Source organism: Microbacterium enclense, from assembly GCA_038182865.1.
GTDB classification, from domain to species: Bacteria; Actinomycetota; Actinomycetes; order Actinomycetales; family Microbacteriaceae; genus Microbacterium; species Microbacterium enclense_B.
In genome coordinates this window covers 113,425-228,767 of record CP116226.1, presented here as the reverse complement: position 1 = coordinate 228,767, position 115,343 = coordinate 113,425, and the positions used below count along the sequence as shown (strand labels likewise).

The following is a 115,343-nucleotide window of genomic DNA, read 5'->3' as shown; positions in this document are numbered from 1 at the left end:
CGTCGCGGCCGGAGAGATCCACTGCCTGCTCGGTGAGAACGGTGCGGGCAAGTCCACCCTCATGAACGTCCTCTACGGCCTCTATCAGGCCGATGGCGGAGAGATCCTGCTCGACGACGCTGTCCAGCACTTCTCCGGCCCCGGCGACGCGATGCGCGCCGGCATCGGCATGGTGCACCAGCACTTCATGCTGATCCCCGTCTTCACCGTCGCCGAGAATGTGATGCTCGGTCACGAGCCGACCCGTTTCGGCGGCCGCCTCGATCTGGCATCCGCTCGTGCCCGCGTGCGTGAGATCTCCGACCGCTTCGGGTTCGACGTCGACCCCGATGCGCTCGTCGACGATCTGCCCGTCGGTGTGCAGCAGCGCGTCGAGATCATCAAGGCGCTCTCCCGTGACGCGAAGGTGCTCGTGTTCGACGAGCCCACCGCCGTCCTCACCCCGCAGGAGACCGACGAGCTGATGGCGATCATGCGCCAGCTCAAGGAGGCGGGCACCTCGATCGTCTTCATCACGCACAAGCTGCGCGAGGTCCGCGAAGTCGCCGACCGCATCACGGTCATCCGTCTCGGCAAGGTCGTCGGCGAGGCCGATCCCCGTGCCTCGAACGCCGAGCTCGCCTCCCTCATGGTCGGCCGCGCGGTGGAGCTCACCGTGCAGAAAGAGGCGCCCACCCTCGGTGAGGTGGGCCTGTCGGTGGCGGGCCTCACGGTGGCCGATGCCATCGGTCAGCTCGTCGTGAACGACGTCAGCTTCGATGTCCGCCGCGGTGAGGTTCTCGCCATCGCCGGCGTGCAGGGCAACGGGCAGACAGAACTCACCGAGGCGTTGCTGGGCCTCCAGGACCGCGTCGAGGGGTCGATCGTCCTCGACGGAACCGAGTTGAACGGCTCCAGCGTCCGGGGCGTCCTCGACGCGGGCGTCGGGTTCGTGCCCGAGGACCGCAAGGAAGACGGACTCGTGGGGGAGTTCTCGATCGCCGAGAACCTCATGCTGGACCGCGCCGACGGCGCGCCCTTCGTCAAGGGCGGGGCCATCCAGCTCTCGACCCTCGCCGACTTCGCGCGCGAGAAGGTCACGGAGTTCGACGTGCGCACGCCCTCCATCGATACCGCGGTGGGCAAGCTGTCCGGCGGTAACCAGCAGAAGGTCGTGCTGGCGCGCGAGTTGAGCCGCGACCTCCGGCTCTTCGTGGCCGCCCAGCCCACCCGCGGCGTGGATGTCGGGTCGATCGAGTTCATCCACAAGCGCGTCATCGAGACGCGAGACGCGGGCGTGCCCGTGATCGTCGTCTCCACCGAGCTCGACGAGGTCACCGCGCTCGCCGATCGCATCATGGTCATGTACCGCGGTCGCGTCGTGGGAATCGTCCCCGGCGACACGTCGCGCGACGTCCTGGGCCTCATGATGGCCGGCGAAGCGCCCCAGAACGAAGGAGTGGCCGCGTGAGCGATCCGCACAGCCCTCAAGATCCGACGGTGTCGCAGGCCGACCTCGCCGCGGCGCCGCAGGCCGACGTCGCCCTCGAGGGACCCGCCGTGGTCGACAGCGCGGCGGGTGCTCGCGTCGTCGTTCCGCCGCCGGCTCCCGACGAGGGGCGCTGGCAGCGCGCCCTGCGCGAGATCGCGACGGGCAACGCCATCATCTCGGTGCTCGCGGTGATCCTCGCCCTGGTCGTCGGCGCGATCATGATCGCCGCGACCGACGAGAACGTCCAGGCGGCTTCGGGCTACTTCTTCGCTCGCCCGCTCGATACTCTCTCGGCCATCTGGGAGTCGGTGTCGGGCGCGTACTCGTCGTTCTTCCAGGGCGCGATCTACAACTTCCGTCGCCCGGAGTTCGCGACGGGCATCAAGCCCCTCACCGAGACCCTGACGTTCGCGACCCCGCTGATCGCCGCCGGTCTCGGTGTCGCCCTGGCGTTCCGCGTCGGCATGTTCAACATCGGTGGCCGCGGCCAGATGCTCGTCGCGGCTGCGGCGAGCGGGTGGGTCGCCTTCGCCTTCGACCTCCCCTGGGGCGTCCACCTTCTCGTCGCCCTCGTGGCGGGTGTCGCCGCCGGCGCCGTCTGGGCCGGCATCGCGGGTGTGCTGAAGGCCCGCACGGGAGCGCACGAGGTGATCGTCACGATCATGCTCAACTACGTCGCGTTCTATCTCGTCTACTACATGCTGCGCACGCCCGGCCTGCTCCAGGCCCCGGGCTCGAGCAACCCGACGACCCCGGCGATGAAGGAGACGGCGGTCCTGCCCGATCTCCTCGGCTCCGGGTACAACCTCCACTTCGGCTTCGTCCTCTCGATCCTCGCCGTGGTGCTCGTGTGGTGGATCCTCGAGCGCTCGTCCCTCGGCTTCCGCTTCCGCGCCGTCGGGCTGAACCCGAACGCCGCCCGGGTGGCCGGCATCAACGTCAAGTCGATGTACGTCTACGCGATGCTCATCTCGGGTGCGCTCCTCGGTCTCGCCGGCGTCGACCAGGTGCTCGGCACGGTGACGACCGGGTTCTCCAGCGGTATCGACGCCGGCATCGGGTTCGACGCCATCACGGTGGCGCTGCTGGGGCGTTCGACCCCGGCCGGCGTGCTCGTGGCCGGCATCCTGTTCGGCGCCTTCAAGGCCGGCGGATTCGCGATGCAGGCGGCCAACGGCGTCCCGATCGACATCGTGCTCGTCGTGCAGTCGCTCATCGTCCTGTTCATCGCCGCCCCGCCGCTCGTCCGCGCGATCTTCCGCCTGCCGGCCCCCGGGATCCGCCAGCCGAAAGCGCGCGCCCTCAAGAAGAAGGAGGCGGCCAAGTGAGCACCACCGCCGCGCACCGCGAGGTCGCCCCTCAGCCTGCCGCCCTCGACACCGCGGTCGTGGTCAGCTGGAAGGCGCCGATCGTCTACGCCGTCATCACTGTGCTCGCCGCCGTGCTGTTCGTCGTCGCTCGCCAGGACGGTGACGCCGTCTTCCGCATCTCGAGCCCGGGCGAGTTCCTCCAACTCCCCGAGGTCGTGCTCGGCGGAACGGTCACCGGCATCGTCTGCACCATCCTGATGGTGCTCGTGACCGTCGCCGCGGCCGTCCTCGTCCGCGCTCGCCGGCGTCCGCCGATCTGGCTGGCCGTCGTGTTCGCGCTCGTGTTCATGGTGGGCTTCCTCACCTGGGCGGCCGCGGGAGCCACGACCGCCGTCATCCCGCTCACCGGCCTGCTCGCGGGCGGTCTGAGCCTGTCGGTGCCGCTGATCTTCGGTGCCATGGCGGGTGTCATCAGCGAGCGCGTCGGCGTGGTGAACATCGCGATCGAAGGTCAGCTCCTCGCGGGCGCCTTCACGTCGGCCGTCGTGGCGACCGCGACGGGCAACCCCTTCATCGGCCTCCTCGCGGCGGCCGTCTCGGGTGTGCTGGTCTCGTTCGTGCTCGCGGCATTCGCGATCAAGTACTTCGTCGACCAGGTCATCGTCGGTGTCGTGCTGAACGTGCTCGTGGTGGGTCTGACGAGCTTCCTCTTCTCGCAGCTGCTCTCGCCCAACGCCGCCACGCTGAACTCGCCCCCGCGCTTCCCGCGCCTGCCCATCCCGGTGCTGGCCGACATCCCGATCATCGGACCGATGCTGTTCAACCAGACGATCATCGTGTACCTCATGTACGTCACGGTCGCCCTGGTCTACGTCGGACTCTTCCACACCCGCTGGGGTCTGCGTCTGCGCGCGGTCGGAGAGCACCCGCAGGCCGCCGACACCGTCGGCATCAACATCGCCCGGACCCGCTTCTGGAACGTGTCGCTGGGCGGGGCGATCGCCGGTCTGGGCGGTGCGTTCTTCACCCTGGGTTCGGTCGGTGCGTTCAACAAGGAGATGACCGCCGGCGCCGGATACATCGCCCTCGCCGCCGTCATCTTCGGCCAGTGGGATCCGATCCGCGCGACCCTCGCCGCCCTGCTGTTCGGGTTCGCCTCGAACCTGCAGAACACCCTCGGCGTGATCGGTTCGCCCGTACCCAGCGAGTTCATGCTCATGCTGCCGTACGTGGTGACGATCTTCGCCGTCGCCGGTCTCGTCGGAAAGGTCCGCGGACCCGCGGCGGCCGGAAAACCCTACGTCAAGGGCTGACCCAGCCCGCTTCCCCCTTCACGAGAGGACCCTCTGCTCCACGATGACCGACATCGACTGGGACGAACTCCGTTCCGCCGCGACGGATGCCATGCACCGCGCGTACGCGCCCTACTCCCGCTTCAAGGTGGGCGCCGCAGCGCTCGTCGCCGACGGCCGCATCGTCTCGGGATGCAACGTCGAGAACGCCTCGTACGGGGTGACGCTGTGCGCGGAGTGCGGGCTCGTGTCCGAACTGCACATGTCGGGCGGCGGCCAGCTGGTCGCGTTCGTCTGCGTCGACGGGGAAGGACGCACGCTCATGCCGTGCGGACGCTGCCGTCAGCTGCTGTTCGAGCACGCCATCCCCGGGATGCTGCTCGAGACCGTCAGCGGCATCCGGACCATCGACGAGGTGCTGCCCGACGCGTTCGGGCCGCGTGAGCTCGAGGAGGCGGCGCGATGAGCGCCGAGCAGTACGACGCCGTCGACATCATCCGTGCCCAGCGCGACGGGCGGGCGATCACCGAGGGCGAGATCCGCTGGCTGGTCGATGCCTACACGCGCGGCTACGTGATGGATGCGCAGATGTCGGCGTTCACCATGGCGGTGCTGTTGAACGGCCTCGGTCGCGATCAGATCCGGGTGCTCACCGACGCGATGATTGCCTCCGGTGAGCGGATGGACTTCAGCTCGCTGGGCAAGGTGACCGTCGACAAGCACTCCACCGGTGGTGTCGGCGACAAGATCACCTTGCCCCTCGCCCCTCTCGTGGCCGCCTTCGGCGTCGCCGTGCCGCAGCTCTCCGGCCGCGGTCTCGGCCACACCGGCGGCACGCTGGACAAGCTCGAGTCGATTCCCGGTTGGCGTGCGGCGCTGTCGAACGACGAGATCATGGCGCAGCTGCGCGACGTGGGCGCGGTCATCTGCGCCGCGGGCACGGGACTGGCCCCCGCCGACAAGAAGCTGTACGCGCTGCGCGATGTCACCGGCACCGTCGAGGCCATCCCGCTGATCGCGTCGAGCATCATGTCGAAGAAGATCGCCGAAGGCACCGACTCGCTCGTGCTCGACGTCAAGTTCGGCTCCGGCGCCTTCATGCAGGACATCGACCGCGCGCGCGAGCTCGCCGAGACGATGGTCGCCCTCGGCACCGACTCGGGCGTGAACACGACGGCGCTGCTCACGGACATGAACACTCCGCTCGGGCGGGCCATCGGCAACGCCAACGAGGTGCGCGAGTCCGTCGAGGTGCTCGCCGGTGGGGGTCCGGCCGACGTCGTCGAGCTCACGATCGCCCTCGCCCGCGAGATGCTCACGCTCGCCGGCCAGCCCGACGCCGACATCGAGGCGGCGTTGCAGGACGGCCGGGCCATGGACGTCTGGAAGCGTATGATTCGCGCGCAGGACGGCGATCCGGATGCCGCCCTCCCGACGCCCCGCGAGACGCACACCGTCACCGCGGAGCGTTCGGGTGTCGTCACGCGCATCGAGGCGCTGCCCTTCGGGATCGGGGCCTGGCGCCTGGGCGCCGGGCGGGCCCGCGCCGAGGACGCGGTGGTACATGCCGCGGGGATCGACCTGCACGTCGCCGTCGGCGAGAGGGTCGCCGCCGGTCAGCCGCTGTTCACCCTGGCGGCCGATGATGAGTCGCGCTTCGAGCGGGCCCTCGGGGCCGTCGACGGCGCGTGGGAGATCGGTGACACCGTGCCCGTGGCATCCCCGATCGTCCGCGAACGCATCACCGCCTGATGGCATCCGGAAAGAAGGACACCGTGGCATCCGAAGAGTTCCGCATCGGCCGGACGAAGATCGCCGACCTGCCCAAGGTCTCGCTGCACGATCACCTCGACGGCGGGCTCCGCCCCCAGACGGTGCTCGAACTCGCCGACGAGGTCGGGCTCGACCTGCCCGCGGATGACGCCACGGGGCTTCAAGCCTGGTTCTCGGACCACATCGACGGCGGCTCGCTCGAGGACTACCTCGAGAAGTTCTCCGCGACCGTCGGTGTCATGCAGACCCGCGAGGGACTCGTGCGCACGGCGAAGGAGTTCGTCGAGGACCTCGCCGCCGACGGCGTCGTGTACGGCGAGGTGCGCTGGGCTCCCGAGCAGCACCTCACCCGCGGCCTGAGTCTCGACGAGGTCGTGGACGCCGTACAGGAGGGCATCGAAGAGGGAGAGGATGCCGCGGACGCCCGCGGGCACGACATCCGTGTCGGTCAACTTCTCACGGCCCTCCGGCACAACGACAACGCGCGCGACATCGCCGAGCTCGCCGTGTCGTGGCGAGGACGCGGTGTCGTCGGGTTCGACCTCGCCGGTCCGGAGGACGGGTTCCTTCCCTCCGGCCACCGCGCGGCGTTCGACTACCTCGCCGAGCAGTTCTTCCCCACGACGGTGCACGCGGGTGAAGGGGCGGGGCTGGCATCCATTCGTTCCGCCCTCCTCGACGGGCGCGCCCTGCGCCTCGGACACGGCGTGCGCATCGCCAACGACCTCGATGTCGTCTCGCGCGAGGGCGAAGAGGTGCAGGTGACGTTCGGCGATCTGGCTCGCTGGGTGCGCGACCGCGAGATCACGCTCGAGCTGTCGCCGACGTCGAACCTGCAGAGCGGGGCCGTCACAGCCTGGGGCGACACGATGGACGCGCACCCCTTCGATCTGCTGTACCAGCTGGACTTCTCGGTGACGGTGAACGTCGACAACCGTCTGATGAGCGCGACGACTCTCACGCGCGAGCTCGGACTGCTCGTCCAGGCGTTCGACTACGACCTCGACGACCTCGAGGCCTTCCAGCTCAATGCCGCCGCGGGGGCCTTCCTCCCGGTGGAGGAGCGCGAGGAACTCATCGAGATCATCTCGGAGGGCTTCCAGCGCTGATCGCCCTCACGCGTCTCGCGGGGTTGGTTCGTTGGGCGGCGTGCGCGCCCGCCGCGCGGCGTGCGTCCGCCGTGCGGCGTGCGAAACTCCTGAGATTCGCGCTCGAGCTGCCGCGTGGTGGCTGTTTCCGGCCGTGACGGCGCCGTTTCTCAGGAGTTCGGCCCGCGCGGGGTGGGCCCTGCGCGGCGGGCCGGCGCCGCGAGTGGGAGGGCGGGTGCGGGCGCGCGGCGTGCGAAACTCCTGAGATTCGCGCTCGAGCTGCCGCGTGGTGGCTGTTTCCGGCCGTGACGGCGCCGTTTCTCAGGAGTTCGGCCCGCGCGGGGTGGGCCCTGCGCGGCGGGCCGGCGCCGCGAGTGGGCGGGCGGGTCGGGGCGCGCGGCGTGCGAAACTCCTGACGTTCGTGCCCGACGGTGGCGGGATGGCCGCGTTGCGAGACGGAAGGGGCCGGGACTCAGGAGTTTCGCCCGGGTGCGCCGTGCACGAGGATGCGCTCGAGCGCTGTACGCACGCGGTCGGGGCGGTACAGGATGTCTTCGGCGAGCAGGCGGAGCGTCGCATAGCCGCGTTCCAGAGCAGCCATATCTCGGCGCCGGTCCTTCTTGTGCACGCGCCAGGTGCCGTGGAACCGCTCGCTGTCACACTCGACGATGAGCCAACCGTCGACCAGGAGGTCGACGCGACCCACCCCGTCGATGCGGACCTGCAGCTCGATGCGACAGCCGAGCTGCCGCAGGAGCAGTCGGACAAGCGACTCGGTGCCTGCCTCGGCGCGGGGGTCTACCAGCCGACGCAAGACCTGGAAGCGTCGTGGGACGCGGGCGAAGACGTCGCCGATGCCGGCTTCATCGATGAGCCCGAGGTGCCAGGCGCTGTCGAGGGTCGCAACAGCCGAACGCGGTGGTTGGCATCGGATCGCCTGTGCGAGGGCCTCCACGACGTCGACCCCGAGACGGTCGTGTGACGCCGACGATGCACGCCAGTGATAGACGACGCCGCGGGGTGTCGGGGGTCGTCGACTGGCCAGCGGATTCTGCTGCACGTGGCGGTCCGTGTGGTGGTGGACGAACACACCGCGCAGGGCCAGGAGGCTGACGCAGTCCAGTCGTCCGCCCACACGGCCAGCCGTGACGATGTCATCGTGCGCGTCGGCTGCGACGAATCGGCCCTGTCGCACACGGATGAGGGTTCCGTCGGCGACGGCGCGGGCGAGAGACCGCCGCGACCACCCGGCCGCGTGGAGCTCGCGTGTCGTCCACACCGCCTCGCGGTTCTCTTCGGACAGGAGAGCGAGGGAAGCCATCGGCCCACCTTGGCCGTTCTGGTCGCTTCGAAGGAGGCGGGGACCCGAGCTGTGGATAACGGGTGTGGGGACGCGCAATCTCGCGAGGGCGAAACTCCTGACTTTTCGCCGCGAGCGGGCCTCCCGTGGGGGTTCCGAGCGAGCACGCGTGGCTTTCTCAGGAGTTTCGCTCGCACCGGCGCCCGCGTGCCGGGGCACCCGCGGCCGGGGTGCTCGCGTGCCGGGGCGCCCGCGCGCCCAGGCTGCGCGCCCGGACGCGCGACACTCCCGCCCGGGTCTGGCTACGGACGCGGGAGGAAGCCGGCGAGCTGCTCGGCGATCACGCGGTCGACCTCGGCCGGGTCCGCCGTCGGGGTGCCGTCGCCGGGCTGGGGTCCGTACGCGCCGAAGGAGGCGTGGGAGGCACCGGGGATCTCCACGAAGGTGGCGTCCGGGGGGAGTTCGCCCTTGGCATCCGCGATCTTCTGCGCAGTGCTGAGCCCGTCTTCGGAGCCGGACAAGCTGAGGACGGGGATGCCGGATGCCGACAGGTCGTTCGCACAGTAGGAGGCGAAGAGCACGAGTGCGTCGGCGTCGGTGGCCAGCTGGCAGGCGCGGACGCCGCCGAGGGAGTGTCCGCCGACGGCCCAGGCCGTCACGTCGGGGGCGAGGTCGGTGAACGTCGAGAGCGGCCGCGGATCGAAGAAGGCGAGGTTGAGCCACGGGCGCGTGATGACGACAGTGATGCCGTCGTCGACGACCGTGTCCGCGAAGGTCGCGATGTACCCGTCTGCGGCGACCTTGGCTCCGGGGATGAACACCAGCCCCTGGCCGGTTTTGCCTGCGGCGGGCGAGAGGACGATGCCCGCGCCGTCGTCGGTGATCGTCAGACCGGGATTCGCCTCGGCCTCGGCCAGGGGACCGGGTTCGGCGCCCATCACGCCGACCTGGCTGTAGATCAGGATGCCGCCGACCAGCACCACCACGAGAGCGCCGAGGCCGCCGAGGATCCAGCGCAGCCACCGTCGCCGACGACGGGGGACGCGCGAGGGAGAGGAGTCGGCGGGGGGCTCGCGGTCGGTCACGTCTCGAGCGTATCCCCGCCCACCGGCGTCACCGCGACGGCCCCCGCGCGCGAAATGCCGCCGCCGACGCGTGCACCGGCGGACGGCCCCCGCGCGCGAAACGCCGCCGCCGACGCGCGCACGGGGCGACACGTCGGCGGCGGGGTTTCCGCGGGGCGGGCTTCAGGCGCCCAGCGCCGCCTGCCGTGCCGCGACGATGTCGACGACGCGCGTGGACAGCGGGTGCTCCGGCTCCAGACCGGTCACCTCTGCGGTGAACGCCTCTGCGTCGAGTTCGCGCAGCATGCGCTGCAGGTCGACGGCCTGGGCGTCCTCGGCATCCGAGAACTCCAGGGCGGCGGCCATCGCGGCGACGAGCGCGTCGACGGGAAGATCGCGCTCGATCGCCTCGGCGGCCGGACCCACGAAACGTTCGTGACGGGAGAGCTTGCGCAGCGGCTGCCGACCCACGCGCCAGACGGTGTCGGGCAGAGCGGGGTTGCGGAAACGACGCAGGATCGTCGCGCGGTACTCGCCCTGCACTCCGGCGTTGAGTTCGTGCTTCTGCACCAGCAGGGCGCTGGTCTCCTCGAGCGCCGCTTCGACCTTCGCCGCGATCGCCGTGTCGGCGAGCGCGTCCGAGATGCGGTCGATCCCGGCCTGCGCACCGAAGTACGCCGTGGTCGCGTGCCCGGTGTTGACCGTGAAGAGCTTGCGCTCGATGTACGGCTCGAGGTCGTCGACGAAGTGCGCCCCGGGGATGTGGGGCGGGGTGTCGCCGAAGGGTCCGCGCTCGATCGCCCATTCGTAGAACGGTTCCACCGTGACGTCCACCCCGCCACCGGACTGCGCCGGCACGATGCGGTCGACGGCGGTGTTCGCGAAGACGGCACGCGCGGCGAGGGCGTCCCATGACTCGCCGGCGAGCTCGATGACGTGCTCGCGCAGCTGGTCGGTCGCGCCGATCGCGTTCTCGCACGCCATGATCTGCAGCGGAGCGAGGGCAGGGTCGCGCAGGGCGAGCCCCGCGACGATGTGCGGGGCGACGAACTTCAGGATGGTCGGACCCACGGCGGTGGTGACCACGTCGGCCGTGGCGATCTCGTCGATCAGAGCCTCGGCATCCACGGAGCTGTCGATCGCGCGGAAGCCGGTGACCTCCTTGTCGACGCCGCCCTCGCCGACCTCGTGCACGGTGTAGCTCGAGGCGGCGTTGATCGCCGCGACCAGGGCCGCCGAGACGTCGGAGAAGACGAGGTCGTAGCCGCCCTCGTGCAGAAGGAGACCGACGAAGCCCCGGCCGATGTTGCCGGCGCCGAAGTGGACGGCCTTCATGCGTTGACGGACCCGGAGAGGGCTTCGAAGAGCTCCTCGGGGGAGGAGGCGGCCTTCAGGCGCGCGACGTCGTCTTCTTCGGAGAAGAGGATCGCGATCTGCGACAGGATCTCGAGGTGCTCGTCACCCTTGCCGGCGATACCGATCACGAAGGTCACGGGTTCCCCGCCCCAGTCGACGCCGCCGTCGTAGCGGACGACCGACAGTCCCGAGGTGAGGATGGCCTGCTTGGTCTCGTTGGTGCCGTGGGGGATCGCGAGCTCATTGCCCATGTAGGTCGACACGGTCTCCTCCCGCTGCTGCATGGCGGCGAAGTATTCGGAGGTGACGGCGCCGGTGGCCTGCAGCAGGTCGGCGGCCTCTTTCATCGCCTCCTCGCGGGTGGCACTCCCGGGGTGGATGCGGACGGATTCGATGCGGAGGACGTCTGACATGGTTCTCGCCTTTCTCGTCGTGCTGTCCAGCCTCGCAAAACACGGGCCGGACGGGAAGACGCCAGGGGCCGGGCTGACGCTCCGGCCCCTGGCGTGCTAGGGGATTACTTCGCTTCGTGCTGGGTGCGGACCATCTCGACGACCTCGTCGTACTTCGGCGAGTTCATGAAGTTGTCCACCGAGACGTGCACGGCGTCGGGCGACTGCGCCTTGGCGCGGTCGGTGAGCTGGTTCTGCGTGATGATCAGGTCGGCGGAGCCGTCGAGGTTCGCGATGGCCTGGTTGGTGACCGTGACCCCCTCGATACCGGCCTTCTTGATCTTGTTGCGCAGGACGCTGGCGCCCATGGCGGAGGAGCCCATGCCGGCGTCGCAGGCGAACACGATGGTGTTCAGCTGCTTCGTGGCGACGGCGCCGTCGAGGCCGCCCAGGGCGCCGTCGACATCGCGGTCGGCCGACTCGGTGGTGCCCGATCCGGTCGTGCCAGCGGCGCGGGTGCGCAGCGCACCGAGGGTCGAGGACTCCTTGCCCTTGTTCGCGGCCGTCTGGTCGATGGCCGCGGCGAAGCTGTCGCCCTCGGCGTCCTGGTCGCGCTTGCGCGACGCGCGGAGGATGATGCCGGCCACGAGGAAGGTCACGACCGCGGCGACGAGCACCGAGAGGTAGACCACCAGGACGTTTCCGACGCCACCACCGGCGGCCGCAGCGGTCACGGCGATGATGCTGCCGGGAGCCGCGGGGAACGCCAGGCCGCCGCCGAAGATCATGTTCACGGCCACACCCGAGGCGCCACCGGCGATCAGCGCGAGGATCGTCATGGGCTTGGCGAGGGCGTACGGGAAGTAGATCTCGTGGATGCCACCGAAGAACTGGATGATGATCGCGCCCGGGGCCGAGGCCTTGGCCGCGCCGATCCCGAAGAACGTGAAGGCGAGCAGCAGACCCAGGCCGGGGCCGGGGTTCGCCTCGATGAGGAACAGGATCGACTTGCCCGACTCGGCCGCCTGCTCGATGCCGAGCGGGGTGAACACACCGTGGTTGATGGCGTTGTTGAGGAACAGCACCTTGGCGGGCTCGACGATGATCGACAGCACCGGGAGCAGGTTGAACTGCACGAGGAACGCGACGATCCCGCCCAGGAAAGCGCTGATGCCGAGGAAGACCGGACCGAAGGCGAAGAAGCCGACGATCGCGAGGATCATGCCGAGGATGCCCGCCGAGAAGTTGTTCACGAGCATCTCGAAGCCGGGGCGGATCTTGCCGTCCCACAGCTTGTCCATCTGCTTGGTGATCCAGGCCGCGAGGGGGCCCATGATCATCGCGCCGAGGAACATGGGGATGTTCGTGCCGACGATGACGCCCATGACGGCGATCGTTCCGACCACGCCACCGCGTGCCCCGTAGACGATGCGTCCACCGGTGTTGGCGATGAGCAGCGGCAGCAGGTAGGTGATCATGACGCTCACCAGGCCGACGTAGCCCTGGTAGGTGCCGTTGTCACCCTCGGTGAGGGCGGTCATGGCGCCGGGCCAGCCGATGGTGGCCGCGTCGCCGCCGCCGCCGATGATGTCGGCGACCGGGGCCCAGTGCCAGGCCGGCCCGAAGGGGCTGGCCGACCCGAAGAATCCGGCCGGGATGAAGAGCATGGTGATGAAACCCCATGCGATGAATGCCGCGATGTTCGGCATGATCATGCCGGAGAGGAACGTGCCGAATCGCTGTACGGCGATTCGCGCTCCTCCCGGCTGCTTGGTGGGTGACGTCGTCGTCATTGCGGTGTCTCCTTGGTGTGGGCGCGGCATGCGCCGCGCGGGTGGGGGGAAGCGGCTCAGACGGCCGCGGTGTTCGAGGACGCGGCCTGGGCCGCCTCCCGAGCGGATGCCGCGTCGTCGGCCGCCAGGGCGGCTTCGGCGATGCGGCGCGCGTCGTCGAGGGTGTGGGTGAGCAGGGTGGCGCGCACGTCGGCGAGGGCCGTAGGGGCCATCGACAGCGTGGTGGCGCCGAGTCCGACGAGAACGACGGCGAGCAGCGGGTCGGCCGCCGCCTCGCCGCAGATGCCGACGGGCTTGCCGTGGGTTCGTCCGGCGGCGCCGACCTCGCGGATGAGGCGGAGGACGGCCGGATGCCACGGGTCCTGGAACGACGCGACCGACCCGAGCAGCCGGTCGGCGGCGAGCGTGTACTGCGTGAGGTCGTTCGTGCCGATCGAGGCGAAGTCGGCGATCTCGAGGATGCGATCCGCGAGGAGGGCGGACGACGGTACCTCGACCATCACGCCGGTCGTCTTCAGGCCGTAGTCCTTCGCGAGCGCGGTGAAGTACCGGGTCTCCTCGACGGTGGAGACCATCGGGGCCATCACCCACAGGTCGGCCGGGCCGGCGGCGGTCTTGCGCGTCGCGGCATCCGCTTCGGCCAGCGCCGTCAGCTGCTCGCGGAGGATGTCCTCGCTCGCGCGGAGCGCGCGCAGGCCGCGGAGGCCCAGTGCGGGGTTCTCCTCGTGGGCATCGTTGAGGAAGGGCAGGGGCTTGTCGGCACCCGCGTCGAGCACGCGCACGACGACCTTCTTGCCGGGGAAGGCGCTGAGCAGCTCGGTGTACGCGGCGCGCTGCTCCTCGACCGTGGGCGCGGAGCTGGAGCTGAGGAAGAGGAACTCGGTGCGGAACAGACCGACGCCCTCCGCGCCGAGCTCGACGGCTTCGGCGGCGCCGCCCGGCTTGCCGAGGTTGGCCAGCAGGGGGACCGCGGTGCCGTCGGCGAGGGCTCCGTCGGTGATCGGAGCGGACGCGGCGGCGGCGCGCGCGTCGGCGCGGTTCTGGGCACGGGCGAGGTCGTCGGTGCTGGGGTCGACGGTCACGACGCCGGCTGCGGCATCCACGATCACCGTCTGACCGTCGGCGAGGTCCTTCGCGCCGGCGGCACCCACGACCGCGACGATCGACTTCTCGCGGGCGAGGATCGCCGTGTGCGAGGTGGGGCCGCCCTCGGTGGTCACCAGGGCCAGGACCTTGTCGAGGTCGAGCAGCGCCGTGTCGGCGGGGGCCAGGTCTTTCGCGACGAGCACGAACGGGTGACCGGGATCGGGGATGCCGGGGGCGGCGACGCCGCGCAGACGCGCAATGACCCGCTGGGCGACGTCATCGAGGTCGGCCGCGCGCTCGCCGAGATACCCGCCCAGGGCGACGAGCTGCTCGCGGAACGACGCGAAGGCGTCGTGCACGGCGAACTCGCCCGTCTTGCCGGCGGCGAGACGGCTGTCGACCTCGGCTTCGAGGGTCGGGTCCTCGGCGATCATCGCCTGGGCTTCGAGCACGTCACGGGCGGCTCCCCCCGCCTGTGCGCCCCGGGACTCGAGCTCACGGGCGACGGCGCCGATGGCCTCGCGTACGCGTGCGGTCTCTTCGTCGACCGTCAGCTCGCTCTTCGCGTCCTTCGGGGCGGGCAGGGGCTCGGCCATGCGCGCGATGAGTCCCTGGGCGACGCCCAGTCCGATTCCGACTCCACGGAGTTCCGTCATGGTGCTGTTCTTCCTTTGCTGGGCGTCTTCGGCCGGCGTTCTCACGCGGCGTCTCTACTCGGCGTCGTGGTCGGTGGTCAGCAGTTCGCTGAGGCGGTCGAGGGTGGCCTCGGCGTTGTCGCCGTCGGCGGTCAGAGTGACGTAATCGCCGTACTCCAGGCCCAGGGCGATGATGCCGAGGATGCTCGCGGCGTTGACCGGGCCGCCGGAGTCCTTGGCGATGGTCACGGGGATGCCGGCGTCTTTGGCCGCCTGGGCGAAGAGCTTCGCGGGCCGAGCGTGCAGGCCGTGCGACGATCCGATGCGGACCGTCCGAGTGATTCGGGGCATGAGCGGAGTCCTTCTCGCGGGTCAGACGCTGTCGGCGGGGTGGCGGGCGCGAAGCGCCTCGTGGACGAGGGCGAGCGTGCGGCTGCCGTCGCGATCGGCGAACACGTCCTCGGGCAGCAGCACCACCGAGACGCCGCGCGTCCCGGCATCCCGTTCGATCCTCTCGAGGTCGTCGGCGAGGTGCGGGCCGACGAGGACGATGTCGCAGGCGTCGAGATCGATCGGAAGCGAGCGTACGGTCCCTGCCGAGGCGGCATAGTCGAGGCCGCGGTCCTGAGCCGCTCGGCGCACGCGTTGCGCCACGAACGTGCTGGACGCGCCCGCGCCGCACACCACGAGGATCCTCATCGAACCCGCCTCCTTACCTCTCGATTGTCGGGAACCGACTCCCAGCAGACAACCAGGTTCGTTTCCCACCCCCCGGAACACGGATGCCGTCGGCCCGCGCCCGTCCCCGAGCCGCGTGGTTGGATGGAGGGAGCGCTGCCATCACGGGCGCGGCGCGGAGGACGGATCGTGACGACGAAAGCGCGCCAAGACCGCCTGCTGGCGCTGCTGATGCGCGACGGGGAGTGGTCGACCGCCGCGTCCCTGGCGGACGCCCTCGGGGTGACCCCGCGCAGCGTCCGCTCCTACGTCACGGCGATCAATGCCCGTGTCCCCGGGGGAGCGGCCATCGAGTCGGGACCGCTCGGCTACCGGGCGGGCAGCGATGCCGCCGCCGCGCTGCGTGCGACCGGGGGATCGGATGCCGGGACCCCGCGCGATCGCCTGCACACCCTCGTGCGCCGCCTGCTGGATTCCGCCGAGGGCATCGACGTGTTCGAGACGGCTGACGAGTTGCACGTGAGCGCTGCGACGCTGGAGGCCGATCTCTCGCGCGTGCGCGGACTGCTCGGTGGGACCGAGCTGACCCTCGAGCGCTCGGCATCCCTCGCGCGCCTGCGGGGGACCGAGGTGGCGCAACGCCGGCTGCTGTCCAAGCTCGCGCACGACGAGATGGATGCCGGGCACTTCGACCTCGACGCTCTGCGGCGCACTCTCGGGGAGAGGTCCGTCGGCGCGCGGGCGTTCGGGCCCTTCAAAGCCGAACTGGTCGCCGAGCTCGGCGCCCTCGGCTACTTCGTCAACGAGATCGGTATCGGCGACGTCGTGATGCACATCGCGATCGCTGCCGACCGGACCACGCGGGACCGCGCCCTCGGCTCGACCGGCTCCGATGTGTCCGAGGCCACCGCCGCGGTCGCCGAACTGCTGGACCGTCTCACCCTCAAGCACATCGGGGTGCAGCTGGGCCAGGGTGATCTCCGCCACCTCGCGACCCTGGTGCTCACGCGCATCGTCGCCCCGGGTGCCCCGGCGACCGACGATGTGCGCGCCCGCCTCTCGCCCGAGGTCGAGGCGGCCGTCCGCGCGGTCGTCGAGGCCGCGGCGTCCCAGTTCCTCGTCGACATCGCTCACGAGGACTTCATCCTGCGACTCGCGCTGCACGTGCAGAACCTGCTGCACCGCTCCCGCGAGCAGGCGTGGTCGCGAAACCCCCTCACGCGGTCGCTGAAGTCGACGTATCCGATGATCTTCGAAGTCGCGGTCTACATCGCGACCGGACTGCAGGAGTCGCTCGGCATCCCCATCCTCGACGACGAGATCGCCTACGTCGCGATGCACGTCGGCGGACGTCTCGAGCGCAGTCGTCGCGCCGATCAGCTCCTCACCGCGACGATCGTCTGCCCCGGCTACTACGAACTGCACGAACTGCTGCGTTCCAGCGTCGACCGCTCCCTGGGCCAGGCGATCGAGGTCGTGGGCGTCGAGACGCGCATCGACCCCGTGTGGGAGGGCATCGACACCGATCTGGTGCTCACGACGATCGACCCGCCGCGCACCGGCGACCGGTTCGTCCGCATCCAGCCGTTCCTCACCGACGCCGACGTCGAGCGCGTCCAGGCCGCTGCCGGTCGGGTCCGTCGCGGTCGCCGCCTCGCGCGCCTGCGGGCCGAGCTCGAGCGCTACTTCTCACCGGACGCCTTCGTGCGGGGGCTGGATGCCGCCGACGGCGAGGCCGGCGTCATCCGCGACCTGGGTGCGCTGCTGACCCGCCAGGGCGTCATCGACGACGACTACGTCACCCGGGCCGTCGAGCGCGAGGCCATCTCGTCGACGGCCTTTACCGACGCGCTCGCCGTGCCGCACGCGATGGGAATGACCGCGACCCAGACCCGCATCGCGATCGGCATCGCCGATCCGTCGATCGTGTGGGGGGAGGGTCGCGTGCAGGTGGTGGCGCTCGTCGCCTTCAGCGAGGCCGACCGCGAGGCGTTTCAAACGGTGTTCGAGCAGTTCGTCGAGGTCTTCAGCGAGCGCGACAGCGTGCAGCGCATCGTGCGCCGGGGCACGGACTTCGCTGCGTTCCTCGACGAGCTCGTCGCCGTCATCGACGGCTGAGGCGTCAGCAGCACACCGCCCGCCTGTCACTCCTCCCCGATGTCCTCGTTCCACACGGCGGGGTTGTCGTCGATGAAGGTCGACATGACCTCGATGAGCGCGGGGTCCTGGAGCACGGCCACGTCGACACCGTTCTCGCGCAGCCAGTCCTCGCCGCCGTAGAAGGTCTGGTTCTCTCCGATGACGACGCGTCCGATCCCGAACTGGCGCACGAGGCCCGAGCAGTACCAGCACGGTGACAGGGTGGTGACCATCGTCGTCCGTCGGTACGACCGTTGGCGTCCCGCGGCGAGGAATGCCGAGGTCTCACCGTGCAGAGCGGGGTTGTCACCCTGGACGCGCTGATTGCGCCCCGACCCGAGCAGGCGATCTTCGTGGTCGAAGAGAGCGGCGCCGATGGGGATGCCGCCTTCGTCTCGGCCCTGAAGTGCTTCCCACCGGGCGACCTCGAGCTTGTCCTCGTCGGTGGCGTAGACCGCCCCGACGACGGGTGCGCCGCTCACGCGCCCTGCTCCGCAGCGTCGACGCCGGTCACGATCTCGCCCTCGGCGGACAGCGGGCCGCCGAGAGCCGGGGAGAGCGCGCGGAAGAGAACCACGTAGATCGCGCCCGCGAGGACGAACCCGACGGCTGGCGTCAGGTCGCCCAGCGGGGAGGCCGCACCGCCCGTGGCCTGAACGACGAGGCCGAGGAACAGCGTCTGGTTGGAGAAGAGGACGACCGAGACGACCACGGCCACGACGAAGGCGATCGGGCCGGCCGGGTTGCGGTACGCGGCCGCGTCGGTGACGAGCGTCGCGATGGACGTCCCGCGCCGCAGGTACCTGTCGACGAGCACGATGCCGAGCCATGGTGCGATCCAGTAGGCGATCACCAGCAGGAAGTTCTCGTAGACCACGGTCACGTCGACGAGGATCGAGACGAGCGCGATCACGAAGCCGAGCACGCCGAACCCGAGCGCGATGATGGCGCGGCGCAGCGAGAAGGGGATCCGCACCCCTGCCGCGAGGAACGACATCGCGCCGGAGTACACGTTGAGTGCGTTCGCCGCGACCGCGCCGATCGCGATCGCGGCGAGCGTGAGCGATCCGATCCACCCCGGCATCCCGTGCACGAACGCGTCCGTCGGCGACGACCCGTCGGGAGCGACGATCAGCGCGGAGGCCGCTCCGACGGACATCAGCACGGTGCACGAGACGAAGATGCCGAGTCCCGCGGCCCAGCCGGTCGCGCGGAGGCTGACGGTACGGGGGAGGTAACGGGTGTAGTCCGAGGCATAGGGAGTCCATCCGGCGGCATACCCGAATGCGGCCGCCGCGGTGAGCAGGAAGCCTGCGAACGAGAAGTCGCCGCCGGAGATGTTCGCACCCACCTCGGGGTTGGCGAAGATCGCGATCGCGGCGAGGACGAAGATCGCCCCGAGGGCGATGCTCGCGTAGCGCTCGAAGATCTGGACGAGGTCGTAGCCGACGAACGCCAGGAGCACTTCGACCACGACGATCAGAACGAGGCTCAGCCACACCGGGAGTCCGGTGAGAGTCGTCAGCGCGAAGGCGCCCGAGACCGAGTTCACGGCGAACCAGCCCAGCCCGGCCATGACCGTGTTCAGCCCCGCCGGCAGGATGTTCCCGCGAAGTCCGAACGCCGTGCGACTGAGAACGAGCTGCGCGAGGCCCTCGCGCGGTCCCCATGTCGACAGAACCCCCTGGGCGACCGCGGCGAGGGCGTTGCCCACCACGATGGCGAGCACCGCCTGCCAGAAGCCGAGGCCGAAGAACGCGACGCCGATGAATCCGACGAAGACGGTCGCGAACTCCAGGTTGGGAGCCGACCAGGTGGAGAGCAGCTGCCACGGCGAGCCGTGTCGGTGGGCGGCGGGAATCGGTTCGATCCCGCCGGTCTCGATGACCGTGGGCCGCATCTTGGGCTCGCTCGTGTCGGGCGTCTTCGTCGTCATGACCTCACGGTACGAGTCCGCTGTTACCGGCGGATTTTGCCCACGTAAGAAGTGTCGACGCCCGCGGACGATGCCGGTGCGCCCCCGCGGGAGCGACACCGGCGGCGTCAGCGCACCGACGCCAGCAGCTCCTCCGCGCCGGCCCGGAGAGCGGCCAGGCGCCGGGCAGCCTTCTTCGCAGAGGAACCGCGCACGTCGAGGTACAGCTTGAGCTTGGGCTCGGTTCCGCTCGGGCGCACGATCAGCCGCGAGCCGTCGTCGAGCCACAGGCGCAGCACGTCACCGGGCGGCAGGCCGTCGACACCGAGCAACAGGTCGTCGATGCGCGACACGGCGATCCCGCCCACCGTCGCCGGCGGCTGGGCGCGGAGCGAGCCCATGATCCCGGCGATCTCGCTCACGTCGGCGACGCGGATCGAGATCTGGTCGCTCGCGAAGGCGCCGAACAGCTCACGGAACTCCCGCAGCAGGTCGGCCACCGTCCGGCCGTGTCCGCGCGCCTCGGCCGCCATGCCGAGCAGGGCCACGGCGGCGGAGATCCCGTCCTTGTCGCGCACGACGTCGGGATCCACGAGGTAGCCGAGGGCCTCTTCGAAGCCGAAGACGACCCCCGGGGCGCGGGAGATCCACTTGAATCCCGTGAGTGTGGAGTGGAAGTCGAGGCCGTAGTGCTCGGCGACCGCCTGCAGGCCCGGCGACGAGACCAAGGAGCACGCGAGGGAACCGCCCGTGCCGGCGTCGGCCGCGGCCCGCGCCGCACGCCAGCCGAGGAGCAGACCGATCTCATTGCCGGTCAGACGTCGCCACCCGCCGTCGGTCTCGGCATCCGGGATCGCGACCGCCAGGCGATCGGCATCCGGGTCGTTCGCGATGACCAGCTCGGCGTCGGCGGCACGCGCGGTCTCGAAGGCGAGATCCATCGCGCCCGGCTCTTCGGGGTTCGGGAACGCGACCGTGGGGAAGCGTCCATCCGGGTGGATCTGCGCCTCCACGACCCCGGGCGTCGGATACCCGGCTTCGGCGAGCACGCGCGAGACGGTCTCCCACCCCACGCCGTGCATGGCGGTGTAGACCCAGCGCAGTCCCTCGGCGCCGGCCGGTGCGGGGGCGACGGCGGCGGTCGCGGCGACGTACGCCTCGACGACCGACTCGGGGGCGTTGGCGTACCCCACGGAGCGCGGAAGGACCGTGACGTCGCCCTCGTCCGCGATGCGCTGGATGTGCGCGGCGATCTCGGCGTCGGCGGGGGAGACGATCTGGGCGCCCTCGTCGGCACCGCCGAGGTAGACCTTGTACCCGTTGTCGTCGGGCGGGTTGTGGCTGGCCGTGACCATGACTCCGGCGTCGGCACCGAGGTGACGCACCGCGAAGGCGAGGACCGGCGTGGGCAGCAGGCGGGGCAGCAGGATCGCGTGCAGACCCGCCCCGGCGAAGATCTCGACCGAGTCGCGCGCGAACACGTCGGAGTTGCGCCGTCCGTCGTAGCCGACCACCACGGTCGGCGTGCCCGAGGAACGCTCGTTCAGGTAGGCCGCGAACCCCGCGGCTGCCTGCGCCACGAGTACGCGGTTCATCCTGTTCGAGCCCGCGCCGAGCGTTCCGCGCAGTCCCGCGGTCCCGAACGCCAGACGCATCGAGAAGCGATCAGCGAGGTCGTCGGCGGCCGCGGCGTCGCCGTCCTCGACCCGCGCGATCAGGGTGGCGAGCTCGTCGCGGGTGACGGCATCCGGGTCCTGCGCGAGCCAGGCGCGCGCCGCGGTGAGGTACTCGCTCACAATGCGTGGACCACGCGGGCCAGCAGCGCCGAGATCACGGGCTCGGCGTCGCGACCGGCCTCGAGGACCTCCGCGTGGCTGAGCGGGGTCTTCTGGATGCCGGCGGCCAGGTTCGTGATGAGCGAGAAGCCGAGGATCTCCATCCCGGCCTGGCGGGCGGCGATCGCCTCGAGCGAGGTCGACATGCCGACGATGTGGCCGCCGATCGCCTTCGCCATCTGCACCTCGGCGGGGGTCTCGTAGTGAGGCCCGCGGAACTGGGTGTAGACGCCCTCGTCGAGCGTCGGGTCGATCTCCCGGGCGATGTCGCGCAGCCGCTTCGAGTACAGATCGGTGAGGTCGATGAAGGTCGCGCCCTCGAGCGGGGAGTCGGCCGTGAGGTTGATGTGGTCGCTGATGAGCACCGGCTGACCGGGCTTCCACGTCTCGCGGATGCCGCCGGCACCATTGGTCAGGATCATCGTGGTCGCACCGGTCGCCGCGGCGGTGCGAACGCTGTGGACGACCCGGCGGACCCCGTGGCCCTCGTAGTAGTGGGTGCGCGCGCCGATGACGAGGACGTTCTTGCCACCGGGGGTCCGGACGCTGCGGAGCGTGCCGACGTGGCCCTCGAGGGCGGGCTTGGAGAAGCCGGTGACCTCGGTCGCGGGGAACGACGCCGTCTCCTCGCCGATGAGCTCGGCGGCGCGGCCCCAGCCGGACCCGAGGGTGACGGCGATGTCGTGGTGCTCGACGCCCGAGAGGCGGGCGATGTCGGCCGCCGCGGCCGTGGCGACCTCGAACGGGTCGACCGCCGGGTCATCGAGCGGGTGAGAAGTGCTGTTGGACATTCCCCCACTCTAGAAAGTGCGGGGCCCCGGGGCCAGACGGCGGTGCGGTGAGGGGCGGGCGTGTCGGCGCTGACAGAATGGATGCCATGGTGCAGAGCTTCGAGCGCAAGCAGTCCGTCGCGATCGTCGGCGGAGGCCCCGGCGGCTACGAGGCGGCCCTTTCCGCCGCGCAGCTGGGCGCCGACGTGACGCTCGTGGAGCGCGCGGGCGTGGGCGGCTCGGCCGTCATCACCGACGTCGTCCCCTCGAAGACCCTGATCGCGACGGCGGACGCCGCCGTGGCCATCCGCAACGCCAGCGAGCTCGGGGTGCAGCTGTTCGCCCGGGACGACCGGGGCAAGCCCCTCACCCCCGAGGTCGCGATCAACCTCGCCGCCGTCAACCAGCGCCTGCTCTCGCTCGCGCGACAGCAGTCCGACGACATGCGCGCGTCGCTGCTCGAGGCGGGCGTGCGCATCATCTCGGGCCACGGGCGACTGGAGGGCAACGGCGCGGTCGTCGTCTCGACCGAGGACGGCGGCACCGACTTCGACCGCATCGAGGCCGAGACCCTCGTCGTCTCGGTCGGCGCATCGCCGCGCGAACTGCCGTCCGCCAGGCCCGACGGCCAGCGCGTGCTCACGTGGACGCAGCTGTACAACATGAAGTCGGTCCCCTCGCACCTCATCGTCGTCGGCTCCGGCGTCACCGGCGCCGAGTTCGCCTCGGCGTACATGAACCTGGGCGCGAAGGTGACGCTCGTCTCGAGCCGCGACCAGGTGCTCCCCGGTGAGGACCAGGATGCCGCGGCGGTCCTGGAACGCGTCTTCCAGCGCGGCGGGATGACGCTGCTGTCGAAGGCCCGCGCCGAGTCGGTGGTCAACACCGGCGACGAGGTCGTGGTGACCCTCGCCGACGGACGCACGATCACGGGCAGCCACTGCCTCATGGCGGTCGGCTCGATCCCCAACACCGCGGGCATCGGTCTCGAGCAGGCGGGCGTGCAGATGACGCCGTCCGGCCACATCCGCGTCAACCGCGTCGCGCGCACCTCGGTGCCCAACATCTACGCGGCCGGCGACTGCACGAACTTCTTCCCCCTGGCATCCGTCGCATCGATGCAGGGACGCCAGGCCGTGTTCCACGCCCTCGGTGACGTGGTCATCCCGTTGGAGACCCGCCGGATCACGGCGAACATCTTCACGGCGCCGGAGATCGCCACGGTCGGCTTCAGCGAACAGGACGTCGTGGACGGCAAGATCGCCGGCGTCGTGAAGAAGCTCCCGCTCTCGGCGAACCCCCGCGCGAAGATGCAGGGCATCACCGACGGTTTCGTGAAACTCATCGCCCGCAAGGGCAGTGGCACCGTCATGGGCGGGGTGATCGTGGGTCCGCGTGCGTCGGAGCTGATCTACCCGGTGGCGATCGCGGTCGAGCGGCGCCTGACCGTCGACCAGGTCGCGCGCGTGTTCGCGGTCTACCCCTCGCTCACCTCGAGCATCACCGACGCCGCCCGGGCGATGCACATCGTGGACCGCGACGACCCCGGCGAAGACTGAGCCGTTCCGGATGCCGCAGCCTCGCGGCATCCGTTGCCCTCGGTGGTTCGTGGGGTGTCGGTTCACGCATAAACGCTGTCTGCGCCGATAAACGCGGTGTGCTCGCGTTCATGCGTGTGGATCGCGTTTATGCGTGGGGGAGACCCGGACGAACGACGGCGCCGCACCCCCGAGGGAGCGCGGCGCGTCGCGGGGCGTGGACGCTCAGTTGATCAGCAGCAGCTGGTGACCCGCCGACACCGTGGTGCCGGGGCTCGCGTCGATCCCGGCGACCGTGCCGTCCTTGTGGGCTTGGATCGGCTGTTCCATCTTCATCGCCTCGAGCACGACGACGAGGTCGCCCTTGACGACCTGCTGTCCCTCTTCGACGGCGACCTTGACGATCGTGGCCTGCATGGGCGACTTCACCGCGTCGCCGGTGGCTCCAGCCGTGGGTGAGGCGGCGTGCGAACGGCGCGACGGGGGAGCTGCGGCGGGGCGGCCCACCGCGGGCGCGGCGACGGTGATGCGGTCGGGCAGGCTCACCTCGAGGCGCTTGCCGCCGACCTCGACGACGACCGTGTGACGGCCGGCCTCGGCGGCGGGGGCGTCGAGCTCACCGTCCCACGCGGGGATGTCGTTGACGAACTCGGTCTCGATCCAGCGCGTGAAGACGCCGAAGGTGCCGTCCTCCGCGGTGAAGGCGGGGTCGCGCACGACCTTGCGGTGGAACGGCAGCACGGTCGGCATGCCCGCAACCTCGAACTCGTCGAGGGCGCGGCGCGAACGCTCCAGGGCCTCGGCGCGATCGCGGCCGGTCACGATGATCTTCGCGAGCAGCGAGTCGAACGCTCCCGAGACGCTGTCGCCGGCGGTGACACCGGAGTCGAGGCGGATGCCGGGACCGCCGAACGTCTTGAAGACGTGGATGGGACCGGGCTGCGGCAGGAAGTTCCGACCCGGGTCCTCTCCATTGATGCGGAACTCGATCGAATGCCCGGTCGGGGCCGGGTCGTCGTAACCCAGCTCCTCGCCCTCGGCGAGACGGAACTGTTCGCGCACGAGGTCGAGTCCGGTGACCTCTTCCGACACGGGGTGCTCGACCTGGAGGCGCGTGTTCACCTCGAGGAACGAGATGGTGCCGTCGGCGCCGATGAGGAACTCGCAGGTGCCGGCTCCGATGTAGCCGACCTCTTTGAGGATGGCCTTGGACGCCGAGTACAGGATGGCGTTCTGTTCGTCGCTGAGGAACGGCGCGGGAGCCTCCTCGACGAGCTTCTGGTGGCGACGCTGGAGCGAGCAGTCGCGGGTCGAGACGACGACGACGTTGCCCGCGGCATCCGCCAGGCACTGCGTCTCGACGTGGCGCGGCTTGTCGAGGTACTTCTCGACGAAGCACTCGCCGCGACCGAAGGCGGCGACGGCCTCGCGCGTCGCGGACTCGAACATCTCGGCGACCTCGTCGAGTTCGCGGGCGACCTTCAGGCCGCGCCCGCCACCGCCGTACGCGGCCTTGATCGCGATGGGCAGGCCCACCTCTTCGGCGAAGGCGATGACCTCGTCGGCACCGGAGACGGGGCCGGGAGTGCCGGGGGCGAGCGGCGCGCCGACCTTCTCGGCGACGTGGCGCGCGGTGACCTTGTCACCCAGGGCCTCGATGGCCTCGGGGGAGGGGCCGATCCAGACGAGTCCTGCGTCGATCACGGCGCGGGCGAAATCGGCGTTCTCGGCGAGGAATCCGTAGCCGGGGTGCACGGCGTCGGCACCGGAGCGGCGGGCGACCGAGAGGATCTTCTCGATCGAGAGGTAGGTGTCGGCGCTGGTGGCGCCGTCGAGGGCATACGCCTCGTCGGCGAGGCGGGTGTGCAGCGCATCCCTGTCCTGGTCGGCGTAGACCGCGACCGAGGCTCGGCCCGAATCACGGGCGGCGCGGATGACACGGACGGCGATCTCGCCGCGGTTGGCGACAAGGACCTTGGCGATCTTCGGCATCCTCCCAGCCTACCGAGGGGCATGGGTCACCTTTTGACCCTCCTCGACAAGAAACGCCGAAAAACGTGTGCGGGACCCTACGAACGATTCCACAGGCTCGTCCACGAGCCCCCGAGCTCGCGAACGAGGTGGCGCACCGTCGACAGCGACATCCCGACCACGGTGGAGGGGTCGCCCTCGACGCTCTCGATGAAGGCCCCGCCCAGGCTGTCGACGGTGAACGCCCCGGCGACGAGCAGCGGCTCGCCGGTGGCGACGTACGCGGCGATCTCGTCGTCGTCGACGTCGGCGGCGAAGCTCACGCGCGCCTGGGCGACCGCGTGCGCCTCGGTCGGCGGCGCTCCCGGGGAGAGTCGGAACACGCTGTGCCCCGAGTGGAGGACGCCCGTGCGCCCGCGCATCTGGCGCCACCGGGCCGTCGCCGCCTCGGGTGTGTAGGGCTTTCCGAGGATCTCGTCCCCGAGCTCGAACATCGAGTCGCCGCCGATGACGAACCCGTCGAAACCCTGGTCCTCCTCGTGGAGCCTCAGCGCCACGTCGGCCGCCTTTCGCCGCGCGAGCAGCAGGACGTGCTCGGGGGCGGGCAGGCGTCGTCCCTCCGCCGCCTCGACCTCGGCGATGACGGCTTCCTCGTCGACCCGGGGAGAGCGGGCGTCGGGCTCGATCCCCGCCTGGCGCAGCAGCATCAGTCGAGCAGGGGAAGTGGATGCCAAGCACACGCGCATGCGACCACGCTAGCGCCGTGCTCACGGTGGGCTCCCGCAGACGACCGCCCCCGCGCGGATGTGTCAGGCTCGGACAATGCACGACGGCGACCTCATCGATCTCGACATCACCGGTATCGCCCACGGCGGGGTGTTCGTCGCACGACACGAGGGCCGCGTGGTCTTCGTCTCCGACACGCTGCCCGGGGAGCGGGTGCGGGCGCGTCTGACCGACACGCGCAAGAAGTCGTTCTGGCGCGCCGACGCCGTCGAGGTGCTCGAGGCGGCCCCTGAACGGCGCCCTCACGTCTGGTCCGCCGCCGCGATCGACGTGGCGCCCGACGAACGCCCGGGCGGTGCGGAATTCGGCCACATCGAGCTCGCGCACCAGCGTCGGCTCAAAGAACGTGTCATCCGGGAGGCGTTCGAGCGCGTGGGGCGCCTGGAGCTTCCCGTCGACGTCCGCCCGGCCGGAGACGCCGCGAACCCGGAGACGGCCGACGGCACGGGGTGGCGCACGCGCGTGAGTCTCCATGTCGACGAGGCGGGCCGCGTGGGGCCGTTCGCGGCGCGCTCGCACCGCGTGATCGAGACGCCCGACCTGCCGCTGGCCGCACCCGCTGTCGCCGAGGCCGCCGCCGCGGCGCGGGGCGCCGAGCCCGGCCGCCTCGACCTCGTCCTCCCGGCCGACGGTCGCGTGCGTGTGCTCCCGCGACCGGACGGTGTGCGGACCCGACCGACCGCGGAGGTCATCGAGGAGCGGGTCGGCGACCGGACGTTCCGCGTCGATGCGGGCGGGTTCTGGCAGGTGCACCGCCTCGCCGCCACGACGCTGACCTCGCTCGTCGCCGAGGAATTGACCCGCAGTGCCGGTGACCTCGACCCCGAGGCACTGCATCTCGACCTGTACGGCGGCGTCGGCCTGTTCGCCGCCACGCTCGCCGATCTCGGCGGACCGTCCACGCGCGTCATCAGCGTCGAGTCCGATCCCCGCGCCACCGAGCACGCCGGAGAGAACCTCGCCGAATGGATCGGTGCGCGCGCCGAGACGGCGCGCGCCGACCGCTTCGTCTCCAGGCTCGCGGCGGACGCGTCCGCACGGGAGCGGGAACGCCTCGCGCGCGGCGTCGTGCTGCTCGATCCGCCGAGGGCCGGAGCGGGACGCGACGTGGTCGAGGGGATCGCCGCACTCGGGCCCGCGACGGTGGTCTACGTCGCGTGCGACCCCGTCGCCCTCGCACGCGATCTGGCCACGTTCGCCGAACACGGGTACCACGCCGACGGCGGCATCCGGGGCGTCGACCTCTTCCCTCATTCACATCACGTCGAAGCAGTGGCCGTTTTGCGCAAGTGACCCGCCGATCGGCGGATGTCCAGGCCCCTGACACGAGGATCCGCGCCGATACGATGTGGAGATGACCCGCGTCGCCCTCATCGATGATCACGAGTCGGTTCGGCTCGGGCTCGAGGCAGCGCTCGCCGGCACCGAGACCACTCAGGTGGTGTTCTCGGGTGCGAACGTCGCGGCGTACCTGGATTGGCGTCGCGTCGCCGTGCAGTCTCCCGCCGATGTCGTGGTCCTCGACCTCACCCTCGGCGATGGCACCACGGTGTCCGAGAACGTCGACCGCGTGGTGCGCGACGGTTCGAGCGTGATCATCCACAGCGTCGCCGATCGCCCCGCCGCTGTGCGCGAAGCGCTCGCCGCCGGGGCCGCCGGCATCGTGAGCAAGTCGTCTCCCACCCACGAGGTGCTCGGCGCGATCGGCACCGTCGCGCGCGGCGAGCTGCTCGACAACGTCGAGTGGGCCAGCGCCGTCGAGGGTGATCGCGCCTTCGCCGACGCACAGCTGTCGGCCCGCGAGCGAGAGGTGCTTCGGCTGTACGCGGCCGGACTGCCGTTGAAGGCGGTGGCCGAGCGTCTGGGTGTGGCGTACTCCACCGCGAAAGAGAACATCACGCGCGTCCGCGTGAAGTACGTCGAGGTGGGTCGCCCCGCTCCGACCAAGGTCGATCTGCTGCGGCGGGCGATGGAAGACGGCATTCTGCACGACGCGCCCGAAGCCGGGACCGATGCCTGAGACCCTCCGTTCGGAGGCCCAGCGATCGGTACTCGAGGAAGCCTGGGGGCGCATCCCGCACTCGCGTGAATCGCGAGACGATCCCGGTTCGTTCACCCAGAAGCGGATCGAGCGAGTGCTCACGCTGTTCGTCGGCCCGGCGTCGCTCGCCCTGGGCGCGCAAGCGCTCGTCGCCGCCTTCGGGCGCGCCGACGAACGCGACGGGTGGCACCTCCCGCTGGCCCTCGGTGTCTTCGTACCGTTGGCCGCGATGATCGTGGCCTGCGCCGTCGGGCGCTTCGCCCGGCTGTTCGCGGGGATCTTCGCGGTGGTGTTCCTGCTCGCCCTGGCGCTGTGGCCGATCGCGACCGCCGGGGGACCGCCGCCGTCTCCGCTGGAGAACCCGTGGATCTTCTACCTCATCAACGTCGCGACCGTGGCGGCGGTCGTCGCGTTCCCTCTCTCGCTTCAGATCGTGTGGACGGTCGCCGCCCCCATCCTCTTCGGCGTCGTGCGCCTGATCCAGGCAGAGGGCCGGAGCGAGTTCTACGTCCCGGTCGCCCTCGACGTCTCCTTCGCGTTGATCCTCGGCAGCGTCCTGGTGACGCTCACGTGGATGTACCGCTCGATCGCCGCGCACGTCGACGAGACGCGCGCGCAGGCGGTGTCGAGCTATGCCGAGGCGGCTGCCACCGCCGCCACCGAGAACGAGCGCGTGGCGGTCGCCGCCCTCATGCACGACAGCGTTCTCGGCGCGCTCCTGGCCGCGGAACGAGCGTCGACACCACGTGAGCGCACTCTGGCGGTGAGCATGGCCCGCGAAGCCCTCACGCGGCTGGCGAACGCGGAGAAGGACGCCCTCGAGGGAAGCGACGCGCCGGTGGATGCCACGCGCCTCGCCGACGACATCGAAGCCTCCGCGCGCGACCTGGGCGTCGAGCTGAACGTCGGCCGCCGGGTACAGCCCGACACGCCGCGGGTGCCGGGCCGCGTGGCCCGCGCGCTGGTGCTGGCGGCCATGCAGGCGGTCGCGAACGCGGTGCAGCATGCCGAGGCGCGCGGTCTCTCCGTCGAGGTGGCGGGCTACGCCGATCCGGGCAGCGTGGTCGTGCGGGTCCGCGATGCGGGGGAGGGATTCGACCTCGAGACGATCCCGGCCGATCGCCTCGGCATCCGCGGGTCGATCATGGCGCGCGTGACGGCCGTCGGCGGGCGATCCGACATCGAGTCCGGTCCCTCGGGCACGACCGTGACGCTCGAATGGGAGAGCGGGGATCGCTGGTGAGCGTCCGCGCCGTCCTCTCCGTCATCGCGCTGGCGTTCACGGCCTATCTGGCCGCCCGCGGACTGCTGTGGACGAGCCCCGAGACGGTGCAGCGGGGCTGGCTCATCGTCGCGGCGCTGGTGCTCTACCTGCCGGTGACGTGGCTCTGGATCCTGCTGCCCGGGTCGCGGCCTCCCGGCGCGGCGGTCGGAATCCCGGGTGAGCGGTCGAGTCTGCCCGCCTGGGCGGCGGCGCTGGCGCTGGTGGCGTCGGTCGTCGTGCCCAACGCGGCCTTCCTCGCGGTCACCGAAGCGGGTCGCACGCAGCCGTTCGTCACCTGGGTCATCGGCGGGATCGGCGCCCTGATGACGATCGTGATGGTGCGCCACCGGCCGATCGTCGCCTGGATCGGCATGGGAGCACTGTCGGTGTCCGCGTCCGCGTGGCTCGGCCCGGTCTCGGCCCTGAGCCTCGGGCTTGTCGGTTCGCTCGTCTGGGTCTCGGTCGCCCAGCTCATCTCGATCGCGCTGGGCCGCACGGCCCGGGACGCCACGCAGCTCTCCGAACTTCAGCAGGCGGCCTCCGCGTGGCAGGCCTCGCAGAGCGGCCGGCAGCGCGAGAGGCGACTGCACGTGCAACGCGCCCTGGGCGTCGCGGGTCCGGTGCTCGGCCGGGTCATCGAGACGGGTGGCAACCTGCGACCATCCGAGCGGGATTCGGCGCGGCTGGCCGAGCACAGCCTGCGCGACGAACTACGCAGCCCCCGCCTGCTGGATCAGGGCGTGCGCGCGCAGATCGACGCCGCACGGCGTCGTGGGTCGGCGGTCACCCTGTTCGACGAGGGCGGGCTCGAAGGGCTCGACGGCGCAGCTCTCACCGCCATCCGCGCCGAACTGGCCGACATCCTGCGAGGAGCCGAGTCCGACCGCCTCATCATCCGCACCTCGCCGCACAACGGGGTCGCGGTGACGGTCGTGGGACGGTCGGCGGGAGACGGCGCGGGGGGAGACGACGACGAGGTCGACCTCTGGCGCGAGATCCGTCGACCGCGCTGAACCGGACGATCCCCGAGAGGGGGATGGGGGTGAGGGGCGGCGATTGCTCACCCCTCACCCATGCGGACGGTTACCCGAAAACCGGCCGCGTGGTCGGCACCGGCTCGATGAGCGGCCCGACCGAACGCACGAAGCGTTCCAGCTCGTCCAGTATCCGTGAGCGCTCTCACGCGCGTCTGTAGGTATTTCGGGGGACAGTCGTCGCGCCGGTCTCAGCCGGTGAAACTGTGCCACCCCGCCGAGCGGTCGAGGGGGACGCGAAGCCCGCGCGCCGACAGTTCCCACCGCGACCGCACGGCGGTCTCGGGGACCGTGGCGTCGGCGACCTCGTGGGCGTACGCCTCGCTGACGACGACGACGGCCGCGGCCAGCTCCTCCTCGGTGGGCGCGCCGCGCACGACCTCGGCGACGACGGGCGGCTGCCCGGCGTCGGTCTCGGCGTGTTCGTCGCTCACAGGGGGATGTTCCCGTGCTTCTTGGCGGGCTGGCTCGCGCGCTTGTTGCGCAGGGCCCGCAGGGCCTTGGCGATCGAGACGCGCGTCTGCGCCGGTTCGATGATGCCGTCCAGTTCGCCGCGCTCGGCGGCGAGGAACGGGGATGCCACGTTGTAGGTGTATTCGTTGGCCAGACGCGTCCGCACCGCGGCAACGTCTTCACCCGCCGCCTCGGCGCGCTTGATCTCGCCGCGATAGAGGATGTTGACCGCACCCTGACCACCCATGACGGCGATCTCGGCCGTGGGCCAGGCGAGGTTGATGTCGGCGCCGAGCTGCTTGGAGCCCATGACGATGTAGGCGCCGCCGTACGCCTTGCGCAGGATCACGGTGACCAGGGGCACGGTCGCCTCGGCGTAGGCGTAGAGCAGCTTCGCGCCGCGGCGGATCACGCCGGTCCACTCCTGGTCGGTGCCGGGCAGGTAGCCGGGGACGTCGACGAGGGTGACGATGGGAACCGAGAACGCGTCGCAGAAGCGCACGAACCGGCTGGCCTTCTCGCCCGCGTCGATGTTGAGCGTGCCGGCCATCTGCGAGGGCTGGTTGGCGATGATGCCGACCGTGCGACCCTCGATGCGGCCGAAGCCGATCACGATGTTCGGTGCGAAGAGGGGCTGCACCTCGAGGAAATCCCCCGCGTCGACGATCCCCGCGATCACGGTGTGGATGTCGTACGGCTGGTTCGGCGAGTCCGGGATGATCGTGTTCAGCGAGCGATCGGCATCCGTGGTCTCGAACTCGAACGGCGTCTCGTAGATGGGGATCTCGGCGAGATTGTTGTCGGGGAGGAAGCCGATGAGCGTGCGCGCGTAGTCGATCGCGTCGTCTTCGTCGTCGGCGAGGTAGTGCGCGACGCCCGAGCGGCTGTTGTGCGTGAGCGCGCCGCCCAGCTCTTCCATGCCCACGTCTTCGCCGGTCACGGTCTTGATGACGTCGGGACCGGTGACGAACATCTGGCTGGTCTTGTCGACCATGATCACGAAGTCGGTGAGGGCGGGGGAGTAGACCGCGCCGCCCGCGGCGGGGCCCATGATGAGCGAGATCTGCGGGATGACCCCGGAGGCGGCGGTGTTCAGTCGGAAGATCTCGCCGTACTTGCCGAGGGCGACGACACCCTCTTGGATGCGCGCCCCACCGGAGTCCAGGATGCCGATGATCGGGATGCCGCTGCGTAGCGCGAGCTCCATGACCTTGATGATCTTGTCGCCCGCGACCTCGCCGAGCGAGCCGCCGAACGTGGAGAAGTCCTGTGCGTAGACGGCGACGGTCCGGCCGTGGATCGTGCCGGTGCCGGTGACCACGGAGTCGCCGTAGGGGCGTGACTTGTCCATGCCGAACGCCGTGGTGCGGTGCCGCACGTACTCGTCGAGTTCGACGAACGAACCAGGATCGACCAGCATCTCGATGCGCTCGCGGGCGGTGAGCTTGCCCTTCGCGTGCTGCTTGTCGCGGGCGGCGGCTTCGGCGTCGACGACCGCCTCCTGGAACCTGGTGCGCAGGTCCGCGATCTTGCCGGCGGTGGTGAAGAGATCGGGCTGGTCGGTCACGCATTCCACCCTAGCGACAGCGTCGGCGCCAACGTTGGAGGGTGCGCACAAGTGAAAGGGCGAGGCGCTGTGGCATCCGTCCAGGTCTCTCTTCTTCGACATCGCGGGGCGAAAGGCAAGCGGATGCCGTCTCCCCGCGAATTCCCTAGGGTGTGGGCATGCCGATCCCCGAAGCCGGATTCCCGCGCACTGCCACGGTCAGCCCCCGCGTCCAGATGGTCGAGACCACCGGTTCCACCAACGCCGACGTGGTCGCGGCCGTCACGGCGGATCCGGCCGGGTGGCCGCACCTGTCGCTCCTGGTCACCGACGACCAGCGCGCGGGCCGAGGGCGCCTCGATCGTTCCTGGACGGCGCCGGCGGGTACCGCGATCGCCGTGTCGATGGTCGTGGACGCCTCCACCGTGCCGGTGGCGCTGAGGGGCTGGATCCCGCTGGCGGCGGGCGCGGCGATGACACGGGCGGTGGGATCGCAACTGACGGGACACAGCGGATCGACCCAGCTGAAGTGGCCGAACGACGTTCTCGTGGACGGCGGCAAGATCTGCGGCATCCTCGCCGAGGCCGTGCCCGGGACGTTCGACACCGTCGTGGTCGGAGCCGGCGTGAACACGCGGATGAGCCGCGCCGACCTCCCGGTCTCGACGGCGACGTCGTTCGCGGCGATCGGTGCGGAGTGCGACGTGGACCGTCTCCTCGCCGACTACGTCGGCGCGTTCTCGGAGTTCGTGACGGCCCTGTCGTCCGGGGGAGAGGAACGGGTGCACCGCGACATCGAGAAGCTGTGCGCCACGGTCGGCCGCGAGGTCACCGTCGCTCTCCCCGACGACACGAGCCTCACGGGCCGCGCGACGCGTCTGGACGAGACCGGTCGGCTCGTCGTGGAGGCGGGCACGATCGTCACGACGGTGTCGGCGGGCGATGTCGTGCACGTGCGCTGACACGCCCCTTCCGCGTGTGCGACCGGAGCCGCCGCGTGCACGCCGCACAATGAGAGGGTGACCCAGCCCACCAGCTACGGAGGGCGCCCGCGGATGCCGGCGCCCGGCGCGTCGGCGCCCGAGCTGCGTATCGCGCGGGTCCGCTCCCACGCCCGGCGTCTTGCCCTGTCGGCGATCGTGCTCATCGGCGTCTCGGGTGCCACCGCGTACTTCTACGACAATCTGCCCGCTCCTTTCGAGAACTGGATGCTGGTCGCCACGGCGGCCGCCGTCGTCCTTCTGCTCGTCGTCGTGCCGTATGTGGCGTGGTTGTCGCGGTCGTGGACGATCACCACCCGCCGGGTCATCGAACGTTCGGGCTTCTTCGGTTCTCGTCGTCAGGAGATCTCCCACGTCCGCGGCTACGCGATCCAGATGCGCCGCGGCGTGCTCCAGCGCCTGTGGGGTGCGGGCACGCTCACGCTGTCCAACGGCGTCGAACCGCCCCTGCGGTTGAAGAACGTCCCGCACGCCGTGCTCCTGCACGAGACGCTGGTCGATCAGGTCGAGGTGAACCAGATCCTCGCGCACCGTGACTCCCAGGCCTTCGGTTCCGGAGCCGTCGAGGTCTGACCTCCCGCACGCCGCCCCGCGACACAACGGCGGAGTGGCGCGTCCCCGAGGCGGACGGGGCCGGAGCGACCGCTGTGGCATCGGACGTCCGGGGTCGCGCCGCGGCGACTGACCCTGCCTTACCGCTGCGGCCGCGCGCACCCGGCTCGCGCCCCCGCCGGAGGCCAGACAGAATGGATGCCGTCGAAGGGAGCGGCATGGCGCTGCGAGTCGGAGTGATCGGTGGCGGACAGCTGGCGCGGATGATGATCGCACCCGCCGTCGAACTCGGGATCGACATCCGGGTGCTCGCCGAAGACGAGGGGATGTCGGCCGCGCTGGCCGCGTCTGCGGTGGGCGACTATCACGACGCCGAAACGGTGGTGGCCTTCGCACGCGAGGTCGATGTCATCACCTTCGACCACGAGCACGTGCCGCAGGACGTCCTGGCCGCGCTCGTCGACACGGGCGTGGCGGTGCACCCGGGACCCGCGCCTCTCGCGGTGGCGCAGGACAAGCTCGTCATGCGCTCGCGGATGGCGGAGCTCGGTCTGCCCCAGCCCGACTGGGCCGCGGTCGCCGACGCCGCCGAACTGCAGGACTTCCTCGACGCCCATGGCGGTCGCGCCGTGGTGAAGACGCCCCGCGGCGGTTACGACGGCAAGGGCGTGCGCGTCGTGTCCGCGGCGGCGGAGGCCGACGACTGGTTCGCCGCGCTCGCCGAAGACGGCAACGGCGGCTCGCTCCTGGTCGAAGAGCTCGTCGACTTCACGCGCGAGCTCGCCCAGCAGGTCGCGCGCCGCCCCTCGGGGGAGGTGCGCGCGTACCCCGTGGTCGAGACCGTCCAGCGCGGTGGGGTGTGTGCCGAGGTGGTCGCCCCCGCTCCTCGGGCCGATGCCCGCGTCCAGCGGGTCGCTGCCGAGATCGGCGTGGCCGTGGCCGACGGGCTCGGCGTCACCGGAATGCTCGCCGTCGAGCTCTTCGAGACGAGCGATGAACGCGTCCTCATCAACGAACTCGCCATGCGTCCGCACAACAGCGGACACTGGACGCAGGACGGCGCGGTCACGAGCCAGTTCGAGCAGCACCTGCGGGCGGTCCTCGATCTCCCCCTCGGATCCACGGATGCCACGGCGGAGTGGACCGTGATGATCAACGTGCTCGGCGGCCCCGCCGAGGGCACCCTCGAGGAGCGGTTCGCCGCCGTTCTCGGTGCCCACCCGAGCGCCAAGGTCCACACCTACGGAAAGGCGCCGCGTCCCGGTCGCAAGGTCGGGCACGTGAACGTCACCGGCGACGACCTCGACGATGTGGTCTACGAGGCCCGCGCGGCGGCCGCGTTCTTCGACTGAGCCAGACGTCTGAGCGCGCCGTTCCGAGTTCTTCCAGCGAGCCGCCCTACCCTGGACCGGTGACCCGGCCGCTGCATTCTTCCGAGACGCCCGTGGTCGGCGTCGTCATGGGCTCCGACTCCGACTGGCGCGTCATGAACGCCGCCAGCGAGGTGCTGACCGAATTCGGCATCCCGCACGAGGTGGAGGTCGTCTCTGCGCACCGTACCCCCGACAAGCTCATCCGCTACGGGCGCGAGGCGCGGGAACGGGGCCTTCGCGCGATCATCGCCGGGGCCGGGGGAGCAGCGCACCTGCCGGGCATGTTGGCATCCGTCACCGCGCTCCCCGTGATCGGCGTCCCGGTGCAGCTCGCGACCCTCGACGGACTCGACTCGCTGCTGAGCATCGTGCAGATGCCCGCCGGCATCCCGGTCGCCACGGTCTCCATCAACGGTGCCAAGAACGCCGGGCTCCTCGCGGCCCGCATCCTCGGTGCCGCCGACCCGGTGATCGCCGAGCGCGTCGAGGCCTACGCGCGCGATCTCGAGACCCAGGTCGACGAGAAGAACCGACGGCTCAAGGAGTCTCTATGACCCTCGCGCCGCCGCGCAGTTCGGTACGCTCCCCGCTGGTCGAGCAACGCCCGCTGCGCAATCCCGACCTCACGTCGAGCGCGGTCATGACGCGTCGCGGCTGGTGGCTCGTCGTGGCGAACTTCCTCCTTCCCGGATCGGCCCAGGTCCTCGCCGGCAACCGCCGTCTCGGACGCCTCGGTCTCGGCGCCACACTGGCCCTGTGGGTCGCCCTCGTGCTGACCGCACTGTTCGGTCTCCTCGCGCCGAGCAGCCTCTTCGCCCTGGCCACGGGCTCGTTCATCCCCGACTTCCTCGCGTGGTTCCGATGGCTGCCGCTGACCCTCGTGCAGCTGGTGCTCGTGGGATACGCCGTGCTGTGGATCGTGCTGACCATCGACACGCTCCGTCTCGTGCGCCTCGTCAAGACCGGACCGCTGGCGCGCTTCGGAATCGCGATCGTCTCGATCGGTCTCACCAGCGCGCTCGTGACCGGCGCCGGGTGGGCGGTGCAGACCGCGGGGACGACACGCGATACGTTCGCCGAGATCTTCGCCCAGTCCGCCCCCGTCGTCCCGCCCTCCGACGGGTACTACAACATCCTGCTGCTCGGCGGCGACTCCGGCGAAGGTCGCGATTCCATGCGCTTCGACAGCATCTCGGTGGTGTCCATCAACGCCGCCTCGGGGGCCGTCACGATCACCGGCATCCCGCGCGACATGCCGCACTTCCCCTTCGCGCCCGGTCCGATGCAGGACGAGTACCCGAACGGGCACGAGGGCAAGTTCGGCGAGACCTGCGGGTGGGGGAGCGGGATCAACCAGCTGCGCACCGAGGTCGAGGTCTGTCAGGACGGCAACGCCCTGTACCCGGATGCCGAGTCACGCGGGTCGGAGCCGGGCATCGAGGCGACCAAGGACGCGGCCGAGGGGATCCTCGGCATCCAGATCCCGTACTACGTCCTCCTCGACATGAAGGGGTTCGCCGACGTGGTGGACGCCCTCGGCGGCGTCGATATCACCGTCGACGAGCGCCTTCCGAAGGGCGGTCCGGCCTACGACGGGCAGCCCGTCGACGACTGGGCGTTCGGGTGGATCGAGCCGGGTGCGCAGCACATGGACGGCGACACGGCGCAGTGGTATGCCCGTTCGCGCTACACCACGAGCGACTTCGACCGGATGCGGCGTCAGCGTCAGCTGCAGGAGGCGATCCTCGCGCAGTTCACCCCGCAGAACGTCCTCACGCACTTCCAGGAGGTGGCGGCGGCCGGGACGAACACCGTCGAGACCGACCTCCCGCAGGGTCTCATCGCCCCGACCCTCGTCGATCTCGCCCTCAAGGCCAAGGACCAGCCCGTCTCGACCATCGAGCTCACGCCCGAAGGGGGTGTCGACGAGTTCGACCCGGACTACGCGCAGGTCCAGCAGATCGTCCACGACAAGCTGCATCCGCCCACCGAGACGGAGGCACCCTCCCCATGACCGTCACGTTGCGCGTCGTGCTGGATCAGCTCGTCGCCCCCACCTCCCGCGATCTCGCCGAGGCCTCGGCCTCCCTGACTCAGGCCCTGGTCGACACCGCTCCGCGCGGCTGCGACGTGTCCGCGATCGTGCCCGCTCCGGGCCTGGCCGACGACGCGGGCGTCACGGGCCTCGCCGCCGAGACACGCCTGTCCATGCGCCGACGAGAATTGGCCGCCTCGTGGCAGCTCGGTGTCGCCCCCGGCGTCGGTAAGGGCCTCATCCATTCGCCCACCGCCCTCGCCCCCCTCGTGCGCCACGACCGCGTCAACGAGACGCACCAGATCGTGGTCACCCTGTGGGACCTGCGCGCCTGGGAAACGCCCGATGAGCTCCCGCGCGCCGAGGCTCTCGCCGCCCGCGCGCTCCTCTCGCGGGTGTCCAAGCACGCCGACGCGGTGGTCGTCCCCACCCACGCGATGGCGGAGCGTCTCGGTGAGGTGGCCAAGTCCAAGCTCGCCGCGAAGGTCCGTGTCATCGGCGGGGCTCCGGCCGCGGGACTGCGCGTCCCTTCCGATGCCGTGGGGCGTCTCCGCGCCCTCGATCTGCCCACCTCGTTCCTCGCACTCGCGGGGGGAGCGGCCCTTTCCGACGGGCTCGGCGACGCGTTCTCCGCCATCGTCGCCGCGGGCGAGGACCGCGACGTCGTCGTGCTCGACGTCCCCGAGGGCGAGGAACCGGCCGTCATCGAGCGGGCGGTCGCCGCCGGCATCCCGGAGACGCGTGTGCACGCCCGGGGCTCCCTCGATCAGTGGGACCGCGCGGCGGTGCTCTCGCACGCGGCGGCTTTCGTGACCGGGTGCGCCCGGACCGACTGGCCGTGGCGAGCCGTCGACGCCCTCGCCGTGGGGATCCCGATCGTGGCGGTCGACACCGCCGTCCACCGAGAGGTGCTCGCGGATGCCGCGGCGTTCGCGCCCGCAGACGAGCTCGGCACCGCGCTGGGCCGTGCCCTCGGCGACGACGGAGCACGGCTGCGCGTGCTGGCCGGAGACCGCGCGAAGGGCTTCGCGTGGGCGGCCTGCGCCGACCGCATCTGGGCCCTGCACGCCGAGCTGTAGCAGCCGCGACTCCGCACACCCGAGTGACGCTCGCCCCTATGCTCGGACGCATGCCTGCACGCGCCGGGATCGTCGTCCGCACCCGCCACCGCCCGGCGTTCCTCCGTCGGGCGCTGCGCGACATCGCCGATCAGCGGCTCGATGACTGGCAGCTGGTGGTCGTCAACGACGGTGGCGATCGGGCCGAGGTCGACGAGATCGTCTCCGCGGCGGCTCTCGGCGACCGCGTCACGGTCGTCCACATCGCTCCCGGCGAGGGTGGGCGGTGCGTCGCGGCGAACGCCGGCGTGCGCGCCCTCGACGCGCCGTACGTGGTGCTGCACGACGACGACGACCGGTGGCATCCCGCCTTCCTCGAGCGCACGGTCGCGCACCTCGACGCCCATCCCGCGCACGCCGCGGTGTCGGCGGTGACCGAGATCGTCTACGAGGAGAACCGTGCCGGTACCTGGGTCGAGGTCGGACGGGCCCCGTTCTGGGCCGGGATGGGGCGGATCTCGCTCGGCGAGATGATGAGCGTCAACCGCGCCGTCCCGATCTCGGTCGTCTACCGCCGCCGTCTGCACGACGAGATCGGGTGGTACGACGAGACGCTCGACGCGGTCGAGGACTGGGACCTGTACCTGAGGATCCTGCGCGAGCACGAGATGGGCTTCCTGTCGGGGGAGCCGCTGGCGTTCTGGACGCAGCGCCCCGACTCGGTGGGTCTCGACGCCAACAGCATGTTCGGTCTCGCGGCCGAGCACGCCCGCGACGACGCGGTGGTGCGCGACCGGGCCCTGGCCGAGTGGGTGCGCCGGGAGGGCCCGGGCCTGCCCCTGTACATGGCGTCCCTGCAGACCCAACTCGCCGCCCACGTCGACGAGGCCGTCGAACGGCTGCGCAAGGAGCTCCGTGACGACCTCCGCCGCGAGATCGATGCGCATCAGCCCCTTCTCTCCCGGGTACGTCGGCTCCGCCGCCGCCTGACGCGCTGACCGGCCGCCCGTAGACTCGGAGGATGCGCCTCGGTCCCCTTCGTGAGACTGTCCGTCGTTCTCGCGACCTCCGAGTCGTCGGTCCGGTGGTCCGGGCCGCGGACCGCCTCTGGTGGGCACGGACGATCGGGCGATCGAGCCTGGTGGATGCCGAGTACTACGGCGCCCAGCTCGGGGTCCGGCGTCTGCCGCGCGCCGTCGCCATCGGGCACTACGTCGCACGCGGCTTCCGCCGCGGAATGAGCCTGAACCCCCTCTTCGACGACATCGTCGCGGGTGGGGAACTGCCCGAGGTGTTCCGCGTCCCCGCCCTGTACGCGTACTTGCTGAGCGAGCGCGAGACCGTCCGCGTCCACCCGTGGTGGGATGCCGAGGAGTTCGGCCGCGCGCACGGAGGGCCGGGTCTCGAGCACGCCTGGGCTCACCCGGACGCGGAGATCGAGCTGCGGGCCGCGGGACGGACGCTGCGTCTGAGCGTCGCCGAGGTGCGGCGGCGCGCGATCGTCGCGGCGGGGGCGTGGCGGCGCCACCGGGGCGGTTCGCCGGTGGCGAGCGCGCCCGCGGAGGTGGGACTGATCCGTCCCGTCCAAGCACGCGATCGCCGATACGACCGCAAGCTCTCCCAGGCCGCCGCGAGGTCTGCGCGCGACCGCGTCGTCGTCCCGCTCATCGGCGTCGACGCCGCCCAGTGGGTCTCCGCGCGCCTGTTGGGCGATATCGTCCCGGGGCTCGGCGTCCGTGGGGAGAGCGCGCGGGTGAGCTGGCCGGCGATGGTCCGGCGGGCCGCGGCCCCCCTCGAGGTCGAGGTGAGCGTGATCCTCGACCCCCGTGCCGAGTTCGCGGACGACGAGATCGACGCTCTCGTCGACACGGCGCGGGGGCACGTCGCGGCGATACCCGTGCACCGGGCTTTCGACGGCACGGTCGAGGGGGTCGGCGCGGCGGAGACCGGAGGGGCCGCCCCGTGGGCGATCCTCGCCGAGCATCCGGTCGAGGATCTCGAGGCTCTTCCCGCCGTCGTCGAGATTCCGCTGATCCACGGCCTCACCGTCGCGCTGCCGCACGCGGTGCTCCGAGAGGTGCTCGGTCACGACGCGCCCCGATCGGCGGCGGCCTTCGCGCGAGCGCTGCGTTCTCGGACCGGCGCCACGGCCCTCACCGAGGTCCGTCCCGTGTTCGACGAGCCGTCCCTGGTGTTCTCGGAGCCCCGCCCGTCCGGCGACGGCAGCACGCGGGACCGGGCGGTCGCCGCAGACCTCGTCACGGCGGCGGGCTTCGACGTCGTCTCGTGGCGCGCCACGAAGGGGCGCACCGTCGAACCCGTCGTGCGGTGGCGTCGTCCGACGCCGGACGCTCAGCGATGGGCCGTCAAGATCTGCGCCCCGGCCGGTCGACGCGGGGCGGTATGGGGCGACATGCACTTCGCCCGCGGTCTGGCCGCCGCCCTGCGGCGTCGCGGCCACACCGTCGTCATCGATGCCTTCGACGCCCGTGAGCGTCGAACGGCCGCGCTCGACGACGTCAGCGTCGTCGTGCGGGGCCCCTATCGCATCGATCCCGTCGGACCCGGGGTGAGCCTGCAGTGGATCATCAGCCACCCGGACGACATCACCCGCGGTGAACTCGCCCAGTTCGACCGGGTCTTCGCCGCCTCGGAGCGGTGGTCGTCCCGCACGCGAGAGAAGTGGGGCATCGACGTCCAGCCCCTCCTCGAGGCGACCGACGTCGATCTGTTCCATCCCACGGGTGTCGAGCGCACCCGGGAGATCGTCTTCGTGGGGACCGCGCGCGGCATCGCGCGCCCGAGCGTGGTCGTGCCCCTGCGCGCCGGGCTGCCCGTGCGCGTCTACGGGCCCGACTGGCGACCGTTCATCGCCCACTCCGCGATCGCCGCGCCGACGATCGCCCACGGCGACCTTCCCCGTCGCTACGAATCGGCCTCGATCGTGCTCAACGACCAGTGGCCGGCGATGCGTCGTCACGGGTTCATCGCGATGCGCCCCTTCGACGTCGTCGCGGTGGGCGGCCGGGTGATTTCAGAGGACGTCGACGGGATCGAGGAGATCTTCGGCGGTGCCGTGATCGCGTACCGCGACGAACAGCATCTGCTCGAGCTGCTGCGCACCGACCCCGACACGATCTTCCCCGACCGGGAGAGCCTGGCCCGCATCGCGGACCGCATCCGCACCGAGCACTCCTTCGACGCCCGCGCGGCCGTTCTCGACGCCGCGGCCCAGGAGGTCCGAGCGCGCCGTCCCTCGGCGCCGGCGGACTGACCCGCACACAGGGAGTCCTCCGCGCGGCCCTCTAAGCTCGATCCCGTGCGTTCTCTCCTCCGACGGGCCGTCTGGCAGATCAACGCGATCCGTCACCGCGACCCGCTCTCCCCGGCCGTGTTCGCCCGCCTCTTCGGGGCGCGTCGCCGCCGCTCCTGGGACCCGACGGTTCGACCGCGTCGCATCGTGGTGCTCCGCAGCGACGAGATCGGCGACACCACCACGACGCTCGCCCTCTTCGCCGCCATCCGCGCGCACTGGCCCGACGCGACGGTGCACTTCGTGCTCAAGCCCGGCCCTGCCACGATGTTCCACGCCACCCCGACGGTCGACCGCGTCATCGAGTGGACCCCCGTGACGGAGGGCTCCGCGCTCAAGCGGCAGATCCTCACCGCCCGGCAGGGGCTGCGCCGGTTCGGCCTCCGCGGCTACGACCTCGCGATCCTGCCGCGCTGGGACTTCGACGACACCCCCGTCCGATACTTGGCCGCCGCCTCGCGGGCGCGCTCGATCGTGGGCTTCGCTCCGGTCGTCGACCGCGAGCCGGTGTGGTTCGGGCCGCAGGATCAGCTCCTCACCGATGTCATTTCGCGCGGAACCACGCCGCGCCTCACGGTCGGTCAGTTGCGCCGCGTCGCGGAGTACCTCGGCCTGCCGTGGGAGGACCACCGCCTCCCGCCCGTCGGCCGCGGGCTGTTCGACGCCGCCGACCTCCGCTCCGCGACCGAGAAGGCGGCTCTCGGCGACACCGAGGGGATCATCGTCGGACTCGGCATCGGCGCGCGCGACGCGAAGCGCCAGTGGCCGGTCGACGACCTCGCCGAGGTGATGGAGCGCCTCGCCGCGCAGCGACCCGTCGCCGTACAGGTGCTCGGCGGCGGCGTCGACACCGCCCGCGCCGAGCAGCTCGTGGCGCTCCTCGAGGCCCGTGGCATCCGGGCCGTCGACCTCGCCGGGAAGCTCAGCCTGAGCGAGAGCGCCGCCGCCATCTCACGCTGCGATCTCTTCCTCGGCAACGACTCGGGTCTGCAGCACATCGCGAGCAGCCTCGAGGTGCCCACGGTCGTGGTGACCTGCCACCCCGCGACGGGCTCGCCGTGGAGCGACAACGCGCCCGAGCGCTTCGGACCGTGGTCGGCGCGCAGCGCCCTCCTGCAGCCCGCGCACCCGGCCGAGGGATGCGTCGACGAATGCGTCGCGAGTGAGGCGCACTGCATTCGCGCCGTCCGCCCCGACGAGGTGACCGAGGCGATCGAGGGGCTCCTCCGGGAACCGCTCGCCTGAGTCCGTTACGCTCGTTCGGTCCGACCGCCCGTCGGCTCGCTCGCCCCACGTCTGGAAGACACCATGTCAGCACTGCCGTCGATCACCCCGCAGCACATCCTCGGCTTCGAGGGCGCGCGGGTCGTCGTGATCGGCGACGCCATGCTCGACCGGTACGTCGCGGGCGCCGTGGATCGCATCTCTCCCGAGGCGCCCATCCCGGTCCTGCGCGTCCGGCAGGACCGCAGCGTCGCGGGAGGCGCGGCCAACGCCGCCATGAACATCGCCGCTCTCGGCATCCAGACGACTCTCGTGGCGGCCTGGGCCGACGACGAAGCGGGCCGTGAGCTGGAGCGTCTGCTCTCCGGAGCCGGGGTCGCCGCCGCGCCCGTCCGCCGTGGATCGTCGCCGACGATCGAGAAGCTGCGGGTCGTCGCGGGCATGCAGCAGATCGTCCGCGTGGATCGGGAAGACCTCACCCCGCTGGATGCCGTCGGCATCGACGCCGCCTTCGACGCGGTCCGCGCCGCCCTCGGCGACGACACGTCGCGCACCGCCCTCGTCGTCTCGGACTACGCCAAGGGTCTGCTCGGCGACGAGCTGGTGGCGCGCGTGATCGACCTGGCGCGGGAGCGCGGCATCCCGGTCATCGTCGACCCGAAGTCCAGCGACATCCGCAAGTACCGCGGCGCCACGATCGTCAAGCCGAACTTCGCCGAGGCGCTGCAGATGTCGGGCGTGCGTGCCGACGCCCCCGACGACGAGACCCTCGACGTCATCGCCGATCGCCTGCTGGTCGACGGTATCGGGGCGCTCGCCGTGTCGCTCTCGGCGGTCGGCGTCGAGGTCATCGAGACGACCTCCCGCACTCGCATCCCCACCCGCGCCCGGCTGGTCGCCGACGTCTCCGGCGCCGGTGACTCGATGATCGCCGGGATCGCTGCGGGCCTGGCCGCGGGACTCTCGACGCTGCAGGCCGTGCAGGTGGGAAACATGGCCGCGGGTATCGCGTGCGGGCGTCCCGGCACCGCCGTGGTGTCCAGCGCCGACCTGCTGAACGAGCTGCTCGTGGCCTCGTCGCCCGAAGAGCGTCCCGGCACGATCGAGGACTGGGACGAACTGGCTCAGCTCGTCGCCGTCGAGAAGGACGCCGGCAAGACCGTGGTGTTCGCCAACGGGGTCTTCGATCTCCTGCACGCGGGACACGTCGCCCTCCTGCGCGAGGCGCGTTCACTCGGCGACGTGCTCGTCGTGGGCGTCAACTCCGACGAGTCGACGGCGCGGTTGAAGGGCCCGACACGTCCGCTGCAGCCCCAGGCCGACCGCATGAGCGTGCTCGAGGCGGTGCGCTACGTCGACTTCGTGACCGTGTTCGGCGAGGACACCCCGCGCGAACTGATCCGTGCGATCCGCCCCGACGTCATCGTCAAGGGCTCCGACTACCGCCCCGACCAGGTCGTCGGCGGAGAGGATGCCAAAGCCTGGGGCGGTCGCGTCCACATCGTGAACCTGCTCGACGGGGTGTCGACCACGCGCCTGTCGCAGGGCCAGCAGGTGCGTCGGGGCTGAGGCCCGGGCCCCCGAGGAAGGAACCATCATGGGTGTTCTGCAGGAGAACCTGCTCGACAATGCGCGCCGCATGTCGGCGCTCGCCGACGACGCCGCGTTCGGCGCCGCTTTCGATCGCGCCGCCGAGGCGATGGTCAGCTCCCTGCGTCAGGGGGGCACCCTCCTCGCGTGCGGCAACGGCGGCTCGATGACGAACGCGCAGCACTTCGCCGAGGAGCTCACCGGACGTTTCCGGGGCAACCGCCCGCCGCTGCGGGCCATGGCGATCTCCGACCCCTCGCATCTCACGTGCGTCGCGAACGACTACGGCTACGAGTTCGTCTTCTCCAAATTCGTCGAGGCCTTCGCCCGGCCCGGCGACGTCCTCCTCGCGCTGTCGACCAGCGGGAAGTCCCCCAACGTCCTCCGCGCCGCCGAGGCGATGAAAGCTGCGGGTGGCATCGTGGTGGCGTCGTCGGCGACGGCGGACTCGCCGCTCGGCCAGGTCGCCGACGTCACGATCGCCCTCGGCACCAGCCGGTGGGCCGACCGCGTGCAGGAGTCCGAGCTCGTCGTGATCCACTCGCTCATGCAGGCGATCGAAGACGCGTTCGGTTACTCCGCGGAGTGAGCTGAAGCCGGCTTGAGCAGGGGCGCGAGCGCCGCGGCGAAATCCGCGAGGCTGCGGAACGTGAGGTCGGCTGCCGGGTCGTCGTGGGGAGCGATCCGCACGGTCGCGCCGCCGCCGGTCGCTGCGGCGAGGCGACGCCCCATCTCGATGTCGGCGGGGGTGTCGCCGACCATCACCGACAGTGCTCCGTCGATCTCCGGGTGACGCTCGAGGTCGTCCAGCGCCATACCCGGGCGGGGCTTGCGGCACGGGCAGTCGTCGGCGTCGAGATGGGGGCAGAACCGGATGCCGTCGAGGCGACCGCCCGCCTCGACGATGTGGTGCGTCATCCGCGTGTGGAGGGCGGCGAGATCGTCCGCGGTCATGAGCTTCTTGCCGATGCCCTGCTGGTTCGTCACCAGCACGATGCGCGGTGCCCAGCGGGCGAGGGTCGGCAGAGCGGAGAGGACCCCGGGCTCGAAGTGGAACTCGTCCCAGGTGCGGACGTAGCCACCCATGATCCGCGTGTTGACGACGCCGTCGCGATCGAGGAAGAGCGTCCACGGCCGCTCGGCACGTTCGGCGACCACCCGGGCCAGACGAGAATTCACCCGACGACGCTAGCAGTGCCTCCCGGGAGCGGGGACCGAGGGGCGCTACGTTGACCGCATGGCCTCTCGGGTTTTTCACAGCTTCGTCGCTGTCGCCGTCATCCTGACCTCTCTGACGGGGACGACCGCGGCGTCCGCGCTCGAGCCGCGCCCGACACCCCCGGCGCCGGTCGACTCCGCGCGCGTCGACATCGCCCCGGGAGGCGGCGCCGCCACGACGGGTGCGCTGGTCGAGGTCACCGACCTCCCGGGGACGACGGGGTCGTCGTTCTTCGTGCGTGATGACGCGGGCGAGACCACCGCCGTCGATGCCGACGCGGTCGAGAAGGTCGGAGCGGTCGCCGGCGACCGGGTTCAGATCGCCGGGGGAGAGCTCACCGTGACCTCCGAGGTCGAGCCCGCCGCCGCGGGGCTCGCGCACAGCGTCGACGTCGTCCTCGTGACGGTGCGCATGCCCGCGGCCAACGGTCGGCCCGCGTACGAGGCGCGGCCGCAGGCATCGGCGGACACGGCGGGGACGTGGATCTCCTACGCCTCCGAGTACCTCCGGCAGGCCAGCAATGGTCGCGTGGCCTCCATCTCTCTCGGCGCGCGGGCGGCGATCACCACCGCGGGGAGCTGCCGGCTCGATCTCGCCGGCTCATCGGGAGATCTGTCGGTCTGGAACGAGGCGGCGCGTGCCATCCGTCCCGGGCAGACCGCCGCCAGCTACGAGAACAGCGGCGGGCGTCACCTGCTCGTGGTGTTCCCCGAGGACTGCGCGGACGCGTGGGAGGGGTCGGTGGGAATCGCCAACGTCGGGAGCGACCTCGCCTACGGCGGGAACATCGCCCTCCTGGACGGCGGACGCGGCCAACGTCAGATCTTCCTGCACGAGTTCGGCCACAACCTCAGCCTCCGACACGCCGACACCTACGCGTGCCTTCCGCTGCAGCGTCACTGGGAGGGCAACGAGGACTGCGGCTTCACCCCATACGCCGACATCTACGATCCGATGGGTCTCGTCATCGACGCCGACGTCGAGTCGCCCCTGTTCAACGCCGCGCACCGCAACGCGCTCGGTGGATACCCGCAGGGTGCGCTCGTGACGGTCGAGCAGAACGCCACCGCATCTGTCACTCTGCGCCCGGCGTCGTCGTCGAGCGGGACGCTCGGGGTCAAGATCCGCGATTCCAACGGCTGGGACTACTACCTCGACCTGCGCAACGGCCGCGGTTCGTACGAGAGCGGGGCGTACTACGCCCGCGGGAACGGCTGCGACATCACCGGACTGTGTCCGCGCGACTTCGGCGTTCGTGTCACCCAGCAGCACTCGAAGAGCACGCAGTCGTTCGCCGTCGCGAGCGCGCAGGAAGACGGTGACGGCTACTCGCTGGTCGCGGGGGATTGGTTCTCGTCGTCCGAAGGGACCACCTGCAACATCTGGCTCTCCATCGACGACATGCCGACCGACAGCGGCGGTCGTCCGACAGCGGCCACGGTGACCATCCGTACCGGCGACAAGGCCCCCGCGTGCGGGACGAGCCCCGACGGCGTCCACCCCTGGTTCCAGGCGAAGTACAAGGAGCTCGGCGGGGCTTCCGGTCGTCTCGGCAAGCCCGTGGGCGGTCTGGTGTGCCAGTCCTCGGCCTGCTGGCAGGAGTTCGAGGGCGGCGTGCTGACCTCCGACGGATCGCAGATCGTCATGCTGTCCACCGCCTACGTCACCACCTGGCTCGCCAACGGCGGCCCCGACGGTGCGCTCGGTCTCGTCGCGGGACCGGAATCGTGTTTCGGCACCTATTGCGCGACGCCGTTCTCCGGGGGCGCGATCACCTGGGTCCCCGGTCAGGGCGTCACGGCGGTGCCGATTCACCCCTGGTTCCAGGCGAAGTGGCGCGAACTCCGCGGCATCACCGGGTCGATCGGCACACCGACGGAGCCGATGCGGTGCCAGTCCTCCTCGTGCTGGCAGCAGTTCACCGGCGGAGTGCTCACCTCCGACGGCCGGCAGATCGTGCGTCTGTCCTCCGCCTACGTCACGACGTGGACAGCGTGGGGAGGGCCGGATGGCGACCTGGGACTGGTCGCGGGCGGCGAGTCGTGCTTCGGCACGTACTGCCAGGCCTCCTTCGTCGGCGGCGTGATCGTCTGGGTCCCCGACAGCGGTGTCTTCCCGGTGGCGAAGAAGTGGTTCTACCCCGCGTGGATCGCCCGGGGCGGGGCATCGGGCTCGCTCGGACTCCCCACGGATGCCATGAAGTGCCAGTCCGCGGCGTGCTACCAGGTCTTCCGGAAGGGCACGCTGACCTCGTCGACGTCGGGCGTGGTGTCCCTCTCGTCCGCATACGTGTCGATGTGGCTCGCTGCGGGTGGTCCCGATGGTCGCCTCGGCCTGATCACGGGACCGGAGGTCTGCGCGGGCTCGTTCTGCCAGGTGTCCTTCCAGCACGGGCTCATGGTGTGGCAGCCCGGCTCGGGGGTGCGGATCCTCACGGGGAACGACGCCGACGAGTGGCGACGCACCCATCCCATCAACGGGACTGCGCGATGACCGCGCGCGGGGCGCGTCCGGAAAGTCCGTGTCAGAGGGGCATTTTCCCCCGTTCCGGTGATACTGGAGGGGTGAATGAACGATCCGGCCGATCGCCGAAGATCCCCGGGCGGGCCCGCTCCCGCGCGAGAGTGCTCCAGGGCGCCCTCGTGTCGGTCGCTCTCGTCGCGGCTCTGACCGCCTGCGCGTCGCGTCCGGGATCGGCCTCGACCGAGACGCCCACCGCGGAGCCGACGCCGACCGCGTCGGCATCCGTCTCGCCCACCCCGGCTCCGACTCCCACGCCCACGGCCACCGACGAGGTGCAGCCCGAGCCCGTGGCGACGGAGGCGGGCCCGGCCTCTGTCACGATCGTCAACGTCGGGGCCGACGGGCAGAACATCTCGGCGTCGGGGCTCGTGACGGGGATCGTCGAATCGGGGGGCGTCTGCACCCTGACCGCGACGTCGGTCACCGGACGCGTGCTCACCGGGTCGGTCGACGCGGTGTCCACCCCGGCTGCCGTCAACTGCGGGATCATCGACATCCCCGCGCCCGCTGGGGAGTGGTCGGTTGTCCTGGAGTACCGCTCCACCGCGACGTCGGCCGTCTCCGAGCCCGTCACGGTCTCCCAGCCGTGACGTTCGCCCCCGCCCGAGCGCGGTTCTCCTGGATGCTGGCGGCGCTCGCATCCGTCGCGCTCGTGCTCGGGATCCTCCCCGTTCTCGCTCCTGTCGCCGCTCCGGCTGCCGTGGCCGCCGACGCCCGGGACTTCCAGGACGGCTTCCTGATCTCGGACGACAACTTCTTCGACGCCGGGTCCATGACCGCGTCCGACATCCAGAGCTTCCTCAACTCCAAGGTCACATCCTGCCGCGGAGACGAGGGGATGCCATGCCTCAAGGACTACGTCGCGCAGTCGACGCCGTCGCTGGGGGCGGACTCCTACTGCAAGGCGTTCGGCGGGGGCACCATGAACGCCGCTCGCCTGATCGCCGAGGTCTCGCAGGCGTGCGGGATCAGCCCCAAGGTCATCCTGGTCATGCTCCAGAAGGAGCAGGCCCTGATCACCGACCCCGCCCCGTCGCCGTACCAGTACCGCGCCGCGCTCGGTCAGGGGTGCCCGGACGGCGCGGAGTGCGACCCGAAGTTCGCCGGATTCTTCTACCAGGTGTACGGGGCAGCGCGTCAGTTCCAGATCTACGTGAAGAACCCGCGCTGGTTCAGCTACCAGCTGGGCTGGAACAACATCCTGTACCAGGCGACCCCTCCCGACAACGACCGCGTGTGCGGGACCAAGCGCGTGAACATCAAGAACGATGCCACGCGCGCGCTGTACATCTACACGCCGTACACCCCGAACCAGGCGGCCCTGGACAACCTCTACGGCACGGGTGACTTCTGCTCCGCCTACGGCAACCGCAACTTCTGGCGGCTGTACTCCGACTGGTTCGGAAGCCCCACGGCATCCGCGGTCACCGGTGAGTACGCGAAGGTCTGGGCGTCCCTCGGCGGAGCGAGCGGCCTGCTGGGCTCGCCGACCTCGACCGAGCAGTGCTTCGGTCGGTACTGCCAGCAGTCGTTCCGCAACGGCACGATCTTCTGGTTCCCGGGACGCGGGGTGTTCGGGGTTCCCACGGTCATCGAGTCGATGTGGCGCAACCTCGGATTCATCGACGGCGCGGTCGGTCGCCCCACCGGGGTCGTGGTCTGCCAGGGCGATCTCACGTGCACACAGTCGTTCGACGGCGGCGTGATGGCCGCCGACCGCACCGGCGGGAACCTCGTCGGCCGTCACGTCGAGGGGGTCTGGGCGTCGTCGGGCGGCATCGACCTCGGTGCGGCTCGTGGTCCGGAGGTCTGCAACGGCTCGCAGTGCGCCCAGATGTTCGCTCGCGGAGCGCTCTTCTCGGGCGGGTCGGCGACCGCCGTGACCGAACCGATCTTCAGCGCGTGGGTCGCCGCCGGAGCCAGTGGCGGCTCGCTCGGTTTCCCCCAGTCCAACGCGTCCTGCGTCACGGCCGGATGCACCCAGCGCTTCTCGGGAGGCCTCATCGCCTCCGCGGGTCGCGACAGTGCCCAGGTCGTGCCCGAACCGATCGCGACGAAGTACCTTCGTGCCGGCGGACCCGCCGGTGTCGGCGGTCCTGCCGGACCCCAGGTCTGCGACTCCTCCGGCGCATGCAGCCAGCGCTTCGGCACGGCGCGCATCGACACGTCGTCCCGGGGGACGTTCATCACGACGAAGTGGTTCTTCGACGCGTGGTCGGCTGCCGGCTTCGAGAAGGGGCGACTCGGCCGGCCGCTCGCCGACATGTCCTGCGTCCCGGCGACCTGCTTCCAGCGCTTCGACGGAGGTACGCTGTCGGGCTCGCCGTCGGGGGCCGTGCTCGCGGTGTACGGGGCCTATCGCGATCTGTGGGCGAACGCCGGAGGTCCGACGGGCTCTCTCGGACTCCCCACCGGTTCCGAATCGTGCAACGGGCTCAACTGTGCGCAGTCCTTCCAGGGCGGCGTGATCGGATGGAACCCGAAGAACGGTGCGGTCGCCGTGACCGGACGCTATCTGACGGCCTGGCAGGCACAGGGCGCGGGCGGGGGTCGACTCGGGGGACCGCGATCGCGGCCCGTGTGTGCGAGCGGTATCTGCAGCCAGGCCTTCCAGACCGGTGTGCTCACAACCGCTCCCTCGGGCGCCCTCGTGGCGGTGGCGGGAGAGTACCAAAGCGTGTGGAACCGCGCGGGCGGGGCGAAGGGGCAGCTGGGCCGTCCGCTGAGCGACGAGACGTGCAACGGCCGCAGCTGTTCGCAGACGTTCCAGAACGGCGTGATCGTATGGACCCCGGGCTCCCGCGCGGTGATCGTGTCGGGCTGGTTCCTGGGGCCGTGGCAGGCCGCCGGAGCGGAGAACGGGCGCCTCGGCGCCCCGACCGCCGCCATGGTCTGCCTCCCGGTGACCTGCTACCAGGCGTTCCAGGGGGGAACCCTCACCGGCTCGCCTTCCGGCATCCTTCCCGTCTACGGGGCCTACCGCGACGTCTGGATGAGTGCGGGAGGGCCCGCGGGATCGCTCGGTCTCCCCACCCGCGCGGAGTCCTGCTTCGGTGCGTACTGCCGTCTGCCCTTCGAGCGGGGCACGATCATCTGGCGTCCCTCGGCCGGGGCCTTGGCGATCGCGCCGCCGGTCTTCGCCGCGTGGGACGCCGCCGGGGGCGTGACCGGACGCTACGGTCTGCCCGTGGCGAAGGCCGTCAAGAGCGGTGGCAAGGTGACGCAGAAGTTCGAGCGGGGCACCGTATCGGTCGCCGGGTGAACTCTCGCCGACGCGGCGGGGCGACGGGCGCGAGCGCCAGGATGCGCTCACGGGGGGATGCTAATCTACGACACGATGTGGATGAAGGATCCGGTTCCCCTCCACCGCCGTTTTTCGGCAGGCCCATCGTGAACGTTCCCGGCCACCGAGTCGGCATGCCCTTCGTCGCGGCCCTGTGCCGCGCCGGGGTCGTGCCCAGAGAATCAGAGAGAGGTGTTGGCCATGGGGAAGAACCCGGAGCTGACCGCCGAAGCCGTTGACGCGGTGTCACTCGAGCGTGCGCTGCAGGATGCCGAGGTCGCCAACCGACGTGTGATCGAACTGACTCGAGGCCTTCTCGAACGTGAGGAGCAGATCGCCAAGCTGCAGATCGAGATCGTCTCGCTCAAGCAGCTCCTCGACCCCCGCCGCAAGATGGAGCATGTGTTCCGCAAGAACCACGCCCTCTACGTCGTGGCGCGCCGGGCGCGAAGGATGATGGGGCAGTGACCGCGGCGACGCCCCGGATTCTGCTCGCCGTCACCTTCTACAACGGACGAGACTTCGCGCGCCGGACGTTCGAGTCCATCGCGCACCTCGATCACGACGGCTTCGACCTCGACGTGCTGGTGCTCGACGACTGCAGCCCCGAGCCGGGCTTCAGCGAGTACCTCGCCGAGCTCGCCGCCGAGTTCGGCGCCGTCTTCTACCGGTCGCCGCGCAACCAGGGGATCCCGCGCAACGTCAACCTCGGGCTCGCGACGGCTCAGCGGCTCGGCTACGACTACGTCATCATCTCGAACTCCGACGTGATCTACTCGCGGAACTCCGTCAAGGTGCTCCTCGACGTGGTGTCCGCGTCGCCCGCCGCGGCCTCTGTGACCGCGTGGTCGACGAACGTCGATCCGTACTCTCTCCCCAACGGAACCGAGCTCTACACCGAGACGCCCGAGGTCGCCGACCTCATCGGCGAGGCGCTCTCGGCCGAGTTCGCCTCCGAGGCGCTCGAGATCCCCGCGGGTATCTCGTTCGCGATGATCGTGCCCGTCGCCGTGCTCCCCACCGTGGGGCTCATGGACCCCGTCTTCGGCCGCGGCTACGGGGAAGAGTCCGACTGGTCCGCCCGCGCGTCCAACGCCGGCTACCAGCACCTGCTCGCCCAGGGAGCGTTCGTCTACCACGCGGGACGCGGGTCGACGCTCGCCGCCGGCGTCATCGCGCAGAGCGACATCGCCGACTGGAGCAACCAGCACATCGTCAATCATCGCTCGCCGATGTTCCGGTGGAGCGTCGACGGCTTCCTGCGGTCGGGCGTTCTCGAGCAGGCCCAGATCCGTGCGGTCGCCGCTCTCATCCTCGAGGCTGCCGCACGCGGAGGGTACGCGGTCGTCGATCCCACCCTCGACTGGATCGATCAGGATCCGAGCGTCGTCACCGTCGCGATCCGCTCGCAGGCGTACGAGATGTGCACCGCGCACTGGAACGGGTTCACGGTCGAGATCGACACCGACACCCTCGACGTGCTCGCGGCGATCCGCAACTTCTTCTCCGGTGCCGAGCCGATCTACACGAACATCCCGGCCGCGACGTGGGAGGGTGCCGAGGAATTCGGTTATCCCCTCGGCGTGTGATCGCAGTGCGCAGTCTGGGAGAGGTGTTCGATCCGCGTCACAACTCCATCGGGTTCCTCCGATGGGCGATGGCCTTCATGGTGATCTTCTCGCACGCGGGCCCGATCGCGGGCATCTTCGGCGGCGTCGACATCGGCGCGCAATGGGGAGCCGAGACCTCGCTCGGCGGTGTCGCCGTCACGGGGTTCTTCTTCCTCTCCGGCATGCTGATCACGCGGAGCATGATGCGATCGCGGTCGCCCTTCCGCTACCTGTGGCACCGCGTCGCGCGCATCTATCCGGCGTGGTTCCTCATCCTCGTGGTGACCGCGTTCCTGTTCGCCCCCCTCGCCTGGCACCACTCCCAGGGCACCTTCCAGGGCTTCCTCTCGTTCCCCGACAACTCGCCGTGGGACTACGTGGCGAACAACTTCACCCTCGTCCTGAACCAGTGGGCGATCGCCGGGACCGGAGGGAGCACCCACGCCGTCCAGGTGGGGTACAACACGTGGAACGGCTCCGCGTGGACCCTGATGTACGAGTTCGCCTGCTACCTCGGTGTCTTGGTCCTCGGGGTCATCGGGGCCCTGCGCGCGCGCATCGTCGGGGCCATCGTGGCGGGCGGCATCCTCGTGCTGAGCACGTTCCAGGCTTTGCACGTCGGTGACCTCGGGTCGATCATCCAGACGCTGTCCAACCCGCAGGTGCTGCAGCTCGCAGCCCCGTTCGCCTTCGGCACGCTCGTGCAGCTGTACATCGAGAAGGTGCCGTTCGACGATCGCCTCGGGATCGCGATGCTCGTCATCGCGGCGTTGTGCTGGTGGCGCGGCGGCTGGTTCCTCTTCGGGCAGTACGCGTTCGCGTACGGATTGATCTGGTTCGGCACGCGCGTGACCGCGCTCTCGCGGTGGGACCGCCACGCCGACCTGTCGTACGGCATCTACATCGCAGGCTGGCCGGTCATGTTCCTCGCCGCCGAGTACGGTCTCCCCGAGCGGGCGGGCGCCTTCGTGTACCTGCTCGTCGTGATCGTCGCTGTGCACCTCTACGCCTACGTCAGTTACATGCTGTTCGAGAAGCCGGCGCTCGATCTGAAGAACTGGATGCCACGATGGCTGGCGCGTGTCCTGCGCGTCGATCCCGTGGCTCCGAGCGGCGGAGGCACCGGGCTGCTCGTGCGCACACGATTCATCCCCCTCGTCCTGCTGCTCCTCGTCACGGCGGCCCTGATCGTCATCGGCGTCGTACGGTAGAGCCCAGGAGGTCGTCGTGAGCAAGATCGTCGTCATCACCGGTGCAGGGGGATACGTCGGGCGGCATGTCACCCGCGCGGTCGTCGAGCTGGGCTACGAGGCCGTCGCCATCGTGCGGCATCGCCGCGAGGGAGACCTCGACCCCGCGGCGCGCGTCATCGAAGCCGACGTGCTCGATCCTTCGTTCGCCGTCTCCGACGTCGTTCCGGTGGATCGCATCGAGGCGGTCATCCACCTGGCGTGGCAGGACGGCTTCGTGCACAACGCCCCCTCTCACCTCGAACGCCTGTCGGACCACTACCGGTTCCTCACGGGGCTCGTGGAGGCCGGGGTGACGCGTATCGCCGCTCTGGGGTCGATGCACGAGATCGGTTACTGGGAGGGGGCGGTGACGGCCGAGACCCCGACGAACCCCGTGACCCTGTACGGCATCGCCAAAGACGCTCTCCGTCGCTCCGCCACGCTGACGATCGGGGACCGCGCGCAGTTCGTCTGGCTCCGCGCTTACTACATCCTCGGCGACGACCGCCGGAACCGCTCGATCTTCGCCAAGCTCCTCGAAGCGGCCGATCGCGGGGACACCTCGTTCCCCTTCACCACGGGTCGAACGCTCTACGACTTCATCGACGTCGCCGAACTCGGACGCCAGATCGCCGTTGCGGCGACCGCGGACGGTGTCACCGGGATCGTGAACGTGGCATCGGGGGAGCCGGAGTCTCTGGCGAGCCGCGTCGAGCGCTTCATCGCCGAGAACGGTCTCCACGTCGCGCTGCAGTACGGGGCCTTCCCCGATCGTCCGTACGACTCACCGGGCATCTGGGGCGAGGCGACGACGATCACCGCCCTCATGGCGGGGTCGCCCTTCTCCGCTCGCGGCTGAGGCTCTCGGCCCACCCATCCGGTCAGGGCCCGGTGGTCGTGGTCTGCTGCGCGGCACGGTCTGAGAACGTCACGCCCGCCTGCCCGTGGGGGCGCGGGAGAGCGGGTCAGCGGGCTCCGCTCGTCGACCCTTCGACGTCGATGCGCAGGTAACCGGTGGCGCGGGGGTCGAACTCGACGTTGAACGAGGTGGCCTGCATGATGTTGTGCAGGTCGTTGCCGTGCCCGTCGATGAGGGTGGCGTTGACGAAGTACTTGCCGCCGGCGAGCGGCGGGTCCTTCAGCACGAACGAGACCTCTGTCTCACCCTTCATCGGGTCGACGGGGGTCTTGAGCCAGTCGGTACCCGTGACGAACATCTTGTGGCCCATGTGGTCGTCGATCTGGATGCGGCATCCCCACTCGTTCAGCTGCTCGGAGGCGAGTGTCAGCCGGACCTCGAGGTCGTCGCCGGGTTGCAGGGGTTGTCCGGGCGCCCGGCCCGCGACGACCGCGCTGACGCTGCGGACGGACCCCTGCGGACGGGGGACGCCGGGTTCGGCGGCGTCGCGCTCGGCGACCCGGCGCTCCTCGAGCAGGTCGCGGAAGCGGGCGACGGCCGTGGAAGGGGCGCCGTCGAAGAGGACCTCACCCTGGTGCAGGAGTACGGCGCGACCGCACAGCTCGACCACCTGATCGAGGGAGTGCGTCACGAGGATGATCGTGCGCCCCTCTTTCTGGAAGTCGCGGATGCGATCCATGCACTTGCGCTGGAACGCTTCGTCGCCGACGGCGAGCACCTCGTCCACGAGCAGGACGTCGGGGTCGGTGTGCACGGCGACCGCGAAGGCGAGGCGCACGTACATGCCCGAGGAGTAGAACTTCACCTGGGTGTCGATGAAGTCGCCGATCGAGGCGAACGCGACGATGTCGTCGAACTGCGCCTCGGTCTCTTCTCGGCTGAGGCCGAGCACGGAGGCGTTGAGGAAGACGTTCTCGCGGCCGGTGAGGTCGGGGTGGAACCCGGCACCCAACTCGAGCAGAGCGGCCAGGCGACCGCGTTCTTCGACGGTTCCCGAGGTCGGGTCGACGATGCCGCCGATGACCTTCAGCAGCGTGCTCTTGCCGGAGCCGTTGTGGCCGATCAGGCCGATCGTCTCGCCCGCGTAGATGTCGAGGTCGACGTTGCGCAGCGCCCAGAACTCCTTCTTGTGGCGGCGTCCGGCGCGGCCGAGCGTTACGACGCGCTCCTTGATGGAGGAGTCCTTGCGGATCGTGAACTTCTTCGAGACGCCGCGGATGCGGGCGACCTCGGGGCGCGGGGCACTCTCCGAGGGCAGGACGGGGGGCGTGGACATGGGGTCAGAGCTCCTGGGCGAAGTTGCCCTGCAGGCGGATGAAGACGCGGTGGCAGATGAGCAGCAGCACGACGCCGATCGCGCCGGCGATGCCCATGCGCATGAGGAGGTCGGCGGGCCACTCCGCGGTGTCGCCGGCGACCCAGAACGCGCGCTGGAAGCCGAGGACGGCGAGGGTGAGGGGGTTGTTCGTGTACACGTCGAGGACGAGCTGGGACGGAATCAGGGTCTTGGCCATCTGCCACGAGTAGACGATCGGACTCGCCCAGAAGAGCAGCATCGTGATCACCTCGACGAGGTACTGCACGTCGCGGAGGTAGACGTTCACCGCGCTGAACAGCAGCGCGAACGCCGTGCCGTACACGACGATCAACAGGACAGCGGGGACCGCGTACGCGAGCTGGAGGTGCAGTGGCGGCTTCGCGACGAGCAGCGTGGCGCCGATCAGCACGATCAGCTGGATGCCGAAGTTGAACAGGGCCGAGCCCACGCTCGAGAGGGGGAACACCTCACGGGGGAGGTACACCTTCTTGACGAGGCCCGCATTGGTGAGCACCGAGCCGGTTCCGCCGACGACGATCTCGGTGAACAGACCGATCGCGGACAGGCCCGCGAAGACGTAGACCGCGAAGTCGGGGATGCTCTTCGCCGCCTGCAGGAACTGACCCATGACGACGAAGTAGACGGCCAGCTGGATCAGCGGGCGGATGAGCGACCAGAAGAACCCCAGCGTGGAGTCTTTGTAGCGCGCCTTCAGGTCACGGCGGACGAGGAGGCCCAGCATCTCGCGGTGGGAGAAGATCGCGCGGACCGCTCCCCACCACGCTCCGGAACCGCTGACGGCGCCGACCGGCTTGAGCGGGGTCGCCGCCAGCCGCTGCAGGCGAAGCGTAGCCTCTTCATTTGCGCGTGACATCGCCTCCGATCCTACCGTGCGGGTTCCTGGGAGCCGCCGGAGGTGGGCCCTCAGCCGCGGGAGGACGCGAGGTACTCGGCGAGCCGCTGCTGCCAGGTGACGTCGAGCGCCGCGGTCTCCAGCACGCTGTTGCGCGGGCGCGGTGCGACAGGACCGGTCGAGCCGGCGTCGTACTCGTCGGTGGTCACCCCGGTGATGCGGTCGGGGTCGTGTCCGGTCAGCGCGAACACCTCGCGTGCGACGTCGTACCAGCTGGCCGGCTCGCCCGCGCTGGTGATGTTGTGGACGCCATACGGCGCCCGGGACTCGAGGAGGCGACGGATGCTCGCGGCGATGTCGGATGCCAGGGTGAGACGGCCCACCTGGTCGGTCACGACGCGCGGGTCGACGCCCCTTTCGGCGAGGTCGACCATCGTGCGGACGAAGTTGTGCCCGTCGCCGATCACCCAGCTGGTGCGGACGATGTAGTGGCGGGGGACGACGGAGACGATCGCGTCGCCGGCCGCCTTCGTCTGCGCGTAGACGCCCAGGGGGGACACCCGGTCGTCCTCGGTGTACGCGCCGTCTTTCGCACCGTCGAAGACGTAGTCGCTCGAGATGTGCACGAGGGTGATGCCGTTCGCCGTGGCGATGCGGCTGAGCGCGGCGACCGCGGTGACGTTGGCCGCCCACGCCTCGGTACGGCCCTCGGCCGTCTCGGCGGCGTCGACCTTGGTGTACGCCGAGGCGTTGACGATCGTGCGATAGTCGCGCCAGCGGCGGGCGGCATCCAGATCCGGGGAGGTCAGGTCGAGGTCGTCGCGAGAGGCGTACTCGATCCACGGGTGCTCGCCGAACTCCGCGCGCAGCGCCCGGCCGAGCTGTCCGCCCGCGCCGGTGACGAGGATCTTCGCCGGGGGCATGGGGACGACGTCGGCGAGGCGCGGATGCTGGAGGTCTTTCGCGCTGATCTCGACCGAGTCCAGGGGGATGGGCCAGGCGATGGCCGCGGTCTCGTCAGCGAGGTTGAGGAACGTGTATGTCGCGTCGGGCGACCAGTGGTCGTTGACGAGATAGGTGTAAGCGGTGTCGGGCTCGAGCGTCTGGTACGAGTTGCCGACGCCGCGCGGCACGAAGATCGCCGTCGACGGGTCGAGTTCGGCGGTGAAGACCGCGCCGAAGGTGTCGCCCTCGCGGAGGTCCACCCACGCACCGAAGATACGGCCCGTGGCGACGGAGACGTACTTGTCCCAGGGCTCGGCGTGGATGCCACGGGTGGTGCCCACCGCGTCGTTGAACGAGATGTTGTTCTGCACCGGACCGAAGTCGGGGAGATCGACCCCGGCGGCGACCATCTTCTCGCGCTGCCAGTTCTCCTTGAACCACCCCCGCGCGTCGCCGTGCACGGGCAGATCGATCAGGATCAGCCCGGGAATGGGGGTCGCGCGCGCGCGGAGCGCCTTGCCGAACTCGATGCTCACGCCGGTCACTGTCCCTTGCTGGCGTAGAAGGCCTCGACGCCGTCCTTCGCGGGGGCCCACCAGGCCTCGTTCTCGCGGTACCAGTCGATGGTCGCGGCAAGCCCCGACGCGAAGTCGCCGTAGGTCGGCGCCCAGCCGAGCTCGGTGCGGAGCTTGGTCGAGTCGATCGCGTAGCGCAGGTCGTGACCGGGGCGGTCGGTGACGAGGTCGTAGGCGTCGGCGGGCTGACCGGTGAGCTGCAGGATCAACTCGACGACGGTCTTGTTGTCTTTCTCTCCGTCGGCGCCGATGAGGTAGGTCTGCCCGATCTCGCCCTTGTCGAGGATCGTGAGCACCGCGGAGGAGTGGTCGTCGGCGTGGATCCAGTCGCGCACGTTCTCGCCCGTGCCGTAGAGCTTGGGACGGATGCCGCGGAGCACGTTCGTGATCTGACGCGGGATGAACTTCTCGACGTGCTGGTAGGGGCCGTAGTTGTTCGAGCAGTTGCTGATGGTGGCGCGCACGCCGAACGAACGGACCCACGCCCGCACCAGGAGGTCGGATCCCGCCTTGGTCGACGAGTACGGCGACGAGGGGTTGTAGGGCGTGCTCTCGGTGAAGCGCGCCGGATCGTCGAGCTCGAGGTCGCCGTACACCTCGTCGGTCGAGATGTGGTGGAACCGCACGTCGTGGCGACGCGCCGCCTCCAGCAGCGTGTACGTGCCGATGATGTTGGTGTCGAGAAACGGCCGCGGGTCGTGGAGGGAGTTGTCGTTGTGCGACTCGGCGGCGTAGTGCACGACGGCGTCGGCCTCGGCGACGAGGGGGTCGACGACCGCGGCATCCGCGATGTCGCCCACGACCAGGCGCACCCGGTCCTCGGGGAGACCGTCCAGCGACGCGCGGTTGCCCGCGTAGGTGAGCTTGTCGAGCACGGTCACGCTGTGGTCGGTGTGTGCCACGACGTGGTGCACGAAGTTGGAACCGATGAAACCGGCGCCTCCGGTGACGAGAAGTCGTGCCATCAGTGGCCCCTTTCCAGGATCTCGAGCAGGTAGGCGCCGTAGCCCGACTTCACCAGCGTCGTCGCGCGCTCACGCAGTGCCTCGTCGGAGAGGAAGCCCTGACGCCACGCCACCTCCTCGGGGACGCCGATGCGCAGGCCCGTGCGGCGCTCGATCGTGCGGACGTAGTCGGCCGCGTCGGTCATCTGGTCGAACGTGCCCGTGTCGAGCCAGGCGGTCCCGCGCGGGAGGACCTCGACCTGCAGCTTGCCGGCCTCGAGGTAGGCGCGGTTGATATCGGTGATCTCGTACTCGCCGCGAGCGGACGGCTCGAGGTTCCGGGCGATCTCGACGACGTCGTTGTCGTAGAAGTAGAGCCCGGGGACGGCGTAGTTGCTCTGCGGATGGGTGGGCTTCTCCTCGAGGGAGACGGCGCGGCCGTCGGCGTCGAACTCGACGACGCCGTACGCGGACGGCTCGGCGACCCAGTAGGCGAACACGGCGCTGCCGTCGACGTCGGTGAACCGCTTGAGCTGCGTGCCGAGGCCCGGTCCGTACAGCAGGTTGTCGCCCAGGACGAGGGCGACCTTGTCGTCGCCGATGAAGTCCGCGCCGATGGTGAAGGCCTGGGCCAGGCCGTCGGGGGACGGTTGCTGGGCGAACGAGAGACGGATGCCGAATTGCGATCCGTCACCCAGGAGGCGCTCGAAGAAGGGCGCGTCGTGGGGGGTCGTGATGATGAGCACGTCGCGGATGCCCGCGAGCATGAGCGTCGACAGCGGGTAATACACCATCGGCTTGTCGTAGACCGGAATCAGCTGCTTCGAGACGCCCAGCGTGATCGGATGCAGACGCGTGCCCGATCCACCGGCGAGAATGATGCCCTTCACGTCCCCATGGTGTCATATTCCGCTGTGCGTGCCCGGTTCGCGGGCCGCTCGGGGCGGCGGGCGGCGGCTACTTCAAGAGCCGCCGGGCCGCCATCTCGTCGAGGGAGCGCTCGTAGTCGCCGGCGGCGAGGGGCTCGTCGGCGACCCACTCGACGAAGCGCCGCACGCCCTCGGCGAACGAGACGGTCGGCTGGAATCCCAGCACCGAGGTCACGCGTCGCGTGTCGGCGACGTTGTGGCGGATGTCGCCGAGGCGGTACCGGCCGGTGAGGGAGGTCTCGACCTCGACGCCGAAAGCGTCCGACAGCGCGGCGACGACCTCGAGGACGGTCGTGGCCGTACCCGAGCCGATGTTGAACACACCCCCCGCGGCGGCGGGGGAGGTGGCGGCGAGGTACGTCGCCTCGACGACGTCGTCGATGTAGACGAAGTCGCGGCTTTCCAAGCCGTCTTCGAACACGTCGATTCCTTTGCCCTGGCGGATGAGCGTCGAGAAGATCGACAGGATGCCGGTGTACGGGTTGGTCAGCGACTGACCGGGACCATAGACGTTCTGGTATCGCAGCGAGACGGCCTCGACGCCGATCGTGGGAGCCACCGTCATCACGAGCGACTCCTGCACCTGCTTCGTGATGCCGTACACCGACGAGGGGTGCAGCGCCGCGTCTTCCGACGTGGGGATGACCTGGAGTTCCTCCCCGTCGTCACCGCGGACGGCGAAGTCGCCGCGCGCCATCGCGGCATCCGTCCGGTGCGGCGGGTACACCACCGCGCCTGCGACGGTGCGGTAGGCCCCCTCGCCGTAGATCGAGCGGGAGGATGCCACCACGACACGTCGTACCGTGTGGGGCTCGTTGGTCAGCAGGTCCATGAGCTTGGCCGTGCCGCCGATGTTCGCCTCGACGTAGCGATCGATCTCGTACATCGACTGGCCGGTGCCGGTCTCGGCGGCCAGGTGGACGACCGTGTCGATGCCCTCGAGGGCCGCGCGGAGGTCGTCGGTCGAGGTGACGGTCCCGCGGTGGAGCTCGCCCACGCCCGCGACCGCGCGCAGCAGCGGCGACGTGGCATCCGGGTCCGGCCCGTGCACCTGCGTGATGAGCGCGTCCAGGACGCGCACGCGGTGCCCCTCCGCCACGAGCCGCGCGCTCAGACGGCTCCCGATGAACCCCGCGCCGCCGGTGACGAGAACGTGAGCCACGGTGTCAGGCGGGCAGGACCGAGCGGAAGTACTCGATCGTGCGCTCGAGGCCGGCCCGCAGGGCGATCGTGGGCTCCCAGCCCAGGTCGCGGCGGGCCAGGTCGATGTTGGGCTGGCGCTGCTTCGGGTCGTCCTGCGGGAGGGGACGGTGCTCGATCGTCGAGTCGCTGCCGGTGATCTCGAGGACGGCGTTCGCCAGCTCGAGCATGGTGAATTCGCCGGGGTTGCCGACGTTGATCGGTCCGGTGACCTCGTGATCGGTGTTCATCAGGCGGATCATGCCGTCGACGAGATCGTCGACGAAGCAGAACGACCGGGTCTGCGAGCCATCGCCGTAGATGGTGATCGCCTCGCCGCGGAGGGCCTGCACGATGAAGTTGGACACCACGCGGCCGTCGTTCGGGTGCATGCGCGGACCGTACGTGTTGAAGATCCGGATGACCTTGATCGACAGGTCGTGCTGGCGGCGGTAGTCGAAGAAGAGCGTCTCCGCCGCGCGCTTGCCTTCGTCGTAGCAGGAGCGGGTGCCGATGGGGTTCACGTTGCCCCAGTAGTCCTCGGTCTGCGGGTGCACAGCCGGATCGCCGTAGACCTCGGAGGTGGAGGCCTGCAGGATCGGCACGCGCAGGCGCTTGGCGAGACCGAGCATGTTGATGGCGCCCACCACGCTGGTCTTCGTGGTCTGGACCGGGTCGTGCTGGTAGTGCACGGGCGAGGCGGGGCACGCGAGGTTGTAGATCTGGTCGACCTCCACGTACAGCGGGAAGGTGACGTCGTGCCGGATGAGCTCGAATCGCGGGTTGTCGAACAGGTGCTCGACGTTGCGGCGTGACCCCGTGAAGAAGTTGTCGACGCAGATCACCTCGTTGCCCTCGGCGAGGAGTCGCTCGGAGAGGTGGGACCCGATGAAGCCGGCGCCGCCGGTGATGAGAACTCTGGATGACACGTCCTCAGCGTAACAGCGGGGTCTCGGGCGCTCAGCGGGTGGCGGAGACCATCCGTGCCTGACCGAAGGTCCGGCCGAGCGTGCCCTCGAGCCGACCGACGAACATCGGCCAGCCGTCGCCCACCGTGATCGGACGCGGATTGCGGACGCCGTAGAGCAGACCCGCAGCGGTGAACGCGAGGCGCCACCACAGGGGATAGCCGTGGATCGCGAACGCGCGCCCCGTCCCGCGGCCGTAGGCGCGCAGCTTGCGACGGCGTTCCGCCGCGCTGAGGCCGAAGCCCGTGGAGATCCCGTCGACGTGGACGTCGGAGGGAAGCCACCGGAACTCCTCGACCAGGCGGGGTTCGTGCGCCATCGCGCGCAGCAGCAGGTCCGTGCCCTCGGCCACTTGCCACGGCGAGGCGGACCCCGGCCCCATGGCCTCGTCGAAGCCCCCCACCGCGTCGAAGAGCGAGCGGCGCAGGAGGATGCCCATCTCGATGATCGACCACACGTTGTACTTGTCCAAGGGTGTGCCCGCCGTGGGAAGCGTGGTCTTGGGACCGCGCTCGTCCCACGAGGTGAAGCCTCCGGCGAGGAACCTGGGGTCGTCGACGGCCGCGTGCAGGGCCGCGACGGTGCCGGCGGGATAGGTCGTGTTGTCGTTCGGGAACGTCACGACCGCATCGCCGGACGGCAAGGCGGCCACACCGGTGTTGCGGCCGAGCGAGGCCCCTCGCGCGGAGGTGGTCGCGGTGACCGGGACACCGCGCGCTGAGAACTCGGCTGCGAGGGCGGCCACGTCGTCCTGCGCCCCCTGCGCCACGAGCACGACGTGGTCTCCGCTGCGGAGCTGGTCCTCGAGGGGGGAGAGGAGGGCGCGGAGGGGGTCGAGTCGTCCCAGCGTCGTCACGACGAAACCGATGGTCATGGAGCGTCCTCTCGGATCAGGGCAGAGCGTTGACGGCCGGGTAGGCCGGATCGGGGGCGGGGGAGCCGAGGCGCCAGCCGGCGCGGACGTAGGCCGCTCCGCGGCGATCGCCGCGGGCGAGGGTCAGCAGCACCTTCGCGCTCAGGCGGGCGAGCCCCGTGATCGTGGTGGCTCCGCCGTGCAGCGCCAGGAAGTGGCGGAACGCCTGGCTGGAGTAAGCGAGGATGCGCGAGCCCGCGCGCGAGTGCGATGAGGACACGGCGTGCGTGAGCACCGCGTCGGGGACCTCGGCGAACCCGATGCCCTCGGCGCGGAGGCGGAAGCCGTACTCGACGTCTTCCCAGTACATGAAGAAGCGCTCGTCCAGCAGGCCCGCCTTCTCGAGCGTCGAGCGTCGCACCAGGACGCACGCCCAGGTGAGGAAGTCGGGCTGCTCCTCCGGTCGCGGCTGCCGGATGCCCCAGGTGAGGCGGTTCACGACCCCGCCGGCCGAGAAGCGCTGACCGTCGGGGGTGACGATGCGGGGGCCCACGACGCCCAGGGAGGCGTCGCCGGTCAGACGCGCACGCAGCCGCTCGATATCGTCCGCGGGCAGGGTCGCGTCGTTGTTCATGACGAGCAGGAGATCGATCCCGTCGTCGGCGAGCAACACCTTCATTCCCGCATTCACCCCGACCGCGAAGCCGGTGTTGGCGCTCAACTCGACGAACTCGATGCGGTCGTCGGGCGCGAAGGCATCCCGGATCGTGCCGTCGGCCTCGTTGTCGACGACGACGACTCGGGTGATGGCCGGTGACGCGAGGAGCCCTGTCACGCACTCCACGGTCTGGACGCGGTCGCGCCAGGTGAGCACGACGGCACCGATGCGCGCAGCGGCGTCGGGGGGAGAGGAAGTCATACGGTGCGGTCCTGTTCTTCTCGGGCCGGTGGGGACGCGATGTCGCGCATCGCGAGGGCACACGGTCGCCACAGCAGGAGGGTGGCGAGGCCTTCGGTCAGGGCGTAGCCGAGGGCTGCGCCGAGGGGGCCGATCGCGATGGCCAACGCGATCATGGCCGGGACGCCGATCGCCGTCGCAACGAGCGTAGCGCGCATGACCAGGCGGGCCTTGCCCGCGGGGAAGAGCACGTGACGCGTCATCGAGGTGCGGATCGACAGGAACGCGAAGACGAGTCCCATCGCGGCGAGGAGGTCGATGCCGGCGGCGGCGGACTCGCCGAACATGACAAGGCTGACCCACGGACCGAGCGTCGTGAGCACGAGGGCGCCGAGGAGGCCGAAGGCGCCGTGCGTGGCCAGGGCGACGCGAAGGCGCCTCCGGCGGTCGACGGCGTCTCCCTCGCTCACCCAGCTCTGGAAGGCGCTCGCGAGGGTGAACGGCAGCACGCTGCCGAGCTTGAACATCTTGTCGGCCGAGGCGTAGCCCGCGGCCGCGGAGGGAAGGGCCGTGACGTTCACGAGGGGAGCGGGAACACTCGAGTAGGCGCTCAGCGCGGCGTCGTTCACCGCGACCGGCAGCCCCACGCGCAGCAGCCCCGGGATCTCCCGCACCGGCGGCCACGGACCCGGATGCCGGCGGAGCAGCCGCACGCTGAACAGCGTCGTCCCGATCAGGGTGACGAGGATGCCGGCGACGGGGTAGAGCTCGACGATCCCGGTGAGCAGGATCGCGCCCGCTGCGAGAGCCGTCGCGACGACACGGGGGACCGCGTCGTAGGCGATGATCGTGCGCGGGTCGCCGACCCCGGCGCAGTACCACGTGAACGTGAGCGCGATCAGCGCTCCCTGTACGCCCATGAGCACGGTCAGCAGCTCGGACCCGGGATGCGCGACCAGCCAACACACCACGACGAGGACCGGGAGCAGAACCACCGCGAGCAGGGCTCGCACCACGATCGAGTCGCGGTACAAGCGCGCGCGGCGATCGTCGTCGGCGGCGATGGAGACGAGGGCGGGACCGACAGCCGTCCATCCGTAGCCGATCGCGATCGCCGCGAACGTGCCGATGGCCTCGCCGGCGATCGCGCTCGCCCACCCGCCGTCGCCCGCGAGTCGCGAGATGAGCGGAAGCACCAACAGCGGGGAGATCGCGGCGATCGCGGGGACCACCATGAATCCCACGAGACGCCCGCGCAGCGGCGCCGGCCCGGCGGAGTCGGTCATCGACGGGCTCCGAGGGCGCGGTCCAGAACCTCCGCGGTGCGGTCGGCGGCGTCGTCCCACGTGAAGCGCGATGCCCACCGCTGCGCGGCAGCGCGGGTCGCGGCATCCGGCGGGGCGATCAGCGCTGCGCGGATCGCGGCCCCGAAGGCGAGGGCATCCGTCGCGTCGGAGTACCGGGCAGCGTCGCCGCCCACCTCGCGCAGGACCGGGACATCGTTCGCGAGCACCGGAACCGACCGGCGCAGCGCGTCGACGACAGGCAAGCCGAAGCCCTCGACGAGGGACGGGCAGGCGTAGAGGTCGGCGATCTGGAACAGGGCCTCGAGCTGGGCGTCGCTGACCCAGCCCGGGAGGACGACGTCGCGTTCCAGTCCCAGGCGCTCGACGTCCGCGGCGAGCGGGTCGGGCAGTCGGCTCCCCGCGATGACCGTGACCGGCCGGTCGGCGGGCGGAAGGGATGCCACGGCCTCGAGCAGACCGGGGAAGTTCTTGTGCGGCATCCGGTTGCCGACGCTCAGGAGAACTTGCCGACCGGGCGGAAGCCGGAGCGCGGCGAGAACGCTCGCGGGATCGGACTGCGGCTGGGGGGTCGAGCTGCCGTTGTGCACCACCGTGAGGCGCTCGGCGGGGAGGCCCAGGTGGGTGCGGATGCTGTCGGCCGCCGCGTGCGACACCGTCAGGACGCGGTCGGCGGTGCGGGCGGACCGCCGCATCAGGAGGGAGGTGATGCCCCGCTGCGCCCGCTCGGCCAGAGAGCCCGGGACCTCGTCGTAGATCGCATCGTGCACGGTGACCACGCGGGGGAGGCCGCGGAAGACCGGTCCGAAGTTCGCCGGCGCCCAGACGAGGTCGGCGCGGTGCCGACGGGCGAGGGCCTCGGTCGCGGCGACGGCCCCGAGCGCCCAGGTGGCCGGGTCGGCTCCGACCCAGGGGACGATGCGCACCTGCCCGGGGAAGAACGAGGCGACACGGCCGCTGCCCGCCCGCCCGGTGATCGCGGCGAAGTGCGCTCGCGGCATCCGCTCGGCCAGGCGCGGGAGGAGTTCTCGCGCGTAGGTCTCGGTTCCGCCGCGCCCGCCGGTGAACCCCAGCAGGTCGACGAGGATGCGACGCGCGGCCATCAGCTCTCGATGACGGCTTCGGGGCGCTGCTCGCGCCGCGGCGTGGTCAGCACGCCCGAGAAGAAGCTCATCATCACGGTCTGGAAGCCGAGGATGATCGTCAGGGCGCTGGGCACGGCGATCCGCACGGCTTGCGCGGCGTTCTGCGTGCCGAAGTCGAGGCTGCCCCACAGCGTCACCTGCACGATGCCGATGACGATGCCGAGGAGGAAGAGGCCCACGCCGATCAGCAGACCCCGCTCCGCGGACCACTTCGCCACGATCCGCCGGTACCGCTCGCTGGTCGGCAGGAACCCCTCCTGCGTGGCGTAGAGCTTGGTGAGCCAGAAGAACAGCAGGGACTGGAATCCGATCACGCACAGCGCGCTGGCATAGACCATGGTCGTCACGTCGAAACCGACGCCGGCGATCTCGATGCCCCCGAACGACAGCACGCCCACCGCGATCGCCCCCAGGAAGAAAGCGACGAGGCCGGGGTAGACGAACAACCAGCGGGGCGCGAACAACAGGAGGAAGCGGAGGTGGCGCCAGCCGTCGTGCCAGCTGCGCAGGTGCGGCGGACGCGAGCGTCCGTCCTTCTTCAGCGTCGTCGGCACCTCTTCGATGCGATACCGCGCGAGCGACGCGCGAACGACCATCTCGGAGGCGAACTCCATACCGGTCGTCTGCAGGTCGAGGTCACGGATGCGGGCGCGATTGAAGCCGCGCAGGCCGCAGTGGAAGTCGCGGATGCCGGGACGGAAGAACAATTCCCCGATGAACGACAGCACGGGATTGCCGAGGTATTTGTGCAGGGGCGGCATGGCGCCCGGCTCGATCCCACCCCGGAAGCGGTTGCCCATGACGAGGTCGGCGCCGGCGCGCAGGCGCTCGACGAACGGCTCGAGGTTCTCGAAGTCGTAGCTGTCATCGGCATCCGCCATGATCACGAACCGCCCACGAGCCGTCTCGATGCCGTTGATCAGCGCGGCACCGTAGCCCCGACGGGGAGCGTGAGAGACTCGCGCGCCGAGGCGCTCGGCGATCGCCTGAGAGCCGTCGGTGCTGCCGTTGTCGGAGATGAGCACCTCACCCCGGATGCCGGTGCGCAACAGGAAGCCCTGCGCCTTGCGGATGCAGACCTCGAGTGTCTCCGCCTCGTTGAGGCAGGGCATGAGGATCGTCAGCTCGACGTCGTCGGTCGGGGCGGGAGTGGTCACGGGGTGTCTTCTTTCGTCTTCACCGAGGAGCGGGTCGGCAGCGTCAGTGCCGACGCGATGCCCTCCACGGTGCGGCGGATGGTGCGAGTGCGGACGGCGGTGTCGTACCAGGCGCGCGCGGTGCGGCGGAGGTCGTCACCCCCGTCGGCGACGGCCCGGATGGCCCGGGAGAGATCGGTGGCGGAGGCAGAGGGAGCGACGACGCCGTTCACGTGCGCGTCGATGAGCTCGGTGGCCGCATTGCCCTCGTCCGCGACCAGGACGACGGGGGTGCCGTGGGCGTTCGCTTCCACGACGACGAGGCCGTAGCCCTCGCGCCGCGACGGGTTCGCCAGGCACAGGGCGCCGTGCAGGAGCGTGTCGAGCTCGGCATCCGAGACGAATCCGGGGAACGCGGTCCACTCCTCGCCGCCCACTCGGCGGACCTCGGCGCGGATGGCGTCGCCGCTGGGGCCGGCCCCGAGGATCACCAGCCGCAGGTCGGGGATCGCCTCCCGAGCGGCCGCGACGGCCGCGGGCAGCGTGTCGACGCGCTTGTCAGGGATGTGGCGCCCCGCGTAGAGGACGTAGGGCGGAGTCGCGGCGGGGCCGGGAGCGGCCACGTCGACGGCGGCGTCGATCAGTCCGGGGCTGACGATCGGCGCGCGACGCAGACCCTCGCGTCGCAGGCGCGTCGCGCTCAGCTGCGAGTGGCACGTGGCGAGGGGCGTGATGGCGATCGCCGCGCGTTGCAGGATCCACGCGATGGTCCCCGTGACGAGACCGGAATACTCGACCCACTGTCGTCGGTGCCACACCTCGAGGTAGTCCACGGCGAGGCGGGTGCCCGACCCGAGCAGCGCCAGCCGGGCTGCGAAGACGTTGAAGACGGGCAGCCCGCTGACGACCACGGCGGCGTAACGGCGCCGGCGTCGGACGAGGGCGGTGAACAGGCCCGCGGCGTAGCGCAGGGCCGCCGGGATGCGTCGCACCCCGTCGGCGGAGTAGAGCGAGAGGCGCCCGCACACCGGGATCACGCGGAATCGCTCGTCCGTGGGCGCCGGCCCCTCCCACTGCACGGCGGTGAGGTAGTCCACCTCGAGGCCGAGCTCCGCGAACGCGTCGGCGAACGCGCGGTACTGCCTCTCGCCGCCCCCGGTGGAGTGCGGGAACAGGCAGTCGTAGGCGACCGCGACGGTCTCTCCGCGCGCCATCGTCAGCACCCCTCGATACGGAACAGGCGCGCCTCGGGGCCCTGGGAGTCGACCAGGACGAGGTGCGCGGAGGGGGTCAGGTCCTGGATGCCGTCGTACGCCGTGGCTCCCGACGGGTCGTCGATGACGTCGCGTCGACCGAAGTCGAGGACGTAGTCGATTCCGAGCTCGTCGACGGTGGAGCACACGACGGGGTCGCTGTCGATGTCGCGCAGGTGGGTGTTGAGGTACACGAGGTCGGGAGAGGGGGAACCGAAGACGTGCCGCTGCGTGACCTCGCGATCGGCGAGCGCGAGCGCCAGGGACGTTCCCGTGCGCGGGCTGCCGATGATGAGCGCGTCGTCGGGGGTCTCGTCGTCGAGGCGCTCCAGGAGGGCGTGCTCGTCGCTGGAGAGGATGAGTGCGTCGTCGGTGTAGGCGTACGCCTCGTGCACCTGCGCGAGGGCGATGCGGATGTTCGGACCGATGACCACGCTGAACACGGCGATGACCGCCAGGGCCGCGGCGGTCAGGCGCGCCGCCCGCGGGAGCGACCACCGGGCGGCCACGCGCCGTGCGGCGTCGACGATCGCCAGAGCCCCGAGGGTCGCCAGCGGGATCGCGACGAGCGGCAGGAGAGCGGCGAGGCGGTTCGAGTCGTTGTACCAGGGGTTGGTGAGCCACTGACGGACCGGGTGGTCGATGCGCAGACCCGACGCCACGACGAACAGGAGCACCGCGACGCCGAACATCGCGAGCACGGGCAGCCACCGCGGGCGCCGCACGACGGCGACCACTCCCGCCGCGAGCAGGAGCACCGCGACGATCGTCGGGGTGAACCCGCGGGGCGAGACGAAGAGTCCCTCACCCAGCGCCTGCGCGAGCTCCTGCCAGGGGAGCCACCCGGAGTGCTCGGCACCCGTGCGGAAGATCGACCACACCACGAGCATCACGACGGCGAAGCCGACGACCGCGACACCGACCGCGACCACGGACGCGCGCGTGCGCGCGCCGACCGCCCGGATGCCGAGCACCACGATGACGAGGGCGGCGGCGAAGGCGAGCAGCGAGAGGAACGCGTTCGGGTGCCCGAGGAACACGCCGCCGCTGAGCAGGGCCACGAGCAGGAGGGCGCGCGTCAACGCGCGCGGACCGCGGTCGTCGAGAGCGGTGGCCACCGTCGACAGGGCGGCGGGGACCATCGCGTAGCCGACGAGGTTGGGATACAGCACGCCCCAGTTGAAGAACAGGGCGGGGAAAGCCCCGAAGCCCGTCGAGAGGGCCGCGGCCGTGATGTAGGCGGTCCGACGCTGCGCGAACAGAGCGCCCACCAGAGCCATGATCGACGCCGGCCACAGCAGCGAGACGATCGCGAGGTTCGCGCCGTTGACCGCGACGGGGATCGAAGACCCGGTGAGTTCCACCGCGAGCGTGGTGAGGGCGTGCCACCCGTTCGGGTAGAAGTCGATGTCGGAGGTCGCGCCGATCTGGAACCCCGACGCGTCGCCGTTCTGGACCGCGAGGGCGATCGCGTTCAGGTGGACGATGTTGTCGAAGCGCTGGGCGATGTTGTCGGGAGAGCCGAACGCCCGGGCGAACATCACCGTCGTCACCCCCGCCGTGGCCGCGAGAGCGAGAGCGGCGGTGAGCATCGTCCGGCGCCCGGTCGGCGCCGGGTCCGCTCCCGTGCCGCGGCGCAGGAGCAGAGCGATGCCCACCACGACGAGGGTGAGCAGCGCGAGCGGCAGAAGGTTCCAGCGCAGGCCGACGAACGGCGCGATCGTGGCGGAGGCGGCGGCCAGCGTCGCCGAGATCGCGGGCGCCAGCAGGAGGCGCTGCGGGTTTCGCACCCCCCAGCCGGCCGCGACGACCGCGATACCGGGGAGGATCAGGACCAGGACGACGGCGAGGTACGACGGAACGGCGCTGATCCAGTCACCCATACGATCCGTCTCCGTCAGTTCCGTTTTCGACACGCCATCGTATCCGACCCTCTCTGCGCGCCCGCTGAGGCGTTCCGTGCGAGGCCTCAGGAAGCCCCCGGGTAGGATGGACGGCGTTCTTCCCCGAGACGAGAGTTGTTCGCGTACATGGATCTTCTGGTAGTCGGTTCGGGCTTCTTCGGTCTCACGATCGCGGAGCGGGCGGCTGCCGCCGGTCGCCGCGTCACCGTCATCGACCGCCGTCATCACATCGGTGGCAACGCCTATTCCGAGGACGAGCCCGAGACGGGCATCGAGGTGCACCGCTACGGTGCGCACCTGTTCCACACGTCGAATCCGACGGTGTGGGAGTACGTCAACCGCTTCACGCAGTTCACGAACTACGTGCACCGGGTGTACACGACCCACAAGGGTGTGGTGTTCCCGCTGCCGATCAACCTGGGCACGATCAACCAGTTCTTCCAGGCTGCGTACACCCCCGACCAGGCGAAGGCGCTCGTGCACGAGCTGGCGGGGGAGTTCGATGCGAAGGATGCCGCGAACCTCGAGGAGAAGGGCATCGCGTTGATCGGCCGGCCCCTGTATGAGGCGTTCATCCGTGATTACACGGCGAAGCAGTGGCAGACGGATCCGAAGGATCTGCCGGCCGAGGTCATCTCGCGCCTGCCCGTGCGGTACACGTACGACAACCGGTACTTCAACGACACGTGGGAGGGTCTGCCCGTCGACGGGTACACCGCGTGGTTGGAGCGGATGGCGGATCACCCGAACATCGAGGTGAAGCTGTCCACCGACTATTTCGATGAGACGCAGCCGCTGAACAAGAAGGCCACGGTGGGGCAGGTCCCCGTCGTCTACACCGGACCGGTGGATCGGTACTTCGACTACGCCGAGGGGGAGCTGTCGTGGCGGACCCTCGATTTCGAGCAGGAGGTGCTGCCGATCGGCGACTTCCAGGGCACGAGCGTGATGAACTACGCCGACGCAGACGTGCCGTACACGCGTATCCACGAGTTCAAGCACTTCCACCCCGAACGCGCCGATCGCTACCCCACTGACAAGACCGTCGTGGTGCGGGAGTACTCGCGCTTCGCCACCCGTGCGGACGAGCCGTACTACCCCGTCAACACCGCCGACGACCGCACCGGTCTGCTCGCGTACCGGGAGCTGGCCAAGGGCGAACGAGACGTCCACTTCGGCGGACGCCTGGGCACCTACCAGTACCTCGACATGCACATGGCCATCGGTTCCGCCCTCTCGATGTGGAACAACCAGCTCGCGTGATGCCCCCGTGCGTGTGACAGACGCTTCCGTGCACCGCCCGGCGCTCGCCGGACGGGCCGACGAGGGACGGTGGGCGTACCGTCCCGACATCGACGGACTGCGCGCGGTGGCCATCCTCCTGGTCGTTTCGTACCACGTGTGGGTCGGCCGGGTCTCGGGCGGCGTCGACGTCTTCCTCATGCTCTCGGCGTTCTTCCTGACCAGGGGCTTCCTGCGACGTATGGACGGACCCACCCCGATCCGGCCCGTCCCGCACCTGATCGGCATCTTCCGGCGGCTGCTCCCCGCCGCCGCGGTCACGATCGTCGGCGTGCTCGCCCTCGTCTGGACCTTCTTCCCCGCATCGACCTGGCGCACGACGTGGGAGCAGACGTGGGCGTCGCTCCTGTACGTGCAGAACTGGGTGCTGGCGGCGGACTCCGTCGACTACTACGCGCGGGTCGAGACCCCGAGCCCGCTGCAGCACTTCTGGTCGATGTCGGTGCAAGGACAGGCGTTCGTGCTGTGGGTCGTGCTCCTGGCCGCGTGCCAGGTCGTCGTCCGCCGCTTCGGGCTGTCTCCCGATCGCGTCGTGGGCGTCGTCTTCGCCGCGGTGTTCGCCCTGTCGCTGTGCTACTCGATCGTGCGGACGGCGTCGGCTCAGCAGATCGCATACTTCGACACCGGGGCGCGCCTCTGGGAGTTCGCGGCGGGCTCCCTCCTGGTCATCGCACTCCCGCACCTGCGCCTGCGCCCTCGCCTGCGCGTCCTGCTCGGCTGGGCGGGGTTGGCGGGATTGCTCGTGCTCGGCCTGGTGCTGGACGTGCAGGGTGGGTTCCCCGGGTACCTCGCGCTGTGGCCGGTGCTCTGCGCGGCGGCCGTGGTCGTATCGGGCAGCGGCGACGAGGCGCGCGGACCCGCGCGGTTGCTGGCATCCCGTCCGATGCGCCTCCTGGGCCGCGACGCGTACGCCCTCTACCTCGTGCACTGGCCGATCCTCATCACCTTCCTCGTCGTCACCGGCGCCGACGGCGCGGGTTTCATCGGCGGAACGCTCATCATCGTGCTGTCCCTCGCCCTCGCCCGCGCACTGACAGCCGTCGTGGACGCCCCGGTCCGCGCGTGGCGGAAGGGGGATCCCTCGCGGCTCGTCCCCGTCGCGGTGCTCGTCGCGGCGACGGCTGTCGTGGTGGTGCCCGTGACGGCATGGCAGGTCTCGAGCGAGGTCGAGGCGCGCGCCATCGCCGCGCGTGCCTCCATCACCAACCCGGGAGCCGCGGTCCTGCGCGACCCCACCCTCCCCGAGCCGCCCGCGGATGCCGCGATGCTCCCGCTGGCGACGGCGCTCGAGGACGAGTGGATGCAACTCGACCGCCCCTGCTCGGGTGACCGCGTGCCGGAGAACGGCATCCTGAACGTCTCGTGCTGGGAGACCCCGCACACCGCGCGGGCCGCGCGGACCATCGTCGTCGTCGGCGACTCCCACTCGCAGCAGATGACGGCTGCGCTCCTTCCGGTTGCCGAGGAGAACGGGTGGGGAGTGGTCATGCTCGCCAAGGGCGGGTGCTCGATGGGACTGGACGAGCCGGGAATGGACGACCAGTGCGACCAGTGGCGTGAGGCAGCGATCGAGCACGTGGAACGGATCCGACCGGATGCCGTCCTCACCGTCGTGACCCGGTCCGACTGGGGCGAGCTCGACGAAGCCGTGCGCCCGGGCATCGACCGCTTCCTCGACCGCATGGGCGAGGCCGGGATCGAGGTCCTCGGGGTGCGTGACAACCCGCGGTTCCCCTTCGACATGTACAGCTGCGTGACCGAGTCGAGCGATCCGATCGACTGCGCTGTGCCGCGCGCCGGATCCCTCGCCGACGACAATCCGGCAGCGGTGCTCGACCGTACGGGCGTTCAGCTCGTCGATCTGACGCCCTGGATCTGCCCCGACGACGTGTGCGTCGGCGTCGTCGGCAACGTCGCCCTGTACCGCGACGACAACCACCTCTCGCGCGCGTACGCCACTACCCTCGCACCGTCGTTGGCCGAGCAGCTGCCCCCGAGCCTGGGATGACGCGCGTGCCAAGGACTCCGCGGTGACCCCCGCCACCGTCGGCGCCCCCGGTTCGGTGCGGCGCTCCCTCCACTCGCTGTGGCTGCTGTCGTCGCGCGACCTGCGCGTGCGGTACTCCACGAGTGCCCTGGGCTACCTGTGGTCGGTGCTCGATCCGCTCGTGATGAGCGGGATCTACTGGTTCGTCTTCACCCAGGTCTTCCACCGTTCGGTGGGCGAGGACCCGTACATCGTCTTCCTCATCACGGCCCTGCTGCCGTGGGTGTGGTTCAACTCCGCGGTCACCGACTTCACCAAGGCGTTCAAGAAGGACGCGCGTCTGGTGCGCTCCACGTCGATCCCGCGGTGGATCTGGGTGAACCGCATCGTCGTGAGCAAGGGCGTCGAGTTCCTCTTCTCCCTGCCGGTGCTCGTGCTCTTCGCCGTTTTCGGCGGAGTCCAGGTGTCGTGGGCTCTGCTCGCCTTCCCGCTCGCGGTGCTGCTGCAGACCACTCTCCTGGTCGGCCTCGGCTTGATCGTCGCGCCATTGTGCGTGATGTTCGGTGACCTCGAGCGCACCACGCGGCTCGTGCTGCGCGCGCTCTTCTACGCCTCGCCGATCATCTACGGCGTCGGCAACCTCCCCGGCGTCTTCGCCGACATCGCCGCGTTCAACCCGCTCGCGGGCATCTTCACGCTCTACCGCGTGGGCTTCTTCCCCGACCAGTGGGACCTCCTGACGGTGGTCGTGGGCGCGGCGGTGAGCCTCGGCATCCTGGCGGTCGGCCTGTGGGTGTTCCCGCGGCTGGAGCGTCCCGTGCTGAAGGAGCTGTGATGGTCGGCCCCGCGATCGAGGTGGAAGCCCTGGGCGTGCGGTTCCGCCGCAACCGCCGCGGTGCCCGCGACCTCAAAGACCTGTTCGGTGGCGCCGCGCGGCGTTCCCGCCCGGACGAGTTCTGGGCCTTGCGCGACGTGTCGTTCCGTGTGCAGCCGGGGGAGTCGATCGGCGTGGTCGGCCGTAACGGCCAGGGCAAGTCGACGCTGCTCAAGCTCGTGGCAGGAGTACTCCTGCCTGACGAGGGACGCGTCGAGGTCGACGGCGGTGTCGCCCCGCTCATAGAGATCACGGGCGGCTTCGTCGGTGATCTCACCGTGCGCGAGAACGTGCGCCTGACGGCGGGACTGCACGGGATGCCGCGCGCCGAGGTCGCGCGCCGTTTCGACGACATGATCGCCTTCGCCGAGATCGGCGACTTCGTCGACACTCCGTACAAGCACCTGTCCAACGGCATGAAGGTGCGGCTGGCCTTCTCCGTGGTGTCGCAGCTCGACGAGCCGATCCTCCTCGTCGACGAGGTGCTCGCCGTCGGCGACCGGTCCTTCCGCGAGAAGTGCTACCGCCGGATCGACGAGCTGCTCTCCGAGGGACGCACGCTCTTCTTCGTCAGTCACAACGAGAAGGATCTGCGCCGCTTCTGCACGCGGGGCCTCTACCTCGACGGTGGGCAGCTGAAGCTGGACGCGCCGATCGCCGAGGTGCTCGACCGCTACAACACCGACTACGCCACGGGCTGAGCGGGACGTCCGGAGTCGGGCGCTAGGCGACCGGTTGCGCGCGCTCGAGCGGGGGCATCGGAGTCCACGATGCGTCGCGGAGGATCCGACGGCCGTCGCGGAGCCCCCGGAAGAGGTGGCTCGTCCCTCGGAGCTTGCGCTCGACGACGACCAGGCGGATGAGCTCCTTCACGAACGTCAGCGCCGTGCCGGCCGAGAACGGCAGGGGGCGGTACACGTCGAGCTCGCGGTAGTACTTCTGCAGGTACGCGCGATTTCGCATGATGTAGTACCGGTAGGCGTCGCTCGAGGCGTTCATGTGGCGGATGCCCATGTCCCACTGCTTGATCTCGCGGGTGCGGCGCAGCACGAACTCGTTGACGATGACAGACGGCGTCTGGCGCGAGGCGAGCCACCCGTAGAGCTGGTCGTCCCAGTAGATGAAGAAGCGCGGGTCGGGAAGGCCGATCTTGGCGACGATGTCGCGGTGGATGAACATGCCCTCGAAACAGCCGGAGTTCATCGGCTTGTAGCCCGAGTCGTCGAAACCGGCGGGGGCGAAGGGGATCGGGATCGCCATCGATTCGGCCACGCGGTACTGCCAGTAGAACTCGCTGCCGTCGTAGTCGTAGCGCCGACCCTGGATGCTGCGGAAGCGCGGCGTCCAGTGGCCCATGCGGGCCAGGCCGTCGGAAACCACCTCGACGTCGTCGTCCATGAGCCAGATCCACTCGGCGCCCAGCTCGTACGCGACCCTCATTCCCTCGCTGAACCCGCCGGAGCCTCCGGTGTTCGTCTCGAGGCGGCGGTAGACCAGCTCGGTGGGGAGTCGATCGCGGAACGATTCCACGACGGCGGTCGTGTCGTCGGTGGAGGCGTTGTCGATGACGACGAGGTGCCCCGGCGCGGGGTCCATGCGTTCGACGCTCTCGAGCAGACGCGTCAGCAGGTGCGTGCGGTTGTAGGTGACGACGACGATGGTCGCGGTGGCCGGATCGAACGCGGTCACGACTGCTCCTCGAAGGTGGCGCGCCATCGGGCCTCGGAGACGAGGTCGGGCAGAGCGCGGCGGTACTGGGCGGACAGTCGGGGCCATTCCCGCTGCAGACGACGGTGCAGGCGCAGGCTCTCTCGCAGCATGCGGCGGTACTGCGCGCGGTCGCGGGTGTAGATGTTCTGTCCCGACCCGTCGGCGGCGCTGACGAGGGCGCTGTCGAAGTGCGGCACGCGCCACCAGTGCGCGTCGTTCTTGCCGAACTCGACCTCGGGCTGGGCCAGGTTCTCGGGGTGCGGGGTGTGGAACCAGTGCGACAGCAGCGTGCGGATGGTGAAAATGCGCAGGCGCAGGCCGGTGGGGCTGTCGAACTCGTGCTGCTTCAACCGCTTGAAGACCTGGCGTCCCCGGCGCGAGCGCAGCGGCACCCCCGAATCCTTGTGGACCACCGTCTCGGGGTGCTTCTTCGCGATGGCGCGGGCTTCGGGCATCGCGGTCGCGAGGCCGCGTCGCATGTGCGCCGGACCGGAGAGCACGTCGCGCAGGGCCCGGTGCCGCAGCTCCACGGGGTAGTACTGCATCATCATGAGGTGCTTCAGGTCGAGGCGTCGGCTGTGCCGGATGAGCGTTCCGCCCTGGGGGGAGTGCGAGTGCAGGAGAGCGGACACGATGCGGTTCCGCGCGTGGAAGTAGGCCTGCCAGTCGATCGAGTCGTCCTTGCCGACCCACGAGACGTGCCACAGTGCCACACCGGGCATCGACACGGTCGGGTACCCGGCATCCCGCGCTCGGAGGCAGAACTCCGCGTCGTCCCACTTGATGAAGGCGGGGAGGGACAAGCCGATCTCGCGGAGGATGCTCGTGGGGATGAGGCACATCCACCAGCCGTTGTAGTCGGCGTCGAGCCGCATGTGCAGGATGGGGCTCTGGCGAAGGTTCGCGACGCTGAAGTCGTGGGGGAGGCGCTCCTGGTACAGCGCCCGCCACATGAAGGGGGCGTCGTCGACGACCTCGGCCCACGCGTGCAGTTTGGGGCGGTCGAGCAGATCGAACATGTGGGCGCCGACGATGGTCGGGACGGAGGTGTAGCGGCCGAAGACGACGGAGCGGCGGATCGACTCCGGCTCGATGCGGACGTCGTCGTCGAGCAGCTGGACGAAGTCGCTCTCCGGGCGCTGGAGCGTCTCGGTCATGGCGCGCGCGAAGCCGCCGGAGCCGCCGAGGTTGGGCTGGCGGACGAGCTGCAGGGTCTCGCCGAGGCGGGCAGCGACCTCGGGGTACGCGTCCTGGTCGGCGACGAGATCGGTGCCCTGGTCGATGAGGAAGACCCGGTCGACGACGTCGAGCACGTCGGGCGCGTCGGCCAGCGCCTGCAGGGTGCTCACGCAGTAGTCGGGCTTGTTGTACGTGGTGATGCCGATGCTGGCCTTGCCGGCGCGGACCGGGTCTTGCTCGGTGGTCCAGGTGGCGCCCTCGAACATCGCGTCCGAGCGGTCGGCGGCCACGTCGAACCAGATCCAGCCACCGTCGCTGTACTGGTCGAGCACGAGGTCGAACGACGTCTCGGTCGATTCGCCGCGTACCTCGCGCGTCTCGATCCGCTGCTTCGTGCCGGCGCCGTTCGAGCGGTACACCAGGATCGTGGCGTCGCCCGATGTGCGCACGTTCAGGCGCACCTGGCGCACCGCCGTCCAGTGCTGCCAGTACGACGCGGGGAACGCGTTGAAGTACGTGCCGAACGACACGCGACGGCCGGCGACGATGCGCGCACGGTGACGGTCCAGGACGTTGCTCAGCTGCGCCACGTTGGTGACACGGACCGGTTCTTCGTCGATCGTCGACCACGTCTCGGGGTCGACGTAGAGGGGGAGAAGGTCGGGATCACGGTCGAGCGGGAGCACGGCGTTCTGCAGGGTGTACGTCACGAAGGGTCTTTCGTCGAAGGCGCAGGCCGTCGGGCGGCCGACCCGGAGTCTACCCGGCGGCGGTGGGCGGGCCCTGAACGCCGGGGCCGGCGTCGCGCGAGGGTGCCGGCGGCATCCGGAGTCCGAGGCTCTCACGCCACGAACGCGACTGTCCCGCCCGCACCGCGCAGACGACGAGCAGGAGCAGCCCCGCTCCCGAGAGCGTGAAGCTCTCGAACAGCGAGAACGTCAGAAGGGCGACCAGCGTGAGCGGCGTCCACGCGTGCACGACCGAGCGCCTCTCGCTCGCCACCAGCCAGCCGCGGGCGAGCGCGAGGGCACCGAGGGTGAGAAAGAGAAGGAGTCCGGCCCAGCCCAGTTGCAGGAGGACGTCGAGGTAGGCATCGAGCGCCGACGTGTGCCGCTCGCCGAGAGTGAAGTTCAGCGAGGCGAAGGGGAAGGAGTCGAGCGACCACGGGCCGAACCACCCGAAGCCCTCGACGGGCCGGTACGCCACGTACGTCAGCAGCTCCGACCACAGGTCGGTGCGCAGCGACAGGTCGGCTCGTGCATCGACCAGCGCGACCACGCCGTCGCGGAGGGCATACCCCGTGGCGACAGCGACGATGACGCCGACACCGAGGACCAGCTGGGCGAGAGGGCGACGGCGTGAGGGCAGACGGCGGACGAGAGTGAGCGCAAGCGTGGCGACACCCGTGCTCACGGCCACCGCGAGCACGGTCGGCGAACCGCTCAGCGCCGCGAGCGACCCGGCGAGGATCACGGAGGCGATCGCCGCCCCCGGTCGGACCGACTGCGTGCGGTACTCGACGAGGAAGGTGATGAGGGCGATGACCGTCACGAAGCCCAGGACGTTGCGCGTGCCGAAGAGTCCCTGCACGGGGCCCAGGGCGGCGATGTCGCCCTGGATGCCGAGGAAGGGAATGGGCAGATCGAGCAGGATGCCGCTCAGCACCTCGAGTGCGAGCGAGGCGCCGAGCAGCCAGCGGAGAACGTCTCCGAGGGCGCGCACCGTCTGCAGCGCGTCGCGGATGTGCCCGATCACGACGGCGAGGAACGACACCGCGACCAGCGCGGCCCACCCGCCGAGGCTCGCCGCGGGATCGGCGCTCCAGAGCACGCTCGCCCCCGCCCACGCCAGCAGGAGCACGAGCGTCGTCGGAGCGAGGCGGACCAGCTCGATCTCGTGGCGTCGGGCGACGAGGATCCCCCCGCCGAGGAGGCAGAGGCCCGTCTCGATCGTGCCGAGGGTGACGTCGCTCGCAAGCCCGCGGATCGCGACGGAGCCGAAGACGGTCGCGAAGACGGTCAGGGTGAAGGCTCGCGCGAAGCCCGCGGAGGCGAGGAGCGAGGACAGGGCGGCGACGGGCGCGAACGGCGCCGAGCTCACGATCCGGTGCTCTGCGGCTCGCCCCGCTCGATCGCGATGCTCTGTTCGGCGGGTCCGACGCCGACGAGCGGTGCCTGCTTGATCTTCGCCCCGAACAGCACGACGAACATCCACCCCCACAGCAGCAGGGGACCGGACTCGGTGAGCCCCTGGACGACGAGCAGCGCCCCGATGAGAGTGGGCAGCAGCGTCAGCGGAGAGTACGGCCGATCTGCGCGCAGATCCCAGCGCGGACGGTCGATCGCGAAGAACCATGACCGCCACAGGTACGCCAGGTACACCAGCGTCAACAGGAGGACCCCGACGCCGCCGAGCTGGAAGAAGATGTCGATCCAGACGCTGTGCGCTTGCACGACCGTTTGGCCGTGGTCGACGATCCAGCCGTCGATGAGCGGTTCCGAGGCGATCCACGGCGTCGAGAAGCCCCACCCGGTGACGGGCCGCTCCGCCGCGCGGGCGAGCACGTCTGCCCAGATCCCCTCACGGCCCGTGAGGTCGGCCCCGCGGCCGAGGAGTCCGAAGATCGCGTCCCGCCCGAACCAGAGCGCCGCGCCGCCGCCGAGGCCGAGCACCGCGTACAGGAGGTACCACCGGGTCCGCTCGCCGGGGCGGCTCGCCGTGCGCATCACCAGGACCGTCCCGAGCACCAGGGCCACGAAGGCCGCCGAGATCACCGCCGTGGCCGATCCCGCGCGCACGAACAGGAACGCCGCGACCGCGATCCACGCGAGGAGCAGGGTGCGCCGCGGAGCGCCCGCGGCGAAACGGATCGCGAACACGATGATGGCCACGAGCATGACCGAGGCGAGCAGGTTCGCGTTTCCGAAGATGCCCTGGATGCGCCCGCCGTCGAAGAGGTTGTCTCGCGACCAGTACACGATCGGATCCATCCGCGAGGTCGGCAGGACGAAGCCCGGGAGGATCGGGCCGCGGACGAACAGCGAGACCGCGACCTCGAACAGCAGCGACAGCCCGACGATCCATTTCGCCGCGGACGCCACGGCACGCACCACGTCGCGCCACGTCAGCACCGCACCGATGAACAGTCCCTGGAACGTCGTGATGAGCAGGAGCAGAAGGGTGAGGATGGATGCCGCCGGCCACGCGCTCCACAGCACGGAGAGGACGGCCCACGCGACGTACGCGAACGCGAGCCAGGGGAGGCGGCGCACCGCGACGGGCGGGCGCACGACGAGCCAGACGGTCGCGGACACGATCGCGGAGGCGATCACCACGACGGTGCTGAGCGTCGGGCCGACCGCGTTGACGAGCCCCACGCCGCCGAGGGCCAGGACGATCACGAACACGCACCACGCGCGCAGCAGCAGATGGCCCGTGGTCTCGCGAACGGGAGCCGTCGGCGGTGCCGAGACCGGGTGGTTCGTGTACATGGCCATGGTGGATTCAGGCTACCGCCCGGGTCCCGGTCCCGACGGGCGGGAACGCTAGGCTTTCGCCGTGCTGGTTGCCCTCTCGAACACGCCCCGCGCCTACGCGTGGGGAAGCCCGACCCTCCTCGCCGACCTCGAAGGACGCACCCCCACGGGTGCTCCCGAAGCGGAGGTGTGGTTCGGTGACCACCCCGGCTCGCCCGCCGAGGTGCTCGACGGCTCTGGCGCGACCCTCGACGAGTGGCTGCCGGCCGCGGCGCGTGAGACGGGATCCCCGGAGAAGCTGCCCTATCTGCTGAAGCTGCTCGCGGCCGGGGCGCCCCTGTCGATCCAGGTCCACCCCTCGAAGGCGCAGGCCGTGGAGGGCTTCGCCCGGGAGGAAGCCGCCGGCGTGCCGCGCGACGCGGGGTCGCGCAACTACAAGGACGACAACCACAAGCCCGAGGTCATCGTCGCCCTGAGCGAGACGTTCACCGCTCTCGCAGGCCTGCGCGACGTCGAGCAGACGCAGCGACTCGTGGCCGACCTCGCCGACGGGGAGGGGGTGGCCCAGCTCCGCGCCCGGCTCTCGGCCGACGCCGCCGCCGAGGGACTGCGTGCCGCGATCGGCTGGGCCCTGGGAGAGGCCACGAGGGCGCAGATCGAGCAGATCGTCGAGGCGGCGGCATCCGTGTCGTCCCCTTCCTTCGCGGCGGAGTCGGCTCTGGTCCGCCAGCTCCGCGAGTCCTACCCGGGCGATCCCGGCATCGTCGTGGCGCTGCTGATGAACCTCGTCGAGCTCCGTCGCGGCGAAGCGATCTTCGTTCCGGCCGGGGTGCTCCACGCCTACGTCGCCGGCCTGGGCGTGGAGATCATGGCGGCGAGCGACAACGTGCTGCGTGGCGGACTCACCCCCAAGCACATCGACGTGCCGGAACTGCTGGGCCTCGTCGATTTCCACCCCGCGGCGCCGCCGCGCCTGCTCCCCACGACGACCGCTGACGGTGCAGAGCTGTTCGCGCCCGGCATCGCGGACTTCGCACTCGCCCACGTCGATGCGTCGGCGTCTGCGACGCCGGTCGATCTGCGCGGCGTCTCGATCGCGGTGGGCGTCGCGGGTCACGCGACGGTCACGGGCGCGTCGGGAGCGCGCGTGACCCTCGCACCCGGGCAGGCGGCCCTGGCGACGACCGACGAGAGCCCGCTGACGGTTCAGGGCGGCGAGGTCTTCGTCGCCATGCCGGGGGAGTGACGCGCGCGACACGCCGAGGGCGCGGGTGAAGGTTCACCTCTGCCTTGAGGGTTTACGATCCGCGACTTGACCAATCCGAATGACACGGGTGTAATTACTCGTACGCGAAAACGCGTGGCGGGGGCTCGAGCGAGGCGGAGGACGACATGACGACGTCGCAGTACCGGTCCGGTGTTCCGGACAACTGGTTCGTCGATCCGGTCGACCTCGGCGTTCCCGGCGTTCGCCGGGATATCGATTCCGTCGAGGAGAACACCCTCGCGTGGCAGACCGATGCGCTCTGCGCTCAGACCGACCCCGAGGCGTTCTTCCCCGAGAAGGGCGGATCCACGCGCGACGCGAAGCGCATCTGCACCTCCTGCGACGTCAAGTCGGAGTGCCTCGAGTACGCCCTGCAGAACGACGAACGGTTCGGCATCTGGGGCGGTCTCAGCGAGCGCGAGCGCCGCAAGCTCAAGCGTCGCGCCTGACTCGGCGACCGACGGGCGACGCGGTCCTGAGCGATCCCCCTCCGCTCGGCGCGGCGTCGGCGAACGCGGGGGAGCGCGCTTAGGCTGACTGCGCCATGCCCGCCCGTGTTCACGCCATCCTCGTCGTCCGCCCCGAGGGACGGACTCCTGCCGCGCACCATCTGACGCGCACTCTGGCGGCCATCGCCGCCCAGAGCCGCCCCGTCGACGCGCTCACCATCGTCCTGTGCGGAGCGGATCCCGCTCTGACGCAGCTCGCCGCCTCGTCGGGTGCCGAGGGCGTCATCACCGCCGCCGCCGGGACGCCCTTCGCCGTCGCGACGGCGCTGGCGACCCCTCGACTCACGGGCGACGCGGTGTGGCTGCTCGCCCAGGACACGGCTCCCGAACCCGACGCTCTCGTCCGTCTCGCCGGCGCGCTGGAGCTGTCGCCGTCGCTCGCGGTCGCGGCTCCCAAGCTCGTCCGCTGGGACGAGCCCGAGGAGATCGTGTCGCTCGGTGTCAGCCTCACCCGCTACGGCCGTACGGTCGAGCTCGCGGCCGGGGAGTTCGATCAGGGGCAGCACGACGGCGACGCCGACGTCCTCGGCGCCGATGTGCGCGGCCTGTTGATCCGCCGCGAGTCGTGGACCGCCCTGGGCGGGCTCGACCCGGCCCTCGGCGGTGCCGACGAGGGCGTCGACCTCGGTGTGTGCGCGCGCCTCGCGGGAGACCGTGTCTCGCTCGTGCCCTCCGCGCGGGTCGCGGTGGCCGGTGACGGTGTCGCGGCCATGGCGCGCGGTCGCCGCCGCGCCCGGCGCCGGGCTTTCGCCGAGCGCACCGCGCAACTGCACCGCCGTCTCGCCTACGCGCCGGCCGCTGCCGTCCCGCTGCACTGGTTGTCGTTCCTGCCGCTCGCGTTGTGGCGCAGCATCCTGCACCTCGTCGCCAAGGCGCCGTACCGCGTGCTTCCCGAGTGGGGTGCCACGATCCTCGTCATGGCCCGCATGGCTGCCGTCGCCCGCGCCCGTCGCCGCATCCGCACGGTGCGCGCGGTCGGGTGGTCGCGCATTGCGCCGTTGCGCGTCTCACGGGGCGAGATGCGCTTGCGCTGGGAGTCCGACGGCGCCGTCGTCGACGCTCCGGTGCGCTCCGAGCTGCGCTTCTTCACCGGGGGCGGCGCGTGGGCCGTGCTCGGTGCCCTCGCGGTCTCGGCGGCCCTGTTCTTCCCCCTCCTGGCCTGGCCGGTGCTCGGCGGAGGTGCGCTGGCGCCGTTGCGGGCGACCGTCGTGCAGCTCTGGCAGGACGCGGCGTGGGGCTCGCGGGCCCTCGGATGGGATGCCGTGGGCCCGGCCGATCCGTTCTCCGCGGTGATCGCGCTCATCGGCACCCTCTCGCCCGGTGACCCCTCCCGTGCCCTCGTCGTGCTCTGGGTGCTCGCTCTCCCGCTCGCCGTGCTCGGCGGGTGGTTCGCAGCGACCCGCATCACCGAGTCGTCGCTCCTGCGCATCACCGCGGCCGTCGCCTGGGCGCTCGCGCCGACGTTCCTCGCCGCGATCGTGGAGGGCCGCCCGGCGGCCCTGCTCGTGCACCTGCTCCTGCCGTGGCTGTTCTACGCCGCGAGCGTCGCGCACCGTGCCTGGGCGCCGGCGGGCGCGGCATCCATCCTTCTGGTGCTGGTTCTCGCGTGCGCGCCCTCGCTCGCCCCTGCGGTCGTCGTGCTGTGGTCGGCGGCCCTCGTGGTCGTCGCCCTCGTGGCCGCGCGCGGAGTGGCGCGCGTGGTGTGGCTCGTGGTGCCCTCGATCGTCGTGTTCGCCCCGCTCGTGTGGACCCAAGTGCGTGCGGGCAACCCATGGGGGCTGCTCGCCGACCCCGGCGTCCCTTACGCCGGTGACGAGGTGTCGGCGAACCCGCTCGGCCGCGCGCTCGTCGCCGCCGGATTCCCCAGCTCCGATCCCGGCGGATGGGCCACCGTGTTCGACGGTCCCGTCTGGTGGGTGGGCCTGCTGATCGCCCCGCTCGCCGTGCTCGCGCTGCTGGCGGTCCTCACGCCGCGGTGGGTCACGGCATCCGCTCTCCTCGTGATCGCGGCGGTGGGGCTGGCCACCGCGTTCGCGGCGGTGGGCGTCGCCGTCTCGTTCGATCACGGCACCCCCGTGCCGCTGTGGCCGGGTGCGGGTCTCAGCCTCGCGTGGCTCGGCGTGGTCGGGAGCGCGATGGTGGCCCTGGATGCCGGAATCGTCGAGCGCGTCCGCGTGCTGCGACCCATCGGCGCTCTGGTGACCCTCGTCGCGCTGGTGGTCGCCGTCGGCCCGGCCCTCACCGCTTCGGCGGATCAGTCCACCCCGCGCTCGGTGCTCACGAACGGCCCGACCTCGACGCTGCCGGCGTTCGTCGCCGCCGAGGGGCGCGGCTCCACCTCGATCGGCACGATCGTCCTCGACCCGCGCGCCGACGGACTGCGCGTGGACGTCGTCTGGGGCGGCAGCGCCACGGTCGGGGGACAGAGCACCGTCCAGGCCACGCGCACCGAGGCGCGGCCGGCCGACGTCGAGCTCGCCGATCTGGCCGCCGACCTGTCGACCCCGTCGTCGGACGATGTGGTGGAGCGCCTCGCAGAACGGGGAATCGGCTTCGTCCTGCTGCAGGCCGCTCCGGCGGGCGAAGACGATGTGATCCGTGGCGCGCGCCTGGCCGCGGCGACGTCGTTGGACCAGCGCGATGCGCTCGACAGCGTCGGCGCGACATCGCGCGGAGACCTCTGGCGCGTGACCGCCGACGTGCAGCCGCGAGCGCCGATCGACGCCCATCAGTCGCGTCTGCAGAGCCTCGTGACGGTGGGATCGCTCGGCGTCCTGCTCATCGCGTTGCTGCTGGCCGTGCCGACTGCCGCCTCGCGCCGGGTGGCCCGGCGAACGCCCCGCATCGTGGGCCCGAACCCGGGAGGGAACCGATGACCAGCGATCGCCGACTCGTCCGCTGGGCGACGACCAGTGCGCGCGTGGTGGCGGGGTCCGTCGTGGCCGGAGCGGTCGTCGTCGGAACCGTCGCGGGGATCGCCGCCCCGTGGCCCACGCTGACGGCGACTCCCGTGCGGGTCCAGGCGACTCCCGCTCCTTCCGACACCGTCCTCGCGTGCGACGGTCCCCTGCTCGCTCTCGGTCGGACCGCGGAACAGGCGGGTGCGTTGACCGCGGCCGCGGGACAACAGGTCGTGAGCGGCCCGGCCGGCAGCGACGCGACGACCAGCGCCCTGAGCGGTTCCACCCCCGACGGGTCCGGTGACGCGACGGCGCTGCGCGCACAGCCGCGCGACGGCGCGGCGGCCCCCCTCGCCGCCGCGGGATCGGCGACGGCGACCTCCGAAGACCTCATCGGTTTCTCGGCATCCGCCTGCCGTACCCCGCTGGCGGAGTCATGGCTGGTGGCCGGAGCGTCGACGACGGGGGCGAACGACCTCGTCGTGCTCGGCAACCCCGGTGATGTGCCCGCCACCGTGCAGCTGTCGGTCTACGGCGCGCAGGGCGTGTCGACGCCCCCGGGTGGCAGCAACATCGTCGTGCCTCCCGGCGGGCAGCGCGTGGTTCCGCTGGCCGGTCTCCTCCTCGGCGAGGAGAGTCCGGTCGTGCGCGTCGTCGCCTCGGGTGCCCCGGTGCACGCGTCGCTGCAGGCGAGCCTCACCCGCCTTCTTCTTCCGGGCGGCGTCGACCAGGTCGCCCCGTCCGCTCAGGCCGACACGCGTCTGGTCATCCCGGGCGTGCAGATCCTCACGGCTGGGGGGAGCGAGGCGGGGACGGTGCTGCGCCTGCTCGCCCCCGGCGCCGACGCGACCGCGACCGTGACGCTGACGCCCGTGGGCGCGGGTGCGGCATCGGGTGCTCCGCGCCAGGTGCCCCTCGAGGCGGGCAAGCCGACTTCCCTCGACCTGTCGGGTGTGGATGCCGGGGCCTACACGGTCGAGGTCACCGCCGATCAACCGCTCGTCGGCGGTGCGTGGTCGACGACGGGGTTCGGCGAGGGCGCCGACTTCGCCTGGTACGCCCCGTCTCCGGCCTTCGCCGTGCCGAGCGCCGTGGCCGTCGCCACCGGCGCGGGTGCCGCGCTGGTCATCACCGCCGAGCCGGGCTCGGGTGACGTGACGGCGACCCTGACCCCGATCGACGGGGGTGAACCGCTCACCCTCGCCGTCCCGAGCGGCGCAACGGCGTCTCTCGCGGTCGCCGCCGGCGTGTACACGCTCGACCCGGGTGGCGCGGTGCGCGCGGCGGTCACCTACACCTCGACCGGTGCCCTGGCGGGGTACCCGCTGTGGCCGGCGACGAGCGCCGAGTCCGCGGTGACGGTTCTGCCGTAAGCGCCGCGCGGGCGTCTCTCCACGAGCAGGTGTTCACCGCGCGGGGCGCGACCCCCGCGAGGTCAGAAGTAGCGGAAGCGCTCCGGTCCGAGGTCCCACGGGTCGCGGTCGAGGTACTCGGCCGCCGCACGGAAGACGGCCCCCTCGATCATCATGCGGCGGTGCAGGTCGTCGTCATGATGGGGGTGCCCCAGGCGCTCGATGGGTACGCGGTAGAGGATGATGCGCTTCTCCTCGCGCAGGACCGTCCATCGCGGGATGCCGTCACTCGCGGCCGGAGGCATGATGCCGATCTCGAACGACACCTCCCGCAGCTCGCTCCACGCCGAGCGGAGGAACTCCGCGGCGGCGCCGACGGCGATGTCGAAGCGCTCCACCCGCGTGTCGATAGGGGGAAGGGGCGGTCGCACGACCGGGCTCCGGTTCTCGCGTCCGTGTCGACCGTGACGGGAGGGGCGGGCGACCGGCCGAGCTTCGCGGGATCGACGTCGCACCATGCGCCCATCCTACGGTCGAGCTCGCCGCGTGGCGTTTCGGTGCGGAACCCCCATCGTCGCTCGCTCCCGTGGCTGATCCTGTCCGGCAGAGGGGCTGCGACCGGAAGACCCCCGCCGGAGATACGGGACGGCGGCGCGGCACGGCGGCCGTGTCGGGGGAGGCGGCTACCATCGAACCGATGCGCGACAGACTCTGCTCGAAGGTGGGATGCGCCCGCGAGGCGATGAGCACCCTCACCTACGACTACGGCGACCAGATGGCCGCTCTCGGCCCGCTGGGTCGGGTCGACGATCCGCACGCGCACGACCTCTGCGCGATCCACGCCGATCGGCTGTCGGTCCCGCGTGGCTGGGTCGTGGTGCGTCACGAGACGCTCCGCGCCTGACGCTCCACGCCTGAGGCTCTGCGCCTGAGGCTCTGCGCCTGATGGTGTTGATCGGCGTGCTAGCGGGCGGTGAGGCTCGCGGCGCGCTCGCGTTCGATCACGAGTGCGCGGTACTCCCGATCCCGCCGCAGGGCCGCGACAGCCCGGACGAACGCCTCGGGGTCCGCCGGCGGACGCGGTGAGACGAAGGGGGCGACGGCGTCGGCCAGGGTCGCGGCGACGCGGACCCGTGCCGCGGGATCGAGGAGTTCTGCACCGCGGACGAACTGCGACAGTCGCGCGGCGAGACGATCCGGCAGACGCGAGACGTCGGCGACCTGCGCCCAGGACTCCCAGCCCGCGGGCAGGCCCGGGGCGGGCGGCGGCAGCGGGCGTGTCCGCGTGCGTTCGCTCGACGTGCCCGCGAGCAGGTCACCCAATCGCTGCGCCCGCGGCGTGAACATCCCCACGACGGCGGCGAGGCCACCGAGGGTCAGCCACAGCTCGAGGACGCCGACCAGGGCGCGGATGAACGCGGCGCGGAACCCGGCGGCGCCGCCGTCGGTGCGGACGATCCGTCCGCCCACCGCCAACCGTCCGAGGCTCCGCCCTCGGGAGAGCGTCTCGACGGTGGTCGGGACGACCACCGTCACGACGACGAGCAACGTGATGATGGCGATGCGCAGGGCGCTGTCGGGGATCGTCCCCGCCGACGCCATGGTCACGAGCAGGAGCGCGCCGCCGATGAGCAGGACCGCCCCGACGACCATGTCGATCAGGCAGCCGAGAGCCCGGAGGAAGAAGCCCAGCGGTTGCACGTCGAGGGTGACGGCTTCGCCGGTCAGGGTCTCTTCTGCCGCCGTGTGCACGAGCGCGACCGCCCGGGTCGAGGACGGGGAGGATGCCGTGGACGAAGCCATGCGTACAGTTGACCACATGGACCTCGACGCCCTCACGGCCGCCCGCCGCGAGGAGTGGGCGCGTCTGGACGAACTCGGGCGCACGCGCCGGCTCAGCGGGGGAGAGGTCGACGAGCTCGTCACGCGCTACCGCGCGGCATCCGCCGACCTCGCCGACATCAAGACCTCGGCGGGGCGCACACCCCAAGGCGATTACGTCTCGATCCTGCTCGCCCGCACGCGCTTGCGGCTGACGGGTGTGCGCGAGAACGTGCTGAAGCAGATGCCCCGGTTCTTCCTGCTCCAGCTTCCCGCGGCGCTGTACCGGGTTCGCTGGGCGACGCTCGCTGTGGCCGTCGGGTTCGTGATCGTGGCCACCGCCGTCGCCCTGTGGATCTCGGGCGACCCCGCGGCGGTCGCCGCCCTCGGCAGCCGCAGTCAGCTCCAGGACTATGCCGATCAGCAGTTCGTGAACTACTACCGCGAGAACCCGAACGCGATCTTCGCCGGGTCGGTGTGGACGAACAATGCCTGGATCGCGGCGCAATGCGTGCTGTTCGGGGTGACGGGCGTGTGGCCCCTCATGGCGATGATGCAGAACGCGATCGGCGTGGGCCAGTCGGCGGCGATCATGATCGCCTTCGACCGCACGGACGTGTTCTTCCAGTTCATCCTTCCGCACGGGCTCCTCGAGCTCACCGCGATCTTCGTGGCCGGAGCCGCGGGTCTCCAGATCTTCTGGGCGTGGGTGGCGCCGGGGCGCCGCACCCGCGGGGCGGCGCTCGCCGCGGCCGGACGCTCGCTGGCCACGGTGGCCGTCGGACTCATCTTCGCCCTTGCGTTGTCCGGCGTCGTGGAGGGGTTCGTGACCCCGCGGGAGTGGCCGTGGCAGGTGAAGATCGCCATCGGGGCGGCGGCCCTCGGAGTGTTCCTGTTCTACATGCTCTGGGTCGGTCGCCGTGCGGTGCGGGCGGGCGAGACCGGCGACCTCACCGAGTACGAGGCCGGGACGCCCACGCTGACCGCCGGCTGAGAGCTCTCCACGGATCGTCGATCGTTCTCCCGCGTGTCATTTTTGATTCACTCAAAACAAGCTACAGTGGGGGAATGCTCGACGATCGGACGGATGCCACCGCGGATGACCTCATCCGCGGTGCCGGGCTCCGAGTCACGGCGACGCGTGTCGCCGTCCTCGAGGCCCTGCGCCACCGCCCGCACGCCACCGTGGACGCCGTGTACGACGGCATCCGCGGAGTCCTCCCCGGCACCAGCAAGCAGTCGGTGTACAACGCGCTCGGCGACTTCGCCGACGCGGGCCTCGCCCGCCGCATCGAACCCGCCGGCCACGCCGGCACGTTCGAACTGCGGGTGGGCGACAACCACCACCACGTGGTGTGCACCGGGTGCGGCCGCATCGACGACGTGGACTGCGTCGTCGGCGAAGCGCCGTGCCTGCACGTACCGGAGGGGACCGGGTACGCCATCCAGACCGCCGAAGTGACGTTCTGGGGTGTCTGTCCCGATTGTCGAGCAGAATCCGAAGCCGAAAAACCGAGAGGATCCCGATGAGCGACGCTCTGAACGGGTGCCCCGTCTTCCACGATGGAGCCGCCCCCGACGACAACCGACTGCCGGTGGGCGAGGCCCCCGCCGACAGCGAGCCCGCCGGCGCCCTGCCCCACCCCACCCAGGGATCCGCCAACCGCGTGTGGTGGCCCGAGTCCTTGAACGTCAAGATCCTCGCGAAGAACAACACGCTTCGCGACCCCCTCGACGAGGGCTTCGACTACAAGGCCGCCTTCGAGGCGCTCGACCTCGCCGCGGTCAAGGCCGACATCCAGCAGGTCATGACGACCTCGCAGGACTGGTGGCCCGCCGACTTCGGCCACTACGGCCCCCTCATGATCCGTATGGCCTGGCACAGCGCCGGCACCTACCGCGTGACCGACGGTCGCGGCGGATCGGGCGCGGGAATGCAGCGCTTCGCCCCGCTGAACAGCTGGCCCGACAACGTCAACCTCGACAAGGCTCGCCGCCTCCTCTGGCCCATCAAGAAGAAGTACGGCCAGGCGATCTCGTGGGCCGACCTCATGATCCTCGCCGGCAACGTCGCGCTGGAAGACATGGGCTTCCCCACCTTCGGCTTCGCCGGCGGCCGCACCGACGTGTGGGAGCCCGATGACGACGTGTACTGGGGTCCCGAGACCACGTGGCTCGGCGACGAGCGCTACACGGGCAACCGCGAGCTCGAGCGTCCGCTCGCCGCCGTCCAGATGGGGCTGATCTACGTCAACCCGGAGGGCCCCAACGGCAACCCCGACCCGCAGCTGTCGGCTCACGACATCCGCGAGACGTTCGGCCGTATGGCCATGAACGACGAGGAGACCGTCGCGCTCATCGCCGGTGGACACACCTTCGGCAAGACGCACGGCGCGGCGAGCGACTCGCACGTCGGGCCCAACCCCGAGGCCGCCGACATCGAGGACCAGGGCCTGGGCTGGAAGAACGACCACGGCACCGGCAAGGGCGACGACACCATCACGAGTGGTCTCGAGGTCACGTGGACCTACCACCCCACCCGGTGGGACAACGAGTTCTTCCACATCCTCTTCGGCTACGAGTGGGAGCTGTTCCAGAGCCCCGCGGGCGCGCACCAGTGGCGTCCGGTCAACGGTGGCGGCGAAGGCCTCGTCCCCGAGGCGCACTCCGACGGCCGCCGCGAGCCCCGCATGCTCACGAGCGACCTGGCGCTGCGCGTCGACCCGGCCTACGAGAAGATCTCGCGTCGCTTCGCCGAGGACCCGGCCGCGTTCCAGGATGCCTTCGCTCGCGCGTGGTTCAAGCTGACCCACCGCGACATGGGGCCGCGCGAGCGTTACCTCGGCCCCGAGGTGCCGGAAGAGATTCTCGTCTGGCAGGATCCCGTTCCCGCGGTCGACCACCCGCTCATCGATCAGGCGGATGCCGCTGCGCTCAAGCAGCAGATCCTCGACAGCGGGCTGAGCGTGCAGCAGCTCGTCACGACCACGTGGGCGGCGGCATCCACGTTCCGCGGCAGCGACAAGCGCGGCGGCGTGAACGGTGCGCGCATCCGTCTCGAGCCGCAGAAGAGCTGGACGGTCAACAACCCCGAGCAGCTGGCATCCGTGCTCCAGGTGCTCGAGAACGTCAAGGCCGAGTTCGATGCGCAGGCGGCGGACGGCAAGAAGGTCTCGATCGCCGACCTGCTCGTGCTCGCCGGCAACGCCGGTGTCGAGCAGGCTGCCCGCGCGGGCGGCGTCGAGGTCGAGGTGCCCTTCACCCCCGGCCGCACCGACGCCTCGCAGGAGCAGACCGAGATCGAGTCGTTCCGGTGGCTCGAGCCGATCGCCGACGGGTTCCGCAACTACGCCTCGCGTGAGGCGCGTCTGCCCGCGGAGTTCCTCCTGCTCGACAAGGCGAACCTGCTCACGCTCACCGCACCGGAGATGACCGTGCTCGTCGGCGGCCTCCGCGCGATCGGCGCGAACTGGGACGGCAGCGACTGGGGCGTGTTCACCGACACCCCGGGCGCGCTCACGAACGACGTGTTCGCGAACCTGCTCGACCTCGGTACGACGTGGAAGCCGCTCGACAGCGGCAAGCACGCCTTCGAGGGCACGAAAGACGGCTCGGGCGAGAAGGTCGGGATCGGCACGCGCGTCGACCTCGTGTTCTCGTCGAACTCCGAGCTGCGCGCGCTCGCCGAGGTCTACGCCTCCGACGACGCGAAGGAGAAGTTCGTGCGCGACTTCGTCGCCGCCTGGCGCAAGGTCACCGAGCTCGACCGGTTCGACCTCGTCTGAGTGCGGCCCCGGAAGGCCCGTCCCCTCGCGGGGGCGGGCCTTCCGCCGTGCCGAGGGGACGCGAGATCACACGATCCGCGCGAGGTCACACGGTGTGGGGCGCTCGGAGCGCGTGCGGTCGGCCCGATCGTGTGACGTGGGCCGGAGGAGACGGTGGGAGCTCAGGCGCGCGACAGGCGGCGGAGGCCCTCATCCAGCGACACCGCCGGGGTCCAGCGCAGGTCGCGGCGGATCTCGGTCTGGTCGAACCAGTGCGCCGTCGACAGCTGCTCGGCGAGGAAGCGCGTCATGGGCGGCTCATCGGTGCCCGGGCGCACGGCCCAGACCCGTTCGACCACCGCACCCGCTGCGCGGGCGAGTCCCGCCGGCACGCTGAACCGCGGCGGTGCGACACCCGAGGCCCGGCAGATGCCCGCGAGCAGATCGCCCACCGGCCGAGGTTCACCGTTGGTCAGCACGTAGGCGCGGCCGCTGACGTCGTCGACGCGGTCGAGGGCGGCGACGATCCCGGATGCCGCGTTGTCGACGTAAGTGGAATCGATGAGCGCCGTGCCGCCGTTCAGCAGCGGCAGACGGCCCCGGCGGGCACGGTCGACGACGCGTGCGATGAGCTGGGTGTCGCCCGGCCCCCACACGAGATGCGGGCGGATCGCGACGAGCGCCAGGCCGTCGCCCACGCGGGAGAGAGCGAGCAGCTCGGCTTCGGCCTTGGTGCGGGCGTACTCGCCGCGTGCGGCCTCGGGATCGGCCGGTTCGGCTCCGACCCCCGCGAGGGCGTGCCCCGCGTGCGCGACCGACGGCGACGACACGTGCACCACGCGTGAGACCCGTGCGGCGGCGGCGGCGTCGAGGAGCGTGCGCGTGCCCTCCACGTTGACCGCGCGGAACTGCGCCGGATCGCCGGCGAGCGACACTTTGGCAGCCAGGTGCACCACGCCGTCGATGCCGTCGAGGGCGGATGCCACGGCATCCGGATCCGTCACCGAGCCGAGGTGGTCCTCGGCGCCGTCGACCCCGGAGGGGCGGCGTTGCAGCGTGCGGACGGTGTGACCGGCGTCCTGCAGGGCACGGACGACGGCCCGGCCGAGGAAGCCGGACGCGCCGGTGGCGAGGATCCTCACGGTGCCGTCGGCTTCTCGCCCGCGAGGAGGCGCTCGGCCCACGCCGCGAGGCGCGAGCGGTCGATCTTCGAGTTGTGCCGGATGTCGGTCGGCAGTGCGGGGGCGACGAGCACCGCGGCCAACGGCTGCGCCGTCGCCGCGCGGACCGCGTCGGTCAGCTCGGGGGAGGCGAGTCCCGGGCGACGGGTCCCGGCCTCGACGACGGCGACGACGACCTGGCGGCCCAGGGGGCCGACGCCCACGGCCGCCGCGCGGCTCACGGCGTCGACGGTCTCGGCATCCTGTTCGATGCCGACGGGGGTGATCGGGCCGTCGGCGGTGGTGATGACGTGGGGGAGTCGCCCCTCGATCCACAGGCGCCCCTCCGCATCGAGGTGCCCGACGTCGCCGGTGCGGTGCCAGCGGTCGGCGATGCCGCGGCGGGCCTGGCGGTCGGTGAGATAAAGGCGGAAGTATCCGCGCTTGAGGTGGGGTGCGGAGATGACGACCTCGCCGGTGACCCCGGCGTCAGCGGTCGGCTCACCCATGGCGCGACCCTCGGCGTCGAGGGCCGAGATGCGCACCTGACCGGTGCCGAGCGGGCGACCGACGCAGACGCCGCGGTCGCCCGCGGCCTCCTCGATCTCGGGCAGCGTGACGTCGGCGACGAGCAGGCACTCGGTCATGCCGTACGGGGTGTGCGCGACGGCATTCGGCATGAGCTCCTGCGCGCGACGTAGGAGGTCGATGCCTACCGGGGCGCCCGTCGAGAGGAAGGTCTCGACGCGTTCCAGGGCGGCGCGGTCGGCGTCGTCCAGCTCCGCGACCGTGGCCACGACGTTCGCGACCGCGGCGGGAGACAGGAACACGATGCGCGCTTCGGAGGCGCGGACCGCGGCGGCGACGGCGGCGGCGGTGAGGGTGCGCGGAGCGGAGACGTCCATGTCGGGCGTCGCCGAGCGGGTTCCGAGGGCGGGTCCGAGCAGCGCGAACGGGGCGAAGCCGGTCACCAACCCCGTCTCGGCGGTGACGCCGAAGTGCGCCGCGAGGGTGTCGCGCAGAGCGGTGAGCTGAGCGTGCGTGTACACGACGCCCTTCGCCGGTCCCGTCGAACCCGAGGTGAACAGCACGGCGGCGTCGGCGTCGGGAGCAGGAGGGGCGGGCAGCGCGCGCCCGCGGCCCGCGCGGGCGAGGTCGGACAGGCTCGCCTCGACGCCGAGCGCGCGGCCGGTCACGGCGGGCAGTGCCGCGGCCGAGATCCGGCGCCCCGGCCAACCGAGCGCGCGGGCGGCGGCGAGACCCGCGACCTCGCCGATGACGACGTCGGGCACGGCCCCGCGCACCGCGCGCGACAGACCCCGGATGCCGAGACCCCGGTCGGCCACGACGACGATCGCGCCGATGCGCAGGCAGGCGTAGAGGGCGGCGGTGAGCGTCGGGCCCGGCTGCACGAGCAGCGAGACGCGGTCGCCCGCGCGCACGCCGAACGCGTCGAGGCCCGCGGCGATCTCGTCGACGCGGGCGGAGAGCTGCCGCCAGCTGACGCGGAGCGGTGCGCCGTCGCGCGCGGCGGTCATGTCGATCACCGCGGTGTCGTCGTCGTCGCGGCGGGCGTCGAGGGCGTCCCAGAGGTGACCGGTCGGTGCGATGTCGGGCGCACCCTCGGGGGTGATCGCGGCGTCCGGGCCGGCGGCATCCGTCGCCACCCCCTTCTCGTCGAGCCAGTCGAGCACGACATCGGCGTAGGGACGTTCTTCGGCGATGAGGTGTCCGGCACCCTCGAAGCGGTGCACATCGGCGTGCGGAAGACGCTCGGTGAGGTCGTCGAGATGGCCCTCGCCGAACACGGGGTCTTTCGGGCCGCGGAGGAACAGCGCGGGCACCTCGAGCTCGCGCAGGCCCGCCGACATCCGCCGGAGCGCCGGCGTGCTCTCATCTGCGGCGGTGGCCGGGATGTCGGCGACGAACCCGCCGATGCCCCGACGGCGGGCCACCGTCGCGTACGGCGCGCGGAACGCGGCGCGCACGGCCGGATCGAGCTCGGCCAGGGCGAGGGTCGTGTCGAGGAACGCCGTGGTGCCGGTGGTTCCTGCCGCGAGCATGCCGCGGGCCGTCGCGACGCGCAGAGCGAACGGCAACGGGGCGCCGTCGGGGTGGTGCACCGCGGTGTTCAGGGCGATGACGGCGGCAAGGCGGTCGCGGTTCTCGACGGCCCAGCCGAGCGAGACAGGTCCGCCCCAGTCGTGTCCGATGGTCACGATCGGTCCGCGGATGCCGAGCTCCGCGACGAGTGCGTCGAGATCGGCGATGCGCTGGGCCAGGGTCCGCCGCAGCGGTGAACGCTCCGAGAAACCCATCTCGAGCTGGTCGACGGCGACGACGCGCCAGGGCGTCCGGCCGGCGTCGGCGCGCTCCAGTGATGCGTTCACGAGCGCGCGCCACAGATACGACCACGTGGGGTTGCCGTGCACGGCGACGATCGTGCCGACGGGCTCGAGACCACGCTCGGCGAGGGCGGCGCCGGTGTCGAGCACGTGCCACGTGCGGGTGCGTCCCGCGTCGGCGGCCGCACCGGCGACCCCGACGAGGCGCGACAGCGTCGGGTCGAGTCCGGGCAGCCCGGCGGGGGGCAGGGTCGCATCGAGGGCCGTGACCCTCACCAGGCCAGCTCCAGCATGCCGGTGTTCAGCCCGGAGCCCACTCCCATCAGCAGGACGCGATCGCCCCGGCGCAGCGTCTTCTGCTCGTCGACGAGGGTGATGGGGATGGATGCCGGGCCCACGTTGCCCAGGTGCGGGTAGGTCACGGGCACGCGGTCGCGGTCGAGCTTCGCCGCGCGCACGATGGCGGAGGTGTGCACGGACGACACCTGGTGGGTGATGTAGCGGTCCATGCCCGTCCACGAGAACTCGTCCTTCGCCTCCTTCCACGCCGACACGACGAGGTCGAGGCCGCCCTTGAGCAGGGCCTTGGCGTCGGTGAACATGCCGTCCACACTGCCGACGCACAGGTCGTAGAACTGGGTGGCGGCCCGGGTCACCCCGCCGACGATGCGGTGGCCCTCCGGGTGGTCGCTCGCGCGGCCGAGCACCGCGGCCGCGGCGCCCGAACCGAGCGTCAGCGACGCGAACTCCTGCATGAAGGCGTCGCGGTCGAGGTCTTCGCGCACGAGGCGGTTGATCGTGTTGACCTGGATCTCGTCGGCATCCTCGCCGTTGACGATGAGCGCGTACTTGACCTGGCCCGACTGGATCATGCCGGCCGCGAGGCTCATGCCGTTGATGAAGCCGAGGCACGCGTTGGCGACGTCGAAGTTGATCGCCGAGCTCGGCAGCCCGAGGCCGTGGTGCAGACGCACCGCCACCGAGGGCTCGAGGTGCTTGCGGGTGACGGAGGTGTTGATGATGAGACCGACCTCGCCGGGATGAACGCCCGCCTCGGCCAAGGCTTGCTTGCCGGCCGCGATGGTCGCCTCGTCGGACGACTCTCCCGCGGCCCAGTTGCGGCGCTCGTTCACGCCCGCGACGCGGCGCAGCAGGCCGGGCTTGAGCTTGAGGCGCTGCAGCGCCGGGGCCAGACGCTCCTCGATGTCATCCGACGTCGTGACGCGGCTGGGCAGGACGCTCGCCACCGACACGAGGGCCACATCGTCGAAGTGCGTGGTGGCGTTACCTGGCAAGAGAGCTCCCGCATCCTGTGCGTAGACGGCGCAGCCGGGCACGGAGGGGACGCGCGAACGGCTCGAAGGGTACCCCCCAGGATAAGCCGCGACGTATGTCGCGGGCTGCATGGGGGCTGGGTGTGCTAGAGCCGACCGGCCGCTTTCAGGGCGAGGTACCGGTCGGCCACGAGCGGCGGCAGGTCGTCGGCCGAGGCCGCGACGGCGTCGCCTCCCGCACGGATCACCGCATCGCGCACGCGCGCGGCGTCGTGGCGCGCGCGTTCGACGGCCGCCGCGGCGTAGACCGCGGCGGCATCCGTTCGTTCCGGCTCGTCACCCGGGCCGTCGGTCGCGGTCGCGACGAGCAGACGCGAGCGTGCGGCCACCGCGGGCAGAGAAGCCAGGAAGCCGCGGGCGGCCTCGGGGTCGTCGTGCGCGGTCAGCAGGACGACGAGGGCGGGACGCACCGTAAACCGGCGGACCTGGGCGAAGGCGGCGTCCCAGTCGGTGTCGATCAGCTGCGGTTCGACGGGAGCCATGGCATCGACGAGCGCCGGGAGGAGCTGTGCGCCGTCGACCCGGGTCACCCGGGCACGCGGCGCGCGGTCGAACATGACGAGGTGTACATGGTCGCCGGCGCGGACGGCGAGGGCCGAGAGCAGGAGAGCGGCCTCCATCGCGGCGTCCAGGCGCGCGCCGTCGCCGACGCGGGCCGCGGCCGTGCGCCCGGTGTCGATCACGATGACGACGTGCCGGTCGCGTTCGGGGCGCCACGTCCGCAGCATGGTGGTGCCGGCGCGTGCCGTGGCCCGCCAGTCGATCGAGCGCACATCGTCGCCCCGGACGTACTCGCGCAGGCTGTCGAACTCGGTGCCCTGCCCGCGGACCTGAAGGCTCGTGTTCCCGTCGAGCTCGCGGAGACGCGCGAGGCGGGAGGGGAGGTGCCGCCGGGAGGTGAACGGGGGCAGCACACGGATCCGGCCCGGGGCGTCGATCACCGCCTGGCGTCCGGCCACACGCAAGGGGCCCGCCGAGCGTACGACGACGAAGGCGCTGCGGATCTCGCCGCGGCGACGCGGCAGGAGGGGGAGAGGGGCCGCGCGCCGCTCGCCGGGTGGGACGACGAACCGCGAACGCTCGTCGGGCGCGCCGGCCGTGGGCTGCCACGCATCGCGGACGTGTGCCCGCAGCAGGCGGGAGCCGAGGTTGCGCACGCGCAGCTCGCCGCGCACCGGTTCGTCGCGCAACGCCCGTTCCGGGAGCCGTCGCGTGATCTCGACGGCACGCGGATCCGCCGCGGCGACGACGTCGATGGCGGCCGCCCCCGCGCACAGCAGCACCCAGCCGCCGACGACGAGCCACGCCGAGACGGCCGCCGTGCTCAGGAGAACGAGCGGGACGATCCCCAGGGCGACGAGCAGGGCGAGGCGACCGGTGACGAACATCAGATGGGGACGCGCGTCTGCTGCAGGACCGAGGTGAGGATCGCGTCGACCGACACGCCCTCGATCTCGGCCTCGGGGCGCAGCCGGATGCGGTGACGCCAGACGGGGACGAGCATGGTCTGCACGTGGTCGGGGGTGATGGCGGGATAGCCGCCGAGCCACGCCCAGGCCTTCGCCGCCGCGAGGAGGCCTGTCGTCGCGCGCGGGCTGACGCCCAGCAGCACCGAGGGGCTCTGACGCGTGGCCCGGGCGAGGTCGACGATGTAGGCCAGCAGGTCGTCGTCGACCGCGACGGTGGCCGCGGCCCGTTGCGCGGCGAGGATCTCGTCGGCGGTGACGACCGGGTCCAGACCGGCGGCCTCCAGCCGGCGCGGGTCGAAACCGCCCGCATGGCGCCGCAGAACGTCGACCTCGGCGTCGCGGCCGGGGAGCTCGACCACGAGCTTCATGAGGAAGCGGTCGAGCTGCGCCTCGGGGAGCGTATAGGTGCCTTCGTGCTCGACGGGGTTCTGGGTCGCGGCGACGAGGAACGGGTCGGGCAGGGCGCGGCTGACGCCGTCGGACGACACCTGACGTTCTTCCATCGCCTCCAGGAGAGCTGCCTGGGTCTTGGGCGGCGTGCGGTTGATCTCGTCGGCGAGCAGGACGTGCGTGAAGACGGGCCCCGCCCGGAACTCGAACTCTCCGGCGCGGGCGTCGTACACGAGCGATCCGGTGACGTCGCCGGGCATCAGGTCGGGGGTGAACTGCACGCGGCGGGTGTCGAGACCCAGTGCGCGGCTGAAGGAGCGCACGAGGAGCGTCTTCGCGACTCCGGGGACGCCCTCGAGCAGCACGTGTCCGCGCGAGAGCAGCGCGATCAGCAGTCCCGTGATCGTGCCGTCCTGCCCCACGACCGCCTTGCCGACCTCGACGCGCACCCGGTGCATGGCCTCGCGCAGGGCGGCATCCTCCGGTCCGGAGACCGCGGATGCCGCGGATTCCGTGCTCGTCGCGGTCGCCGCCCCGTCGGGGCGAGGGGGGTCGAGAGGACTGTCGGTCATCGGGTGGTCCTTTCGGTGTGGAGCGCGGCGCGCACGCTCGTCTCGAGGTCGCGCAGCCGGTCGCTCGCGGCGACCAGGTCGCGGTCTCTGGCGGGAGTGTCGGAGATCAGGATGCCGTGGATCACGGTGCGGTCCGCCCGAAGCCGCTCGGCGACCGCGTCGGCGATCTGCTCGGCGGGGGTGTGGGCGGCGAGGCCCAGACTGCGCACGAGGCGACCTCTCGTGGCTCGGCGCAGTTCGTCGAGGGCGTGCGGGGCGTCGCCCGATGCGGCGTAGAGCCGCGCGCGGCCCTCGGTGGTCTCGGTGGCCCGCACCATCACCGGGAGGCGTTCGGTGACGAGCGGGCCGAACCGGCGTCCTCGCCAGATCGCCGCGACGAGGGCGGCGAGCAGGAGGAGCACGATGCCCGGTGTCACCCACGGCGGAGTGAGGTCACCGATCGTGGGAACGGCCGTGTCGGGGTCGGCGTCGGCCGGCGAGGGAACGTACCAGACCACCGTGCCGGTGGTCGCCAACGTGCCGATGGCGAGGGCGGCGTTGCCGTCGAGGGGAAGGGCGGCGTTGGTCATCGTCGCCATGCCGTCGAGCGCCGTCACGGTGCGGCCGTCGCCCCGGTCGGCGACGAGCACGCCGAACTCGCCGTCGACCGGATAGCACCCGGTGACTCCGGATCCGGGACGCATCAGCTCGCCCGTGCGCGCGGTGCCCGCGGCGCGCGGTGCGGGGAGGTCGCATCCGGCGTCGGTCGCGCGGTCGTCGACGTATCCCCCGAGAGTGGAACCGTCCATCAGCACATCGAGTGCACGCGAGCGCGGTTCGACGAGGACGACGCTGCGCGCCCGGTCGGCGAGCGACCGCAGGGCGGTGTCCGACAGCATCGGGGCATCACGCATGACGAGGGTGGCGTCGCCCCCGTCGAGGGCGCGTTCGGCCGCGGCGCGGTCGCGGGCCACGGTCACGCGGACGCCCTGCTCCTCCAGGATGCGCACGAGCGCGCGGGTGCCGTCGGGCGCGGGGGACTCGGGGTCGAGGAGGGCCTTCTGCGTCCACCCGCCGTAGACGAGCGTCGTGCCGACGAGCCCGATCACCAGCAGGGCCGCGACGAGGGCGGCCCACCCCAGAGCGGCGCGGCGTCGGGCGGGGGCGGCGACGCCCGCATCGGTGGTCGCCGTCACGTCGTCGACACCGGAGCGAGCGACAGGGGGCGCGCGCGGATGGCGGCGTCGTCGAGGTCGGCCACCACGCGGTAGCGCTCCTCGGTGCCGGGCCGGCGGAGGTACCGCACGTCATCGAAGATCCCGGCGGCCTCGTCGAGGCGCGTCTCCAGTGAGGGGAGGGCGGAGGCGGAGGCGCGGGCGAACGCCCGCACCGTCGCCCCCGGCGGGGGGTCGACCAGGCCACGTTCGGTGAGACCGCGAGCGAAGGCTCGGAAGCGCAGCACGATCGCCGCGTCCCAGTCGGACCGCACCGCCGCGGCGGACGCGTCGGCCCGTAGCTCTTCCGCGGAGCGGCCGTCGTCATCGTCGAACAGGGCCCGGGCCGGTGGCTGCGCGCGCGCGAGCGCACGAGGTCGGCCCCAGATGAGGATGCCGACGACGATGCCGGCGATGAGGAGCAGCGCCAGCACGATGAGGGCGGACGGACCCCAACCACCGGACGCGGAGTTCTTCAGCAGTTCGCCGAAGAAGTCGACGACCGCCCGGGCGAGACGGTCGATCAGCGTCGGTTCGGCCGCCTGGTACGCCGGGTCGGACAGTTCGCGCTCTGCCCACTCCCGTGCTTCGTCGGCGTCGGGGAGCAGCGAGGCCAGGACCGAGGTCAGGTCCGCGATCACGGGGCTCACGTGTCGTCGGTGCGGGCGCCGGGCGGCGCCCACGTGGTCGTGGGCGGCGCGGGGGGACGCGCTGGCCCGGCGGCGTCAGTCGGCTCGGCCGGTGAAGGGTCGGCGGGGGCGACCGCCGGGGAGGTGGGGGGAGCGGGCGGTGCGGCGGCCACGGGCGGGGCGGCGGCGTACGGCGGTGCCGCAGCCGCGGGCGGCGCCGGCGGCGCGGCAGCGTACGGCGGGGTGGCCGGTGCAGGGCCGGAGGGAGGAGCCGCCTGCGGGGTGCCGAAGGGTGCCCCCGAGGCGGCGGCGTACGGCGGGGGCGGGGGTGCACCCCAGCCCGCGGGGGTCCCACCGGGCGCGGGAGGACCCCATGCCGCCGGCAGAGCCGCCATTCCGGGAGCTGCCCACGGCTGCACGGGAGCGATCGTGCGACCGATGCCCACGCGATACGGGTCGGGCAGATCGTCGCCGCCGGCGTCGCGGGCGTCGACGTAGGAGGCGAGATCGTGGTCGAGTCCCTCGGTGCGCATGCGCGCATCGACGTAGACGAGCACCGCGGACGTGGACTGTACGACGAGGGCGATGGACTGGACGAGCAGGATGCCGGCCTGCCCCAGCAGCTGTACGACGATGAACGCGGTCCAGCCGCCCGGTTCGGAGGCACCGGTCGGGGCGACGATCGTCGACACCGCGCCCGAGAGGATCCCCAGCGGGAAGGAAATGATCTGCGCGATCACGCTGAAGGCGAAGGAGATGATCACGAGCACGCCCAGCGTCGACCAGAAGCGCCCGCGGGTGAGGCGCCACGACCGCGCGATCCCCCGTCGGACGCCGACGCCCTCGAGGATGATCACCGAGGGCACGAGGAAGAGCTTGGTCGCGAGCCACAGGTAGAGCGGGATGCAGCCGAGCGCGAAGAACACACCGGCGATGACCGCGAGGGGGATGGCCACGGGGTAGATGGCGACCACGATTCCCGCGAGGATCCCGAACACCACCACGGCTGCGGCGAACGTGAGGGCCGCGTAGCCGATCAGGCGCCAGAAGACCGGGCGCACGCGACGCCAGACCACCTTCAGGGTGGGTTTCTCGGCGACGACCGCATGCGCGACCTCGCCGACGACGACCCCCTGCACCAGTACGCTGAGGCCCCCGGCCGCCACGCCGAGGACGAGTCCGACGACGGCGGTCAGCGCGAACGAGCCGAAGAACACCGCGTCGTAGTCGTCGGTGCCTTCGACGAGGGTGTCGAGGCGGGAGAAGCTCGCGAGGGCGACTCCCGCGATCGCCACGGTGACCACCAGGTAGGCGACCGTCTGCACGGCGAGCGCGAAGCCGAGGAGCACGCGGGGATTGTGACGCAGGGCCGTGAACGACCGGCCGAGGATCGTGCCGAAACCGAACGGATGCAGCGGGACGATGCCCGGGCGCGACGCGGGGGTCCAGGCGGGGTACGCGGTCACGATGACGCCTCCTCGGTGGTCGGCTGTGTCTTCATCGTGTCATAGACCCCCGACACGGGAAGAGGCGGCCGGGCGGGTGAGCGACCCGGACACCCCCGAGATGCTCGGCCCCTTCGCGGGCGCGTCGACTACTCTCGTAGGGATGCTCCCTCACCCGGGGTGCCCAGGCCCGTCCCCGAGCGGGTTTCGAGACGGAAGACGTACACCCGATGACTTCACGGATCCTGGTTGTCGATGACGACACCGCACTGGCCGAGATGATCGGCATCGTGCTGCGCACCGAGGGATTCGACACCGTCTTCTGCGCCGACGGCGCGCAGGCGGTCGAGGCCTGGCGCAGCGAGAAGCCCGATCTGATCCTCCTCGACCTCATGTTGCCCGGAGTCGACGGCATCGAGATCTGCACGCGCGTGCGGGCGGAGTCCGGCATCCCGATCATCATGCTCACCGCCCGCACCGACACCGCCGACGTGGTGAAGGGGCTCGAGTCGGGGGCCGACGACTACATCGTCAAGCCCTTCAACCCGAAGGAGCTCGTCGCTCGCATCCGCACCCGGTTGCGGCCCTCGCAGGCCCCGGTCGACGAGACCCTGCGCATCGGTGATCTCGTCGTCGACGTCGCCGCGCACGAAGTGCGTCGCGGCGATGCACCGATCGCGCTCACCCCCTTGGAGTTCGAGTTGCTCGTGGCCCTCGCCGAGAAGCCTCAGCAGGTGTTCTCTCGCGAGATGCTGCTCGAGCAGGTCTGGGGCTACCACTACAAGGCCGACACCCGTCTGGTGAACGTTCACGTCCAGCGCCTACGCGCGAAGATCGAGGCCGACCCCGACAACCCTCGCATCGTCACCACCGTCCGCGGTGTGGGCTATCGCGCCGGCGCGGTGGCTTGAGTCCGTCATGACCGGGGCGGTGCGCACGCTGGCGTCGCCGCGAGGCTGGAATATGCGCGATTGGCGCAGTGTCCGGGAACGGCTCATCACCCTGTGGCGCCGGTCGCTGCGGTTCCGCACCATCGTCATCACGGTCGCGCTGACCGCGACGACAATCCTCGTCACGTGTCTCGCCATGGCGCTGGTCATTCAGAACGAGCTCTTCACCGCGCGGAAGGACCAGGTCCTCCTGGAGGCGCAGCGTGCCACCGCCTCCGCACAGGCGACCCTCGACGCCGCCGTCGACTCCACCGATCCGGCGGCCGCGCAGACCCTGATGAACGGCATCGCGACGCGGTTGTCGCAGCAGTCCTCGAGCGACCTCATCGCGCTGTACCGCATCGGACCGCCGTCGCCCCTCGCGCCGCAGCCCTTCATCTCTCCGACGTTCGAGTCCGATCTCGTCACGCCGGAGCTGCGCACGCAGGTGCAGTCGAGCCCGGATCTGCAGTGGTGGCAGTCCGTCGCGCTGCCGGCCGAGAACGACCGTCAGGTTCCGGGCATCCTGGTCGGGCACCAGCTGCGCTTTCCCGCCCAAGACGGTGTCGACTACTACGAGCTCTATATGGGGTACGACCTCGCCAGCGCCGCGCAGACGCTCTCTTTCGTGCAGGTGCTGCTCTGGGTGGTCGGCCTGATCCTCGTCGTGTTGATCGGCGCCATCGCCTGGGTGGTGCTGCGGTCGGTGACGACCCCGATCGCCGATGCCGCCGAGACCAGCGCGAAGCTCGCCGCGGGCGATCTGGCCGTGCGGCTCCCGGTCCGAGGGGAGGACGAGCTGGCGACGCTGAACAGGTCGTTCAACGCGATGGCCGACAGCATCGAGTCGCAGATCAAGGAGCTCGCCGACCTCTCCCTCGTGCAGCAGCGCTTCGTCTCCGACGTCTCGCACGAGTTGCGTACCCCGCTGACCACGATCAAGCTCGCGGCCGACATGATCAACGACCAGCGCGAGGAGTTCGACCCGGTCACCGGGCGTGCCGCCGAACTCCTGCACGCGCAGGTGCAGCGCTTCGAGGTGCTGTTGACCGATCTCCTGGAGATCAGTCGCTACGACGCCGGATCGGTGCAGCTCGAACTCGAAGCGACCAGCCTCGCCTCCCTCGCCGAAGACGTGATCGCGTCGATGGAGCAGCTCGCCGAGAACCACGGCTCTGACGTGCGCCTCGTCGCACCGGGTGGGTACACGCCCGTCGACATGGACGCCCGCCGCATCCGGAGGATCGTGCGCAACCTTCTGGGCAACGCGATCGAGCATGGCGAAGGGCGGCCGATCGTCGTCTCCGTCGACAGCGATCGGGATGCCGTCGCCCTCGGGGTGCGCGACTTCGGTCTGGGAATGCGTGCCGAGGACGTCGAGCGCGTCTTCGACCGGTTCTGGCGCGCCGACCCCTCGCGCGTCCGGACGATCGGCGGGACGGGACTCGGCCTCTCGATCGCCCTCGGTGACGCCCGTCTGCACGGAGGAACGCTCGCGGTGTGGTCGGAACCGGGGCGCGGGTCCAACTTCGTGTTGACGCTGCCGCGTGACGGACGCCCACGGGGGAGCTCGCCCCTGCCCCTCGTGCCCGACGACGAACAGGGCGGCACTCTCGAGGCGCTCGGTATCACGCAGCCCATCTCCCTCGCCCGCACCACGACACGGGGGACGCCGTGAGACGCGCGTTGTCGCTGCTGAGCCTGACCCTCGTCCTCGTCCTCTCGGCCTGCACGGGCCTCCCCACGGCGGGATACGTCAATCCCGGCCGCGGGCCGCAGAGTGACGACGCGCAGACGTTCGCCTTCGTCCCGGATGGCCCCCAGGACGATGCCTCGCCGGCGGAGATCGTCGAGGGCTTCCTCCGAGCCGGTTCGGGTCCCGCCGACGACTGGGCGACGGCCAAGCTCTTCCTCGCGCCGGGGACGCAGTGGGACCCCCGGGCGCGCGTCACGATCGACCGCCTGGCCGATCGACGCGCCACCGCCACGGCAGACGGCTCCGGCGTGAACGTCGCCGTGTCGACGATCGCGAGCGTCGACGGGGACGGGGCGTACTCACCGGCCGTGGACGGCACGACCGAGACCCTCGGCTTCTCCCTCACCCGTGTCGACGAGCAATGGCGCATCAGCGCGGCCCCGGACGGTGTGGTGCTCTACGAAGAGGTCTTCCCGACGGTGTACCAGTCGGCATCCATCGCGTACTTCGACCCCACCTGGAGCTTCATCGTCCCGGACGTGCGCTGGTTCCCCCGCCCGCTGGTGGCAAGTCGCGTCGCCACCGCCCTCGTCGACGGCCAGCCGAGCGCCTGGTTGGAGGGGGCCGTCAAGAACGCGTTCCCCGAGGATCTCTCGCTCGTCGGACGTTCGGTCACGTTGTCGTCGGGCGGAGTCGCCCAGGTGCAGCTGCCCCGGGCCGCGCTGAGCCTGGACACCACGACACTCGATCGCATGCAGACCCAACTGACGCGCAGTCTTGCCACGGCGGGCATCAGCGAGGTGCAGATGACCGTCGAGGGCACGCCCATCGCCGCGAACGAGGTGCCCGTGCGCGTGACGCGCGTCGACCCGCCCCCCGCGGTGCTGACCGCCGACGGTACGTTCGGCATCCTGTCGGGCGACCAGGTGTCCACCATCCCGGGACTCTCCGACGCCGTCGAGTCCCTCGCGCCGGAGTCGATCGAGATCGAGGCGGATCGCAGCCTCGCAGCCGTCCGCACCGCGCAGGGCACGGTCGCCAGCGCTCTGGCCGACGGCCGCACTTTCCTGCTGGATGATCGTCCCGGTCTCGTCGCGCCATCGATCGACGCGTCCGGCCTGATCTGGAGCGTGCCGGCGTCGGCTCCGGCGCAGCTGCGCGCCTTCACCGCCGAGGGCGTCCCCTCCGAGATCGGCAACGCCTGGCCCGATGCGTCGGGGATCACGTCCTTCCAGATCTCGCGAGACGGCACGCGTGTCGCGGCCATCGTCACGGTGGCCGGCGTCCGGGAGGTCTGGGTCGCCGGCATCCTGCGCACCACGGGTGAGGTGAATCTGGGCCCGCCGCACGTGCTGTCCTTCTCCGAGCCCGGGGCGTTCGACCTGGCGTGGCTCGATGACGCGAACATCGGCGTGCTCGCGCTCGATGATGGCGTCAGTCACCTCCGCGAACTCGGCGTCGGCGGGCGGGGAACCACCGGCGCGGCCCCCGACGGCGCTCGTTCCCTGGCGGGAGGAAGCACGAGCGTGCGAGTGCTCGACGAGACCGGTCGCTTGTTCAGCCGCCGGGGGAGTTCCTGGACCCTGGTGGCCGACGACGTCCGCGTGCTCGCGGCGCAGCAGGGCACCGCCTCCTGACGTGCCGCTCGTCCTCCCCATCGGTGGGAGGAGCCGTTTCGTCCACGCACGCGGGTGCGACACCGGCGCGCGGAGCCTCCGATCCGGCAGCATCGCCCCATGCCCCGCCTCCTCGCCGCCGTTCGCACCGTCGTTCCCGCGCTCAACGAGGCGTTGACGTTCTGGCTCCCTCTCGCGTGCGCGGGGTGCGGGGCGCTCGACGTGGGACTGTGCACCGGATGCCGCCGCGCCCTGGCCCCGGATCCGTTCCGACGCCGCACCGGGTCGGGGCTGGCCGTGACCAGTGCGGTGGAGTTCTCGGGCGTACCCGCGCGTGTTCTGCGCGCCCTGAAAGAAGAGGGGCGAACCTCGCTCGCCCGTGCCTTCGCCCCCGCGCTCGCGGCAGTGCTCGCCGAGGCCACCGCGTCGGGGGCGGTCGTGACGACGGTGCCCTCGTCGCGGGCGGCCTACCGGCGGCGGGGGTATCGGCCGGTGGACCTGCTCGTCCGACACAGCGGCTGGCGCCCCGTCCCGTTGCTGCGCGTCGCGCGGACGCCGCGTGACCAACGCGGACTCGGTCGCGACGCGCGCCACGCGAACGTCGGGGGAGCGTTCGTCTCGCGTCCGGTCACCGGTCACCGCGTGGTCGTCGTCGATGACGTCATCACCACCGGCGCCACCCTCGACGACGCGGCTCGCGCCCTGCGGGCCGCCGGTGCGAGCGATGTCGTGGCGGTGACGGTGTCGCACACGCCGCGTCGCAGGGCGTCCTCAGATGAACCGCAGGTGATTCGTACGTGACACAGGAGGGGCCGCGCTACTAGCGTGGGGATGACTGAAGGCGACGGACGTTCCGCCCTTAGACCGGGCGGAACCCGGAACAAGGAGGTCACGGATGGACACCAACATCGTCGGCGTGGGAGTCGGTATCACCGATCGTTTCCGCACGGTGGTCGAAGAAAAGGTCAGCCGTATCGAGCACCTGGCCCCGCGGGCCCAGACGCTCGACGTCAAGGTCACTCACCGTTCCTATCGCAATGGTCGGATGGAAGACGACACCGTTGAACTGACCCTCGACGGAAAGGGTCCCGTCGTGCGTGCGGAGGCGACCGACGCGGACAAGTTCGCCGCTCTCGACCTCGCGGTCGACAAGATCTCGGAGCAGATCCGCCGGGCGAAGGACAAGCGCATCGACGCGCGAAACCACCCGCGTGGAGCGAAGTTCGAGAAGGGCACGGGAGAGCTTTCCGGCATCGATGTGCAGCCCGCGTCCGTCGACGTGCTGCGCGCGGTTGCGACGGGCGAGGTGCCCGTGCAGAGCGACTCCGGCGCTGGCGAGGACTACTCGCCTGTCGTGATCCGCGAGAAGGAGTTCGGCGCCGAGTGGATGACGGCCGAGGAGGCCGTCGATCGCATGGAACTCGTCGGTCACGACTTCTTCCTCTTCATCGATGCGCGCACCGATCACCCGAGCGTGGTCTACCGCCGTAAGGGCTGGGACTACGGTGTGATCGCGCTGTCGACCCAGGCGCCGCCTCAGGCCGTCGCGTCCTGACCTGCATGAGGGAAGCCCCCGGCCATCGGCCGGGGGCTTCCCTCATGCGTCCGCCGCGCGACGGCGTTTCCGCCGGTCGGCTCAGCCGTCGAAGATGTCGCCGAGGAGCGAGCCGATCACGAGGCCCCCGAGCATGCCGCCGACCATGTTGCCGCCACCCATGCCACCCTGACCGCGGCCGCGTCCGTTGCCGCCCCAGCCGCCGTCGCCCCAGTCGGAGGGACGGGACTGCTCGATGTCGCGCTGCGCGATCTGCAGCGCCTCCGCTGCGAGGGCGCCGGTGCGGCGTGCGGTGGCGAGGGCCGTCTCACGGTCATCCTCCGCGACGGGGCCGAGGGGCAGACCCGCGCGCAGGCGCTCGGCCTCGACGAAGCGCGTGCGCGCATCGGCGCCGATCCATCCGCGGTGTCCGGTGATGAGCCCGCGGGCGACGGCGAGCTGACGGTCGGCGTCGTCGATCGCGTGATCGACCTGCTCCTGGGAGGGAACCGGGCGCGCCGCACGTTCGCGGGCCACATCGAGAGCTGCGTTGGCCTGGCGCAGTGTCGAGAGGGAGGCGAACGGGTCGGTTCGCGATCCCGCGGGGGGCAGCGACGCCAGGGCCCGCTCGAGCTCCGCCATCGCGCGGGTCACGTTCGGGGTGAGCGGTCCCCGACGGGCCTCGGCCAGGTCGCCGCGCGAGTCGTCGATGACGGCGGCGAGCGTCGATTCGGCGCGGAGCGCTTCGATCTCGAAGGTGTCCACCGCGTCGAGCAGCGATTCGGCGCGACGCACGGCCTCGGTGGCGGCCTCGAGGGCCACGGACGCCTGCTCGCGTTGACCCGCCTCGCGCCGGCGCTCGGAGACGCCCGCCGTGTGCACGGCGAAATCCAGGAGCTGATCGATCTCGTCGGGGTTGCCGCCGATCTGTGCCAGAGCGGAGTCGGTGTACCGGTGCGCGAGGCGTTCGACCACCTCGCGGGCGTGCGGCACCCGCTCGGCGAGACGTTCGCGATCCGCGCGCACCCGGGCCAGGATCTCCGGGGCGCGGCGCACGGCGTCGATCTTGGGCTGGAGGACGAGGGTGCGCTCTTCGAGCAGATCTTCCGCCCACTTCGACAGCTGGATGATGCGCGCGTTGCGGGTGCGCAGCTCTTCCGACGTATCGGGGATCTCGTCGTGATTGAGCTGGTGCAGTTGGAAGGCCTCGGCGAGATGCGTCTTCACCGAGTCCAGAGCGGCGGCGAGGTCTTCCGTGGCCTTGTCGCCCAACTCCGCGCGGGCGAAATCGAGCTCATCAGAGGTGAGTCGCACGCGCTCGTCCGCCGCCACGATCGCCAGCTCTGCCCGTCGCGCCAGATCGGCGTCCGCGGCATCCTGTTCTTCGCGCTTCCTTCTGCCCCAGAAACCGGCCATGGCACGATCCTAGGCCGGGTGACGGTTACCGAAGCCGAGTGTTCGCTACGGGCGCGAGAGGCGTCGTGATCTTCAGGCCGGCTCGCAGGTCACGAACGGGTAACACGGATAACATGGCGGTGTATGCCTGTTCGCAGGCCGGCGTCCGTACGGGCGTCGCACCCGACAGATGGAGATCCTTCGTGGCCAATCCGCTCGAGAAACTGCTGCGTGCCGGCGAGGGACGCATCCTGCGCCGTTTGCAGGGCGTCGTCAAGGCGACCGGTGCGCTCGAAGAGGACTACGAACACCTCACCGACGAGGAACTGCGCAACGAGACCGCCGAGTTGCGCGCGCGGTTCGGCGCGGGCGAGACGCTGGACCAGCTGATGCCGGAGGCCTTCGCCGCCGTGCGCGAGGCCGCCAAGCGCACGCTCGGGCAGCGCCCGTACGACGTGCAGATCATGGGTGGCGCGGCGCTGCACCTCGGCAACATCGCCGAGATGAAGACCGGTGAGGGCAAGACCCTGACCGCCGCCCTCCCGGCCTACCTGAACGCGATCGCGGGCGAGGGCGTCCACGTCATCACCGTCAACGACTTCCTCGCGAGCTACCAGTCGGAGCTGATGGGCCGCGTCTACCGCGCCCTCGGCATGACGACCGGCACCGTCGTCTCGGGGCAGACCCCCGAGGTGCGTCGCCAGCAGTACGAGGCCGACATCACCTACGGCACGAACAACGAGTTCGGCTTCGACTACCTGCGCGACAACATGGCGTGGCGTAAGGAAGACCTCGTTCAGCGCGGCCACTTCTTCGCGATCGTCGACGAGGTGGACTCGATCCTCATCGACGAGGCGCGTACGCCCCTGATCATCTCGGGTCCGGCGTCCGGCGAGGCCAACCGCTGGTTCGCGGAGTTCGCCAAGCTCGCGCGCACCCTCGAGGCGGGTGTGGACTACGAGGTCGACGAGAAGAAGCGCACGATCGGCGTGCTCGAGCCCGGCATCGAGAAGGTCGAGGACTACCTCGGCATCGACAACCTCTATGAGTCGGCCAACACCCCGCTCATCTCGTTCCTGAACAACTCCATCAAGGCGATCGCACTCTTCAATCGCGACACCGATTACGTCGTCATGAACGACGAAGTGATGATCGTCGACGAGCACACCGGCCGTATCCTCGTCGGTCGTCGGTACAACGAGGGCATCCACCAGGCGATCGAGGCGAAGGAGAACGTTCCCGTCAAGGCCGAGAACCAGACTCTGGCCACGGTCACCCTGCAGAACTACTTCCGCCTGTACGACAAGCTCGCCGGCATGACGGGTACCGCCGAGACCGAGGCGGCCGAGTTCATGTCGACCTACAAGCTCGGCGTCGTTCCCATCCCCACCAACAAGCCGATGGTCCGCAAGGACCAGTCCGACCTCGTCTACAAGAACGAGACGGCGAAGTTCGCCCAGGTGGTCGAAGACATCGTCGAGCGTCACGCCAAGGGACAGCCGGTCCTGGTGGGCACCACGAGCGTGGAGAAGAGCGAGTACCTCTCGCGCCTGCTGGCCAAGAAGGGCGTGAAGCACGAGGTGCTCAACGCCAAGAACCACGCGCGTGAAGCCGAGATCGTCGCTCGCGCGGGGCGCCTGGGCGCCGTCACCGTCGCCACCAACATGGCCGGCCGCGGAACCGACATCATGCTGGGCGGTAACGCCGAGTTCCTCGCCGTGCAGGAGATGAAGGCGAAGAACCTCGACCCGGTCGAGACCCCCGAGGCTTACGAGGCCGAGTGGGACGGCGTGTATCAGGGCGTCCGCGACACCGTCGCCGAAGAGGCCGCCAAGGTCGTCGAGGCAGGTGGCCTGTACGTGCTCGGGACGGAGCGCCACGAGTCGCGTCGCATCGACAATCAGCTGCGTGGTCGTTCGGGACGTCAGGGCGACCCCGGCGAGAGCCGTTTCTATCTGTCGCTCACCGACGACCTGATGCGCCTGTTCCAGTCGGGAGCAGCCGAAGCGATCCTCTCGCGCACGAACTTCCCCGACGATGTCGCGATCGAGTCGGGCCTGGTGTCGCGCGCGATCAAGAGCGCCCAGTCGCAGGTCGAGGCGCGCAACGCGGAGATGCGCAAGAACGTCCTGAAGTACGACGACGTGCTCAATCGCCAGCGCGAGGCGATCTACGCCGACCGTCGGCACATGCTCCAGGGCGACGACATCGCCGACCGCGTCCAGCACTTCATCGAAGACGCGATCACCGCGGTGATCGACGACCACACCGGCTCGGGTCACACCGAGTCGTGGGACTTCGACGCGCTGTGGACCGAGCTGAAGACCCTCTACCCCGTGAGCGTCACGATCGACGAGGTCGTCGCCGAGGCCGGGGGCAACAAGGGGCGCATCACGGCAGAAGGCCTCAAGCGCGAGATCATCTCGGATGCGCGCATCGCCTACCAGAACCGCGAGGAGACGCTGGGCGCCCCGGCGCTGCGCGAGCTCGAGCGTCGTGTGGTGCTGCAGGTGCTCGACCGCCGGTGGCGCGAGCACCTGTACGAGATGGACTACCTCAAGGACGGCATCGGCCTGCGGGCTATGGCCCAGCGCGACCCGCTGATCGAGTATCAGCGCGAGGGCTACCAGATGTTCCAGTCGATGATGGGGCAGATCAAGGAGGAGTCCGTCGGCTTCCTCTACAACCTCGAAGTCGAAGTCCGAAAGGTCGAGGGAGAAGACAGCGCACAGGTCGAGGCCAAGGGCCTCGCCCCGGCCCCGGTCGAGGGGCAGCGCCTGGAGTACTCCGCCGCGAACGACGCGGGCGAGGTCGAGGTGCGCAACGACCGCGGCCAGGTCCAGCAGGCGGCGACCAACCGTCTTCGTCAGGCCGCCACGAGCGCCCCCGCCGCCGAGGCTCCCGCCGCGAGCGGTCCGCGCGGCGCCTTCGGTCAGCGCACGGAGGCCCCTGAGCAGCCTGTCGCGAACAACCGCGCCGACCGCCGCGCCGCCGGGAAGAAGAAGTAAGAGGGCGACGGATGCCGTGCCCGGACGCTCTCGTCGGGGGCACGGCATCGGCGCGGCCGGTATGACACGGATGCGGCGACTCCGGCTTCGGCCGGGGCGCCGCATCCGTGCGTGAGGGCAGTCCACCCGCTGTCGATTGGCCGCCGGGATGCGGGGATATCCTGAACCGATGAGCCCGTTGCGCCCCCTCGACCAGTCGTCGAAGCTGAAGGATGTCCTCTACGAGATCCGTGGAGAGGCCCTCGTCGAGGCCGACCGACTCGAGGCCGAGGGTCACGCGATCCTCAAGCTGAACACCGGCAACCCGGCCATCTTTGGTTTCGAGGCGCCCCACCAGATCGTGCGCGACATGATCGCGGCGGTGCCGAACGCGCACGGGTACAGCGACAGCCGTGGCGTGCTGTCCGCGCGGCGCGCAGTGGTCTCGCGCTACGAGCAGGAGCCGGGGTTCCCGCACCTCGACCCCGACGACGTGTACCTCGGTAACGGGGTGTCCGAGCTGATCACCATGACGATGCAGGCGCTCCTCGACGAGGGCGACGAGGTGCTCATCCCCGCACCCGACTACCCGCTGTGGACGGCCATGACGAGCCTGGGCGGCGGAACCCCCGTGCACTACCTGTGCGACGAGTCGCGCGAGTGGCAGCCCGACCTCGAGGACATCCGGTCGAAGGTGACCCCGCGCACCAAGGCGATCGTCGTCATCAACCCGAACAATCCCACCGGCGCGGTCTACTCGCGCGAGGTCCTGGAGGGTATCGCCGACATCGCCCGGGAGCACTCGCTGCTGATCCTCGCCGATGAGATCTACGACCGCATCC

General features: G+C 70.8%; 95 protein-coding genes (2 of these 95 only partly in view). 49 read left to right on the top strand and 46 right to left on the bottom strand.

What is annotated here, in order from left to right:
* The 6 genes in view from PIR02_01015 to PIR02_00990 are tightly spaced (at most 43 nt apart) and all read left to right on the top strand, a layout consistent with a single transcriptional unit that may run on beyond the window.
* Positions 1 to 1,450 carry the 3' portion of an ABC transporter ATP-binding protein gene (locus PIR02_01015; GenBank protein ID WZH37252.1) on the top strand. It extends 71 nt beyond the left edge of the window, so 1,450 of the gene's 1,521 nt are visible here — the last part of the coding sequence; the start codon falls outside the window, past its left edge; its stop codon occupies positions 1,448 to 1,450.
* Complete coding sequence (locus tag PIR02_01010) at positions 1,447 to 2,799, top strand: ABC transporter permease (protein WZH37251.1); 1,353 nt, start codon at positions 1,447 to 1,449, stop codon at positions 2,797 to 2,799. Before PIR02_01015 ends, PIR02_01010 begins: the two co-directional genes overlap by 4 nt.
* Positions 2,796 to 4,094 carry an ABC transporter permease gene (locus PIR02_01005; GenBank protein WZH37250.1) on the top strand — a complete coding sequence of 433 codons (1,299 nt, stop codon included), beginning with the start codon at positions 2,796 to 2,798 and terminating at the stop codon, positions 4,092 to 4,094. Before PIR02_01010 ends, PIR02_01005 begins: the two co-directional genes overlap by 4 nt.
* Before the next feature lie 43 nt (positions 4,095 to 4,137).
* The gene (locus tag PIR02_01000; protein WZH37249.1) at positions 4,138 to 4,539 is read left to right on the top strand and encodes a cytidine deaminase; all 402 of its coding nucleotides are present in this window, start codon (positions 4,138 to 4,140) and stop codon (positions 4,537 to 4,539) included.
* Positions 4,536 to 5,825, top strand: coding sequence for a thymidine phosphorylase (locus tag PIR02_00995; GenBank protein ID WZH37248.1), 1,290 nt, complete (start codon positions 4,536 to 4,538; stop codon positions 5,823 to 5,825). Before PIR02_01000 ends, PIR02_00995 begins: the two co-directional genes overlap by 4 nt.
* The gene (locus PIR02_00990) at positions 5,825 to 6,955 is read left to right on the top strand and encodes an adenosine deaminase (protein ID WZH37247.1); all 1,131 of its coding nucleotides are present in this window, start codon (positions 5,825 to 5,827) and stop codon (positions 6,953 to 6,955) included. The genes PIR02_00995 and PIR02_00990 overlap by 1 nt, the downstream gene beginning before the upstream one ends.
* A gap of 451 nt (positions 6,956 to 7,406) precedes the next feature.
* Here the strand turns inward: PIR02_00990 and PIR02_00985 are convergent, their stop codons facing one another.
* The 8 genes from PIR02_00985 to PIR02_00950 all read right to left on the bottom strand — a co-directional run bounded on the left by PIR02_00985 (position 7,407) and on the right by PIR02_00950 (position 15,259).
* Complete coding sequence (locus PIR02_00985; protein WZH37246.1) at positions 7,407 to 8,255, bottom strand: hypothetical protein; 849 nt, start codon at positions 8,253 to 8,255, stop codon at positions 7,407 to 7,409.
* Between the two features lie 281 nt (positions 8,256 to 8,536).
* Complete coding sequence (locus tag PIR02_00980) at positions 8,537 to 9,319, bottom strand: alpha/beta hydrolase (protein ID WZH37245.1); 783 nt, start codon at positions 9,317 to 9,319, stop codon at positions 8,537 to 8,539.
* 162 nt (positions 9,320 to 9,481) lie between these two features.
* On the bottom strand, positions 9,482 to 10,633 hold the full coding sequence (locus tag PIR02_00975; GenBank protein WZH37244.1) for a mannitol-1-phosphate 5-dehydrogenase: 1,152 nt from the start codon (positions 10,631 to 10,633) through the stop codon (positions 9,482 to 9,484).
* Positions 10,630 to 11,067 (bottom strand): PTS sugar transporter subunit IIA, encoded by a 438-nt coding sequence (locus PIR02_00970; GenBank protein WZH37243.1) that lies wholly within the window; start codon positions 11,065 to 11,067, stop codon positions 10,630 to 10,632. The genes PIR02_00975 and PIR02_00970 overlap by 4 nt, the downstream gene beginning before the upstream one ends.
* A 104-nt stretch (positions 11,068 to 11,171) precedes the next feature.
* The gene (locus PIR02_00965; GenBank protein ID WZH37242.1) at positions 11,172 to 12,839 is read right to left on the bottom strand and encodes a PTS mannitol transporter subunit IICB; all 1,668 of its coding nucleotides are present in this window, start codon (positions 12,837 to 12,839) and stop codon (positions 11,172 to 11,174) included.
* A 56-nt stretch (positions 12,840 to 12,895) separates the two neighbouring features.
* Positions 12,896 to 14,581, bottom strand: coding sequence for a phosphoenolpyruvate--protein phosphotransferase (ptsP, locus tag PIR02_00960; GenBank protein WZH37241.1), 1,686 nt, complete (start codon positions 14,579 to 14,581; stop codon positions 12,896 to 12,898).
* 54 nt (positions 14,582 to 14,635) lie between these two features.
* Positions 14,636 to 14,911 (bottom strand): HPr family phosphocarrier protein, encoded by a 276-nt coding sequence (locus PIR02_00955; GenBank protein WZH37240.1) that lies wholly within the window; start codon positions 14,909 to 14,911, stop codon positions 14,636 to 14,638.
* A 21-nt stretch (positions 14,912 to 14,932) separates the two neighbouring features.
* Entirely contained in the window at positions 14,933 to 15,259 is a 327-nt protein-coding gene (locus PIR02_00950; GenBank protein ID WZH37239.1) for a PTS sugar transporter, read from the bottom strand.
* Positions 15,260 to 15,469: 210 nt separating this feature from the next.
* Between PIR02_00950 and PIR02_00945 the strand changes: the two genes are divergently transcribed.
* Complete coding sequence (locus PIR02_00945) at positions 15,470 to 17,356, top strand: PTS sugar transporter subunit IIA (protein ID WZH39063.1); 1,887 nt, start codon at positions 15,470 to 15,472, stop codon at positions 17,354 to 17,356.
* A 26-nt stretch (positions 17,357 to 17,382) separates the two neighbouring features.
* On the opposite strand, the gene PIR02_00940 is transcribed toward PIR02_00945, so the two are convergent.
* From PIR02_00940 to PIR02_00925, 4 genes are all read right to left on the bottom strand, one after another.
* On the bottom strand, positions 17,383 to 17,859 hold the full coding sequence (locus PIR02_00940; GenBank protein ID WZH37238.1) for a nucleoside deaminase: 477 nt from the start codon (positions 17,857 to 17,859) through the stop codon (positions 17,383 to 17,385).
* Positions 17,856 to 19,313, bottom strand: a complete 1,458-nt coding sequence (locus PIR02_00935; GenBank protein WZH37237.1) for a cytosine permease — start codon at positions 19,311 to 19,313, stop codon at positions 17,856 to 17,858. The genes PIR02_00940 and PIR02_00935 overlap by 4 nt, the downstream gene beginning before the upstream one ends.
* A gap of 107 nt (positions 19,314 to 19,420) precedes the next feature.
* Positions 19,421 to 21,088 carry a phospho-sugar mutase gene (locus tag PIR02_00930; GenBank protein WZH37236.1) on the bottom strand — a complete coding sequence of 556 codons (1,668 nt, stop codon included), beginning with the start codon at positions 21,086 to 21,088 and terminating at the stop codon, positions 19,421 to 19,423.
* The gene (locus PIR02_00925; protein WZH37235.1) at positions 21,085 to 21,918 is read right to left on the bottom strand and encodes a purine-nucleoside phosphorylase; all 834 of its coding nucleotides are present in this window, start codon (positions 21,916 to 21,918) and stop codon (positions 21,085 to 21,087) included. Before PIR02_00925 ends, PIR02_00930 begins: the two co-directional genes overlap by 4 nt.
* 77 nt (positions 21,919 to 21,995) lie before the next feature.
* Between PIR02_00925 and PIR02_00920 the strand changes: the two genes are divergently transcribed.
* Entirely contained in the window at positions 21,996 to 23,456 is a 1,461-nt protein-coding gene (locus PIR02_00920; protein ID WZH37234.1) for an NAD(P)H-quinone dehydrogenase, read from the top strand.
* A 204-nt stretch (positions 23,457 to 23,660) separates the two neighbouring features.
* Here the strand turns inward: PIR02_00920 and PIR02_00915 are convergent, their stop codons facing one another.
* Positions 23,661 to 25,427 (bottom strand): biotin carboxylase N-terminal domain-containing protein, encoded by a 1,767-nt coding sequence (locus tag PIR02_00915; protein ID WZH37233.1) that lies wholly within the window; start codon positions 25,425 to 25,427, stop codon positions 23,661 to 23,663.
* A gap of 77 nt (positions 25,428 to 25,504) precedes the next feature.
* Positions 25,505 to 26,152 (bottom strand): Maf family protein, encoded by a 648-nt coding sequence (locus tag PIR02_00910; protein ID WZH37232.1) that lies wholly within the window; start codon positions 26,150 to 26,152, stop codon positions 25,505 to 25,507.
* A gap of 76 nt (positions 26,153 to 26,228) precedes the next feature.
* Here PIR02_00910 and PIR02_00905 point away from each other — a divergent pair, with 76 nt between their 5' ends.
* From PIR02_00905 to PIR02_00890, 4 genes are all read left to right on the top strand, one after another.
* On the top strand, positions 26,229 to 27,485 hold the full coding sequence (locus tag PIR02_00905; GenBank protein WZH37231.1) for a TRAM domain-containing protein: 1,257 nt from the start codon (positions 26,229 to 26,231) through the stop codon (positions 27,483 to 27,485).
* 61 nt (positions 27,486 to 27,546) lie between these two features.
* Positions 27,547 to 28,212: a response regulator transcription factor gene (locus tag PIR02_00900; GenBank protein ID WZH37230.1), complete on the top strand. Its 666-nt coding sequence runs from the start codon at positions 27,547 to 27,549 to the stop codon at positions 28,210 to 28,212.
* Entirely contained in the window at positions 28,205 to 29,476 is a 1,272-nt protein-coding gene (locus PIR02_00895; protein ID WZH37229.1) for an ATP-binding protein, read from the top strand. Before PIR02_00900 ends, PIR02_00895 begins: the two co-directional genes overlap by 8 nt.
* Positions 29,473 to 30,510 carry a hypothetical protein gene (locus PIR02_00890; GenBank protein ID WZH37228.1) on the top strand — a complete coding sequence of 346 codons (1,038 nt, stop codon included), beginning with the start codon at positions 29,473 to 29,475 and terminating at the stop codon, positions 30,508 to 30,510. The genes PIR02_00895 and PIR02_00890 overlap by 4 nt, the downstream gene beginning before the upstream one ends.
* Positions 30,511 to 30,722: 212 nt before the next feature.
* Here the strand turns inward: PIR02_00890 and PIR02_00885 are convergent, their stop codons facing one another.
* A complete protein-coding gene (locus tag PIR02_00885; GenBank protein WZH37227.1) occupies positions 30,723 to 30,965 on the bottom strand; it encodes an acyl-CoA carboxylase epsilon subunit in 243 nt (80 codons plus the stop codon).
* Positions 30,962 to 32,560, bottom strand: a complete 1,599-nt coding sequence (locus tag PIR02_00880; protein WZH37226.1) for an acyl-CoA carboxylase subunit beta — start codon at positions 32,558 to 32,560, stop codon at positions 30,962 to 30,964. The genes PIR02_00885 and PIR02_00880 overlap by 4 nt, the downstream gene beginning before the upstream one ends.
* Positions 32,561 to 32,709: 149 nt before the next feature.
* Here PIR02_00880 and PIR02_00875 point away from each other — a divergent pair, with 149 nt between their 5' ends.
* From PIR02_00875 to PIR02_00825, 11 genes are all read left to right on the top strand, one after another.
* Positions 32,710 to 33,492: a biotin--[acetyl-CoA-carboxylase] ligase gene (locus tag PIR02_00875; protein WZH37225.1), complete on the top strand. Its 783-nt coding sequence runs from the start codon at positions 32,710 to 32,712 to the stop codon at positions 33,490 to 33,492.
* A gap of 57 nt (positions 33,493 to 33,549) precedes the next feature.
* Positions 33,550 to 34,104 (top strand): PH domain-containing protein, encoded by a 555-nt coding sequence (locus PIR02_00870; protein WZH37224.1) that lies wholly within the window; start codon positions 33,550 to 33,552, stop codon positions 34,102 to 34,104.
* Between the two features lie 197 nt (positions 34,105 to 34,301).
* Entirely contained in the window at positions 34,302 to 35,435 is a 1,134-nt protein-coding gene (locus tag PIR02_00865; protein ID WZH37223.1) for a 5-(carboxyamino)imidazole ribonucleotide synthase, read from the top strand.
* Positions 35,436 to 35,542: 107 nt separating this feature from the next.
* Positions 35,543 to 36,010, top strand: coding sequence for a 5-(carboxyamino)imidazole ribonucleotide mutase (gene purE / locus PIR02_00860; protein WZH39062.1), 468 nt, complete (start codon positions 35,543 to 35,545; stop codon positions 36,008 to 36,010).
* Entirely contained in the window at positions 36,007 to 37,470 is a 1,464-nt protein-coding gene (locus PIR02_00855; GenBank protein WZH37222.1) for an LCP family protein, read from the top strand. The genes purE and PIR02_00855 overlap by 4 nt, the downstream gene beginning before the upstream one ends.
* On the top strand, positions 37,467 to 38,570 hold the full coding sequence (locus tag PIR02_00850; GenBank protein ID WZH37221.1) for a glycosyl transferase: 1,104 nt from the start codon (positions 37,467 to 37,469) through the stop codon (positions 38,568 to 38,570). The genes PIR02_00855 and PIR02_00850 overlap by 4 nt, the downstream gene beginning before the upstream one ends.
* A 50-nt stretch (positions 38,571 to 38,620) precedes the next feature.
* Positions 38,621 to 39,547 (top strand): glycosyltransferase family A protein, encoded by a 927-nt coding sequence (locus tag PIR02_00845; GenBank protein WZH37220.1) that lies wholly within the window; start codon positions 38,621 to 38,623, stop codon positions 39,545 to 39,547.
* Between the two features lie 23 nt (positions 39,548 to 39,570).
* Entirely contained in the window at positions 39,571 to 41,823 is a 2,253-nt protein-coding gene (locus tag PIR02_00840; GenBank protein WZH37219.1) for a hypothetical protein, read from the top strand.
* A gap of 45 nt (positions 41,824 to 41,868) precedes the next feature.
* Positions 41,869 to 43,107, top strand: a complete 1,239-nt coding sequence (locus PIR02_00835) for a glycosyltransferase family 9 protein (protein WZH37218.1) — start codon at positions 41,869 to 41,871, stop codon at positions 43,105 to 43,107.
* A 63-nt stretch (positions 43,108 to 43,170) separates the two neighbouring features.
* Positions 43,171 to 44,655, top strand: coding sequence for a D-glycero-beta-D-manno-heptose 1-phosphate adenylyltransferase (rfaE2, locus tag PIR02_00830; GenBank protein WZH37217.1), 1,485 nt, complete (start codon positions 43,171 to 43,173; stop codon positions 44,653 to 44,655).
* 28 nt (positions 44,656 to 44,683) lie between these two features.
* Complete coding sequence (locus tag PIR02_00825; protein WZH37216.1) at positions 44,684 to 45,265, top strand: SIS domain-containing protein; 582 nt, start codon at positions 44,684 to 44,686, stop codon at positions 45,263 to 45,265.
* Here the strand turns inward: PIR02_00825 and PIR02_00820 are convergent.
* Positions 45,250 to 45,855 (bottom strand): HAD-IIIA family hydrolase, encoded by a 606-nt coding sequence (locus PIR02_00820; protein WZH37215.1) that lies wholly within the window; start codon positions 45,853 to 45,855, stop codon positions 45,250 to 45,252. The two genes, PIR02_00825 and PIR02_00820, sit on opposite strands and share 16 nt — an antisense overlap.
* Before the next feature lie 58 nt (positions 45,856 to 45,913).
* Between PIR02_00820 and PIR02_00815 the strand changes: the two genes are divergently transcribed.
* From PIR02_00815 to PIR02_00785, 7 genes are all read left to right on the top strand, one after another.
* Positions 45,914 to 48,388, top strand: coding sequence for a hypothetical protein (locus PIR02_00815; protein WZH37214.1), 2,475 nt, complete (start codon positions 45,914 to 45,916; stop codon positions 48,386 to 48,388).
* Positions 48,389 to 48,459: 71 nt separating this feature from the next.
* Positions 48,460 to 49,008: a hypothetical protein gene (locus PIR02_00810; protein ID WZH37213.1), complete on the top strand. Its 549-nt coding sequence runs from the start codon at positions 48,460 to 48,462 to the stop codon at positions 49,006 to 49,008.
* Positions 49,005 to 51,680, top strand: a complete 2,676-nt coding sequence (locus PIR02_00805) for a hypothetical protein (GenBank protein ID WZH37212.1) — start codon at positions 49,005 to 49,007, stop codon at positions 51,678 to 51,680. The genes PIR02_00810 and PIR02_00805 overlap by 4 nt, the downstream gene beginning before the upstream one ends.
* A 222-nt stretch (positions 51,681 to 51,902) precedes the next feature.
* Positions 51,903 to 52,169, top strand: coding sequence for a hypothetical protein (locus tag PIR02_00800; protein WZH37211.1), 267 nt, complete (start codon positions 51,903 to 51,905; stop codon positions 52,167 to 52,169).
* Positions 52,166 to 53,290 (top strand): glycosyltransferase, encoded by a 1,125-nt coding sequence (locus PIR02_00795; protein ID WZH37210.1) that lies wholly within the window; start codon positions 52,166 to 52,168, stop codon positions 53,288 to 53,290. The genes PIR02_00800 and PIR02_00795 overlap by 4 nt, the downstream gene beginning before the upstream one ends.
* Positions 53,287 to 54,522 (top strand): acyltransferase, encoded by a 1,236-nt coding sequence (locus PIR02_00790; GenBank protein ID WZH37209.1) that lies wholly within the window; start codon positions 53,287 to 53,289, stop codon positions 54,520 to 54,522. Before PIR02_00795 ends, PIR02_00790 begins: the two co-directional genes overlap by 4 nt.
* A gap of 16 nt (positions 54,523 to 54,538) precedes the next feature.
* Complete coding sequence (locus PIR02_00785; protein ID WZH37208.1) at positions 54,539 to 55,402, top strand: NAD-dependent epimerase/dehydratase family protein; 864 nt, start codon at positions 54,539 to 54,541, stop codon at positions 55,400 to 55,402.
* A gap of 106 nt (positions 55,403 to 55,508) precedes the next feature.
* Here PIR02_00785 and PIR02_00780 read toward each other — a convergent pair whose 3' ends face one another.
* From PIR02_00780 to PIR02_00715, 14 genes are all read right to left on the bottom strand, one after another.
* Entirely contained in the window at positions 55,509 to 56,738 is a 1,230-nt protein-coding gene (locus PIR02_00780; GenBank protein ID WZH37207.1) for an ABC transporter ATP-binding protein, read from the bottom strand.
* Positions 56,739 to 56,742: 4 nt separating this feature from the next.
* Positions 56,743 to 57,654, bottom strand: coding sequence for an ABC transporter permease (locus tag PIR02_00775; protein WZH37206.1), 912 nt, complete (start codon positions 57,652 to 57,654; stop codon positions 56,743 to 56,745).
* Between the two features lie 50 nt (positions 57,655 to 57,704).
* Entirely contained in the window at positions 57,705 to 59,114 is a 1,410-nt protein-coding gene (locus PIR02_00770) for a bifunctional dTDP-4-dehydrorhamnose 3,5-epimerase family protein/NAD(P)-dependent oxidoreductase (protein ID WZH37205.1), read from the bottom strand.
* 5 nt (positions 59,115 to 59,119) lie between these two features.
* Positions 59,120 to 60,118 carry a dTDP-glucose 4,6-dehydratase gene (gene rfbB / locus PIR02_00765; GenBank protein WZH37204.1) on the bottom strand — a complete coding sequence of 333 codons (999 nt, stop codon included), beginning with the start codon at positions 60,116 to 60,118 and terminating at the stop codon, positions 59,120 to 59,122.
* The gene (gene rfbA, locus PIR02_00760; GenBank protein WZH37203.1) at positions 60,118 to 60,987 is read right to left on the bottom strand and encodes a glucose-1-phosphate thymidylyltransferase RfbA; all 870 of its coding nucleotides are present in this window, start codon (positions 60,985 to 60,987) and stop codon (positions 60,118 to 60,120) included. Before rfbA ends, rfbB begins: the two co-directional genes overlap by 1 nt.
* Positions 60,988 to 61,054: 67 nt before the next feature.
* Positions 61,055 to 62,188 (bottom strand): NAD-dependent epimerase/dehydratase family protein, encoded by a 1,134-nt coding sequence (locus PIR02_00755; protein WZH37202.1) that lies wholly within the window; start codon positions 62,186 to 62,188, stop codon positions 61,055 to 61,057.
* Positions 62,189 to 62,192: 4 nt separating this feature from the next.
* Positions 62,193 to 63,134, bottom strand: coding sequence for an SDR family oxidoreductase (locus tag PIR02_00750; protein WZH37201.1), 942 nt, complete (start codon positions 63,132 to 63,134; stop codon positions 62,193 to 62,195).
* A gap of 31 nt (positions 63,135 to 63,165) precedes the next feature.
* Complete coding sequence (locus PIR02_00745) at positions 63,166 to 64,047, bottom strand: glycosyltransferase (protein WZH37200.1); 882 nt, start codon at positions 64,045 to 64,047, stop codon at positions 63,166 to 63,168.
* A 16-nt stretch (positions 64,048 to 64,063) separates the two neighbouring features.
* Positions 64,064 to 64,945: a glycosyltransferase family 2 protein gene (locus PIR02_00740; protein WZH37199.1), complete on the bottom strand. Its 882-nt coding sequence runs from the start codon at positions 64,943 to 64,945 to the stop codon at positions 64,064 to 64,066.
* Positions 64,942 to 66,210, bottom strand: coding sequence for a polysaccharide biosynthesis protein (locus PIR02_00735; GenBank protein WZH37198.1), 1,269 nt, complete (start codon positions 66,208 to 66,210; stop codon positions 64,942 to 64,944). Before PIR02_00735 ends, PIR02_00740 begins: the two co-directional genes overlap by 4 nt.
* Positions 66,207 to 67,331 carry a glycosyltransferase family 1 protein gene (locus PIR02_00730; GenBank protein ID WZH37197.1) on the bottom strand — a complete coding sequence of 375 codons (1,125 nt, stop codon included), beginning with the start codon at positions 67,329 to 67,331 and terminating at the stop codon, positions 66,207 to 66,209. Before PIR02_00730 ends, PIR02_00735 begins: the two co-directional genes overlap by 4 nt.
* The gene (locus tag PIR02_00725) at positions 67,331 to 68,530 is read right to left on the bottom strand and encodes a glycosyltransferase family 2 protein (protein WZH37196.1); all 1,200 of its coding nucleotides are present in this window, start codon (positions 68,528 to 68,530) and stop codon (positions 67,331 to 67,333) included. Before PIR02_00725 ends, PIR02_00730 begins: the two co-directional genes overlap by 1 nt.
* Positions 68,527 to 69,723 carry a glycosyltransferase gene (locus tag PIR02_00720; protein WZH37195.1) on the bottom strand — a complete coding sequence of 399 codons (1,197 nt, stop codon included), beginning with the start codon at positions 69,721 to 69,723 and terminating at the stop codon, positions 68,527 to 68,529. Before PIR02_00720 ends, PIR02_00725 begins: the two co-directional genes overlap by 4 nt.
* A 2-nt stretch (positions 69,724 to 69,725) precedes the next feature.
* Positions 69,726 to 71,645, bottom strand: coding sequence for a hypothetical protein (locus PIR02_00715; protein ID WZH37194.1), 1,920 nt, complete (start codon positions 71,643 to 71,645; stop codon positions 69,726 to 69,728).
* 147 nt (positions 71,646 to 71,792) lie between these two features.
* Here PIR02_00715 and glf point away from each other — a divergent pair, with 147 nt between their 5' ends.
* Genes glf through PIR02_00695 form a run of 4 tightly spaced genes read left to right on the top strand, consistent with a single transcriptional unit; the run spans position 71,793 to position 76,530 of the window.
* Positions 71,793 to 72,929, top strand: coding sequence for a UDP-galactopyranose mutase (glf, locus tag PIR02_00710; GenBank protein ID WZH37193.1), 1,137 nt, complete (start codon positions 71,793 to 71,795; stop codon positions 72,927 to 72,929).
* A 7-nt stretch (positions 72,930 to 72,936) separates the two neighbouring features.
* The gene (locus tag PIR02_00705; protein ID WZH37192.1) at positions 72,937 to 74,976 is read left to right on the top strand and encodes an acyltransferase family protein; all 2,040 of its coding nucleotides are present in this window, start codon (positions 72,937 to 72,939) and stop codon (positions 74,974 to 74,976) included.
* A gap of 22 nt (positions 74,977 to 74,998) precedes the next feature.
* Positions 74,999 to 75,790 carry an ABC transporter permease gene (locus PIR02_00700; protein ID WZH37191.1) on the top strand — a complete coding sequence of 264 codons (792 nt, stop codon included), beginning with the start codon at positions 74,999 to 75,001 and terminating at the stop codon, positions 75,788 to 75,790.
* Complete coding sequence (locus PIR02_00695; protein ID WZH37190.1) at positions 75,790 to 76,530, top strand: ABC transporter ATP-binding protein; 741 nt, start codon at positions 75,790 to 75,792, stop codon at positions 76,528 to 76,530. The genes PIR02_00700 and PIR02_00695 overlap by 1 nt, the downstream gene beginning before the upstream one ends.
* A gap of 22 nt (positions 76,531 to 76,552) precedes the next feature.
* Here the strand turns inward: PIR02_00695 and PIR02_00690 are convergent, their stop codons facing one another.
* From PIR02_00690 to PIR02_00675, 4 genes are read right to left on the bottom strand one after another with little or no spacing between them, the layout of a single operon-like run.
* Positions 76,553 to 77,545 carry a glycosyltransferase family 2 protein gene (locus PIR02_00690; GenBank protein ID WZH37189.1) on the bottom strand — a complete coding sequence of 331 codons (993 nt, stop codon included), beginning with the start codon at positions 77,543 to 77,545 and terminating at the stop codon, positions 76,553 to 76,555.
* Positions 77,515 to 79,428: a glycosyltransferase gene (locus PIR02_00685; GenBank protein ID WZH37188.1), complete on the bottom strand. Its 1,914-nt coding sequence runs from the start codon at positions 79,426 to 79,428 to the stop codon at positions 77,515 to 77,517. Before PIR02_00685 ends, PIR02_00690 begins: the two co-directional genes overlap by 31 nt.
* A gap of 49 nt (positions 79,429 to 79,477) precedes the next feature.
* Entirely contained in the window at positions 79,478 to 80,818 is a 1,341-nt protein-coding gene (locus PIR02_00680; protein WZH37187.1) for an O-antigen ligase family protein, read from the bottom strand.
* Entirely contained in the window at positions 80,815 to 82,215 is a 1,401-nt protein-coding gene (locus PIR02_00675) for an O-antigen ligase family protein (protein ID WZH37186.1), read from the bottom strand. The genes PIR02_00680 and PIR02_00675 overlap by 4 nt, the downstream gene beginning before the upstream one ends.
* A 61-nt stretch (positions 82,216 to 82,276) precedes the next feature.
* Between PIR02_00675 and manA the strand changes: the two genes are divergently transcribed.
* The 4 genes from manA (at position 82,277) to PIR02_00655 (ending at position 88,243) form a co-directional block, all read left to right on the top strand.
* Complete coding sequence (manA, locus tag PIR02_00670; protein ID WZH37185.1) at positions 82,277 to 83,440, top strand: mannose-6-phosphate isomerase, class I; 1,164 nt, start codon at positions 82,277 to 82,279, stop codon at positions 83,438 to 83,440.
* 146 nt (positions 83,441 to 83,586) lie between these two features.
* A complete protein-coding gene (locus tag PIR02_00665) occupies positions 83,587 to 83,910 on the top strand; it encodes a WhiB family transcriptional regulator (GenBank protein WZH37184.1) in 324 nt (107 codons plus the stop codon).
* A 95-nt stretch (positions 83,911 to 84,005) separates the two neighbouring features.
* A complete protein-coding gene (locus tag PIR02_00660; GenBank protein WZH37183.1) occupies positions 84,006 to 86,846 on the top strand; it encodes a glycosyl transferase in 2,841 nt (946 codons plus the stop codon).
* Entirely contained in the window at positions 86,843 to 88,243 is a 1,401-nt protein-coding gene (locus PIR02_00655; GenBank protein ID WZH37182.1) for a DUF5719 family protein, read from the top strand. The genes PIR02_00660 and PIR02_00655 overlap by 4 nt, the downstream gene beginning before the upstream one ends.
* A gap of 62 nt (positions 88,244 to 88,305) precedes the next feature.
* On the opposite strand, the gene PIR02_00650 is transcribed toward PIR02_00655, so the two are convergent.
* Positions 88,306 to 88,653, bottom strand: a complete 348-nt coding sequence (locus tag PIR02_00650) for a metallopeptidase family protein (protein ID WZH39061.1) — start codon at positions 88,651 to 88,653, stop codon at positions 88,306 to 88,308.
* Positions 88,654 to 88,919: 266 nt separating this feature from the next.
* On the opposite strand from PIR02_00650, the gene PIR02_00645 reads away from it, so the two are divergent.
* Entirely contained in the window at positions 88,920 to 89,126 is a 207-nt protein-coding gene (locus PIR02_00645) for a DUF3499 family protein (protein ID WZH37181.1), read from the top strand.
* Between the two features lie 59 nt (positions 89,127 to 89,185).
* Here the strand turns inward: PIR02_00645 and PIR02_00640 are convergent, their stop codons facing one another.
* A complete protein-coding gene (locus tag PIR02_00640; GenBank protein WZH37180.1) occupies positions 89,186 to 90,025 on the bottom strand; it encodes an RDD family protein in 840 nt (279 codons plus the stop codon).
* Positions 90,026 to 90,041: 16 nt separating this feature from the next.
* Here PIR02_00640 and PIR02_00635 point away from each other — a divergent pair, with 16 nt between their 5' ends.
* The 3 genes from PIR02_00635 to katG all read left to right on the top strand — a co-directional run bounded on the left by PIR02_00635 (position 90,042) and on the right by katG (position 93,828).
* A complete protein-coding gene (locus tag PIR02_00635; protein WZH37179.1) occupies positions 90,042 to 91,037 on the top strand; it encodes a stage II sporulation protein M in 996 nt (331 codons plus the stop codon).
* Positions 91,038 to 91,111: 74 nt separating this feature from the next.
* Positions 91,112 to 91,573, top strand: a complete 462-nt coding sequence (locus PIR02_00630) for a Fur family transcriptional regulator (protein ID WZH37178.1) — start codon at positions 91,112 to 91,114, stop codon at positions 91,571 to 91,573.
* Positions 91,570 to 93,828: a catalase/peroxidase HPI gene (gene katG / locus PIR02_00625; protein ID WZH37177.1), complete on the top strand. Its 2,259-nt coding sequence runs from the start codon at positions 91,570 to 91,572 to the stop codon at positions 93,826 to 93,828. Before PIR02_00630 ends, katG begins: the two co-directional genes overlap by 4 nt.
* Positions 93,829 to 93,989: 161 nt before the next feature.
* Here katG and PIR02_00620 read toward each other — a convergent pair whose 3' ends face one another.
* From PIR02_00620 to PIR02_00585, 8 genes are all read right to left on the bottom strand, one after another.
* Positions 93,990 to 94,949 carry an NAD-dependent epimerase/dehydratase family protein gene (locus PIR02_00620; protein ID WZH37176.1) on the bottom strand — a complete coding sequence of 320 codons (960 nt, stop codon included), beginning with the start codon at positions 94,947 to 94,949 and terminating at the stop codon, positions 93,990 to 93,992.
* A complete protein-coding gene (locus PIR02_00615; protein ID WZH37175.1) occupies positions 94,946 to 97,588 on the bottom strand; it encodes an alpha/beta fold hydrolase in 2,643 nt (880 codons plus the stop codon). The genes PIR02_00620 and PIR02_00615 overlap by 4 nt, the downstream gene beginning before the upstream one ends.
* Positions 97,585 to 98,607 carry a 3-oxoacyl-ACP synthase III gene (locus tag PIR02_00610; protein ID WZH37174.1) on the bottom strand — a complete coding sequence of 341 codons (1,023 nt, stop codon included), beginning with the start codon at positions 98,605 to 98,607 and terminating at the stop codon, positions 97,585 to 97,587. The genes PIR02_00615 and PIR02_00610 overlap by 4 nt, the downstream gene beginning before the upstream one ends.
* A gap of 125 nt (positions 98,608 to 98,732) precedes the next feature.
* Positions 98,733 to 100,034: a DUF58 domain-containing protein gene (locus PIR02_00605; GenBank protein WZH37173.1), complete on the bottom strand. Its 1,302-nt coding sequence runs from the start codon at positions 100,032 to 100,034 to the stop codon at positions 98,733 to 98,735.
* On the bottom strand, positions 100,034 to 100,963 hold the full coding sequence (locus PIR02_00600; protein WZH39060.1) for a MoxR family ATPase: 930 nt from the start codon (positions 100,961 to 100,963) through the stop codon (positions 100,034 to 100,036). Before PIR02_00600 ends, PIR02_00605 begins: the two co-directional genes overlap by 1 nt.
* 110 nt (positions 100,964 to 101,073) lie before the next feature.
* On the bottom strand, positions 101,074 to 102,252 hold the full coding sequence (locus PIR02_00595) for a DUF4350 domain-containing protein (protein WZH37172.1): 1,179 nt from the start codon (positions 102,250 to 102,252) through the stop codon (positions 101,074 to 101,076).
* Entirely contained in the window at positions 102,249 to 102,920 is a 672-nt protein-coding gene (locus PIR02_00590; GenBank protein WZH37171.1) for a DUF4129 domain-containing protein, read from the bottom strand. The genes PIR02_00595 and PIR02_00590 overlap by 4 nt, the downstream gene beginning before the upstream one ends.
* Positions 102,917 to 104,365, bottom strand: a complete 1,449-nt coding sequence (locus PIR02_00585; GenBank protein ID WZH37170.1) for a glycerophosphoryl diester phosphodiesterase membrane domain-containing protein — start codon at positions 104,363 to 104,365, stop codon at positions 102,917 to 102,919. The genes PIR02_00590 and PIR02_00585 overlap by 4 nt, the downstream gene beginning before the upstream one ends.
* Before the next feature lie 209 nt (positions 104,366 to 104,574).
* Here PIR02_00585 and mtrA point away from each other — a divergent pair, with 209 nt between their 5' ends.
* The 5 genes from mtrA to raiA all read left to right on the top strand — a co-directional run bounded on the left by mtrA (position 104,575) and on the right by raiA (position 110,140).
* Positions 104,575 to 105,255, top strand: coding sequence for an MtrAB system response regulator MtrA (gene mtrA / locus PIR02_00580; protein WZH37169.1), 681 nt, complete (start codon positions 104,575 to 104,577; stop codon positions 105,253 to 105,255).
* Positions 105,256 to 105,307: 52 nt separating this feature from the next.
* Complete coding sequence (gene mtrB / locus PIR02_00575; GenBank protein WZH37168.1) at positions 105,308 to 106,951, top strand: MtrAB system histidine kinase MtrB; 1,644 nt, start codon at positions 105,308 to 105,310, stop codon at positions 106,949 to 106,951.
* Complete coding sequence (locus tag PIR02_00570; protein WZH37167.1) at positions 106,948 to 108,606, top strand: LpqB family beta-propeller domain-containing protein; 1,659 nt, start codon at positions 106,948 to 106,950, stop codon at positions 108,604 to 108,606. The genes mtrB and PIR02_00570 overlap by 4 nt, the downstream gene beginning before the upstream one ends.
* 99 nt (positions 108,607 to 108,705) lie before the next feature.
* Positions 108,706 to 109,386, top strand: coding sequence for a phosphoribosyltransferase family protein (locus tag PIR02_00565; protein WZH37166.1), 681 nt, complete (start codon positions 108,706 to 108,708; stop codon positions 109,384 to 109,386).
* Between the two features lie 94 nt (positions 109,387 to 109,480).
* Entirely contained in the window at positions 109,481 to 110,140 is a 660-nt protein-coding gene (gene raiA, locus PIR02_00560; protein WZH37165.1) for a ribosome-associated translation inhibitor RaiA, read from the top strand.
* 81 nt (positions 110,141 to 110,221) lie between these two features.
* Here raiA and PIR02_00555 read toward each other — a convergent pair whose 3' ends face one another.
* Positions 110,222 to 111,535 (bottom strand): hypothetical protein, encoded by a 1,314-nt coding sequence (locus tag PIR02_00555; protein ID WZH37164.1) that lies wholly within the window; start codon positions 111,533 to 111,535, stop codon positions 110,222 to 110,224.
* Between the two features lie 182 nt (positions 111,536 to 111,717).
* Between PIR02_00555 and secA the strand changes: the two genes are divergently transcribed.
* Both secA and PIR02_00545 read left to right on the top strand, forming a co-directional pair.
* A complete protein-coding gene (secA, locus tag PIR02_00550; GenBank protein ID WZH37163.1) occupies positions 111,718 to 114,522 on the top strand; it encodes a preprotein translocase subunit SecA in 2,805 nt (934 codons plus the stop codon).
* A 169-nt stretch (positions 114,523 to 114,691) separates the two neighbouring features.
* A protein-coding gene (locus PIR02_00545) for a pyridoxal phosphate-dependent aminotransferase (GenBank protein WZH37162.1) crosses the window boundary here: on the top strand, positions 114,692 to 115,343 show its 5' portion. 575 nt of this gene lie beyond the right edge of the window; the window shows 652 of its 1,227 coding nt (coding positions 1-652); its start codon is at positions 114,692 to 114,694; the stop codon falls past the right edge of the window.

What these genes read in the sequence shown, in the direction of transcription:
- PIR02_00945 (WZH39063.1), top strand. Translation starts at nt 15,470, where the DNA reads ATGCGCGACGGGGAGTGGTCGACCGCCGCGTCCCTGGCGGACGCCCTC.
- PIR02_00950 (WZH37239.1), bottom strand. Translation starts at nt 15,259, where the DNA reads ATGAGGATCCTCGTGGTGTGCGGCGCGGGCGCGTCCAGCACGTTCGTG.
- PIR02_00715 (WZH37194.1), bottom strand. Translation starts at nt 71,645, where the DNA reads ATGGGTGACTGGATCAGCGCCGTTCCGTCGTACCTCGCCGTCGTCCTG.
- PIR02_00690 (WZH37189.1), bottom strand. Translation starts at nt 77,545, where the DNA reads ATGGCGCGCCACCTTCGAGGAGCAGTCGTGACCGCGTTCGATCCGGCC.
- PIR02_00965 (WZH37242.1), bottom strand. Translation starts at nt 12,839, where the DNA reads ATGACGACGACGTCACCCACCAAGCAGCCGGGAGGAGCGCGAATCGCC.
- PIR02_00735 (WZH37198.1), bottom strand. Translation starts at nt 66,210, where the DNA reads ATGACCGACTCCGCCGGGCCGGCGCCGCTGCGCGGGCGTCTCGTGGGA.
- PIR02_00920 (WZH37234.1), top strand. Translation starts at nt 21,996, where the DNA reads ATGGATGCCATGGTGCAGAGCTTCGAGCGCAAGCAGTCCGTCGCGATC.
- PIR02_00655 (WZH37182.1), top strand. Translation starts at nt 86,843, where the DNA reads ATGACCAGCGATCGCCGACTCGTCCGCTGGGCGACGACCAGTGCGCGC.
- PIR02_00800 (WZH37211.1), top strand. Translation starts at nt 51,903, where the DNA reads ATGGGGAAGAACCCGGAGCTGACCGCCGAAGCCGTTGACGCGGTGTCA.
- PIR02_00865 (WZH37223.1), top strand. Translation starts at nt 34,302, where the DNA reads ATGGCGCTGCGAGTCGGAGTGATCGGTGGCGGACAGCTGGCGCGGATG.
- raiA (WZH37165.1), top strand. Translation starts at nt 109,481, where the DNA reads ATGGACACCAACATCGTCGGCGTGGGAGTCGGTATCACCGATCGTTTC.
- rfbB (WZH37204.1), bottom strand. Translation starts at nt 60,118, where the DNA reads ATGGCACGACTTCTCGTCACCGGAGGCGCCGGTTTCATCGGTTCCAAC.
- PIR02_00905 (WZH37231.1), top strand. Translation starts at nt 26,229, where the DNA reads ATGCACGACGGCGACCTCATCGATCTCGACATCACCGGTATCGCCCAC.
- PIR02_00635 (WZH37179.1), top strand. Translation starts at nt 90,042, where the DNA reads ATGGACCTCGACGCCCTCACGGCCGCCCGCCGCGAGGAGTGGGCGCGT.
- PIR02_00695 (WZH37190.1), top strand. Translation starts at nt 75,790, where the DNA reads ATGGTCGGCCCCGCGATCGAGGTGGAAGCCCTGGGCGTGCGGTTCCGC.
- PIR02_00975 (WZH37244.1), bottom strand. Translation starts at nt 10,633, where the DNA reads ATGAAGGCCGTCCACTTCGGCGCCGGCAACATCGGCCGGGGCTTCGTC.
- glf (WZH37193.1), top strand. Translation starts at nt 71,793, where the DNA reads ATGGATCTTCTGGTAGTCGGTTCGGGCTTCTTCGGTCTCACGATCGCG.
- PIR02_00845 (WZH37220.1), top strand. Translation starts at nt 38,621, where the DNA reads ATGCCTGCACGCGCCGGGATCGTCGTCCGCACCCGCCACCGCCCGGCG.
- PIR02_00925 (WZH37235.1), bottom strand. Translation starts at nt 21,918, where the DNA reads ATGTCCAACAGCACTTCTCACCCGCTCGATGACCCGGCGGTCGACCCG.
- ptsP (WZH37241.1), bottom strand. Translation starts at nt 14,581, where the DNA reads ATGACGGAACTCCGTGGAGTCGGAATCGGACTGGGCGTCGCCCAGGGA.
- mtrB (WZH37168.1), top strand. Translation starts at nt 105,308, where the DNA reads ATGCGCGATTGGCGCAGTGTCCGGGAACGGCTCATCACCCTGTGGCGC.
- PIR02_01000 (WZH37249.1), top strand. Translation starts at nt 4,138, where the DNA reads ATGACCGACATCGACTGGGACGAACTCCGTTCCGCCGCGACGGATGCC.
- PIR02_00740 (WZH37199.1), bottom strand. Translation starts at nt 64,945, where the DNA reads ATGACTTCCTCTCCCCCCGACGCCGCTGCGCGCATCGGTGCCGTCGTG.
- PIR02_00640 (WZH37180.1), bottom strand. Translation starts at nt 90,025, where the DNA reads ATGGCTTCGTCCACGGCATCCTCCCCGTCCTCGACCCGGGCGGTCGCG.
- PIR02_00895 (WZH37229.1), top strand. Translation starts at nt 28,205, where the DNA reads ATGCCTGAGACCCTCCGTTCGGAGGCCCAGCGATCGGTACTCGAGGAA.
- PIR02_00900 (WZH37230.1), top strand. Translation starts at nt 27,547, where the DNA reads ATGACCCGCGTCGCCCTCATCGATGATCACGAGTCGGTTCGGCTCGGG.
- PIR02_00565 (WZH37166.1), top strand. Translation starts at nt 108,706, where the DNA reads ATGCCCCGCCTCCTCGCCGCCGTTCGCACCGTCGTTCCCGCGCTCAAC.
- PIR02_00850 (WZH37221.1), top strand. Translation starts at nt 37,467, where the DNA reads ATGACCGTCACGTTGCGCGTCGTGCTGGATCAGCTCGTCGCCCCCACC.
- PIR02_00970 (WZH37243.1), bottom strand. Translation starts at nt 11,067, where the DNA reads ATGTCAGACGTCCTCCGCATCGAATCCGTCCGCATCCACCCCGGGAGT.
- mtrA (WZH37169.1), top strand. Translation starts at nt 104,575, where the DNA reads ATGACTTCACGGATCCTGGTTGTCGATGACGACACCGCACTGGCCGAG.
- PIR02_00720 (WZH37195.1), bottom strand. Translation starts at nt 69,723, where the DNA reads ATGGCGCGCGGAGAGACCGTCGCGGTCGCCTACGACTGCCTGTTCCCG.
- PIR02_00600 (WZH39060.1), bottom strand. Translation starts at nt 100,963, where the DNA reads ATGCACCGGGTGCGCGTCGAGGTCGGCAAGGCGGTCGTGGGGCAGGAC.
- PIR02_00910 (WZH37232.1), bottom strand. Translation starts at nt 26,152, where the DNA reads ATGCGCGTGTGCTTGGCATCCACTTCCCCTGCTCGACTGATGCTGCTG.
- PIR02_00855 (WZH37222.1), top strand. Translation starts at nt 36,007, where the DNA reads ATGACCCTCGCGCCGCCGCGCAGTTCGGTACGCTCCCCGCTGGTCGAG.
- PIR02_00775 (WZH37206.1), bottom strand. Translation starts at nt 57,654, where the DNA reads ATGTCACGCGCAAATGAAGAGGCTACGCTTCGCCTGCAGCGGCTGGCG.
- PIR02_00675 (WZH37186.1), bottom strand. Translation starts at nt 82,215, where the DNA reads ATGGCCATGTACACGAACCACCCGGTCTCGGCACCGCCGACGGCTCCC.
- purE (WZH39062.1), top strand. Translation starts at nt 35,543, where the DNA reads ATGGGCTCCGACTCCGACTGGCGCGTCATGAACGCCGCCAGCGAGGTG.
- katG (WZH37177.1), top strand. Translation starts at nt 91,570, where the DNA reads ATGAGCGACGCTCTGAACGGGTGCCCCGTCTTCCACGATGGAGCCGCC.
- PIR02_00875 (WZH37225.1), top strand. Translation starts at nt 32,710, where the DNA reads ATGCCGATCCCCGAAGCCGGATTCCCGCGCACTGCCACGGTCAGCCCC.
- PIR02_00630 (WZH37178.1), top strand. Translation starts at nt 91,112, where the DNA reads ATGCTCGACGATCGGACGGATGCCACCGCGGATGACCTCATCCGCGGT.
- PIR02_00985 (WZH37246.1), bottom strand. Translation starts at nt 8,255, where the DNA reads ATGGCTTCCCTCGCTCTCCTGTCCGAAGAGAACCGCGAGGCGGTGTGG.
- PIR02_00955 (WZH37240.1), bottom strand. Translation starts at nt 14,911, where the DNA reads ATGCCCCGAATCACTCGGACGGTCCGCATCGGATCGTCGCACGGCCTG.
- PIR02_00995 (WZH37248.1), top strand. Translation starts at nt 4,536, where the DNA reads ATGAGCGCCGAGCAGTACGACGCCGTCGACATCATCCGTGCCCAGCGC.
- PIR02_00645 (WZH37181.1), top strand. Translation starts at nt 88,920, where the DNA reads ATGCGCGACAGACTCTGCTCGAAGGTGGGATGCGCCCGCGAGGCGATG.
- PIR02_00825 (WZH37216.1), top strand. Translation starts at nt 44,684, where the DNA reads ATGGGTGTTCTGCAGGAGAACCTGCTCGACAATGCGCGCCGCATGTCG.
- PIR02_00660 (WZH37183.1), top strand. Translation starts at nt 84,006, where the DNA reads ATGCCCGCCCGTGTTCACGCCATCCTCGTCGTCCGCCCCGAGGGACGG.
- rfaE2 (WZH37217.1), top strand. Translation starts at nt 43,171, where the DNA reads ATGTCAGCACTGCCGTCGATCACCCCGCAGCACATCCTCGGCTTCGAG.
- PIR02_00730 (WZH37197.1), bottom strand. Translation starts at nt 67,331, where the DNA reads ATGGCCGCGCGTCGCATCCTCGTCGACCTGCTGGGGTTCACCGGCGGG.
- PIR02_00840 (WZH37219.1), top strand. Translation starts at nt 39,571, where the DNA reads ATGCGCCTCGGTCCCCTTCGTGAGACTGTCCGTCGTTCTCGCGACCTC.
- PIR02_00555 (WZH37164.1), bottom strand. Translation starts at nt 111,535, where the DNA reads ATGGCCGGTTTCTGGGGCAGAAGGAAGCGCGAAGAACAGGATGCCGCG.
- PIR02_00815 (WZH37214.1), top strand. Translation starts at nt 45,914, where the DNA reads ATGGCCTCTCGGGTTTTTCACAGCTTCGTCGCTGTCGCCGTCATCCTG.
- PIR02_00915 (WZH37233.1), bottom strand. Translation starts at nt 25,427, where the DNA reads ATGCCGAAGATCGCCAAGGTCCTTGTCGCCAACCGCGGCGAGATCGCC.
- PIR02_00780 (WZH37207.1), bottom strand. Translation starts at nt 56,738, where the DNA reads ATGTCCACGCCCCCCGTCCTGCCCTCGGAGAGTGCCCCGCGCCCCGAG.
- PIR02_00605 (WZH37173.1), bottom strand. Translation starts at nt 100,034, where the DNA reads ATGTTCGTCACCGGTCGCCTCGCCCTGCTCGTCGCCCTGGGGATCGTC.
- PIR02_00935 (WZH37237.1), bottom strand. Translation starts at nt 19,313, where the DNA reads ATGACGACGAAGACGCCCGACACGAGCGAGCCCAAGATGCGGCCCACG.
- PIR02_00745 (WZH37200.1), bottom strand. Translation starts at nt 64,047, where the DNA reads ATGACCATCGGTTTCGTCGTGACGACGCTGGGACGACTCGACCCCCTC.
- PIR02_00990 (WZH37247.1), top strand. Translation starts at nt 5,825, where the DNA reads ATGGCATCCGGAAAGAAGGACACCGTGGCATCCGAAGAGTTCCGCATC.
- PIR02_00665 (WZH37184.1), top strand. Translation starts at nt 83,587, where the DNA reads ATGACGACGTCGCAGTACCGGTCCGGTGTTCCGGACAACTGGTTCGTC.